Below are 90,554 nucleotides of genomic sequence, written 5' to 3'. Positions count from 1 at the left end.
ACTGGCGGCACCTGGCAACTCGCCCCTGCCACCGCATAGCGAACAGGGGCTGCCCGGCCTACGGCCGGACAGCCCCTCACCAAGATCTTCATGAGTCTTCTAGCGCTTGTTCGCGAACTTCCAGGCGGTGGGCAGGGCGCCCATCGCCAGGGCGGCCTTGAGGGCGTCGCCGATCAGGAACGGGGTGAGGCCGAGCGCGACGGCCTTGGAGAGGGACATGTCGCCCGCGTAGGCCAGGTAGGGCACGCCGACGGCGTAGATGATGGCCTCGCCGAGGAGCATCGTGCCCGCCATGCGCAGCGGCGAGCGGTCGGCGCCGCGCCGGGCCAGGGCGCCGACGGCGGCCGAGGCGAGCAGCATGCCGAGGATGTAGCCGAAGGAGACCGAGGCCGCGCCGGAGGTGCCGTCCGCGAACCACGGCATGCCCGCGACACCGGCGAGCGCGTACAGGGCGAGGGAGAGGAAGCCGCGGCGGGCGCCGAGCGCGGTGCCGACGAGCAGCGCGGCGAAGGTCTGACCGGTCACCGGCACCGGGGAGCCGGGCACCGGGACGGCCACCTGGGCCGCGAGTCCGGTGAGCACGGCACCGCCGACGACGAGGGCCGCGTCGCGGACGCGGGACGCGGGGAGCAGGTCGGCGAGGACTGCGCCGGGGCGAGCGGTGGCGGTGGCGGTACTCATGGGGACTCCGCGGGTGACGGGGACATGCTGGGACACGGTGACGCTATCCCAGCCGACTCGGGCCGATCACCGTCAGCGCTCGACAAAGGGCGGAACGACAGCTTGGTGGACTTCGAACAAAGAATGCGGGCTACACCGATCAGGGCGTGACACTGGTCACTGAGGCGGGGACGCGTCGCTCACTCGGCGGGGCACCGAGGGGACTGTGGGATCCCACCAAATGAATCCTGGTCGTCTGGTCGGATTCACCTTTCCTGCCCTACTCTTCCAGCCATGGTTGCCCAGGCCCGGTACTTCACCTCGCGTCGCTATGTCGACCTGCGACGCCAGGGCACGGCCACCTGTCGCCGCCCGGGGTAGGGGCGGACCGCTCGGCACGCCTCTCCTTTCGCATCCCCTCGAAATCCGAGACGTGTCGGCCCCGCTTCCCGAGGACGGTCCTCCATGCCCCGTACCGCGGTATCCACCCTTGTCTCGCCCGTTCCGCGTGCCGCCGACAGCGACCGGCGGCGCACCAGCGCCAGTGCCGTGCTGCGGTCGGTGCTGGAGCACGGACCGGTGGCGCGCAGCACCATCGCCCGGTTCACCGGGCTGTCGCCCGCGTCGGTGACCGAGCACTGTGCCCGGCTCGCCGAACTCGGGCTGGTCCGGGAGTCCGCACAGCCGCGCCGCTCGGGCGGGGTCGGCCGGCCGCATGTCCCCGTCGACCTGGACGACACGGGATTCCTGGTCGGCGGGGTGCATGTGGCCGTGCCGTACACGACGGTCGCACTGCTGGATCTGCGCGGCCGGGTGGTGGCCCGGCGCGAGCTGCAGCACGAACGGACCGATCCCGGCTGGGTGCTGGCGCGGGCCGCCGAGGGACTCTCCGGGCTGCTCGCCGGGGTGCCGGGCCGCCGGCCGCTGGGGGTCGGGGTGGCCGTCGGCGGCTGGGTGGACCGGGAGACCGGCAGCGTGGTCGAGCACGAACTGCTGGGCTGGCGCGAGGTACCGGTGCGGGAGCTGCTCGGCACCCGCACCGGACTGCCGGTCCATGTGGACGGGCACGCACGGGCGTTGGTGAACGGGGAGCGGCTGTTCGGGCGGGCCCGGGGCAGCGCGAGCGTGCTGCATCTGTTCGTGGGCAATGTGGTCGACGCGGCTTTCGCCACCCATGACGAGGTGCATCACGGACCACGTTCGGCGGCCGGGGCGATCGCGCATCTGCCGGTACCGGGCGGCACCGAACCCTGCCCGTGCGGCCGTACCGGCTGCCTCCAAGTCGAGTTGAGCGAGCGGACGCTGTGCCGGCGGGCCCGGGCTGCGGGGGTGATCGGTTCGACCAATCCGATGCAGGTGGTGGCCTCGGCGGCGGCCGGGGACGCGGTGGCCCGGCGGCTGCTGGTCGAGCGGTCCCGGACGACGGGGCGGGCGGCCGGGCTGCTGATGGACGTGCTCAATCCGGAGACGGTCGTGGTGACCGAGGTGGGTGTCATCCACTTCGAGGACTGTCTGAGCGCGCTCAGGGAAGCGGCCGGAAAGGACCGGTCCACGGCGGTGGAACCGACGAGTTTCCCGGATTCCGTGCTCGCGGTGGCGGGCGGTTCGGTGGCCCTTGACGTGGTGTTCCGGGATCCGCTGGGCGCGTCAGCTGAGGCTATTTAATTCAGAAACTCGGAATGTTGACAGGGAGTGTTCGTGGCCGGGAACATGCTGGTCATGAACCCGCTCGCGAGCTGTCGCACCCTCTGTTGCTGACACGTTGCCGCGCATGAAGCGCGTGTTTCCGTCTGCGTGAGTTCTTTCATCTCCGGCCTTTCCCCACCCGGAATTCCGCCTACCTTTCTCCGCTCTTTTCGTCTGGAGAGCCTCCCATGCACCGTCGTCTCTTTCTCACCTCCCTGCTGGGCGCGTCCGCCGCCGTCACGGGCCTGGCCGGCTGCGCCAAGGGGGATGCCTCGGCCGACACCACCGGCGCCGCGACCGAGCCGCTCGCGGACAAGGTCCCGGCGGGCACCAGCCTGAAGATCGCCTCGTACCTGGGCCAGCAGCAGTTGCAGTTCCGGCTGGCAAAGCTGCCCAAGCTGCCGTTCACCGTGTCGAGTTGGCTGAATATCGGGGCGGGCCCGGACGTCATCAACGCCTTCCGCGCAGGGTCCCTGGACCTCGCCGACAACGCGGGCATCCCGCCGATCCAGGCGCACTACCAGGGCTTCGACGCGAAGATCGTGGCGATCGACCTCACCCGCAAACCCAACTACCTCTTCGCCACCAAGCCCGGCAGCGACATCCACACCGTCGACGACTTCAAGGGCAAGCGGCTCGCCTTCTCGCAGGGTCAGGCCCAGGGCGTCGTCCTGCTCCGGGCGCTGAAGAAGGCGGGTCTCGCGTACGGCGAGGTGAAGCTGGTCCCGCTGACCAGCAACCAGTTCCTCACCGCCCTGCAGTCCGGGCAGGTCGACGTGGCCCCGCTCGCCAACAACCAGGCGCCCGCGTATCTGAAGCAGTACGCGGCGAAAGGCGCCCGCACCATCCCCACCGATGTCGTCGACCTGCTCAACCTGCTGTGGGCGCCGCAGTCCGTGCTGGACGACCCCGCGAAGGCCGCCGCGATCGCCGCCTACGTCCCGCAGTGGGCCCAGGGCCAGGTGTGGCAGTACGAGCACCCGGACGTCTGGAACGAGGAGTTCTACGTCAAGACGCAGAACCTGACCCTGGAGCAGGCGCGGGGCATTACCCGGCTCGCCAACAAACCGCTGTTCCCGCCCGGTTGGGACGAGGCGGTGAAGTGGGAACAGGACACGGCCGATCTGCTCGCCGAGGGCGGGTTCGTGAAGAAGTTCGACGTCTCCTCGCTCTTCGACCACCGCTTCGAGTCGATCGCCGCCAAGGCCGTGTCCGAGGAGTACCGGAAATGACCGCCGTGACCACGACGACGACCGCCTTCGCGGCGACGGAGGCCGGGGAGGTTCCCCAGGTCCGCAGGCCGAGGCGCCTCTCCCCCGGCCGCCGGCTGCCCGTTGCCCGGCTGATCGGCCCGCTCGTCGTCCTCGCCCTGTGGACGGCCGCCTCCGCCGCCGGAGCGCTCGACACGGGTGCCATTCCCGCGCCCTGGACGGTCATGCGGACGGCCGGCCATCTGTGGACCGCCGGCACCCTGCCCACCGACATCCTGACCTCGCTGCAGCGGGCCGGATACGGCTTCGCGATCGGTCTGGCCGCGGGCGTGCTGCTCGCGCTCGCCGCCGGGCTCAGCCGGACCGGGGAGGCGCTGATCGACGGAACCGTGCAGTTCAACCGGGCGATCCCGACCCTCGGCCTGATCCCGCTGTTCATCCTCTGGCTGGGCATCGGGGAGACCTTCAAGGTCGCCATCATCGCGATCGTCGTCTACATACCGATCTATCTGAACACGCATGCCGCGCTGTCCGGCATCGATGGCCGGTACGTCGAACTCGCCGAGGTCCAGGGCCTGTCGAGGCTCACCTTCATCCGCCAGGTGGTGATCCCCGGCGCACTGCCCGGATTCTTCGTGGGACTCCGGCTCGGTGTGACGGGTTCCTGGCTGGCCCTGGTGGTGCTGGAGCAGATCAACGCCACCAGCGGGCTCGGCTACATGATGTTCCAGGCGCAGAACTACGGCCAGACGGACGTCATCCTGGTCGGCCTGCTGATCTACGGCGTCTTCGGCCTGGTCACCGACAGCGTGGTTCGTCTCATCGAACGGAGGGTGCTGTCGTGGCGCCGCACACTGAGCAGCTGACCCGCCCTGCCGTCCGGCTCAAGGGCCTGACCCGGTCCTTCGACGACCGTACGGTCCTCGACGGCATCGACCTCGAACTGCCCGCCGGCCAGTTCACGGCCCTGCTCGGGCACAGCGGCTCGGGCAAGAGCACCTTGCTGCGGGCCGTCGCCGGACTCGACCACGCGGTCGCGGGCGGCGGACAGCTCACCGCCCCCGAGCGAGTCTCGGTCGTCTTCCAGGACTCCCGGCTGCTGCCCTGGCGCCGGGTGCTGGACAACGTCCTGCTCGGCACGGACGGCAGGGACGCCGAGGAGCGCGGCCGGGCCGCGCTGGAAGAGGTCGGCCTGAAGGGCCGCGAGCGTGCCTGGCCGGGCGAACTGTCCGGCGGCGAGGCCCAGCGAGCCGCACTCGCCCGCTCCCTGGTCCGCGAACCGGAACTCCTGCTGGCGGACGAACCCTTCGGCGCGCTGGACGCGCTGACCCGTATCAAGATGCACAACCTGCTGCGCGACCTGTGGCAACGCCACCGGCCGTCCGTGCTGCTGGTCACCCACGACGTCGACGAGGCGATCGTGCTCGCCGACCGGGTCCTCGTCCTGGACCAGGGCCGCATCGGCCTCGACCTGTCCATCGACCGCCCCCACCCTCGCTCCTACCGCGAGCCGGTCCTGGGCGAATACCGCGAGCGGCTCCTGACCGCACTGGGCGTCACGGAGGACCATCGGTGACACGGAGAAGGCTCCATCTGAACGCGTTCCTCATGAACACCGGGCACCACGAGGCGTCGTGGCGGCTCCCGGAGAGCGACCCGTACGCGCACGTCGACCTGAAGCACTACGTGCGGCTCGCACGAATCGCCGAGCACGGCACCTTCGACTCCCTCTTCCTCGCCGACGGGCCCCAGCTGTGGAGCAACCTCGCCCAGCGGCCGGCCGGTGCCCTGGAACCGCTCACCCTGCTGACCGCCCTGGCGACGGCCACCGAGCACATCGGCCTGATCGCCACCGCGTCCACGTCCTACAACTCGCCCTACAACCTGGCCCGCACGTTCGCCTCGCTGGACATCATCAGCGGCGGCCGGGCCGGGTGGAACATCGTCACCACCGCGGGAGCCGAGGCCGCCAGGAACTTCGGGCTCGCCGAAGAGCCCCCGCACGCCGAGCGGTACGCCCGCGCGGCCGAGTTCCTCGATGTGGCGCTGAAGCTGTGGGACAGCTGGGAGGACGACGCGGTCGTCGCCGACAAGGCGGCCGGCGTCTGGGGCGACGACAGCAAGATCCACCCGCCCCGGCACCAGGGCACGTACTTCAGCGTGGCCGGTGCCCTCAACGTCCCTCGCACACCTCAGGGTTACCCGCTCCTGGTGCAGGCGGGATCGAGCGAGGACGGCAAGTCCCTCGCCGCCCGCTACGCGGAGGCGGTCTTCACCGCCCAGCAGACCCTCGCCGACGCCCAGGACTTCTACGCCGACCTCAAGTCCCGGACGTCACGGGCGGGAAGGGATCCCGAGCACATCAGGGTGCTGCCCGGGATCGTGCCCGTACTCGGCTCGACGGAGGCGGAGGCACGGGAGGCGGAGCGGCTGCTGGAGGACCACATCGTGTACGACCATGGGGTGGGCCGACTGGAGAACCTGCTGCAACTGCCGCCCGGTGCACTGGAGCTGGATGCCCTGCTGCCCGCCGACCTGCCGCCCGAGTCCGCCGTCGAGGGCGCCAAGAGCCGCTACACGCTCGTGGTCGAACTGGCCCGGCGCGAGAAGCTCACCGTACGGCAGCTGATCGCGCGGCTCGGCGGCGGGCGCGGCCACCTCACCTTCGCCGGGACGCCCGAGCAGATCGCCGACCAGATCGGGACGTGGTTCACGCAGGGCGCCGCCGACGGTTTCAACATCATGCCCGCCGTGCTGCCCTCGGGCCTGGACGCCTTCGTCGAGCACGTCGTACCGCTCCTGCGCACCCGCGGCCTGTTCCGCGACGAGTACGGCCCGCACCAGACCCTCCGGGAGCGCTACGGCCTTCCCCGCCCCGCCAACCAGCACACCGCAGCCCTCGTCTGAAAGGACCCGCACATGTCCCTCGACATCACCAAGGTCACCGCACGCATCGGCGCCCGCGTCTCCGGCGTCGACATCACCAAGCCCCTCGCCCCGGAGGAGGTCGCCGCGATCCGCGAGGCCCTGAACGTCCACAAGGCGCTCGTCTTCGACGCGGGCGGTCTGGACGACGCGGGCCAGCAGGCCTTCGCCCGCCACTTCGGTGATCTGACCACCGCCCACCCGACGGTCGGCGCGGTCGACGGCGCCCCGAACGTGCTGCCCGTGGACAGCGAGCGGGGCCGCGCCAACCACTGGCACACCGACGTCACCTTCGTCCTCAACCCGCCGCAGGCCAGCACCCTGCGCTCGATCACCGTCCCGCCGTACGGCGGCGAGACCCTGATCGCCAACGCGGCCGCCGCCTACCGGGACCTGCCCGAGCCGCTGCGCCGCCTCGCCGACACCCTGTGGGCCGAGCACACCAACGACTACGACTACGCCGTGCCGGACGAGGAGATCGACGAGGAGAAGGCCGCCCAGCGCGCCCAGTTCACCTCCATCACGTACCGCACCGCCCACCCGGTGGTCCGGGTCCACCCGCTGACCGGAGAGCGCGGGCTGTTCGTCGGCGGGTTCGCGCAGCGGATCGTCGGCCTGTCCGTCGGCGAGTCCCGCAGGATCCTGGACCTGTTCCAGGCGTACGTCACCCGTCCGGAGAACATCCTGCGCCACCGCTGGGCGGAGAACGAACTCGTCCTCTTCGACAACCGGATCACCCAGCACTACGCCATCGACAACTACGACGGACGGCCGCGCCGGCTGCACCGGGTGACCGTCGCCGGTGACGTCCCGGTCGGCATCGAGGGCAAGGAGAGCTATTCGATCGAGGGCGACGCCTCGCACTACACGCCGGTCGCGGCGTAACTGGATTCTCACCCTCCGTACAGAGGGTGTCCGGATACTGGGCGGCCCCTTCGTCTGAGCGGACGGGCCGCCCAGACTGACGGGGTTTTTGCCCGCCCATTGCCTTTGCCCGGGAGAGCCGCGCCCATGCCCACCAGCACCACCACGGAGACCCCACCGCAGGAACAGGCCGTCTCCCTCTCCCACGGCCTCAAGCAGCGCCATCTGTCGATGATCGCCCTGGGCGGGGTGATCGGCGCGGGTCTGTTCGTCGGCTCCGGCGCGGGCATCGCCGCCGCCGGTCCGTCCATCGTCATCGCCTACACGCTCTCCGGCCTGCTGGTGACGCTGGTGATGCGGATGCTGGGCGAGATGTCGGCCGCCCACCCGTCGTCGGGCTCCTTCTCCGCGCACGCCGAGCGGGCGATCGGCCCCTGGGCGGGCTTCGCCGCCGGCTGGTCGTTCTGGGTGCTGCTGTGCACGGCCGTCGGCCTGGAGGGCATCGGCGCCGCGAACATCGTGCAGGGCTGGCTGCCGGGCACCCCGCAGTGGATGTGGGTGGCCCTGTTCATGGTGGTGTTCTGCGGGGCGAACCTGGCCGCCGTGAAGAACTTCGGCGAGTTCGAGTTCTGGTTCGCCGCGCTGAAGGTCGGCGCGATCAGCCTGTTCCTGATCCTCGGCGTGCTGGCCATCGCCGGTGTGCTCCCCGGCACGGACTCCCCCGGCGCCGCCAACCTCAGCGACTTCATGCCGCACGGCAACCAGGGACTGCTGGTCGGCCTGCTCGCCTCCGTCTTCGCCTACGGCGGGCTGGAGACGGTCACCATCGCGGCCGCCGAGTCCGAGAACCCGGTCAAGGGCGTGGCGTCCGCCGTCCGCACGGCCATGTGGCGCATCGCCCTGTTCTACATCGGCTCGATGGCGGTCGTCGTCACCCTGGTCCCCTGGAACTCCAGCGAGGTCCTGGAGAAGGGTCCGTACGTCGCCACGCTCGACCACCTCGGCATCCCCGGTGCGGGCCGGCTGATGAACGTCGTCGTCCTGGTCGCCCTGCTGTCCGCGATGAACGCCAACATCTACGGCTCCTCGCGCATCGCCTACTCGCTGGTCGAGCGCGGCCAGGGCCCGAAGGCACTGGTCAAGCTGTCCGGCGGGGTCCCCCGGATCGCGGTCCTCACCTCCTGCTTCTTCGGGTTCGCCTGTGTGCTGCTCAGCTACTGGCGCCCGAACGACGTCTTCCCGTGGCTGCTGAACATGATCGGCGCGGTCATCCTGGTCGTCTGGATCTTCATCGCCGTCTCCCAGCTCCTGCTGCGCCGCCGTATCGAGCGCGAGGCCCCCGAGAAGCTGGTCGTGCGCATGTGGGCGTTCCCGTGGCTGACCTGGGCCGCTCTGGCCGGCATGGTCGCGATCTTCGTCCTGATGGCCCGCGAGCCGGACACCCGCGTCCAGCTCTGCTCCACCGGCGGCATGACCCTGGTCCTGGCGGTCGTGGGCTACCTCTGGCAGCGGCTCCGCGCCAAGCGCTGACGCCCCCACGCCGAGAAGGCCCCCGCGTGCGACACGCGGGGGCCTTCCCGTTGCGCTGCACCGGGTCCGGCTCCCGGATTGTGGCGGCCACGGGCAGGAGGGACGGTGGTCGCGGGACCGTCGGTGCGACGGTGCTCTCCGTACGACGGAGAAAGCGCACCCCTGTCACGGAAGCGTGCCGTGCTTTGTCCTCCCTGCGAAGCAAGTCGTGTGAGCCCGGAACCGCCCACGTGCGACAGTCCGTGAGCCGTTTCCTCATCACCATGCTGTGCGAGCCGGGACAGCCCATGCTCACCCTGGTCGACGACGAGGAGCTGGCGCAGCGTCGGCACCTGCGAGCTCCCCGTCCCGGCGCGTGATCCGCCGCTGAAGGGCGCCACCCCGACCGCCGTCTTCGACGCCTTCCCCTTACGCGCAGGGCACGTTCAGCGAGAGCAGCGCGGTGTGCTCGCCGTCGACTCGGATCTCGCTCACCGCCGCGTTGCGCAACTTCGGCAGGACGCGGCGGTATTCGGCGAGTGGAACGCCGAGCAGTGAGCACAGCACCAGCCGCAGCAGGGTGTTGTGCGCGACGACCAGGACCCGCCCGCCGGGGTGGGCGGCGGCGATGCGGCGCAGGGCGGCGCTCCCGCGCCCGGCCGCCGCGCGGGGGTCCTCGGCGCCGGGGAAGGGGTGCGCCACCGGGTCGGCGCAAAACGCGTCCGCCGCCTTCGGGTTCTCCGCCGCGAACTCGGCGAGCGTACGGCCCTCCACCACCCCGAAGTCGCATTCCCGCAGGTCGGGTTCGCGCCGCAGGGTGAGACCCAGGGCCCGGCAGGCGGGGTCGGCCGTGGCGATCGCCCGGGACAGCGGCGAGGTCCGGACGGCGTCCACCGGATGCGCGGCGGCCCACCTTCCCAGCGCCTCTGCCTGGGCGTACCCGGTGTCGGTGAGCGCCACATCGCTGACTCCGGCATACCGGTTCTCGGCATGCCACACGGTCTGTCCGTGGCGGGCGAGGAGCAGGGTGGCGGGGGTCATGGGCGGCAGTATCCCCGCGGGCTCGCTGCGGGCCGAAAGCCCTGGTGGTGACCGTCCGGCATGCGAGGCGTCGGCGAGTGGCGCACGATGAACGCATGTCCGACAAAGACAACGCACGCGGCGGCGGGCGGCGACTGCTCCGGGCAGCGGCCACGCTCGCCCTGGCCGCATCCGCTCCGTTGCCGGCCGCCGGTTCCGCACAGGCCGCGACCAAGATCGACACGATCGCCCTGCAGACGCTCGACGACATCGTCAAGGGCGACTACAAGGCCGCCACCGCCCACTTCGACGCGGACATGCGCAAGCACCTGCCGCCGGAGGGCCTCAAGGACTCGTGGACGCACTACCAGAACGAGTTCGGGCACTACAAGTCGCACCAGAAACCCAAGGACGTCAAGTCCGGCCGGTTCACGGTGGTGAGCGTGCCCTTGCGCATGGCCAAGAGCGAGGGCGAGTTCCGCGTGAGCTTCGACAAGTCCGGTGCCATCGCCGGACTGTTCTTCCTCAGGCCGGGCGTACCGATCCCGAAGTCGATGCCCACGTGATCACCGGTCCAGCCGGGCCAGCGCATGCGCCGCCACTTCCCCCGGCAGCCACCCGCGCAGCTCCAGTTCCCCCACCAGCCGTGCGTACGGCTCGGCGAACCGCGCCGTGCGGCCGGGGCGCGGCTCGACCGTCGTATCCACGCGGGCCATCGACTCGGCGACGGCGGCGAGGCGGGGTCCCGCCCCCGTGCCGTACGCGGCCAGCGCCGCCATGCCCAGAGCGGGTTCCGGCCGCTCGGGGACGCGGACCGGGCGGCCCAGGACGTCCGCGCGCAACTGGGTCCAGTAGGCGCTGCGGGCCGCGCCTCCGGTGAAGGTGAGGGGGCCGTCCACGCGGGCGCCGAGGTGGTGGAGGTAGTCCAGGCAGAGGCGTTCGGCGAAGGCCACGCCCTGCAGGAGGGCCGCCCACAGGTCGGCGTCCGACTCCGGGTCTCCGAGCAGGAGCGCGGTGGCCTGTGGGGCGCGGAAGGGGAAGCGTTCGCCGGGTGAGACCAGCGGGTAGGCGACGGCACCCGAGGGCTCGTACGCGGCCGCGCGGCCGTCCAGGGCGGCCGGATCGGCGGCCGGGAAGCGGGCGGTGAGGATGCCGGCGCCGACGCTGGAGGCGCCGCCGGGCAGCCAGGTGCCGTCCGGTGCGCGGTGGTTGTAGACCACGCCGGCCGGATCCCGTACCGGCTCGGCGCTCGCCCCCTTGAGCACCAGCGTGGTGCCGAGCACCGAGTTCCACGCGCCCTCGCGCAGCGCGCCGGCGGCGATCTGGGCCGCGCAGCCGTCGGTCATGCCCGCGACGACCGGGGTGCCGGCGGGGATGCCGGTGGCGTCGGCGGCGGCCGCGCAGACCTCACCGAGCCGGGTGCCGGGCGGTACGACGTCCGGGAGGGCGCCGGCCGGGAGGGCGCCGGCCGGGAGCCCGGTGAGGTCGGGCCAGCGGTCGCGCTCGACGTCGTACGCGGTCTTCAGGGCGTGGCTGGAATCGGCCGGGACGCGCCCGCCGGTCAGCCGTGCGGTGATCACGTCCGGCTGGTGCGCGATCCGTCCGGCGCCGTACCGGCCGACGAGCCAGCGCGCCTTCGGCAGGGCCCAGCTGTCCTGCACGGCGAGGCCCGCCGAGCGCAGCCGGCCCACGTCGGCGGGCGCGCGCCCGTCGTCGTACATGAGCGCGGGGCCGGCCGGGTGTCCCGTGTCGTCCGTGAGCAGCACGGTCCCGGAGGTCCCGCACACCGCGAGCCCGGCCACCTCCGCCCGCGCCCCGCCGAGCGCCTTCCGGCAGGCCGCGCACACCACGTCCCACCACTCCCCCGGGTCCTGCTCGTGCCGCACCCCGTCCCGCCGCCCGCGCACCAGGGGTGCGGCACCGCTGCCGAGGACCGTGCCGTCGGCCGTCACGAGCAGTGCCCGCACCCCTTGGGTACCGAGGTCGATCCCGAGCCACGCCACCGCCATCCGAACCTCCGCACATCGCGAACGCTCCCGTGAAGTTCCCACTCCTCACTGAGATTTCCCCCTGTTTTCCCCGTGCACAAGGGATTGACGGCCTTCCTGTGTCGTTACACCCTCTGTTGTCGAGTCGACTCCCCCTGTCAACCCGGCCCGTCCCCACCGCGACGCCGGCGGGCGGGCCTCGTACGACGACCGGGCCGAGCGACCGGGACGGCGGACAGAGACAGGATGAGCAACAGCAGCGCACACTCCCCGCAGGGGCCTGCGGCCCGGCAGACGGCCATGGCCGAACTCGTCCTCGCCGAAGGCTCTGCGACCGCGGCCGAGCTGGCCGAGCGGTTCGGGGTGAGCCTGATGACCATCCACCGGGACCTCGACGAGCTCGAACGGCAGGGGATCGTACGGAAGTTCCGGGGCGGGGTGACCGCGCAGCCGTCCGGGGTGTTCGAGTCGAACGTGCAGTACCGGCTGAAGACCATGCGCCCGCAGAAGGCCGCGCTCGCCGCCCGTGCCATGCGGCACGTCGAGCCCGGCATGGCGATCCTGCTCGACGACTCCACCACCGTCCTGGAGATGGCCCGCCGGCTGCGGCTCGGCGAGATCACCCCGCTCACGGTCGTCACCAACTTCCTGGAGGCGATCAATCTCCTCGCCGGGCAGCGCGGCATCCATCTGATGGCGCTGGGCGGCGACTACGACCCGCTGCACTCCTCCTTTCTCGGGGTGTCCTGCGTGGAGGCGGTCGAGCAGCTGCGCGTGGACGTCGGTTTCCTGTCGACGTCCGGGGTGCACGGCGGCTACGCCTACCACCAGGAGCAGCACATCGTCTCGGTGAAGCGGGCGATGCTCGACGCGGCCGCCCGCAATGTGCTGCTGGTCGACCACACCAAGCTGAGCCGGGTCGCGCTGCACCGGGTGGCCCCGCTCTCCCGCTTCGACCTGCTGTTGGTGGACGACGGCGCCTCGCCTCAGGCGCTGCGCGACCTGGACGAGCACAAGGTGCGCCACGAGGTGTGCGCCACGGATCCGAAGGAGCGTGAATCCCTGTGACGCCCCTCCCGCGTGCGTGTGCTGGCCGCCGGCGACCACTTCGTCCTGCCGCCGCTGATCACGGCCGCCCTCGGCCAGCCGGATCTCGCGGACGAACCGGCCGGGCTGTACATCTCCACCGACCGGCCGGGCCACTGGCTGCGCGCGATGCCCGCGATGGTCGATACGGCGGCCCTGGACTGGGTGCCGGCCACGACGGGCGCCCGGCATCAGGAGCTGGACGCCCTGCCGGCCGAGGCTCCGCCCGGCTCGTTCGAGGTGCGGGTGCTGCCGTACTTCGCGCCCTCCGGTGAGCGTGGCTCGCCAGAGGGCGTGACCGTGCGGGCCGGGGGGTTCATCACGCGATCGTGTGATCGCATGCTTCCGGACTTGCGGTGGCCCGGGCCGTTCGGGCTACGGTGATCATGCGATCCGGGACGCCGGGTGTGGTGTCGGCGTGCGGGGACCCTGCTCCACCTGCGAGATGGTTCCGGGCTTCCCCGTCGCCTCTGGCCTCACCCATATGGCCAGGTCGTCAGGGGCTCCGCCCTTCCAGATCGGACCACGGACAGGATCCGCGTCGCCGCCCGGCTGCGAAAGCGGACGACCAGTGCGCCCAAGACCGTCGGGGCGTGGGCTCACTCCCGCTCGCTGCCGAGGAACGGTGCGAGGAGCACCTGGAGGGGGCGGAAGGGTGGAACGGGCCCGGAGCTGACCGGGCCCGCTCACCGCGCCTTACAGGTTGCTGAAGTCCGGCCCCTTGGTACGGGTCCGCTTGATCTCGTAGAAGCCCGGCACCGAGGCCACGGCAAGGGTGCCGTCCCACAGGCGGGCCGCCTCCTCGCCCTTCGGGGCGGGGGTGACGACCGGACCGAAGAAGGCGATCTGCTCGCCGTCGGGGCCGGGCACCGCGATGACGGGGGTGCCGACGTCCTGGCCGACCTTCTCGATGCCCTCCTTGTGGGAGGCGCGCAGCTCGGCGTCGTACTCGAAGTCCTGCTGCTCGGCGTAGTCGATGAGGTCGGCGGGCAGGCCGACGTCCGCGAGGGCGCCGGCGATGGCCTCCAGGGTCGGGCCCTCGCCGTCGTTGTGGATGCGGGTGCCGAGCGCGGTGTACAGCGGGCCGAGGATGTCGTCGCCGTGCTTCTGCCAGGCAGCGGTGACCACGCGGATCGGCTGCCAGGCCTTGGTCGCGAGCATCTCCCGGTACTCCTCGGGCAGCTCGTCCAGCTTGTTCTCGTTGAGGACGGCGAGGCTCATGATGTGCCAGCGGACCTCGATGTCCCGGACCTTCTCCACCTCCAGCACCCAGCGGGAGGTCATCCAGGCCCAGGGGCACAGCGGGTCGAACCAGAAGTCGACGGGGGTCTTGCCGGGCGCGGTCGAGGTCGCGGTCTCGGACATGCTTCTCCTCAGCGAAAAGGTCTTTTCAAGCTCAACGACGTCCTCGCGACCCGCATTCCCTGCTGACCCCTGTCAGGGGCACATGGCAGGATCGGTCCTGTTCAGCCTCATCCACGCGATCACAAGGGAGTGCCGCCGTGCCCGGTGAGAATCTGTCCCGTGACGAGGCCCGGGAGCGGGCCGCCCTGCTGTCCGTAGACGGGTACGACGTGTCCCTGGACCTCAGGTCCGCGGTCGGTGACGGCGGGGGCGAGCCGCGCACGTTCCGCTCGGTGACCACGATCCGCTTCCGCTGCAACGAGCCGGGGGCGTCCAGCTTCGCCGATCTGATCGCGCCGAGCGTGACCTCGGTGTCGCTCAACGGCCGGGACCTGGACCCTGGCCAGGTCTTCGACGGCTCGCGGATCCTGCTGGAGGACCTGGCCGCGGAGAACGAGATGGTGGTGGACGCGCTGTGCGCCTACTCGCGCACCGGCGAGGGCATGCACCGCTTCGTCGACCCCGAGGACGGCGAGGTCTACCTCTACACCCAGTACGAGCCGGCCGACGCCCGCCGGGTGTTCGCCAACTTCGAGCAGCCGGACCTCAAGGCGCCCTACCGCTTCGAGGTGCGGGCGCCGGAGGGCTGGACGGTGTGGAGCAACGGCGCGGGCGAACCGGCCGACGGCGTCTGGCGGTTCGCGGAGACCAAGCCTATCTCGACGTACATCACGTGCGTGGTGGCGGGGCCGTACCACTATGTGACGGATTCCTACGAGCGGGTGTTCCAGGACGGGACCAAGCTGGAGATCCCGCTCGGCACGATGTGCCGCAAGGGGCTCGCCCCGCACTTCGACGCCGACGACGTGTTCCTGGTCACCAAGCAGGGCCTGGACTTCTTCCACGACCACTTCGACTACCCGTACCCGTTCGGGAAGTACGACCAGGCGTTCGTGCCCGAGTACAACCTGGGCGCGATGGAGAACCCGGGTCTGGTGACCTTCCGCGAGGAGTACATCTTCCGCGGCAAGGTGACGCAGGCGTCGTACGAGGCGCGGGCCAACGTCGTCCTGCACGAGATGGCGCACATGTGGTTCGGCGACCTGGTCACCATGGAGTGGTGGGACGACCTGTGGCTGAAGGAGTCCTTCGCGGACTTCATGGGCACGTTCGCCAACGTCGGCGCGACCCGCTTCACCGACGCCTGGATCACCTTCGCCAACCGCCGCAAGGCCTGGGCCTACCGCGCGGACCAGCTGCCGTCGACGCATCCGATCACGGCGGACATCCATGACCTGGAGGACGCCAAGCTGAACTTCGACGGCATCACCTACGCCAAGGGCGCCTCGGTGCTCAAGCAGCTGGTGGCGTACGTCGGCCAGGACGCGTTCCTGGAGGGCGCCCGCCGCTACTTCAAGCGGCACGCGTACGGCAACACCCGCCTCGGCGACCTGCTGTCGGCGCTGGGCGAGACCAGCGGCCGGGACATGTCGGCGTGGGCGCGTTCGTGGCTGCAGACGGCCGGGGTCAACTCGCTGACGCCGCAGGTGCTGCTGGACACCGAGGGCAGGGTGGCCGAGCTGGCGGTGGTGCAGGAGGCGCCGGAGTCGCATCCCGAGGAGCGTCCGCACCGGATCGCGGTGGGCCTGTACCGGCGCACGCCCGAGGGTGCGCTGGAGCGGTACGCGCGCGTGGAGACGGATGTGGAGGGCCCGCGCACGGTCGTCGCGGACCTGGCGGGCGCCGAGGCCCCGGATCTGGTCCTGGTCAACGACGACGACCTGACGTACTGCAAGATCCGCTTCGACGACACCTCGCTGGCGACGCTCAAGGAGCACCTGGGCGCGCTGACCGATCCGCTGGCCCGTGCGCTGTGCTGGTCGGCGCTGTGGAACATGACCCGGGACGCGCTGCTGCCGGCGCGGGACTTCGTCGGTCTGGTGCTGCGCTTCGCGGGCCGGGAGTCCGACATCGGGGTGCTGCAGATGCTGCACGCGTGGGCGAACTCGGCGCTGGTGCACTATGCGGCGCCCGAGTGGCGGGAGACCGGCGGTGACCTGCTGGCCGAGGGTGCGCTGCGGGAGCTGCGGGGGGCCGAGCCGGGCAGCGAGCACCAGCTGGCCTGGGCGCGGTTCTACGCGATCGTGGCCTCCGCGGAGCCGGACCTGAAGCTGCTGAAGGACCTGCTGGACGGGACGACGGCGGTCGACGGCCTGGAGGTGGACCAGGAGCTGCGCTGGGCGTTCCTGGAACCGCTGGTGGCGCACGGTGTGGCCGACGAGTCCGTGCTGGCGGCCGAACTGGCCCGCGACGACACGGCGTCCGGCAAGCGCCACCAGGTCCGCTGCCTGGCGGCCCGCCCGTCGGCGGCGGTCAAGGCGCAGGCGTGGGCGCAGGTGGTGGAGTCCGACGCGCTGTCGAACGCGCTGGTGGAGGCGACCATCGCGGGTTTCGGCCAGCCCTCGCAGCGGGAGCTGACGGCGCCGTACGCGGAGAAGTACTTCGCCGCGATCGAGCGGGTGTGGCGGGAGCGGTCGATCCAGATCGGCATGGACGTCGTACGGGGTCTGTTCCCGGCGCTGCAGGACCGGCCGGAGACGCTGCGGGCGACGGACGCGTGGCTGGAGGAGCAGCGGGACGCGGCGCCGGCGCTGCGCCGGCTGGTGCTGGAGGCGCGGGACGACCTGGCGCGGGCGCTGCGCGCACAGGAGTGCGACGCGACGGCGGCCGGCGACTGACCTTTGGCCTGAGCTTGGCCCGCCGGTGACCGTTACGGAATTCGGTCAATGTGAACCGTAACCCCTGGTCCGCACCCGATCGGACCAGGGGTTTCCCGTCCCTACTCGGCATCCGAACACCTGACCTTTAGTCCCCTCTTGTCCGCATTCTTCGACGGCCGTGTAACAGCGGTTAAAGGTGGGACCGGGCGCGGGAATCCCGACGCCATGACGCACAACACCCCGCTCTCCCCCCGCCCCCTCCGCCACCTCTCCGAGGTCCACCGCCGCGTCCTGACGGCGGCCCAGCTCCGCGCCCACGGAGTGACCGCGGCCGAGCTGACCGAGCAGTGCCGCCCCGGCGGACCCTGGCAGCTGCTGCTGCCGAACGTGGTCCTCCTCCACCCCGGCCCCCCGACGAGCCAGGAGCGTCTGCACGGGGCGCTGCTGTACGCGGCCCGTGAGTCCGCGCCCGGCGTCCCGGCCCAGCCGACGGCCGAGGAGCCGCACCACCCGGTCTACGCCGACGCGATGATCACGGGCCTCGCGGCCCTCACCCTCCACGGCTTCTCCGCCACCCCGCCGCTGCTCTCCCTCGACCACGTCGACGTCCTGGTCCCCCGCCTGCGCCGAGTGCGCTCCACGGGCTGTGTCCGCATCCTGCGCACCCCCGCCCTGCCCACGCCCAACGCTGTGACGGGCCTGCCGGTGGCACCGGTGCCACGGGCGCTGGCGGACGCGGTGGCGGAGCTGACGGACGCGCAGGCGGTACGGCGGCTGCTGACCGAGGCGGTGCGCGGCCGCCACTGCGAACCGGCCGCGGTCGTACGTGAGTTGACCAACGCGAAGCTGCTCAACCGCCCGCACGTGGTGGACGCGGTGGACGCGCTCGTGGCGGAGGGCCGCTCGATCGCCGAGGCCCGCCTGTACCGGATGGTCGGCGAGTACGGCCTGCCCGACCCGGTCTGGAACGTCGACCTGCGGCTGCCCGGCGGGCCGCACCTCGGCGGCCTGGACGCGTACTGGCCCGAGCAGGCGGTGGCGCTGGAGCTGGACACCCGGGCGCCCCGGCAAGGCCATCGGCAGGACGACGACGCGCTGTGTTCGGAGTACGCCCGCAAGCGGGAGCACCTGGAACGCCTCGGGATCACGGTCGTGTACACCACACCGAAGAAGCTCAGGGACGCGATGGAGCAGCAGGCGGCGGTGATCCGCACGGCCCTGATGGCCTCGGCGGACCGTGACCCGGCCGCGTATGTCGTGGTGCTTCCCCGGTAGTGACGGACCGGAGGGGCGCCAGGAGGGGAGAGGAGGGGCCACCGGGCCGATTCCGGTGGCCCCTCCTCGTGGTCACGGTCCCCGGGTGACGCTGCGTTCTCACCCGAACGGAGGAGCCTCGCGGGCGGCGCCGTCCGGACCACGAAAGATGAGAGGTATGCGACACACCCGGACAGCCGCGTGCTCGTCGGCCCTCCTGCTCGCCGCCTGCCTCGTCGCCGCCCCCGGGACGGCACAGGCGGCGCCGCTGAAAGCGGGCCCGGGGTACGTGGCCCTCGGTGACTCCTACTCCGCCGGGCTCGGTGCCGGCGACTACCTCCCCACCGGCACGAACTGCAGGCGCAGCGGCCGGGCGTACCCGGTCCTGTGGGCCTCGGCGCACAAGGTGGCGACCTTCGCCTTCGCCGCGTGCAACCACGCCCGCACGAGCGACGTCCTGTCCGGCCAGCTCGGCACACTCGGCGCCGGCACCAGGCTGGTCACCCTCACCGTCGGCGGCAGCGACGCGGGCTTCGTCGGCGTCATGGCGACCTGCGCACTGGGCGGCACCAGCCGCTGCCTGTCGGCCGTCGCCGGCGCCCGCGCCACCATGGACCGGTCCCTCGGGGACAGCCTGGACCGGCTCTTCTCGGCCATCAGGGACCGGGCTCCCACCGCCCACGTCGTGGTGCTCGGCTATCCGCACCTGTACCACCTCAGAGGCGTCTGCGAAATCGGCCTCCAGGACAGCGCGCGCGCCGCCATCAACGACGGTGTGGACCACCTCGACGCGCTGATCGCCCGCCGCGCCGCCGCCCACGGGTACACCTTCGCCGACGTCAGGGCCGCCTTCGCCGGCCACGAGATCTGCTCCCGGAGCCCCTGGCTGCACAGCGTCGACGTGCTGGCCCCCACCGAGTCGTACCACCCCACGGCCCCCGGGCAGAACCTCGGCTACCTCCCGGTCCTCGACCGGGCCTCCTGAACCCCGCCGGGCGCGGATTGGCACATCCGTCCCAGGGGCAGAAGTCCTCCATGTCCGCCGATCCCGTGTCCCTGCGGCCCGTCCGTGAGGACGATCTGCCCCTGCTGGAACGCTTCCTCAGCGAGCCCGAGACGGCGGGGCCCTTCCAGTGGTACGGGTACGCCGACCCGCGGCGGTTCCGGCAGCGCTGGACGGAGAACCGGCTCCTCGGTGAGGACGGCGGCCAGTTGATCGTCACGGCCGGAACCGAGCCACTGGGGTTCGTCGCCTGGCGGAAGGTCGTGGTCTCGGCCTCCACCCACTGCTGGAACATGGGCGCCCAGCTGCTGCCCGACGCCCGCGGCCGGGGCATCGGCACCCGGGCCCAGCTACAGCTCGTCCGCTACCTCTTCGCCCACACCCCCGTGATGCGCATCGAGGCCGACACCGAGGCCGAGAACATCGCCGAGCAACGGGCCCTGGAGAAGGCCGGGTTCACCCGCGAGGGCGTACTGCGGGGCATCGTCTTCCGGGACGGCCGGTGGCGCGACGGCGTCGCCTACAGCGTGCTGCGCCACGACCCGCTGCCCACCGACGTGTGAGGCGTACACCTCGTCGAGCAGGGTGGCGTAGGCCGCGATCATGCGGGTGCGGCTGAAGCGCTCCCGGGCGGCCTCCAGAGTCGGGGCCAGGTCCGTACGGCCGGCGGCCGCGGCGGACCAGGCCAGGGCGATCGCGCCCGGGTCCGGCGGGGTGACGAAGCCGAGGCCCTCGACGATCGACGCGCTGTCGCCGACGTCGGTCGTCACCGGGACCGCGCCGCACATCATGCCCTCGATCAGGCACAGCGGCGCCGCCTCGCCGGAGACGGAGGTCAGGGCGACGACGTCGGCGGCGGCGTACACGGCCGGCATGTCGTGCCGTACGCCGAGCAGGTGAACGCGGTCGGTCAGGGACGGCGCGTCCGCGAAGGCGTCGGCGAGGTCCGCGCGCAGCCCGGCGTTGCCGGGGGTCATCCCGGCACCGCACATCAGCACGTGCCCGCCGCCCTTCCGGGCCAGCCAGGCGCGGGCCGCCCGGAGCAGCAGGGGGACGTTCTTCATCGCGGCGTACCGGGCCGCGAAGACGACCACCGGCGCCCGGTCCGCGATCCCGAGGGAGGCGCGCAGGGCGAGCCGTGCGGCCGGGTCCGGGCGGAAGCGGAGCAGGTCGACGCCGTTGGGGATGACGTGCAGCAGCCGGCCGGGGATGCCGGCGGCCTCGTAGGCGGCCCGGGTGGACTCGGCGCAGCACACGCACGCGGCCACCGTGCCGTCGGCGATGGCGGCCTTCAGCTCCTCCAGGGCGGGGCCCTGGTTCTCCGGGTCGGAGCGGTGCAGACAGACCACCACCGGGCGGCGGGGCAGGCCGCCCTGGTTGAGCAGGGCCAGCGGCTGCTCCTTCAGGGAGAGGATCACATCCGCCCCGGCCATCGACCGGGCCGTTTCGGCCAGCTCGGGCCCGCTGAAAACGTTCGCCGCGAGCGAGCCGTCCACCAGGCCCGCGCTGCGGCCGAGCGAGGTGACGCCTACCCCGCCGGCGGTCAGCGCCCGGTAGCAGTGGTCGTCCTCCATGCGCTGCCGGGTGGCCTCGCGATGGACCTCGCCATGGATGCTGAGTACCTGGTGGGACTGGCCGCCCTCGGCTAGTCCCAGTACGACGTCGCTGTGCACGATCCGGGCTCCTCCGGAGAAGAAGCCCTCGTAGACCGACAGCACACGCAGTCCGTGCCTCGCACGCACGCGACCACCCGCCTTGCATAAATGATCGAGAAGATCGAGCCATCCCCGTCCAAAGCGGGTTAGCCGATATGAGGCGGTACGGACATTGCGTCCGCGTTAACACGGAATGACGCGGATGAAACGGTGGCTAACAGAATTCCGCTTCGGCCACCGCGCGCCCGTCGCCGGCCCAGTCCCCGTTGAAATTGAGGGCGAGGGAATGCCGGCCGTCCTGGGTCGTGATCGCCATCGAGATCGAGCCGTGGATGCCGCCGTCATGGCCCCACACATCAACGCCGCAGCTCAGCGGGGTTTCCATGAGGCCGAGGCCATAGCGTCCCGGAGCGGGGGAGTCCTTGATCTCGACCGTGGTCTTCATTTCCTTCAGCTGGTGCGACGGAAGGATCTTTCCGCCGAGCAGGGCGCCGTAGAAACGGTCGAGATCGGCGGAATCCGAGATCATTTCACCGGCCGCGGTGGCCAGGGACGGATTCAGGGTCGTCACGTCGTACGTCGGGCCCTTCGGGTCGGTGAATTTCGAGTACGCCCGGCTGCTCGGATGCGGCACGGTGACCTTCGTCCCGGGCAGGGAGGTGGCCCTCAGGTGCAGCGGGCCGATGATGCGCCGGGTGATCTCGGTGGCGTACGAGCGTCCCGTCACCTTCTCGATCACCATTCCGGCCAGCACGTAGTTGGTGTTGGAGTAACTCCAGGACGTGCCCGGCGCGAAGTCCGGCTTGTGGCGCATCGCGACGGCCACCAGCTCGCGCGGGGTGAGCGTGTCGTAGCGGTGCCGGGAGAAGCCCTCCTCGGTGAGGTAGGCGCGGCCGAAGTCCTCGTCCTCGGTGTAGTTGTAGATGCCGCTGGTGTGGTTCAGCAGCTGCCGTACGGTGATGTGCCGGCCGTCGTGGCCGTGCCCCTGGACGACGCCCGGCAGCCACTTCTCCACCGTGTCGTCCAGCGACAGCCGGCCCTCCGCCTCCAGCTGGAGCAGGACGGTGGCGACGAAGGTCTTGGTGATGCTGCCGACGCGGTACCGGTCGGCGGTGGAGCGCGGCGTGCCCGTGCGGAGGTCGCCCACGCCGGCGGTGGTGGACCAGGTGCCGTGGGTGTCCTTCGCGGTGGCGGTCACCCCGGGCACGCCGACCTGGATCTCGGCCTCGACGGCCTTGCGGGTGGCGGCGTGTCCGTGGCCCTCGGACGCCGCTGCGGCCGGAGCCGCCAGGGCCGCCGAGAGGAGTACGGCCGTGGCGGCCACCAGGGTCGTGCGTACGCGCATGTCTTCCCCCAACCTGTGCTGTTCGGTGCGGTCGGGGGAACAAACCGGTGTCGTATGCGCGAAGGTTGCTTGTCGCTAGGCCAGTTGAGTGGCATTCAGCCCTTCTTCAGCACCAGCTCCGTGTTCCGGTCGGCCGCGGTGCCCGCGAGGGTCTTGTTGGCGCCGGGGGCGTTGAAGGCCAGCTCGCGGTAGAGGGCGGCGAGGCCGGTCTGGGAGAGGTCGGCGAAGTCGGTGCGGTGCGGGGCCGCGGACTCGATCAGGGTGGTGAACAGGGAGATCGTGCCGTCCTTGTTGTCCACCAGCTCGATGATCCGGGCCAGGTGGGGGTAGTCGACGTGCGAGGCGGTGGAGATCTCCCAGAAGGAACGGCCGCCGGAGGCCTGGTGCGGGGTGATGACGTTCTTGTGGATGTGGCCGTTCACCCAGGCCAGGACGCCCGCGTGGGCGGACAGGAGCGAGATCACCTCGGCGCCGCTGTGCCGCTTCTCACCGGGGCGGGCCGGGTCGGGGCGGGTGTTGTCCATCGACTTGCTGGTGTGGTGGCTGAAGACGACGGCGTAGGAGTCCTTGTTGTCCTTCAGCGTCTTGTCCAGCCAGTTCAGCTGGGCGGTGCCGATGGAGCCCTCGTAGTGGCCGCCGGCGTCGGTGGTGTCGAGGCTGATGCCGATGACGTCGTCTGAGATGCGGAAGGCGTAGTACTGGGTGCCCGCGTCGAGGTTCGCCGAGGAGTAGCCGTGCCCGGCCGGCCCGTGCCCCTGGTAGGCCGGGTCGAGGTGGGCCTTGAGGTAGTCGGCCTGGGTGTAGGGGGCGCGCTTCTCGTCCGGCGTGACCGAACGCATCGAGCGGGCGTGGGCCTTGAGGAAGTCCCGGTAGCCGGTGCCCTTGGGGTCCGTGGCGTTCTTGATGGCGTCCTGGAGCTTCTGGGCGTCGGCGTCGGACACGCTGAACAGCTTCTTGCCGCCGATGGCCGCCTCGGCGAGGTAGGGGTCGCCGTGGGAGCCGTAGCAGCCGAGCGGGAGGGCGTCGTGGTTGCCGACGGTCGAGAACCAGGGCAGCTTCAGGCCGGGGCTCCGCACCTCGCGGATCGCGGCGGCCAGGAAGCCCTTGAGCTGCGGGAAGCCGAGCGCCTTGTCGCCGTCGCGGAGGGTGGAGTCGGGCTGCCAGTACAGCTTCAGACCGCTGTTCTGCACGCCCTCGTAGTGCTTGGCGTCACCGGAGTTCGGGGTGATGCGCCCGCCGCTCATCACCTTCATGAACCACTCCAGTTCGGAGTGGGCGTTGTTGTCGGTGTTGTCGCCGGTGGTCATGACGAAGTGGAGCGGGGCACCGGTGACGGGGGCGCCCCGCAGCGCGTTGACCCGCTCGACGAGCGAGACGGCGCCGGGCACGGTGAGCGCCTCGTGCGGACGCCAGGCGTGCACGTCGTGGGAGCGCAGGTACTCAAGGCGCAGCGGGTGCTGGACGTCCTGCAGATGCAGGTCGGTGAACTGCACGAACGCGGCGAGGGTCGTACGGCGTCCCGCCCGGCCGGACTTGGGCGTGGCCAGCTCGCTGCGCACCACCCGCCCCCAGCCGGGGCCGTCGCCGAGCCGCCGGTAGCCGGAGCTGTTGCGCGGCGCGGCCACGGAGGCGAGGGTCGTGCCCTTGGTGTAGGGGACGAGCGGGGCCGCCGCGGGGGCCTGCCGGGAGTGGGCGACCGGCGCCGCGGCGGTGGTGGTGGCGGCCTGGCTGTCGGTGGGGCGGAGGGCGTAGCCGACGCCCGCGGAGAGCGAGACCGCTCCGGCGGCGGCGAGGACGGTACGGCGGTTGACCTCCAGGGCGGAGGCGGCGACAGAGCGTATGCGCGACATTGGCGCGATCTCCCCGAGTGCGAACGCGTCGGCAGTGGTCGCGGGTCGTCGCTCACGCGAACAACCCGCTCGCTCTGGATCGTTGGCACCGGGGATGACCTGCGTGTGAACGCGGCGGCAACGCGCAGCGCCGATCACCGTACGTGGATCACGGGGTACCGGTCGCGGTCATGGAGTGGATTGCGGGCGGCCGGGGGGCGGTTACTCCTCGTTCATCTCCTGGGGTACGGGAGGGGTCTCGGCGGTGAGATGTCCGTTCGCGGGGCGTTCCCGCCAGAGCCGCAGCGCGGTGTCGACCAGGGGCACCCGGTTCAGGTCCGGTACAACCGAAAGATCCTGCCATGCGGCGAAATCAGTCGATCCGTCGATCTCGTACCGCAGTTCACCGCCGACGACCTCTCCTTCGTAGATGAGACGCAGGGCGTGGTGGTCGGTACGACGTCGGTGGTGGCGGCGCCGGCGCAGGGTCAGCCGGTGCGAGTCCACGCCGAGGAGACCGGTCACCCGGACGCGGTAACCGGTCTCCTCCATGACCTCGCGGCGGGCGGTGTCGTACGGGTCCTCGCCGTGCTCCATGCCGCCACCCGGCAGCACCCACTCGGGAGTTCCGCCGGGCCCGGGTGAGCGGGCCAGCAGGATCCGTCCGTCGCGCACGCACACGGCGTAGGCCGCCACCCTCAAGTTCCGTCGCATGGACGGACGTTAACGCGCGATGTCCGGATTCGCCGGTGAGTATTCCGGAGCGGACCAACGCAGCGGCAGGGCGGCCGGGGTCCACCGGGCCTCGGTGAGGGTGAAGCGGACGTCGCGCTCGCCGGCCGCCGTGAACTCGGCGCGGGCCTCGCCGGTGAGCTGGAGGGTCGTGCCGGTGGTCCAGTCGAGGAAGAGCAGTCCGGCGCGGGGGTCGCTGCGCAGATTGCCGAGGGTGAGGAACATGGCGTTGCCGGGGTAGTCGGACCAGGTCAGTTCGTGTGGTGAGGTGACCTGGACGAAACCGGGGTTGCCGCCGCGGTGGCTGACGTCGGCTCCGCCGGGGTGGACGGTGGCCAGGAAGAAGGTGTCGGCCGAGCGGATGAACTCCGTTGCCTGCGGGTCGAGTTCGGTCAGCCTGTGAGGGCTGCCCGGCTCGCGGTCGGCGAGTGTCTCGTACGAGTTCCTGCGCTGGATGTATTTGGGGCAGTTGGAGAAGACCTGGTCGGCCTCTACGGCGAAGCCGCGGGGTGTCGGTCGCAGCCGGCCGTTGAGGCGCATGCGGCGGCGGGTGCGGGGGTCCAGGGCGATGGTGCCGATACGGGTGCCATGACTTTTCAGCGCCGCGGTGAGTGGGTCGCTGATGTCGTCGTGCGGGTGCGGGTCGCTTGTGGTTGCTCGCGCCCACGCGGCGGCAGCCGCAGATCGAACACAGCCCCGCGCCCCTTTGGGTTGGCTTTTCTGCCGCCCGTCAGATCCATGCCCGGCGCCAGTGACCACCGACATCTGCCTCGGGCCCGTCGCCCGCACGAACCCGGGACTGCCCGTGAGGGCGGATGCCCACACCCTCCCCGTCCCCGGGTCCGCCGCCCCCACCACCAGCAGGGGCTGGACTTCCAGGAAGGCCGCCGCGACCGGCTTGATGTCCTGGCCTAGGGAGCGGCCCACGTGGTCGGCGCGGTCGCGGACGCCGAGCAGTTCCTGCACGGCGAGCGAGCCCGCGTGATAGGTGCTCACGGCTAGAAGAAACCGCAGGTCGGGGCGTCCGAGTGGGGGGCCGGGGCGCCGTCGGGGCCGAGGGGGGCGGCGATCTCCAGGCGGATGCCGTCCGGGTCGTGGAAGAAGATCCCGCCCGAGGTCCCGCCCTCGCGGTGGGCGACCACGCCGTCGTAGGCGAAGTCCGCTCCGGCGGCCCGCAGCGCGGTCTCGTACTCCCGGACGCGGTCGATCGAGTCGACCGTGAAGGCGAGGTGGTGCAGCCCGGGGCGGCCGCTGTCGCAGGAGCCCTGTGCCTGCTGCCAGAGGGTGACGAGCGGGGCGCCGCCGGTCTCCCCCAGCATCGCCCAGCGCTGGTCGTCCTCCTTGCCCTCGGCGAGCACGGCGAAGCCGAGGAGGTCGCGGTAGAAGGCGAGCGAGCGGTCGAGGTCGGTGACGTTCAGGCCGGTGTGCGCGATGCGCGGGGTCATGGCTCTTCCCTTCGAGGTACCTAACCGTTGTACCTCAAGCTAGACGGTTAGAGGCAGGGTCGTCAACCGGTCACGTACTCTTTACTGGTTAGCCGAGAAGGAGTGCCCGATGTCCATCGCCCACGACCCCCGCCCGCTCACCGGCGAGCCCCTCGCGCTCGACCTGCTCAACACCCGGTGGAACCGGGAAGGCGTCACCCAGGACCTGCTCGACGGCACCGAGGGCCTGGCGGTGTGGCTCGCGAGCAACGGGCTGGCCGGGGATCACGCGGCCGACGCGGAGGTGCTGGAGCATCTGCGCGAGGCGCGCGAGGCGCTCAAGGCGGCGGTGGACGGGACACCGGCCCAGGCCGCGCCGCTGATGGACGCCGTACTGGAGCACGGGCGGATCCGGGTCCGGCTGACCCCCGACGGCCCCGCCGAGGAGCCGGAGTTCGCCGATCCTTCGTGGGGGCCGGCCTGGCTGGCCGCCCGGAACTACCTGGAGCTGATCACCCGGGCCCCGGAGCGCATCCGGACCTGCGCCGGCGGCACCTGCATCCTGCACTTCCTCGACACGTCCCGGAACGGCACCCGCCGCTGGTGCTCGATGGCCGCGTGCGGCAACCGCGCGAAGGCGTCCCGGCATTACGCGCGCTCGAAGGAGAACTGACTCCATCTCCGCCCATACGGGGCCAATACCGGCAGAACGCATCGCGGGTTTTCCCCATACATCGATATCGATTCGGTCAACGATCCCCAAAGAACAGTCCCTTGGGTAAGGCTGAGCGCCCTCGTCCGCTCAATTCCTTGACCTGAGGGATGCCGATGACCCACACGCCCGAGCGTGATCCCATACCCGGTCCGAGACGCCTGGCCCGCATAGCCGTGGCCGTGGGCGCGGTGGCCGCCCTGTCCGCGGCCGGGCCGATACCCCTGGCCCTCGCCGCGGACACCCCGCCCGCCCCACAGGGGCAGTACGACTCCGACGTCAAGTCCGCCCACGACAAGCTCGGTTCGGACGACGCCGATCTGCTCGCCGAGGCCAAGGCCGACGGCGACAAGAACGTCACGATGATGATCGCGACCGCCCCGGGACAGACCGGGCAGGTCGCCGAGGAGCTGGACTCGGTCAAGGGCGGCTCGGTGGGCCGTACCTACGACAAACTCGGTTACGTCCGCGCCACCGTGCCGACGGCCCGGGCCGACGCCGCGATCAGGGCCGCCGCCAAGCTCTCCTCGGTGCACGCCATCGACCTCAAGCAGGAGATTCCGCTCGACGACCCGACGCCGAGCGGCGCCACCTCCGGTTCCACGACGGGCACTTACCCGGCCCCCGGCAGGAACACCCCAGCGAAGAACCCGTACAACCCGTCCTTCGAGACCGGCGCCGTCGACTTCGTCCAGGACCACCCGAAGTGGGACGGCCGGGGCATCACCATCGGCATCCTCGACTCCGGCGTCGACCTCGGCCACCCGGCGCTGCAGAAGACCAGCACGGGCGAGCGGAAGATCGTCGACTGGGTGACCTCGACCGACCCGATCGTGGACGGCGACGCCACCTGGCGCCCGATGGTCACCGCCGTCTCCGGGCCGAGCTTCTCCTACGGCGGCGCGACCTGGACCGCGTCTTCCGGCTCGTACGAGATCAGCACCTTCAAGGAGTCCGCGACCACCGGCGGCGACGAGAAGGGCGACCTGAACCGGGACGGTGACACGACCGACAGCTGGGGCGTGTTGCACGACCCGGCGGCCGGCACGGTCACCGTCGACCTGGACAACGACCACGACTTCACCGACGACACCCCGATGAAGCCGTACAAGGACGGCTACCAGGTCGGGTACTTCGGCACCGACGACCCGAAGACCGACGTGGCCGAGCGGGTGCCGTTCGTCGTACAGATCCGCAAGGACGTGCCGATGGACCCCTACGGCGGGTCCTGGGTCGGCAAGAAGGCGGACTTCGTCAACATCGGTGTCATCGAGTCCGAGCACGGGACGCACGTCGCGGGCATCACGGCCGCGAACGGCCTGTTCGGCGGCAAGATGAACGGCGCGGCCCCCGGCGCGAAGATCGTCTCCGCCCGCGCCTGCACCTGGACCGGCGGCTGCACCAACGTGGCCCTCACCGAGGGCATGATCGACCTCGTCGCGAACCGCGGTGTCGACATCGTCAACATGTCGATCGGCGGCCTGCCGGCGCTGAACGACGGCAACAACGCGCGCGCCGAGCTGTACACCCGGCTGATCGACACCTACGGCGTCCAGCTGGTGATCTCCGCGGGCAACTCCGGGCCCGGCGCCAACACCATCGGCGACCCGGGCCTCGCCGACAAGGTGATCTCGGTCGGTGCGGCCATCTCCAAGGAGACCTGGGCCGCGAACTACGGCTCGGCCGTGGAGAAGAAGTACCAGATGATGCCGTTCTCCTCGCGCGGCCCGCGTGAGGACGGCGGCTTCGCCCCGACGCTGGTCGCGCCCGGCGCCGCGATCAACTCCACCCAGACCTGGCTGCCCGGCTCACCGGTCACCGAGGCGGGCTACTCGCTGCCGGCCGGCTACTCCATGCTCCAGGGCACCTCGATGGCCTCCCCGCAGGCCGCCGGCGCCAGTGCGCTGCTGCTGAGCGCCGCCAAGCAGAAGGGCATCGACCTGACGCCGGCGAAGCTGCGCACGGCGCTCACGTCGACGGCCCAGCACATCAAGGGTGTTCAGGCGTACGAGGAGGGCGCGGGCCTCATCGACATCGTGGACGCCTGGGAGGCGATCAAGGACGACGCCTCCGCGCACGACTACACCGTCAAGGCGCCCGTCGACACCGCGCTCGACCAGGCCCTGAAGACCCCGGGGTACGGCACCGGCCTGTACGACCGCGAGGGCGGTCTGAAGGCCGGCGAGAAGAAGACGTACGACATCACCATCACCCGCACCTCCGGCCCGGACCGTGCGGTCTGGCACGAGCTGGGCTTCGAGAACAACGCCGGCGCGACCTTCCGGATCCTCGGCGACGACCTCGTGCGGCTGCCCCTGAACCAGCCGGTGACCGTGAAGGTGCAGGCGGCCCCGGGGGCGGCGGGCATCAAGAGCGCCATCCTGGACGTCGACGACCCGTTCACCGAGGGGATCGACAAGCAGATCCTCACCGCCGTCGTCGTCTCCACCCCGGTGCACTACACCTACACCGCGACGAACTCGGTGCAGCGCGACAGCACTCGGTCCTACTTCCTGACCGTGCCCGAGGGCGCGAAGTCGCTGAAGGTGGCGATCGGCGGACTGAAGGACAAGAGCCAGACCCGGTTCATCGCCATCCACCCGTACGGCGTCCCGGTCGACAACACCGGCACCCCGTACTGCTACCCGAACTACCTGGACGGCAACGGCTGCAAGCCCGACGTGCGCTCCTACGCCGACCCGCAACCCGGCGTCTGGGAGGTGGAGGTGGAGTCCCGCCGTACGTCCCCGCTGCTGGACAACCCGTACACGCTGGACGTCGCCGTCCTCGGCGCGGCCTTCGACCCGGAGACCGTGACCGTGCCCGAGGCCAAGGTCGGCAGCCCGGCCGCCGTCTCCTGGAAGGTGACCAACACGTATGCGGCCCTGGACGGCAAGCCGGTCGGCGGCCCGCTCGGCTCGGCCAAGACGGCCCGCCCGTCCATCAAGGAGGGCGAGACACAGACCACCACGGTGGACGTCCCGGCCGGCGCCAAGTCCCTCGATGTCGCCATCGGCGACGTCTCGGACGCCTCCGCCGACCTGGACCTGACGGTGTACGACGCGAACGGCAAGCAGGTCGCGCAGTCCGCCGACGGCGACTCCGAGGAGGCGGTCTCCATCCCGTCCCCGGCCGCCGGTACGTACACCATCAAGGTCGTCGGCTACTCGGTGCCGTCCGGCTCGACCGACTACGACTACCGGGACGTGTTCTTCTCCCCCACGCTCGGCTCGGTCATGGTCGACGACTCGGCCCCGGTCAAGCTCGGCACGGGCGACTCGGCCACGGTCACCGGGCAGGTCACGGCCGCGGCACAGGCCCCGGCGGGCCGTGAGTTCTTCGGCCAGGTCCAGTTGGTGAACGCGCGCGGCACGGTCGCGGGCGTGGGCAGCGTGAAGATCGAGAAGGTCACGCCGTAACGACAGGGTGCCTTCGGTGAGGGGCGGGTGTCCGGGGGGACACCCGCCCCTCACGGCTTGTCGGTGGGCGCCTCCTCGGTGGGGCAGGTCATGTGCCGGGACTTCGGCAGCGCCTTGGTGATCCAGGCGCGGTTGACGGCGACGCGGGTGTCGCCGACGGCCCACAGGCTCGCGTTCTCGTGGCCCACGCCGACCTGGACGAGGACGTGCTGGCCCGTGCGCGGGGCCGGTTCGGCGCCGCTGTCGAGCAGGAAGCCGACCTCGGCCGGTCCGTGCGCCGGCTTGTAGGAACGGATCACCTTCAGCGTGATCCGGCTCCAGGGGGACCGCTCTTGCGCCTCCACCTTGGCCACGGTGCCCTCCACGACCAGCCGGGAGCAGGCCAGGTCGAGTTCCGGGTCGGCTGGGCGCCCGCCGTCCCCGGAGACCTTGGCCCGGGCCGCACCCGCGCTCTTGTCCGCGGAGCTCGCGCTGTTGTCGTCCGAGGCACCGGTGTGCGTCACCATCCAGCCGAACCCGACGACCAGCGCGAAGGCCGCGGCCCCCGCGAGGGACCCGAACGCGACCCGCAACGCCCGGCGGGGCCCGGAAGGCCGGCCCGGCCGCGGGGGCCGCGGGGGGCGGCGACCGGCGCGTGCCGGCCGTGTGACTCCGCGAGGCCGCGGCACCGGCCCAGGACTCTCCCCGGGCTCCGTTTCGTTCCCGTTCGCCCGCTCCCCGGTCAATGCCTCCGCGAGCCAGATCAGCTGCTCCTTCAGCACCGCGACGTCGGCCTCGGCGGCCCGGTGCTCGGCGAGGAAGCCGTGGTCCCGGCGGGCCTCGTCGGGCAGCGGCTCCCCGGTGACGGCAGCCATCAGCGCGTCCATGCCGCCGTACTCCCCCGCGCTTCCGTGTCCGGCGGTCACGTCACACCACCTCGTCCTCGTGCAGGCGGTCGCGCAGGGCGCGGACCGCCGTGTGCAGCCTGCTCTTGACCGTGCCCTCGGGGATGTCCAGCTCCTCGGCGATGGCCCGGACGGGCAGGTCGGCGAAGAAGCGCAGGACGAGTACCTGCCGCTGGGCGGCGGGCAGGTCGTCCAGGCCCCGGGCGACGGCGAGGGAGAGCAGGCTGGTCTCCTCGCCGGAGGGGTGCGCGGGCTCGCGCAGCGCGGCCAGCCGCTCCCCCAGCCGCTCCTGGCGCCGCTTGGCCCGGTGCCAGTCCATGGCGAGGTTGGAGGCGACCACCGCCGCCCACGCCGACACGTCCCGCGGCGCCTCCCGCCCGCTCGCGGTCCGCTCCAGCAGCCGCAGCCGGACCTGCTGCACCCCGTCCGGCAGGTCTGACTGCGGCACCCCGCCGAGCGCGAGCACCGCCCGCACCCGGCGTTCCTGTGCCGCGTCCAGCGGGTCGTCGCCGGTACGGTCCCCACGGTCCGTACCGGCGGCGTACGCCCCCTGGTCGCGGCGCGCCCCTCCGCGCAGCACAAGCCACCCCCTCACGCGTTTGCCCCTACGACGCGGCAGCGGGCCGAAACGTTCGGACCGGTTTCCGGCGGTCGCAGAGGCGTACGTCACATCGTCGTGTGGCCGGGAACCGCACGGGCAGGCACGGGACAGCACAGCTTGCGGCCCGGGCACCCGGCGGAGGGAATTTCTCCAGCTCAGCGGGGTGTTCGACGGAGGTACGGAACCGTCCGCCGGGTGATCGTGTCCCATTCCTCGGGCACGCCGCGCAAAGAATTGGACAGGCGGACCGGGGTCGGCCGCATGATGGAAAAGCCCCGGTCATGCACGAGACACAAAGAGGGAGTCACTGTGAGGGTCGGAATCGTCGGAGCCACCGGTCAGGTCGGCACGGTCATGCGCAGGATCCTCGCGGAGCGGAACTTCCCGGTGACGCAGCTGCGCCTGTTCGCCTCGGCGCGCTCGGCCGGCACCGTGCTGGACGGGGTGACGGTGGAGGACGCGGCGACCGCCGACTACACCGGCCTGGACATCGTCATCTTCTCCGCGGGTGGCGCGACCTCCAAGGCGCTGGCCGAGAAGGTCGCCTCCCAGGGCGCCGTCGTGATCGACAACTCCTCCGCCTGGCGCAGGGACCCGGATGTACCCCTGGTCGTCTCCGAGGTGAACCCGCACGCGGTCGCCGACCGCCCCAAGGGCATCATCGCCAACCCGAACTGCACCACGATGGCCGCGATGCCGGTCCTCAAGCCGCTGCACGAGGAGGCCGGCCTTGAAGCGCTGGTCGTCGCCACGTACCAGGCGGTGTCCGGCTCGGGTCTCGCGGGCGTCGCCGAGCTGCACGGCCAGGTGCAGAAGGTCGCCGACGAGGCCGACAAGCTGACCCACGACGGCCGGGCGGTCGACTTCCCCGAGCCGAACGTGTACAAGCGCACCATCGCCTTCAACGTGCTCCCGCTGGCCGGCAACATCGTCGACGACGGTCTGAACGAGACCGACGAGGAGCAGAAGCTGCGCAACGAGTCCCGCAAGATCCTGGAGATCCCCGCCCTGAAGGTCTCCGGCACCTGCGTGCGCGTGCCCGTCTTCTCCGGCCACTCCCTCCAGGTCAACGCCCGCTTCGCCCGCCCGATCTCCCCGGAGCGCGCCACCGAGCTGCTCGCAGGGGCCCCGGGCGTCGCCCTCTCCGACATCCCGACCCCGCTGCAGGCGGCCGGCCAGGACCCCTCGTACGTCGGCCGCATCCGCCGCGACGAGACGGTGGACAACGGCCTCGCCCTGTTCATCTCCAACGACAACCTCCGCAAGGGCGCCGCGCTGAACGCGGTCCAGATCGCGGAGCTGGTGGCGGCGGAGCTGTCCGCGAAGTAACCCTCAGCTGCGTCGCAGGGGCGGTCACGGTCACGTGGCCGCCCCTGTGCCGTCCTCCGTGTCCCAAGTTGGCACGAGCCCTGACGGATACGGCCCCGGTGCGCGAGGATCGCCGAACCGAATGCGGAGCGGGAGGTGGGCGTGGACACGTGCGCGACCTGTGGCGGTGCTCTTCCGGCGCGGGCCGGGCGCCGGGGCCGTAGCTCGGTGTACTGCTCGGCGGCCTGCCGGCAGAAGGCGTACCGCAAGCGGCAGGACGGCGGCGGGGGCCTGGAGGAGCTGATCGAGTCGGTCGGCCGGCAGGCGGGTTCGCTGGTGCCGAGGCCGGCCGCCGCCCTGTACGCGGGTGTGACCGAACTGTCCGCCTCCGTGGCCCGGCTGCGCCGTATCGCCCGCGTCGCGCAGCAGACCGCAGGCCATGTCGCCCTGGAGACCGCGGACCATTCCGTCACGGGGCCCGGCGTGTCGGAAAGCCCCGGAACCGACGCGGTTTCCGTCACCGGCTCCGCCGTGACGGAAAACCGGGGGACCGAACCTGCCGACACGGTTTCTGTCACTGACGCCCCCGTGACGGAATACGACGGCACACCGTTCGACGAGACCGCCTTCGCCGTGCTCACCGAATCGCACCGCCGGGAGATCCGCGCCCACTGCTACCGCATGACCGGCTCCTACGACGACGCCGAGGACCTGGTCCAGGAGACGTTCCTGCGGGCCTGGCGGGCCCGGGACGCATATCAGGGCCGGGCCAGCGCCCGTACCTGGCTGTACCGCATCGCGACCAACGCCTGCCTGGACTTCCAGCGCCGTACCGCCCGCCGCCCGCAGGCTTACGAGCCGCTGCCCGGCATGGACCACGGCACCGGCGAGCCACCCGCCCGTATCACCTGGCTGCAGCCCTGTCCGGACGACGAGCTGCCGGACAGCGCCGCGGAATCGCGCGAGACCGTCGAGCTGGTCCTGCTGGCCGCGCTGCAGCATCTGCCCGCCCGGCAGCGGGCCGCGCTCGTCCTGCGTGACCTGCTCGGACTCACCGCCGCCGAGACCGCGCAGGCCCTCGACACCTCCGTGGCCTCGGTCAACAGCGCGCTGCAGCGCGCCCGCCCGGCTCTGCGCGAGTATCTGCCCGCGAGCCGTACGGACTGGACGGCCACCCCGCCCACGGACGCCGAGCGGGCCGCGCTCCAGCGGTACATGACGGCCGCCGAGCGGCTCGACTTCGACGCGATGGCCGAACTGCTGGCCGAGGACGTCACGCTGACGATGCCGCCCAACCCCTTCTGGTTCACCGGCCGGGAGGCGCTGCTCGCCTTCCTCCGCCCGAGCCTCGACCCGGCGTCGCCCATGTTCCTCGGCCACTGGCGCCACCTGCCCGCCCACGCCAACGGGCAGCTCGCGGCCGGGGGGTACGTCCGCCGCCCCGGTACGAACGTCTACCGCGCCCAGGTCCTGGACGTGCTCCGCTTCGACGCCGCGGGCCGCATCGCGGAGATCACCTCCTTCGAACCGCACCTGTTCCCGGCGTTCGGACTGCCGCTGCGGCTGTGAGCGATGAGCGCTCGGGGTGCCGTACGTCTACTCAGGCGAACGGAACAACACACCTCAGGGAGTTCATGATGCTGCTCACCGACAGGACCGCGATCATCTACGGCGCCGGCGGCTCGATCGGCGGTGCGGTGGCCCGCGCCTTCGCCGAGCAGGGCGCCCACGTCCACCTCGTCGGCCGAACCCGCGAGACGCTTCAGGCGGCGGCCGCCGGCCTCAAGGACGCCGAGGTCGCCGTCGTGGACGCCCTCGACGAGGCGGCGGTGGAGGAGCACCTCGCGGGGGTCGGCGACGTCGACATCTCGTTCAACCTCGTCACCCGCGGCGATGTGCAGGGCGCCCCGCTCACCGAGATGCCCGTGGACGACTTCCTGCGGCCGGTGATCAACGGCGTCCGCGCCAACTTCATCACCGCCCGTGCCGCCGCGCGCCGCATGGCCGAGCGCGGCTCGGGAGTCGTCCTCACCCTCAACAGCGGCTCCGCGCACGGCAGTCCGATGATGGGCGGCACGGGACCGGCCGATGCCGCGATCGACACGCTCGTGCGGAATCTGGCGATCGAGCTGGGTCCGCGCGGGGTGCGGGCCGTGGGACTGTGGGCGGCCGGGGTGCCCGAGACGTTCACCGTCGAGAAGCTGTCCGCCGTCGACCCGGCTATCGACGCGGCCGCCGTCCAGGGCATCGTCGACAACCTCGCGACGATGCGCATGACCCGCCGCAACCCCACCCTCGCCGAGGTCGCCGCCACCGCCGTCTTCCTCGCCTCCGACCTCGCGGCCGGCATCACCGGCACCTTCGTCAACGTCACCGGCGGGATGGTCGCTCGCTGAGGGCGGCGAAGGAAGCCGGGCAAGGGCGCCCGAGGCGGGCGAGCCGTGCGTATGCGAAAGGGCGCCCGGCGCGCGGGCCGGGCGCCCTTGCCGCCGTGCTACTTGCCGGCCGCCGCGTCCGCCGCCTGGGCCCTCAGCGCCCGCTCGACGCCCGAGCGGGACTCCGAGACGAGGCGGCGCAGGGCCGCGTTCGGCTCGGCCGTGGCCAGCCAGGCGTCGGTCTTGGCGAGGGTCGCCTCGCAGACCTGGACCGCCGGGTAGAGGCCGATGGCGATCTGCTGGGCGATCTCGTGCGAACGCGCGTCCCAGACGCCCTTGACGACCTCGAAGTACCGGTCCGCGTACGGCGCCAGCAGCTCGCGCTGGTCGGTCTGGACGAAGCCGCCGATCACGGCCTCCTGCACGGCGTTCGGCAGCTTGTCGGAGTCGACCACCGAGGCCCAGGCCTCCGCCTTGGCCTCCACCGTCGGGCGGGCGGCGCGAGCCGTGGCCGCGTGCCGCTCACCGGCGGCCGTCTTGTCCCGCTCGTACTCGGCCGCGATCTCCGCCTCGTCGAAGCGGCCGACCGCCGCCAGGCGCTCCACGAACGCCCAGCGCAGCTCGGTGTCCACGACCAGACCCTCGACGGTCTGGGTGCCCTCCAGCAGGGCCTCCAGCAGGTCCAGCTGCTCCGGGGTGCGGGCGGTTGCCGCGAAGGCGCGCGCCCAGGCCAGCTGGTGGTCGCTGCCCGGCTGCGCAGCACGCAGGTGGGCCAGCGTGGCGTCGGTCCAGCGGGCCAGCAGGGACTCGCGGGCGGCCGGGTCGGCGTACAGGTCGACGGCGAGCTTGACCTGGCGGTGCAGTGACTGCACGACACCGATGTCCGACTCCTTGGCGATGCCGGACAGGACCAGGGAGAGGTAGTCCCGGGCGGCCAGCTCCGCGTCCCGGGTCATGTCCCAGGCCGAGGCCCAGCACAGGGCCCGCGGCAGGGACTCCTGGAAGTCGCCGAGGCGCTCGGTGACCGTCCCCAGGGACTCCTCGTCCAGGCGGACCTTGGCGTACGACAGGTCGTCGTCGTTGAGCAGCACGACCGCCGGGCGGCGCTTGCCCGTCAGCTGCGGTACGGCCGTCAGCTCGCCGTCGACGTCCAGCTCGACGCGCTCGGTGCGCACCAGCTTGCCGCCCGCAGTGTCCGTGTCCGGAGCGGACAGGTCGTACAGGCCGATCGCGATGCGGTGCGGGCGCAGCACCGGCTCGCCCTTGGCGCCGGCGGGCAGGGCCGGGGCCTCCTGGCGGACGGCGAAGGAGGTGATGACCCCGTCGGCGTCGGTGGCGATCTCCGGGCGGAGGATGTTGATGCCGGCCGTCTCCAGCCACTTCTTCGACCAGGTCTTCAGGTCGCGGCCGGAGGTCTCCTCCAGGGCGCCGAGCAGGTCGGACAGGCGGGTGTTGCCGAAAGCGTGCCGCTTGAAGTAGGCCTGCACGCCCTTGAAGAACTCGTCCTGGCCGACGTACGCGACCAGCTGCTTGAGGACGGAGGCTCCCTTGGCGTACGTGATGCCGTCGAAGTTGACGAGCACGTCGTCCAGGTCGCGGATGTCCGCCATGATCGGGTGCGTGGACGGCAGCTGGTCCTGCCGGTACGCCCAGGTCTTCATCGAGTTGGCGAACGTGGTCCACGAGTGCGGCCAGCGCGAACCGGGGGCGGCGGCCTGGCAGGCGATGGAGGTGTAGGTGGCGAACGACTCGTTCAGCCACAGGTCGTTCCACCACTCCATGGTGACGAGGTCGCCGAACCACATGTGGGCCAGCTCGTGCAGGATCGTCTCCGCGCGGACCTCGTACGCCGCGTCGGTCACCTTGGACCGGAAGACGTACTGGTCGCGGATGGTGACGGCGCCCGCGTTCTCCATCGCGCCCGCGTTGAACTCGGGCACGAACAGCTGGTCGTACTTCTCGAAGGGGTAGGCGTAGTCGAACTTCTCCTGGAACCAGTCGAAGCCCTGCCGGGTGACCTCGAAGATCGCGTCCGAGTCCAGGAACTCGGCGAGGGAGGGGCGGCAGTAGATGCCCAGCGGCACGCTCTGCCCGTCCTTCTCGTACACGCTGTGCACCGAGTGGTACGGGCCGACGATCAGCGCGGTGATGTACGACGAGATGCGCGGGGTCGGCTCGAAGGACCAGACGTTGTCCTGCGGCTCCGGGGTCGGCGAGTTCGAGATCACCGTCCAGCCCTCGGGCGCGCGCACGGTGAACTGGAAGGTGGCCTTCAGGTCCGGCTGCTCGAAGGAGGCGAACACCCGGCGGGCGTCCGGGACCTCGAACTGGGTGTAGAGGTAGGCCTGCTCGTCGACCGGGTCGACGAAGCGGTGGAGGCCCTCGCCGGTGTTGGTGTAGGCGCAGTCCGCGACGACCCGCAGGACGTTGCGCCCCTCCAGCAGCCCCGGCAGGGCGATCCGCGAGTCCTCGAAGACCTCGGCGGGGTTCAGCTGGTCGCCGTTGAGCACCACCTCGTGCACGGCCGGCGCCACCAGGTCGATGAAGGACTCGGCACCGCCACGGGCCACGTCGAAGCGCACCGTGGTCACGGACCTGTAGGTACCGCCCTCCTGCGCGCCGGAGAGGTCGAGATCGATCTCGTACGAGTCAACGGTGAGCAGCTCGGCCCGCTGCTGCGCCTCTTCGCGAGTCAGGTTTGTGCCAGGCACGCGGTCATCTCCTCGTTATGTGTGGGTTGCGCCATCCTTCCATGCCGCCCGCCGGGAAGGCGATGTCCGGTTCCCGCCGGTGAGCGCGGCGTCGCGGCAGGACGCTGGAGGCATGACGACGACAGACACGACGACGACACACACCGCACGCCCCGTCCAGCCCCCGGTTCTCAAGGAGCTGCGGACCGCCGACGACGCGGGCCGCCCCCTGTCCCCCTTCACCGACGAGGAGGGCGGCGCCCGGCTGCGCTGCTGCCTGCGCGGCAGCGAGCCGGGCGAGCGGATCGCCCTGGTGTCGTACGCGCCGCTGCGCCGCTGGGCGGCCGAGACGGGCGCCGATCCCGGGGCGTACGACGAGCAGGGCCCGGTCTTCATCCACGCCGAGGACTGCCCGGGCCCGTCGCCGGACCCCGCCTTGCCCTTCACGAACGCCCACCGCGTGCTGCGCCGGTATTCGGCCGAGGGCCGGATCCTGGGCGGCCGTCTGACGGACGACGACTTCCCGTCCGCGCTCACCGAGGCCTTCGCCGACCCTGAGGTGGCGGTGGTGCATGTGCGGGCGGTGGAGTACGGGTGCTTCCTGTACGAGGTGCGGCGGGACTGAGGGAGCCGAGCAGCCGACCTCAGCCGTTCCGGATGCGGCGGGCCGCGGCCACGAGCTCGGCGGGCAGGGCGGGGCCGGCACAGGCATGGTCGATCAGCAGGTCGCGGTACGAGTCGTCCGGCAGGCTCGGCGCCAGCTCGATGAGTTCGCTCAAGTCGGCGGGCGAGCCGGTGAGCCGGGCCCGGTAGGCGGCCCCGGCCGCACGCAGGGTGAGCTCGCCCGGCTCATGCGTCATCCCCTGCCCGATCCGCCGGACCGCCTCGGCGAAGTCGCCCTGCTCGGCATGTACGTCGGCCAGGTCGAGATACAGCGACCAGTTGGCCGGGTCCAGGGCGAGGGCGCGCTCGAACGCCGCCACGGTCTGTCCGGCGTCCCCCAGCTTGCGCCACGTGCCGGCGCGCACGACCGCCGTCATCATGACCGGCTCTACGGAGTCCGCCCGGTCACAGAGGGCGAACGAGGCGTCGGTACGACCGCACGCCCGCAACAGGATCGCCATCCTGGCGAGCGCCTCCGGCAGCGGCTCGCGGGCGGCGACCGCGTCGACGGCCCGGAACCAGGGCCGGAACCGTTCCCGCATGCTCTCGGTGTCCAGATCGCGGCCGTAGTCCATGGTCCGCATCGCGGCTTCGGCCAGCGCTTCGGCGCTCACCGCGCCGAGGAACCGCTCATCGCCGAACCAGGGGGCATCGGCCCATGCGATGTCGGGTCGCACACCGGTGACCGACCCGAGCGCGAGCACCGCGTCGTCCATGTCGCCGCCGAGGAAGCTGACGTACGACCGCGCCAGGACCGCCCTCAGGGAGTCGGCCCCCTGGACGACTTCGGCCAGCTCCGACCGCCGGTCCCGCCACAGCTCGGCCAGAACCGCGTAGGGCTCGGGGTCCTCGGGCGCGGAGGCGATGGCACCCACCAGATGATCGACGGCTGCCGCGGGGCTGCCCCCACAGTGCGCCATGACCCGTGCGAGACCTACTCCGGCTGCTACCGCTCGATTCGACACCCTCGGAGGGTATCCCCCGATCCGCCCATGTGTTCGCCCGCCCGCCATGGCCCGCGGGCGCTGTTCGAGAGCCCTTACGCGGTGAAGCCCCCGGAGTGACCACCGCCGGCGGCAGCGGCCAGCAGCGCCTCCAGCACCCGGTTCACCGCCCGCCCCGTCTCCCCGCCCCTGCGCACCGCCGCCGTGACATGCCGGACCGGGCCGTCCGCCCCGAGGTCCCGCATGACCACCCCGTCGCGGCGGCCCGCGGCCGTACGGGGGACCAGGGCCACGCCCATGCCCGCCTCCACCATGGCGAGGATCGCGGTCCAGCCGGAAGCCGAATGGCCCTGGTGGGGGCTGAAGCCGGCCGCCTCACAGGCGCGGCGGGTGATGTCCGACCAGGGGCCGCTGCCGCCGAAGATCCAGGATTCGGCGGCGAGGGCGGTGAGGGTCAGGGCGGGGGCGGAGGCCAGCGGGTGGTCCGGGGGCAGGGCCACGTCCAACGGGTCGGCGAGCAGGGGGACTTGGGTGAAACGGGGGTCGGCCGTGCTCGGGGCCTCGGCCGCCAGGGACAGGGCGAGGTCCACCTCTCCGGCGGCCAGGAGGTCGTACGCCTCGGCGGCCTCCGCCTCCCGCACCCGGACGCTCACCCCGGGATGCGTGTCCCGCAGGGCCCGTACGGCCGGTACGACCAGGGCGGGGACGGACGTCGGGAACGCGCCGACCCTGACCTCCCCCGCCTCCCCCTGGGCGTATGCCGCCAACGCGGCCTCCGTGCGCTCCAGTTGCTTGAAGACCGGCTCGGTGTGGGTCAGCACCAGACGGGCCGCGTCGGTGAGCCGTACCCGGCGGCCCTGCGCCTGAAGCAGGGGCACGCCGAGCTGCCGGGCGAGGTTGGCGAGCTGCTGGGAGACCGCGGAGGGGGTCATGTGCAGGGCCTCGGCCGTCGCGGTCACGGTGCCGCGCTCGCGCAGGGTGCGCAGGATCTGCAGCTTCCGGATGTCCCACTCGGCCATGCGCGCACGCTACAGGCCGCTCTCCGGAGCCACCGGTCCACCGTGCTCCAGTCCTCCTTGCCGGGCCCCTCGGCGCCGTCCGTACGGCAACGGTGAGGAGGTGGCCGCGGCCACCGTCGCCCATCTGCGCGCGGCGGCCGGCCGCCGTCCGGACGCCCCGGACGTCACCGGTGTGGTCGGCGAACTGAGGGTCAGGAGCGAGGAGTTCGCCGCCCTGTGGCAGTCATACGAGGTGCGCAGCCGTACCAACGGCCGCAAGCACTTCACCCACCCCCCACCGGCACCAAGACCTTGAGCTACGAGGCGTACGAGGCCGCCCGCACCGAGGGTCACCGGCCGATCGTGCACCAGGCCGAGCCGGGCGGCCCGGACCACGACGTCATGATTCTCCTGGGACACGCCGACCACGCGCCCACGGCCGCCGTCACCGCCGGGAGCCGGCGCCCAGGATGACCCCGCCCAGGATCAGCGCCGTCGACAGCAGCTGCGGCAGCCCCGTCGTCTCGCCGAGTACCGCCCAGGACAGCAGGGCGACGCAGACCGGCTGGAGGTAGTAGACGATGCCCGCGCGGGTCGCGCCGATCAGGGCGATGGCCTTGTTCCAGGCGAAGAAGGCCACCGCGGAGGAGGCGACGCCGACGTACAGGAGCGGCAGGACGGTGGCGGGGGTGGGGTGGAAGGAGCCCTGCACGCTCACGCTCACCGTCTGCACGGGCAGCAGGAGGACCGTGCCAGCCAGGAACGTGGTGAACAGGAAGCCGGTGCCGTGGAGTTCGGCGGGCTTGCGGCGCAGCAGCGCGCTGTAGCCGGCGAAGCAGCAGGCGGCCGCGATCATCCACAGACTGCCGGACGAGAAGTGCGCGCCGCCGGCGACGAGCAGTGTCACACCCGTGCAGGCGATGAGCAGCCCGGTGGCGCGGCGCGCGCCGAGCCGTACGCCGCCCAGCCGTTCGAACACCGCCATGAGCACCGGCGAGGCGGCCATGATCATGCCCATGGTGGCGGCCGGGGTGGTCAGCCCGGCCTGGTTGACGAGGGTGTTGTAGGAGGCGACGCCGAGGAGGGAGACGAGGAGGACATAGCGGGCGTGACGACGGATCGGTGTCCGCTGCCGCCAGGCCTGACGGGCGCCGAAGGGGGCTACGGCCAGGAGCGCGACGACCCAGCGCCAGAAGGCGTGCTGGACGGGTGGGACGCTGTCGCGCAGGCCGCGTGAGGTGACGAAGCTGCCGGACCAGACGAGGGTGGCGAGGGCGGCGAGGGCGAGGCCGGCCGCGGGGGCGGCGGCCTTGCGGGCGGCTGCGGCGGAGATGGGGGTGGTCCTGGGCAGGACGGCGGCCACGGGGCTCCTTTCGCTGGCGGTGTGTCCGTGTCCCTACCGTCGCAGCCCCGGATCCATCAGGTCCATCGAAACTTTTCGAGCATTCTTTTTACCTGCACTGAAAGATCCGCTCTCACCGCTACCGAGCTGTCCCGCCAGCGTCGCGCCGAACGCCAGCGCCATGCCCGCCACCTGCACCGGTGCGAGCGCCTGGCCGAGGGCCGCCCAGCCGACGGCGGCCGCGGTGAGCGGGGAGAGCGGGCCGAGGAACGCGACCTGAGTTGCGCTGAGCCGGCCGATGCCACGGAACCAAAGCCAGTACGCCACCGCCGTGTTGGCCAGGGCCAGGTAGAGGTAGCCGCCCGCGGCACGGGCGTCCAGGGCCGGCGGGGCGCCCTCGGCCAGGAAGGCGAGCGGCGCGATGAGCAGGCCGCCCGCGGTGAGTTGCCAGCCGGTGAGCGCCAGCGGACCGACGCCGTCCGGACGGCCCCACCGCTTGGTCAGCACCGTACCGGCGGCCATGGAGGCGGTGGCGGCGACGGCCGCGAGCACGCCCACGACATCCGGGGTTCCGGTTCCCTGGAGCACGACGAGGCTGACGCCGAGCGCGGCCGCGACACCGGTGACGAGCGTGCGCGGGGCCGGGCGCTGCCCAAGCAGCAGCGCCGAGAGGCCGACGACGAACAGCGGCTGGACGGAGCCGACGACGGCGGCCATCCCGCCGGGCAGCCGGTACGCCGACACGAACAGCAGCGGGAAGAAGGCGCCGATGTTCAGCGCGCCGAGCACCGCCGACCGCCACCACCAGCCGCCCCGCGGCAGCACCCGGGTGAGCGCCAGCAGGAACAGTCCGGCGGGCAGGGCCCGCACGAGAGCCGTGAACAGGGGGCGGTCCGGCGGAAGGAACACGGTGGTGACGGCGTAGGTGGTGCCCCAGGAGACGGGGGCGAGCGCGGTGAGCGGGACGGTCAGGGATCGCTTCACGGCCGGGTCCCTTCGGGATGGGTGAGGACGGAGGCAGGGGCCGGGGCTGGGGCACCTCCGCGGACCACCGTCGTCGGCAGCGGTCGTACCGCCTCCGCCGGCAGTCGGGGTTCCGTCCGGATCAGGAGGGCCGCGGCGATGGCCGAGGTGAGGACGAGGACGGCCCACGGCGCCCGGCCGTCCAGGGCCAGCAGGGCCGTGAACAGGGAGGGCGCCACGGCCTTCGCCAGCGACCAGGACATCTGGTACGCCGCCAGATACCGGCCGCGCACCGCTTCGGGCGCCGCCTCCGCCGCGAGCACCTGGGCGGCGGGGCTGTGGATCAGCTCGCCGATGGTGTAGACGACGACCACGGCGACCAGGGCCCCGCCCAGGACCGTGACGGAGCCCGGCCGTACGGTGCCGAGCACGATCTGCGCGGCGAAGGCGATCGCGAACAGGGCTCCGCCCAGCGCCGCCGCCCGGGTGCGCCGGGCCCCGGTCCCGCGGACCCGCGCGCCGACCCCGATCCCGGCCACCGCGCACAGCACGGTGTTGAGGGTGAAGGCGGCGCCGGTGAGAGCCGAGGGCCCGTGCAGCCACTCCACCATGAACAGCGGGAAGAGCACCGACAGGGCCGAATAGCCCAGCGCGTTCAGGAAGTTGGCGCCGGTGACGACCAGGAAGGGCCGGTCGGCGAGGACGAGCCGGTAGCCGGCGCCCGCCCGGCGCGCGACCGGGACCGCACCACCCGCCGTACGCCGCTGCACCTGCCGCAGGGGCCGCAGCAGCAGCGCCGCGAGCGCGAAGGAGAGGGCGTTTCCCCAGGCCGCGTACGTGTAACCGGCGCTGCCCGCGAGGGAGATGACCAGCGTGGCCAGCAGCGCACCGGCTCCGTTGCCGGCGTTCTGCAGGGCGCGCGTCGACGCCTGCAGCCGGTCCTGCCCCGCCCCGCTCGCCACCTCACCGATCAGGGACTGCTGGGCCGCCGGGAAGGCCCGGTCGGCGGCGGCCGTGACCAGCGCGACGGCCGCGAAGGCGGGGAGGGAGTGGGCGAAGGGGTAGAGGGCGAAGCCGGCGACCCGGACGCCGTACAGCGCGTACTGCACCCGCTTCGCGCCGTACCGGTCCACCGCCGCGCCGGCGAGCGGGAGTACGGCGATTCCCGCGAGGCCGGTGGCGGTGAGCACGACGCCCACGACCGTGAAGGACAGCCCGGTGACGGCGTGGAAGAAGACCAGCGTGAACGGCACGTACATGCCGGTGCCGATGCCGTTGACGGCCGCGGTGACGGGGAGGGTCCATTCGCCGGGGACGCGCTCGTCCGCTTCACGCTCTCTGCCTCTTCTCTGTCTTCTCTGTCTCGTCGGCGATGTCATCTGCCGCCCCCTCGGGAAGTTAGCTTGGCAGGAAGTAGCTTAGCGTCAAGCAACTTTCTTGCAAGCTACTTTCTTGCGGCTGATCATCAGGCGAGCGATACTCGGCACATGGACGAAGGCCGCCAGCAGCGCAGGGATCCCGTCGACGCGATCATCGACCAGTGGGCGGCCGTGCGGCCCGACCTCGACTCCAGGGCGATGGAGGTCTTCGGGCGGATCTACCGCCTCTCCCGCACAATGGGCGACCGCATGGAGAAGGCGTACCAGCCCTACGGCATCTCACGCGGCGAGTTCGACGTGCTCGCGACCCTTCGCCGGGCCGGCGAGCCGTACACCCTCTCGCCGCGCCAGCTGTCGGCCACCCTCATGCTCACCACCGGCGGGATGACCGGGCGCCTCGACAAGCTGGAGGGGGCCGGCCTGCTGCGCCGCTCCCCCGACCCGCACGACCGCCGGGGCCTTCAGGTGACGCTGACCGAGAAGGGGCTGGACGTCATCGACCGCGCGGTCGGCGCGGGCCTCGCGGTCCAGACGGAGGCCCTGTCGCTGCTCGACGACGAGCAGGTCGGCCAACTGGCCGACCTGCTGAGGGTGTTGCTCGCGGGGACGCTGGAGGCGCCGCACCGAGCAGAGGTCTAGCCGCCAACGTGTGCGGCGAGCGCCGTCTCGATGTCCGCCGCGCGGGCCGAGTCGGCGGCCCAAGCCGCGTATCCGTCGGGGCGGACCAGCACGGTCGTCCGGCGGTCGCTCGCCCAGTGCGCCACGGCCAGCCGGTCCGCGCGGCCGGACCCCGCCTCGTACGGCTCCGGGGTGATCAGCGCGAACCGGCCGCCGCGCAGGGCCTCGTAGAGGCGGCCGCCGTCGGCGAGGGCGATGTCCGGGACCCGGGTGCCGGTGAGGCGGTGGGCGCTGCGCGGAGCGGGGTAGCGGTGGCCGACGCCGGTGACCTGGCCGGCGATCTCGCGCCGGGCGGGGCCGACGGCGTTCAGGAAGGTGGTGAGGGCGGCGCGGGCCGCGAGGATCCAGGGACGCTCGGCCATGGCGAGGCGGACGATCCCGCCACTGCTGCGCAGCACCGACTTGCCCACGGGGTGCCGCTCGGCCTGATAGGTGTCGAGGAGCGCGCGCTCCGCGTGCCCGCCCACGACCGCGGCGAGCTTCCAGCTCAGGTTGGCCGCGTCCTGGAGTCCGGTGTTCATGCCCTGGCCGCCGGCCGGGGTGTGCACGTGCGCGGCGTCGCCGGCGAGGAAGACCCGGCCGACCCGGTAGGCGGGCGCCTGCCGTTCGTCGCTGTGGAAGCGGGACATCCAGCGGGCGTCGTGCATGCCGAAGTCCCGGCCGAGGGCGAGCCGGGTGATCTCCTGGATCTCCGCCAGGTCCAGCGGCTCGGTGTCGGCGACGTTGCGGCCGCGGTGCCAGCCGATCACCCGGTAGTAGCCGTCGCCGAACGGCGCGAGGAAGGCGAAGGCGTCGCCGACGGCGTTGACGGTGAGCAGGGTCGGCGGCTCCTCGGCGAGCCGGACGTCGGCGAGGACCACGGACCGGATCACCGACTTGCCCGGGAAGGGCAGCCCGATCGCGTCCCGCACGGCGCTGCGCATGCCGTCGGTGCCGACGACGTACGCCGCCCGCAGCGTCTGCGTACGCCCTTCGGGCCCGCGCGCCTCCACGGTCACCCCGTCGGCGTCCTGCGTGAGTCCGGTCAGCTCGGTCTCGTACCGGAAGTCGACGCCCGCCTCGACCGCCCGGCGCTCCAGGACCTTCTCGACCTCGTACTGCGGCAGGACGAGGAGGTGGTTGAACCGGGAGGGGAGGGCGGCGAGGTCAATGGTGAGCCGGCCGAAGAGGCGGAGGCGGTCGAGGGGCCGGCCGACCTTTTCGAGGTCGTCGGCGAGAGCGCGGGCATCGAGCTGTTCGAGGGTGCGGGCGTGCAGGACGAAGGCGCGGGAGAGGTTGCTGATCTTGTGGGGGCGCTTTTCGAGGACGGTGACCGGGACGCCGGCGGTGGCGAGGTCGCCGGCGAGAAGCAGGCCGCTGGGACCGGAGCCGACGACGATGACGGTTCCGGTGGCGCCGGTGACGTCGTGGGTGTGGGTGCCGTTGTTGCCAGTGGTGCCGGTCATGGTGGCCTCCTGGGTGCCAACGCTTGTTGGTCAACGTCCGTTGGTCAACGCTTGTTGGCAAGCCTAGAACCGAGCGTCTGAGGAAGTCAACACTTGTTGGCCCACGCATGTTGGCCTACGCTCGTTGGCATGACCGGCAGCACGAAGACGAACCAGGCGCGCCGCTCCGACGCCACCCGCACCGCCATCCTCGACGCCGCCCGCGAGCGGTTCGCCACCGACGGCTACGAGCGGGCCACCATCCGCGCGATCGCCAAGGACGCGCGCATCGACCCGTCCATGGTGATGCGCTACTTCGGCAGCAAGGAGGGCCTCTTCGCCTCGGCCGTCGCGCTGGATCTGCGGCTGCCCGACCTGACCGGCGTTCCGCGGGACGAGGTGGGCCGGGCGCTGGTGAGCCACTTCCTCGGCGTGTGGGAGGAGAACGAGGAGCTGACGGCCCTCCTGCGGGTCGGCGCCACCAACCAGGCCGGGGCCGAGCGGATGCAGGGCATCTTCCGGGACCAGCTGCTGCCACTGGCCCGGCAGGTGTGCCCCGACCCCGAGCAGGTCCCGGCGCGGGCCGCACTGTGTGCCGCGCAGCTGCTCGGGCTGGCCCTGACCCGCTATGTGCTGCGGCTGCCGGCGGCGCGGGAACTGACCTGTGAGGAACTCCTGGCGTGGCTCGGGCCGACCGTACAGCGGTATCTGACCGCGCCGAATCCCTGAGCCGGGCCGGACCTCACAGAGGCCCCGGAACACGAAACGCCGAGGGCGCCGACCTCACCCCGGGTACGGCGTCGCGCGCGTACCGACGGGAGGACAGGCGCCCCCGGCGAGAGAACCGGTGTCCGGTCAGGCCTTGGCCTTGGCCTCGGACTTCACGTTGGACGAGGGCTTGATGGTCCTGATCTTGGACTTGTCCAGCACCATCACCAGACCGGCGATGACCACGAACAGCCCGATCGGGAGCAGCACGTAGAGGCCCAGCGTCTGGATGACGCTCAGGCCGGGGCCGGGGTCGTCGCCGTCGTCGCGGGTCAGCGCGAGCGCGGGGGACGACATGAGCAGCATCATCAGCGTCGTGCCGGCGGCCAGGGCGCCGGCGCGCAGGGCGTTCTTCTTGTCCACGATCTCAAGTTAGCGAACCCCCCGGACGGGCGCGCGCCCGGGGTCCCGTACCGGGGTTTCACACGCCGCCGGCCTGCTCGAACACATGGAGCAGTGCCCTCAGCCGGGGGGAGGCCGTCAGGTCCTCCAGCGGCACCGGCCGGCCCTCGCGGTCCGCGATCGGCAGCCGCCAGTTCGGGTACTGGTCCCAGGTCCCCGGGAGGTTCTGCGGGCGCAGGTCGCCGACACCGTCCGGGAGCCAGACGCCGATCAGCCGGGCCGGGGTGCGGAGCAGGAAGCGGTGGACGGCGCGGATCTCCTCCTCCTCGTCGGAGCCGGGCGGCCCGGCGGCGGTCAGGTCCAGCAGGCCGAGGCTGCCCAGTAGGGCGAGCCACTCGGCGGTCTCGGCGACGGCCTCGGCGCGTTCCTCGGTCGCCGGGCGGGTGAGCAGGCCCAGGCGGTCGCGCAGATCGACATGGTCGCCGGTGAGCCGGGCGGCGGTGGGCGGCAGGTCGTGGGTGGTGGCGGTGGCCAGGCAGTCGGCGCGCCATCGCTCGGGCGGCAGTGGGCGTCCGTCGCCCTCCCAGTCGCGTTCGAACCACAGCACCGAGGTGCCGAGCACCCCGCGCCGCTGCAGTGTCTCGCGGACGCCGGGCTCTACGGTGCCGAGGTCCTCGCCGATGACGAGGGCCCCGGCGCGGCCCGCCTCCAGGGCGAGGATCGCGAGCATGGCGTCGGCGTCGTAGCGGACGTAGGCGCCCTTGGTGGGCGGGCTGCCCTGGGGGACCCACCACAGCCGGAACAGGCCCATGACGTGGTCGATGCGCAGGGCGCCGGCGTAGCGGAAGAGGGCGCGCAGCAGCTCGCGGTAGGGGGCGTAGGCGGTGGCGGCGAGCCGGTCGGGGCGCCAGGGCGGCAGGCCCCAGTCCTGGCCGCGGGCGTTGAAGGCGTCGGGCGGGGCGCCGACGGACATGCCGGCGGCGAACACGTCCTGCTGGGCCCAGGCGTCGGCGCCGAGGGGGTGCACGCCGACGGCCAGGTCGTGCACGATCCCGACGGGCATGCCGGCCTCGCGGGCGGCGCGCTGGGCGGCGCGGAGCTGGCCGTCGGTGAGCCAGGCGAGGCGGGCGTGGAACCCGACGCGGTCGGCGAGGTCGGCGCGGGCGCGGGCGGTCTCGGCCGAACGGGGGTCGCGCAGGGCCGATGGCCACCGCCGCCAGTCGGAGCCGTGGATCTCGGCGAGGGCGTACCAGGTGGCGTGGTCGTCGAGGGCCTGGCCGTGGGCGGCGCGGAAGTCGTCGTAGGCGGCCCGGCGGCCGGGGCCGAGGGGAACGGCCAGGACCAGGTCCAGCGCCTCGCGCTTGAGCTCCCACACCGCGTCCCGGTCGATGAGGGCGCCCTTGTCGAGGACGTCGGCGCGCAGCCGTTCGGCCCGCTCCAGCAGGGCGCTCAGCCGCTCGCGGTCCTCGGCGTAGGCGTACTCGGGGATGTCCTCGATCCGCAGGTGGACGGGGTCGGGGAAGCGGCGCGAGGACGGGCGGTAGGGGGAGGGGTCGCTGGGGGCGCCGGGTACGGCCGCGTGCAGCGGGTTGACCTGGACGAATCCGGCGCCGGCGGTGCGTCCGGCCCAGCCGGCCAGCTCGGCGAGGTCACCCAGGTCGCCCATGCCCCAGGAGCGGCGGGACAGCAGGGAGTACAGCTGGACGAGGAGGCCGTGGGAGCGGCCGGGCGCGGCGGGCAGCCGGTCGGGGGCGACGACGAGGTGGGCGTGGCCGGTGCGGCCGTCGGGGGCGAGGGCGGTCACCCGGTGCACGCCGAGCGGCAGTTCGGCGGTGGTGTCCCGCTCCTCGCCGTCCTCGGTCTGGACGCGCAGGCGGGTGCCGGGCGGCAGTGCGGCGAGGGCGGCGGGGCCCTGCGGATCGCCGGCCCAGTGCACGAGCGTCGGCGGCAGCACGCGTTCGCGCAGCTCGTGTTCGCGTGCGGCGAGAGCGGTGCGTACGGCGGCGGGGCCGGCCGCGTCGACGCCGAGGGCGGCCAGGGCGGCGACCACGGCGGACGCGGGAACCGGGACGTCGCGGCCCGGGGCGGGGCTGTAGGAGGTGGCGACCCCGTGCAGCTCGGCGAGCCGGGACAGGTCCTCGTCCGCGAAGTCCTCGAACGCCCCGGTCATCTACGACCTCGCGCCGTAGGCGCCGGATTCGTACGACCCCGGGACGTGGGTGTCGGATGCGTACGCCCCCGCGCCGAAGGCGTCCGACTCGCTGGTCAGCGGGGTGGCCTCGGCGAGCGGCGGCTCGCTGGTCAGGGGCTCGGCGTCAGGCAGGGGCGGCTCGCTGGTCAACGGGGCCTGGGCGCAGGCGCTCTCGGCGCTGAAGACGCATGCCTGCGTGTCGTGGGGTTCGGCGGACGGCTCCGCCGGGGGTTTCGACTGGGCCGGGACCGAGAGATGAGCCAGTGCGGCCACGGGGGCCTCCTCTGCTGTGGGGTTCTGTGGGCGGGTCGGATGCTGTCGCTTTGAACGGATTACGGCAGGCCTACCCCGTGACGGCGCGGGCACTCCCGACAGCCGATCGAACCCGCCTCCTCGACAATCACTGATCACTATTCACTCAGTACATGTATCGAGTGCATAATGATCGGCATGAGCACCCGCCACATCCTTCTGGGTCTGCTCGCGGCAGGGCCGAGCCATGGCTACGACCTGAAGCGACGCCACGACGAACGCTTCCCGCAAGCCCGTCCACTGGCCTACGGGCAGGTCTACACGACCCTGCAGCGCCTGGTCCGGGACGGCCTCGCGGAGGTGGAGGGCACCGACGCGGACGGCGGTCCGGAGCGCACGCTGTACCGCTCGACGGACACCGGTTCGGGCGAACTGGCCCGCTGGGCGGGTGAGATCGCCCCGCCGGCGCCCTTCGTGACGAACGAGATCTTCGCCAAGGTCGTCGTGTCGATCCTGGCCGGCGGCGACCCGGCCGCCTATCTGCGTGCCCAGCGGGCCGCGCACATGGAGCGGATGCGGCAGCTCACGGCGGTCAAGACCGGCCGGAACGCCGATCTGGCGACCGTGCTGTCGGCCGACTACGCCCTCAACCACCTCGACGCCGACCTCCGCTGGATGAACACCACGGCGGCCCGGCTGACCACTCTGACCGCGGAGGTCGACGGAGCATGACCCACAAGGGGGACACCTCGGCCCCGGTTCTCACGAGCCGGGACCTCGTCAAGGCCCATGGCAGGACCCGGGCGCTGCGCGGCGCCTCGGCCGAGCTGCACGCCGGCGAGATCCTCGCTGTGACGGGGCCCAGCGGCAGCGGCAAGTCCACCCTGCTGCACTGCCTCGCGGGCCTCGTCCGCCCGGACGAGGGCTCGGTGGTCTACGCCGGGCAGCGGCTGGACCGGCTCCCGGAGAAGCGGCTGAGCGAGCTGCGCCGTACCGACTTCGGTGTGGTCTTCCAGTTCGGGCAGCTGATCCCGGAGCTGACCGCCGCGGACAACGTGGCGCTGCCGCTGATGCTGGCGGGCACAGGCCGCGCCGAGGCCCGGGAGCGGGCCGGCGAGTGGCTGGAGCGGTTCGGGGTGCGCGGGCAGGAGGCGCTGCGGCCCGGCGAGCTGAGCGGCGGCCAGACGCAGCGGGTCGCCCTGGCCCGGGCGCTGGTGACCGGGCCGCGGGTGGTCTTCGCCGACGAGCCGACGGGCGCGCTGGACTCGCTGGCGACCGAGCAGGTGATGACGGCCCTGGTCCACGCGGCCCGCGAGTCGGGTGCGGCGGTGCTGCTGATCACGCACGACGCCCAGGTGGCGGCGTACGCGGACCGCGAGGTGCGGCTGAGCGACGGTGCCGTGGTGCCGGCGGAGGTGACGGCATGACGGGGCAGGCACTCTCCGGGACGCGCGCCGGTGTGTCGGCCGACGTCCGGCTGGCCTGGCGGCTGGTCCGGGGCTCGGACCGGCAGGAGTGGTGGCGGCTCGGGCTGACGGCGGCCGGGGCCGCGCTCGCCACCGGGTTCGCGCTCGCGGCCGTCGCACTGGCCTCACTGCACGGGTACTACCGGGTGTCCTTCGGCCACGGCCTGCTGGACAACCCGGGCGAGCGCTCGGGGGCGGTCGTCAGCCTGCTGCTCCTGCTGGTGCCGGTGCTGGGGTTCCTCGGGCAGTGCGCGCGGATCGGCGCCGTGCACCGTGACCGGCGGCTGGCCGGGCTGCGGCTGGCGGGCGCCGGACCGGCGCAGGTGCGCCGGATCGCCGCGCTGGAGACGGGGGCGGCCTGTCTGCTGGGCTCGGTCCTCGCCACCGCCGTCGGCGTCCCCGTCCTGCTGGGCCTGTGGAGCAGCCCGACCGCCTGGACCTGGGCCGGGTCGGTGCTGGTCCTGCTGGGGGTGCCGGTGCTGGGGGCGGCGGCGGGCGCGCTGGCGCTGCGCCGGGTGGTGGCCTCGCCGCTGGGGTGGGTGCGGCGGGTGCGGCCGAGCAGCGGGCGCGGGCCGGGGCTGCTGTTCGTCGCCGGTCTCCTTCTCGTTCTGCTGCTGGCGCTGTGGGCCGTGGCGAACACCTCCGGCGCCGACCGCGGCCGGGTGCCGTTGACGGTGTTCGCGCTGGTCCTCGTAGTCGGCGGGGGCACGGTGTGGCTGGCCGGGGGCACGGCGGGGGCGGTCGGGCGGCTGCTGGCGGGCCGGGCCCGCTGCGCGGCGACGCTGATCGCGGCGGAGCGGCTGCGCGCCGATCCCTGGGCGGCGGCCCGCACCCACGCGGCGGTACTGCTGGTCACGATCGTCGGCACGGGCTTCGTGGGGATCCGGGGGACGCTCCTGGCGGACCTGCACGAGATGAGCCGCGACCAGAAGCTCGGCACGGACATGGCTTTCTACACGACGGGCCTCGATCTGACGGCCGTCGCGATCCTCGTCGGCCTCGCGATCACCCTCTCCGGCCTCGCCGTCGGCACTGCCGAGTCGGTGGCGAACCGCCGCCGGGGCCTCGCCGCCCAGGTCGCCTCCGGGGTGCCCCGGGCGGTGCTCGGCCGGGCGCTGCTGCTGGAGACGGCGCTGCCTCTGGCCCCGGCGGTCGTGCTGGCGGGCGCCGGCGGCATGGCGATCGGCGTCTGGTACGCCTCGCTGACCCAGGGCCGGCTCACCCAGACCGTGCCGTACACCGCACTGCTGGTGCCGGTGGGCGCGTACGCCTGCTGCCTGCTGGCGGCGGCCGCCTCACTGCCCCTGCTGCGCCGTTCGGCGCACCCCGGGGAGCTGCGGTACGCGTGAGCCGGAAGGCTCCGGGAGAGCCGCGGTGCGTGAGCCTCCGGCTCCCGGGGGCACAGGGGGCTCCCGGAGCCGGAGGCTCACGCCCTCACCTCGCGTGCGCGAGGTCTGCGCGAGTACGCGAAGGCCCGGATCGCCGTCAGGCAGAAATGCCGTCGATCCGGGCCAGGGCATCGTCCGCGCCGTACGGCTGCAAGTAGGGCAGCCAGCGCGGATCCCTATGCCCGGTGCCGATGATGCGCCAGGCCAGCCCGGTCGGCGGAGCCGGTTTGTGCCGCAGCCGCCACCCCAGCTCTACGAGGTGACGGTCGGCCTTCACGTGGTTGCAGCGGCGGCAGGAGGCCACCACGTTGTCCCAGACGTGCTTGCCCCCGCGACTGCGCGGGATGACGTGGTCGACGCTGGTTGCGACGCCACCGCAGTACATGCACCGGCCCCCGTCGCGCGCGAAGAGCGCTCGGCGGGTGAGAGGAACGGGCCCCCGATAGGGAACCCGGACGAATCGCTTGAGCCGGACCACGCTGGGTGCGGGGACTGTGACGGTTGCGCTGTGCATATAGGCGCCGGATTCCTCGAGGGAGACGGCCTTGTTCTCCAGGACGAGGACGAGCGCGCGGCGGAGCGGTACGACGCCGAGCGGCTCGTACGACGCGTTGAGGACCAGGACATGCGGCACGGGTGCCTCCTTGGGCGTCGGCGGCGCGTGGCTCGCGCCGGGACGATCTGCAGTCAGTCTCCCCTCATGCCTGGTGGAAGCGCCACCATGTCCCGGTAACGGGCTGGGAGTGTTTTCGACCACACCTGATTCATCCCCCGGGTCACGGCCTGTTCAAGCCAGGGTGAGTCCCGTCTCTCCTGCGCCCCTCCTTGGCGGATCCGCGCGATGCACACACAATGCCCCGTTAGTGTGGTGACCCTGTCCGTCCGGTGACCTTCTCGTGACCTTGAAGACCTTGACCGCCCGCCGGCACGGACCGTGCAGCACCTGGAGGTACCTGCCGTGTCGTCCTTGCCCGCCGTCCTGCTGGCCGCCGGAGCGTCGCCGACCCCGTCCCCCTCTCCCTCGGGCTCGACGGCGCCGGCCGTGCCGTCGCTCCAGGACGCCCAGGAGAGCGCGACGAACGCGGCGAGCTGGGTCGAACAGAACTGGTCGACATGGCTCGCGATGGGGCTGCAGATCCTGCTGATCCTGGTGATCGCGGTCGCGCTGCGCGCGGTGGTGCGGCGGGCGATCACCAAGCTGATCGACCGGATGGGCCGCACCGTCGAGGCCGTGGACGGCACCGCGCTGAGCGGGCTGCTGGTCAACGCCGAGCGGCGGCGGCAGCGTTCGGCGGCGATCGGCTCGGTGCTGCGGTCGGTGGCGAGCTTCCTGATCCTCGGCACGGCCGGGCTGATGATCCTGTCCACCTTCAAGATCAACCTGGCGCCGCTGCTGGCGTCCGCCGGTGTGGCCGGTGTGGCGATCGGTTTCGGCGCCCGGAACCTGGTCACCGACTTCCTCTCCGGCGTCTTCATGATCCTGGAGGACCAGTACGGCGTCGGTGACGTGGTCGACGCGGGCGTGGCCACCGGCGAGGTGATCGAGGTCGGGCTGCGCGTGACCAAGCTGCGCGGCGCCGACGGCGAGATCTGGTACGTCCGCAACGGCGAGGTCAAGCGGATCGGCAACCTCTCGCAGGGCTGGGCGACGGCCGGGGTCGACGTGACGGTGCGGGCGAGCGAGGACCTGGACAAGGTCAGGGCGACCCTGGACGACGTCGCCGAGCACATGAGCAAGGAAGAGCCCTGGAACGAGCTGCTGTGGGGCCCGATCGAGGTCCTCGGCCTGGACTCCGTCCTGATCGACTCCATGGTGGTGCGGGTCTCCGCCAAGACCATGCCGGGCAAGGCCCTGACGGTCGAGCGCGAACTCCGCTGGCGCATCAAGCGCGCCTTCGACGCGGCGAGCATCCGCATCGTGGGCGGCGCGACGTCGGTCGAGGACGCGGAGGACGCCGCCGACCCCACGGCCACGGTGGCGGCTCCGTCGGTGTACTCCAACGCGGATTCGCCGCAGGCGGCGGCGACGGCACCGATCGCCGTGCAGCGGCCGACGCCTCCGGGCAAGTAGCGAGCGGAACGGTTTCAGCACACTCGTTCGAGTGATCAGGTGGGGCATTCCGGCGCGTGGTGCGCATGGGTGCCCCATCGTTCTGCCGGGGCGCCCGGCGTGGGCTTAGCCTGGCATCAGTGCGACAAGGAGAACGAGCGATGAGCGCCGAACCTCTCGTGGAGCCGGTGATGACGCAGGACCCCATCGATCTGTTGATCGCGTTCGAAGAGGCGTCCGTGGCGCCGATTCGACCCGAGTACGTCGAGGGGACGGTCATCGTGCCGCCGCAGCCGAACCACGAGCACAACGCCGGCGCCTTCAAACTCGCCGCCCAGTTCTATACAGCAGGGTTCGACCTGGCAGGCATGGGCAACGGCTATCGGGGCGCGCACGAAGACGGCAGCACCATGGCCCTCGTCATCCCGGACTTCTACGTCCTGCGCCGCCTACCGACAGACCTCGACGAGGCTTACCGGAAAGCCCACAAGGGCTGGTATCCCATCGACATGGTCACTCTGATCGGCGAGGTCACGTCGACCAACCACGCGGTTGACACCGGCGCCAAGCTCGCCACCTATGCCGCCGTCGACATCCCCGTGTACGTCCTGATCAACCGCAACACGAAGACCGCCCATTGCTGCACCGACCCCGTCCTTCCCGGTGATGACCCCACCGAGGCCTACTACAAGACCGACACCAAGGTCACCCTCGGCGATCCCCTCCCCCTCCCGGCGCCGTACCCCACCCTCGACACCACCCCCTTCGTCACCGACTGACCAGCCGCACTATCTGGCACAGCGCGACGAACGCGCTCGCCCTGCGCAGGCCCGGGCCGGTCATCAGGCTGTCGTCGGCGTGAAGCCTCAGTCGGGCCTCTCCCGAGGAGTCGTCGAAGGTCACCGTGCCCGTGACGGACCGCCGCCCGCGGAACGGGCGCCAGCGGAAGTGGAGTTCCTCGCCGCTCAGCACGTCCCACGCGCGCTCGGACGCGGACAGGCCGGGCCTCAGCCGGGCGGCCTGCTCGGCGCAGAAGTCGTACTCCTGGGTGGGGTCCAGCGCCCCCACCGTGACCGGGATCCCCGTGCCGCGGGCCCGGCGGCGCAGGGCACCGCACACGTAGAGGGCGAAGAGGAAGCAGACGAACGCCCAGATGGCGGGCTGCAGGGTGACGTGGGCGACCGCCGACCAGGACAGTCCGTCGTCCCACGCGTCCAACAGGCTCAGCATGATCATCAGCGGCAGGAAGTCGGCCAGCGCGGCCGTCCACAGCTTCCGCAGCAGTCTTCGCTCGGGCACCTTCACCATCCGCTCGTCGGCGTCCGGGCCGCACGCCCGGACAAGCGGATCAAAGATCAGCAGGCTGTCAAGCAGATGTACACCCCTGCCCTTTGAGATAACGACTCCGTCTCCTCGGCGCCGTTGTCTATTGACGCCCCCTTCGTCCTGGGCTTACGTTCCTCCCACCCCAATAGGAAAGTTTCCTAACAGTGATCTCCAGGGCGCCGGTGATCAAGACTGGACCTCCCGCCAGGCCACTGAGAAGCTGGGGGGCTGGAGAGGCAGGTGTCGACCCCATGGCAGGAACCACCGGTACGCCGGGCACCCCGCGCGTGCTGCGCGCCATGAACGACCGCGCCGCCCTGGACCTCCTGCTGGAGCACGGGCCGCTGTCGCGCACCCGGATCGGGAAGCTCACCGGCCTGTCCAAGCCCACCGCCTCGCAGCTGCTGGCCCGTCTGGAGGCGGCCGGGCTGGTCCGGGTCACCGGCACCAGCGAGGGCCGGCCGGGCCCCAACGCCCAGCTGTACGCCGTCAACCCCACGGCCGCGCACGCCGCCGGGCTCGATGTCACCCCCAGCCGTATCCGCGCCGCCGTCGCCGACGTCACCGGCCGGACGGTGGGTGAGTACGAGCTGCCCACCCCCGGGCGGCGGCCCGCCCAGCCGGTCGTCCAGCAGGTCACCGACGTGCTCGACGGTGCCGTCAAGGCCGCCGGGCTCGCCCGGTCCGACGTGCACCGGCTGGTCATCGGCACCCCGGGCGCCTTCGATCCCAACACCGGGCGGCTGCGTTACGCGTCCCACCTGCCCGGCTGGCACTCCCCCACCCTGCTCGACGAGCTCGCCGCCGCCCTGCCGATGCCGGTGGAGTACGAGAACGACGTCAACCTCGTCGCCCTCGCCGAACAGCGGCTCGGGGCCGCCCGGGGCCACGGCGACTTCGTCCTGCTGTGGAACCAGGAGGGGCTCGGCGCCGCCCTGGTCCTCGGCGGCCGGCTGCACCGCGGCTGGACCGGCGGCGCCGGCGAGGTCGGCTTCCTGCCGGTGCCGGGCACGCCCCTGGTGCGACAGGTGACCAAGGCCAACAGCGGCGGCTACCAGGAGCTGGCCGGCTCCCAGGCCGTACCGAAGCTGGCCCGGGAACTCGGCATCCCGGATGTGCCGTCGGGGCCGTACACCGAGGTCGCCGCCGAACTCGTGGCCCGGGGCGCCGATCACACCTTTGGCCCCTACCGGGAGCTGCTCCGGACCTACGCGACCCGGCTCGCCACCGGTCTCGCCTCGCTCGTCTCCGTCCTCGACCCCGAACTCGTCGTCCTCAGCGGCTCGGCGCTGACGGCCGGCGGCGAGGGCTTGCGCGCCCTCGTCCAGGCCGAGCTGGAGGAGCTGGCCGCGGCCCGCCCCCGGCTGGTCGTCGGCGACGTCCACGAACACCCCGTTCTGCGCGGCGCTTTGGAGTCCGCGCTCGTGACCACCCGCGCCGAGGTCTTCGACACCTCGCGCTGACGCAGGCAGCACCCCTCTTCCCGTTCACCCGTCCCTGGGAGACCTCGCCATGCCCACAGCCATACCCGAAGTCGCCCGAAAAGCGGCTTTCGCCCTGACCGTCTCCGCCCTGCTCCTCACCGCCACCGCCTGTACCGGGCAGTCCAACTCCGGCGCCACGGACGACGCCTCGAAGGACACGACGATCAACTTCTGGCACGCCTGGAGCGCGCCGAACGAGGTGAAGGCCGTCAAGTCCCTGGTCGCCGGCTTCGAGAAGGCGCACCCCAACATCCACGTGAACATCGTCGGCAACATGACCGACGACAAGATCAACCAGGCGCTGCGGTCGGGCGGTGACAAGGCGCCGGATGTGATCTCCTCGTTCACCACCAACAACGTGGGCAAGTTCTGTTCCTCGGGCGCGCTGGTCGACCTCAACCCCTTCTTCAAGAAGTCCGGGATCGACCCCGAGAAGACCTTCCCGAAGACCATGAACGAGTACACCCGGTTCGACGGCAACCGCTGTACCGCGCCGCTGCTCGGTGACGCGTACGGGCTCTACTACAACAAGACGGCGTTCCAGAAGGCCGGTATCGCGAATCCGCCGAAGACCTGGTCCGAGTTCGAGGGCGACGCCAAGAAGCTGACCATCGCCCAGGGCGAGGGCTACAAGCAGCTCGGGTTCATGCCGGATTACCACGGCTGGGAGACCACCACCGAGCATTACTTCGCCCAGTTCTCGCCGACGTACTTCGACAAGGACGGCAAGTCGGACCTCGCCAAGGACCCCGCCTTCGAGAAGGGCTTCGCACTCCAGAAGCGGCTCGTGGACGAACTCGGTGGATTCCAGAAGCTGGAGAAGTTCCGGGCGACGCTGGGGGACGAGTGGGGTCCCAAGCACCCCTTCCACACCGGTCAGGTCGCCATGCAGCTCGACGGCGAATGGCGGCTCGGGATGGCCCAGCAGGCCAAGCCGGACTTCGAGATCGGGGTCGCGCCGCTGCCCGTGCCCGACGACCAGGTGGCGCAGTACGGCAAGGGCTACATCACCGGCACCGTCGCGGGCGTCGCCGCCGCCAGCCACAAGCAGAACGCGGCCTGGGAGTTCGTCAAGTACATCACCACGGACACCGACGCCGTGGTCGGCTTCGCCAACGACATCCACAACGTCCCCTCCACCCTGGCCGCGCTGAAGTCCCCGAAGCTGAAGTACGACCCGCGCTTCAAGACGTTCCTCGACATCGCGGCCAACCCGGACTCCGCCACGACTCCCGCCTCCGTCAACGGCGGTCAGTATCTGGTGACGATCCAGCAGCTCGGCTACGACTACGAAAGCGGCAAGGTCACCGATCTGAAGGCCGGCCTGAAGAAGGCGGCCGCGCAGATCGACACGGACATCGCGCAGGCGAAGTAGCCGATGAGTACGGTCACTCTGGCGTCGAAGCGCCGCCGGTCGGCGCTTCGCACCCTCGCCTTCATGTCGCCCTGGCTGATCGGCTTCGCGGTGTTCTTCGCGTATCCGCTGATCTCGACGGTCTATTTCTCCCTCATGCACTACGACGGCTTCCGGCCGCCGACGTGGAGCGGCGGGAAGAACTGGCGTTACGTCTTCGAGCACTACCCGCTCTTCTGGCCGGCCCTGCGCAACACGCTGTGGCTGGTGCTGGTGATGGTGTCGTTGCGGGTCGCCTTCGGGCTCGGCATCGGCCTGCTCATCACCAAGATCAAGACGGGTACGGGGGTCTTCCGCACCCTGTTCTATCTGCCGTACCTCGCCCCGCCGGTCGCCGCGACCATGGCCTTCGCCTTCCTGCTCAACCCCGGTACGGGCCCGGTCAACTCGATCCTGGAGAAGGTGGGCGTCCTGGCGCCGGGCTGGTTCAACGACCCCACCTGGTCCAAGCCGGCCCTGACCCTGCTGGCGCTGTGGGGCATCGGCGACCTGATGGTCATCTTCATGGCCGCGCTGCTGGACGTGCCGACCGAGCAGTACGAGGCGGCCGAACTGGACGGGGCCTCGGCCTGGCAGCGGTTCCGGTACGTCACCCTGCCGAACATCTCCCCGATCGTGATGTTCGCGGTCGTCACCGGCGTGATCCAGACCATGCAGTACTACACCCAGCCGCTGATCGCCGGGAAGGTCGCCTCCGGGGTGATCCAGGGCGCGGGCACCCAGTTCGAGCCCGGCTACCCGGACAAGTCCACGCTCACCCTCCCCCAGCTCGTCTACAACCTCGGCTTCCAGCGCTTCGACTACGGCTCGGCCTGTGTGGTGGCGCTGGTGCTGTTCGCCCTGTCGATGGTGTTCACCGGGTTCCTGATGCGGCGCCGGGGCGGTCTCATCCAGGCAGGTGACTGACCATGACCCAAGTACTGGACAAGCCGGTGGAGTTGACGACGCCCTCCTCGGCCGCCGAGCGCGCCGCCCGGCGCAGGGCACTGCTCGAATGGATCGCGGTCCACTCCCTCGGCGTCGCCGCCGCCCTGTTCTTCACGCTGCCCTTCGTGTTCGTGTTCCTGACCTCGCTGATGAGCGACGCCCAGGCGCTCAGCCGCGATCTGATCCCGCACACCTGGGAGTGGGGCAACTACAAGAAGGTCTTCGACACGCCCGGCTTCCTGACCTGGTGGAAGAACACGCTGATCTACGCCGGTCTCGGCACCGTCCTGACCGTGGTGTCGTCCATCCCGGTGGCGTACGCGCTCGCCAAGTTCCGTTTCCGGGGCCGCAATCTGTCCCTGATGCTGGTGATCTCGATGATGATGCTGCCCCCGCAGGTGGTCATCATCCCGATGTACCTGTTCTGGGCGAAGCAGCTGGACCTGTCCGGCACGCTGTGGCCGCTGATCATCCCGATGGCGTTCGGTGACGCGTTCTCGATCTTCCTGCTGCGCCAGTTCCTGATGACGATCCCGAACGAGTACCTGGACGCCGCGAGGGTGGACGGCTGCGGCGACCTCAGGACCCTGCTGAGGGTCGTCCTGCCCATGGCCAGGCCGGGCATCGCCGCCGTCGCCCTCTTCCAGTTCTTCTACGCCTGGAACGACTACTTCGGCCCGCAGATCTACGCGTCCGAGAACCCCGGCGCCTGGACCCTGAGTTACGGCCTGGAGTCCTTCAAGGGCGCCCACCACACCGACTGGAACCTCACCATGGCCGCGACCGTGCTGGTCATGGCCCCCGTGATCCTCGTGTTCTTCTTCGCGCAGAAGGCGTTCGTCGAAGGCGTCACCCTCACCGGAGTAAAGGGTTGATCCGCATATGAAACTCACCGTGGTCGGCGGAGGCTCGACCTACACCCCCGAACTCATCGACGGCTTCGCACGCCTGAGGGACACCCTTCCCATCGGGGAACTCGTCCTCGTGGACCCGGCGGCGGAGCGCCTGGAGCTGGTGGGCGGACTGGCCCGCAGGATCTTCGCCAAGCAGGGTCACCCCGGCCGGATCGTCACCACCGCCGACCTGGACGCGGGCGTCGACGGCGCCGACGCCGTGCTGCTCCAGCTGCGCGTCGGCGGCCAGGCGGCCCGCGAGCAGGACGAAACCTGGCCACTGGAGTGCGGCTGCGTCGGCCAGGAGACCACCGGCGCGGGCGGCCTGGCCAAGGCGCTGCGCACGGTCCCGGTGGTCCTGGACATCGCCGAACGGGTCCGCCGTGCCAACCCGCGCGCGTGGATCATCGACTTCACCAACCCGGTCGGCATCGTCACCCGCGCCCTGCTCCAGGCGGGGCACCGCGCGGTCGGGCTGTGCAACGTGGCGATCGGCTTCCAGCGGAAGTTCGCGAACCTGCTCGGCGTGGCGCCGGCCGACGTCCATCTGGCGCACGTGGGCCTCAACCACCTCACCTGGGAGACGGGGGTACGGCTCGGCGGCCCGGAGGGAGAGAACGTCCTGCCCAAGCTGCTGGCCGAGCACGGCGAGGCGATCGCCGACGACCTGCACCTCCCGCGCCCCCTCCTGGAACGCCTGGGCGTGGTCCCCTCCTACTACCTGCGCTACTACTACGCCCACGACGAGGTCGTGCGCGAACTTCGCACCAAGCCGTCCCGCGCGGCGGAAGTCGCCGCCATGGAACGGGAGTTGCTGACGATGTACGGCGACCCGGCCCTGGACGAGAAGCCGGCGCTCCTCGCCAAGCGCGGCGGCGCCTACTACTCGGAGGCGGCCGTCGACCTGGCGGCGGCGCTGCTGGGCGGGGGAGGCACCCCCTACCAGGTGGTGAACGCCGTCAACAAGGGCACACTGCCCTTCCTCCCCGACGACGTGGTGATCGAGGTCCAGGCCGCGGTGGGCCCGACCGGCCCGGCCCCGCTGCCGGTGCCGGAGCTGGACCCCCTGTTCTCCGGGCTGATCGCGAACGTGACGGCGTACGAGGACCTTGCCCTTGAGGCGGCACTGCGCGGCGGCCGTGACCGCGTCTTCCGCGCCCTGCTCGCCCATCCGCTGATCGGCCAGTACGCGTACGCCGACGCCCTCACCGACCAGCTGATCGCACACAACCGGGAGCACCTCGCGTGGGCCTGACCTCACCTATTCCCGCAGGGGTACTCGCGATCGACGCGGGCAACAGCAAGACCGACGTGGCCGTGGTCACCGCCGCCGGGGAGGTGCTGGCCACGGCCCGCGGCGGCGGTTTCCGCCCGCCCGCGGTGGGAGTGGCGGCGGCGCTGGACGCGCTGGCCGAACCGGTGGGGCGCGTCCTCGCGGACGCGGGCGTCACGTCCGTCTCCCATGTCTCGGCGTGCCTCGCCAACGCCGATCTCCCCGTGGAGGAGGAGCAGTTGGCGACCGCGCTCCGGGCCCGCGGCTGGGGCGCGTCGGTGGAGGTGCGCAACGACACCTTCGCGATCCTGCGGGCGGGCGTCGCCGAGCCGCGCGGGGTGGCCGTGGTGTGCGGGGCCGGTATCAACTGCGTCGGCATGCGCCCCGACGGCCGTACCGCGCGCTTTCCGGCCATCGGCCGTATCTCCGGCGACTGGGGGGGAGGGTGGGGCCTGGCGGAGGAGGCCCTGTGGTTCGCGGCCCGCGCGGAGGACGGCCGGGGCGAGCCGACGGCCCTCGCCCGCACCCTGCCCGGCCACTTCGGCCTGCCCACGATGTACGCGCTGATCGAGGCGCTGCATCTGGAGCACGTCGGCCACGACCGCCGGCACGAGCTGACCCCGGTGCTGTTCGCGACGGCCGCCGAGGGTGACGCGCCGGCCCGCTCGATCGTGGCCCGGCTCGCGGAGGAGGTGGCGGTGATGGCCACGGTGGCGCTGACCCGCCTGGACCTGCTCGACGAGGAGACTCCGGTCCTGCTCGGCGGCAGCGTCCTGACCGCCGGCCACGACCTGCTCGACGACGGCATCCGCGACCTGCTGGCCGCCCGCGCCCCCAAGGCCGACGTCCGCGTGGTCACGGCGAGCCCGGTCCTGGGCGCGGCCCTGCTGGGCCTGGACCGACTGGGCGCGGACGGGGAGGCGCAGGAGCGGGCGCGGAGGCACTGGGAGGGGTGGGCGGGGCACAGGGAGGGGTAACCGGCCCCGGGGGAACCGAACACCTGCACAGGGCGTATTCATGGGCAGCGCACGCTGCGATCCGATCAAGATCCAGTGAAGGCCGGTGCGGATGCCGCCGCGTGCCGCGATACTGGGCGGCGAACGGTTGACCCTGGGGGAGGTCGAGTGACACACCCGCCGAAGAGCGCAGCACCACCCGTGCCGGGCCCCGGCATGCCCGCCGCCCCCGGCATCCCCGCGCAGAGCCCCCGCCCGGCCCCCACCGGCTCCCCCGGCCCGTCCGCCCGGCGGACCGCGTTCGCCGAGGGTGTCGACCGGCTGCGGGACGCGGCGACCACCGAGCCGGGGCGGCTGCGGATCATCGGGGCCGTACTGGCGCTGCTGGTCGTTGCGTTCGGGGCGGTCACCGCCTGGCAGGCCAGTGAGCGGGCGGCCGCCGCCGACGACGTGCTGCACAGGAGCCAGCCGCTCAGTTCCGGTGCTGCGGACATCTACCGGTCGCTGGCCGACGCCAACACGGCCGCCTCCAGCGGGTTCCTGGCGGGCGGTCAGGAGACGGCCGCCTCCCGGGACCGGTACGAGAAGGACATCCGTACGGCCGCCGCGGGCCTGGTGACGGCCGCCGCGAACGCCGAGCCGGGCTCCGCCTCCGAGGCGACCATCGCCCGGCTGAACAAGCTGCTGCCCGAGTACAAGGGGCTCATCGAGCGGGCGCGGACGTACAACCGGCAGGGGTATCCGGTCGGCGGCGCGTATCTGCGGTACGCCAACGAGAAGATGCAGAAGGAGATGCTCCCGGCGGCGGAGGATCTCTACACCAAGGAGAACCAGCGGCTGGACGCCGACTACGGCGACGCCAGCCCGTATCCGTGGGTCGCGATCGCGCTCGGCGTGCTCGCGCTGGCCGCGCTCGGCTGGGCCCAGCACCGCAGCTACCGGCGCACCAACCGGGTCCTCAACCACGGCCTGGTCGCCGCCTCCGCCGCCACCACGGTCGCGCTGCTGTGGCTGGTCGTCGGGCACGCGGTGGCCCGCTCGGAGCTGAACGGCTCCTACGACCACGGCATCCGCTCGCTGACCGTGCTGCACGACGCCCGGATCGCCTCCCTGAAGGCGCGCGGCAACGAGAACCTGAGCCTGGTGGCGCGCGGCGCCGAGACGATCACGGTCGACGGGCGGACGTACGACGCGTACTACTACGACTTCGACAAGGACATGGCCGGCCTCGGCCAGGGTCTGACCCGGGCGGCGAAGCTCGCCGACGACCAGGGCGGCAGCGCGCCGGTGAAGGCGGCCGAGGGCAACATGGCGGTGTGGAAGCAGCGCCACACCGCGGCCCGCACCGAGGACGAGAACGGCAACTACCAGCAGGCGCTGGACGAGGTGATCGGCGCCAAGGGCGCCACCGGCGAGTGCTTCGACAGCGTCGACGCCAACCTCGCCCGGGCCATCGACCACGAGCAGACCGAGTTCCAGCAGGCCGCCGGCGACGGCCGGGACGCCATGACCGGACTGCCGCTGGGCGCGGCGGTGCTCGCGGTGCTCGGCGCGGCCGGCGCCGTCTTCGGCATCGGCCGCAGGCTTTCGGAGTACCGGTGACAGGGGGCATGACGATGTACGCGGCACGTGTACGAGCCTCCCTGCGGGGCTGGGGCGGGGTCGGCGCGATGGCGGCGCTGTGCGCGCTGGCGCTGGCGTTCGTCCTGCTGCTGCCGTGCACCCAGCAGCCCCCGCAGCCCGGTCCCGAGCGGACCGGTCAGGCCGTCGCCAGCGGGCTGCAGGCCCGCGCCGGGGACTGCAAGGACTCCGAGGCGCAGAACCAGACCCTGTCGCCGTCCGGCGCGGACGGCCCGGCTATCGACGCGATCAAGGCCCGTACGGGCGCCAAGCGCAAGCTGATCGTCGGCGTCGACCAGAACAGCTACCACTGGGGCTACCGCAACCCCAACACCCAGGGCGCTCAGCTGGAGGGCTTCGACATCGACCTGGTGCACCGGATCGCGCAGGACATCCTCGGCGACCCGGACGCGGTGCAGTTCAAGGCCATCCCGACCAGCGAGCGGATCTCCGCGATACAGGACGGACGGGTGGACATGGTCGTGCGGACCATGACCATCACCTGCGACCGGCTGTCCCAGGTGGCCTTCTCCGCGCCCTACTTCAAGACCGGACAGCAGGTCCTCGCGCCCAAGTCGTCGTCCATCACGGGCTACAACGGCACCCTGGCGCACAAGAGGATCTGCACGGCGGCCGGTTCGACGGCGTACACCAAGCTGGACGCCGACAGGAAGGGCGGCACCCTGCCCTCCTCCACGGACATCTCCACCACCGTCCCGAACCAGCTCGACTGCCTGGTCAGGCTGCAACTCGGCGAGGTGAACGCGGTGGTGACCGACGGTGCGCTCGCCGCCAGCCAGGCCGCGCAGGACCCGACGGTCGAACTGAAGGGCGGGGCGTTCACCACCGAGTACTACGGCGTGGCGATGAAGAAGGACGCCTCCGATCTGGTACGCCGGGTCAATCGCATTCTGGTGGGCTACCGCGCCGGCGGCTGGCAGGCGTCGTACGACAGGTGGCTGTCGGCGACACTGGGAAGGGACTCCAGCGCGTCCAAGCCGCCCGCGCCGCAGTACCTGCGCACGAGCTGAGCCACATCCGACCGGAAACCTGGAAGCAGCGAGAGGTGATCGATGGGCGTCACGGACCCCGCCGGGCCGGTGATGGACCGGGACGAGGTGGACCGTGCGCTGGCGCGGCTCGGCCAGGAGCACGAGGCGATCGAGACCTCGCTGCTGGCCCTGCAGGACCACGCGGGCCGCAGACTCCTCGAAGGCGCCGAACTGACCGGTGTCACCAAGGAACGCTGGCAGGCCACGGAGGCGCGGATCACCCTGCTGTGGGGGTACTTCGACGCCTACGCGGCCGCGCTGCGCTCCGCCCGTGAGATCCGCGCCCGGCGCCGCTGGTCCAGCCGTGAGGACCTGGTGGAGCTGACCGAGCTGCTGCGCGGCGAGTCCGTGACCACCCCCGGAGCCGGGAACGGCGTGCTCAGCGAGTCCTACTCGCTGTCCGCGCTGGTGGACCGGATGAACGAGCTGTACGCGACGAGCCTGGACCTGGTCGTGGCCTGCGACGCGGTGTGGTCGGCGCTGCCCGCGCGGATCGATTTACTCGCCGCGGAACTCCAGCGCACCCGCAAGCTCGCGCACTCCGTCGGCGTACGCCCCGGCGAACACCCGGCCGGCGACGACCTGGAGCGGATCACCCGCACGCTGACCAGGCTGCGCGAGGACGTCGTCTCCGACCCGCTCGCCTTCTGGGTGCCGACCGAGGGCAGTTCGGCGCCCGGCGGCGGCCGTCCGGACACCACGGTGTACGACCGTGAGGCGCGCGCCCTGGAGGACGTGCGCCGGGAGATCGACGCCGTGCTGACCGTCCGGCAGGACGCGGAGGCCCGGCTGATCCGGCTGCGGGACGTGCTCTCGCGCGCCGACCGCACCCTCGCCGAGGCCCGCACCGCGCGCGGCGAGGTGCTGGCGAAGATCGCGGCGACCGAGGTGCCGGCGGTCAGCGGCCCGCCGACCGTGCTCCAGGAGCAGTTGGCGACGGCGGCCGAGTACCGCAGGCAGGCCCAGTGGCACCGGCTCTCCCCGCTCCTGGAGTCCCTGGAGCAGAAGGCGGAGGACGAACTGCTGCGTGCCCGTGAGTCGTTGACCGCGGTCACCGCGCCGCTCGCGGTCCGCGCCGAGCTGCGCGGCCGGCTCGACGCGTACAAGGCGAAGGTGGCCCGGCACGGGCTCGCGGAGGACCCGTTCCTGGTCGAGCGGTACGACGCGGCCCGCCGGATGCTGTGGAGCGCGCCCTGCGACCTGCGGGTGGCCGAACAGGCCGTGCTGCGCTACCAGCAGCTGGCGGCCGAGCTGCTCGGCGGCGCGGGCGCGCCTCAGGACCGTAAGGGGGACCAGTCATGAGTCAGGCGGGGCAGACCTGTCAGCGGCCGGGCTGCGAGGGGTCGTACGAGGACGTCGGCGGCGGCGAGCTGTACTGCGACACCTGCGGACTCGCACCGGTGGTGTCGGCTGAGGGTCCCCCCTCTGGGGGTGGGATGGTCGGCTCACCCGCGACCGGGATCACCAGGGGCGCGGCGGACAGCGGCAGCTCGCGCACGTCCTCGCAGTCGTCGAAGTCGCGCCGCTCGGTGTCCGGGCGGCTCTCGCGGTCGCTGTCGGGCCGGTCCAGCGGGCGTTCGGTGTCGGTGCGCAGCTCCGGCTCCTCCTCCGGCACCTCCACCCGGGGGCGGCTGGGCGCCGGTCTGGTGCATGTGCCGCAGGTGCCGCGCCCGGACCCGCGCGCGATGGTGCTGGAGAACCCGGAGGTGCCGGAGCGGAAGCGGTTCTGCTCGCGCTCGGACTGCGGGGTGCCGGTGGGGCGTGCGCGGGGTGACCGTCCCGGCCGCACGGAGGGTTTCTGCACCAAGTGCGGGCACCCGTACTCCTTCGTGCCGAAGCTGAAGACCGGGGACATCGTGCACGGCCAGTACGAGGTCGTGGGCTGCCTCGCGCACGGCGGGCTCGGCTGGATCTACCTCGCCGTGGACCGGGCCGTCTCCGACCGGTGGGTGGTGCTCAAGGGCCTGCTGGACACCGGGGACCAGGACGCGATGGCCGCCGCGATCTCCGAGCGGCGCTTCCTCGCGGAGATCGAGCACGCCAACATCGTGCGGATCTACAACTTCGTGGAGCACCTGGACCAGCGCACCGGCTCCCTCGACGGCTACATCGTCATGGAGTACGTCGGCGGCAAGTCCCTGAAGGAGATCGCCAACGCCCGCCGTACGGCGCAGGGCCGCCGGGACCCGCTGCCGGTGGAGCAGGCCTGCGCGTACGGCATCGAGGCGCTGGAAGCCCTCGGCCACCTGCACAGCCGTAACCTCCTCTACTGCGACTTCAAGGTCGACAACGCCATCCAGACCGAGGACCAGCTCAAGCTGATCGACATGGGCGCCGTGCGCCGCATGGACGACGACGAGTCGGCGATCTACGGCACGGTCGGCTACCAGGCGCCCGAGGTCGCCGAGGCCGGCCCGTCGGTGGCGAGCGACCTGTACACGGTGGGCCGTACGCTCGCGGTGCTCACCTTCGACTTCCAGGGCTACACGAACGTCTACGTGGACTCGCTGCCCGACCCGGACACCATCGACGTCTTCCGCCGCTACGAGTCCTTCTACCGGCTGCTGGTGCGCGCCACCGACCCCGACCCGGCCCGCCGGTTCGCCTCGGCGCAGGAGATGGCCGAGCAGCTGACCGGTGTGCTGCGCGAGGTGGTCTCGCTGCAGACCGGGCAGGCGCGGCCCGCGCTGTCGACGCTGTTCGGGCCCGAAGTGAAGGTCACCGACCGGGAGTTGTTCCCCCGGCTGGACGGGGATGTGTCCCGGCTGGGGGCGCGGGAGGTGCGCGGGGCGGCACCCGCTGTCCCGGCGCTGCCCCCGGCCGCCCTCGTCAGGCCCGTCGACACCCCGGCCACCGCGCTCGCCCTGCCGGTCCCGCTGGTCGACCCGAGCGACCCCAACGCGGGGTTCCTGGCGGGTCTGATGACCTCCGGGCCGGCCGAGCTGATCGCCGCGCTGGACGCGGCGCCCACGCAGACCGTGGAGACCCGGCTCAGGCAGATCCGCGCCCGGCTGGAGAGCGGCGACCACCAGGCCGCGCTGATGAGCCTGGCCGAGCTGGAGGAGGAACGGCCCGACGACTGGCGGGTGGTGTGGTACCGGGGCGTGGCCGCCCTGGTCACCGGCGACTTCGAGGGCGCCGCGCTCTCCTTCGACGCCATCTACGACGCCTTCCCCGGCGAGGCCGCGCCGAAGCTGGCGCTCGGCCTGTGCGCGGAGGTGCTCGGACAGCTGGACAACGCGGCCGAGTACTACCACCTGGTGTGGGCGACCGACCCCAGCTATGTGAGCGCCGCCTTCGGGCTCGCCCGGGTGCAGCTCGCGGCCGGGAACCGGCACGGGGCCGTGCGGACCCTGGAGTCGGTGCCGGAGTCCTCCATCCACTACACGGCCGCCCGGGTCGCCGCCGTCCGGGCCCGGCTCAGACAGCGCACCGCGGCCGCCGGTGACGTACCGTTCCTGGACGACCTGACGGCCGCCGCCGGGCAGGTCGAGGCGCTGGACGCGTACGGTCTGGACCCGGCGCGGCGCGAGCAGTTGTCGGCGGAAGTCCTCGGCTGTGCGCTGGACTGGATACTCTCCGGTGGCCAGGGCAACCCGTCCGCCGCCGGCGGACGGGTGCTGCTGGGCAGCGGTCTGGACGAGCGGGGCCTCCGCTTCGGCCTGGAGCGCGCCTACCGCACGCTGGCCCGGCTGGCGCCCGGCGGCGAGGCGAGGATCGAACTGGTGGAACGGGCCAACCGTTACCGCCCCCGGACGTGGGTGTAGTTGATGTCGCAGATGCCCCAGCAGGCCGCACTGTCGAAGTGCCCGAGCTGCGCGGAGCCCGTCGAGCCGGGTGACCTCTTCTGCGGAGCGTGCGGGTACGACCTCTCCGTCGTACCCGAACCGCCGCAGGACCATCCGACGCTCACCATGACCGGCTCCGCGACCGGCCCTTCCGGGGACGGCGTGGCGTGGCCCGCCCCCGAGCCGGACGGCTCCGGCACCCCGCCGGCGGTGCATCTGCCGGCCGACCTGGCCGGCACCGACTCCGGCGACGGGTCCCTGCCCGAGCACGAGCCCGGCGCGGACCCGCACGCGCAAGGCGCGGAGGGAGCGCGGCAGCCGGCCGGTTCCGGGGTGCGCTTCGACCGGCCCGCGGAGCCCGACGAGTACCCGTTGCCGGCGCCGGACCCGCGGGTGGCCGAGAACCCCGGGAACACAGCCGTGCCCGAGGAGCCCGCGCAGATGTGCGTGGCCTGCCGGGCCGGCCGGGTGGACAGCGACGGCTACTGCGAGAACTGCGGGCACGCCCAGCCCCGCGAACGCGACCACATGGAGCGGGAGTCGGGCCCGGTGGCCGCCGTCAGCGACCGGGGTCTGCGCCACCACCGCAACGAGGACGCCTTCGCCGTCGGCCACACCGCGCTGCCCGACGGCACCCCGGCCACCCTCGCGATCGTCTGCGACGGCGTGTCCTCCGCGACCCGCCCCGACGACGCCTCGACCGCCGCCTCCCAGGCGGCCGGTGACGCGCTGCTGGCCGCCCTGCCGCGCGGCACGCATCCGCAGACGGCGATGCACGAGGCGATCGTCGCCGCCGCGCAGGCCGTGAACGCGCTCGCCGAGGAACCCGCCACGGCCCGTGAGCACGCCCCGCACCAGAACGCCCCGGCGTGCACGATCGTCGGCGCGGTGGTCGCCTCCGGGCTGCTGGTCGTCGGCTGGGTCGGCGACAGCCGCGTCTACTGGGTGCCGGACGACCGCAGCGCGCCTGCGGCCCGGCTGACCGAGGACGACTCCTGGGCCGCGCAGATGGTCGCCGCCGGCCTGATGAGCGAGGCCGAGGCGTACGCCGACGAGCGCGCCCACGCGATCACCGGCTGGCTCGGCGCGGACGCCTACGAACTGGAGCCGCACACCGCGTCCTTCAAGCCGGACCGGCCCGGAGTCGTGGTGGTGTGCACCGACGGCCTGTGGAACTACGCCGAGACGGCCGAGGAGATGTCCGAGGTCGTGCCCGCCGACGCGGCCGCGCGCCCGATGCACAGCGCCCGGGTCCTGGTCGGCCACGCCCTGGACGGCGGGGGCCACGACAACGTAACAGTGGCCGTCGTGCCGTTCCCGGCGCCGCCGCAGGGGGCAGGATCGGCCTGAGGCCGCGGGCCGGAGGGGACCGGCCCGTTCACCGCCATCGCCCTGCGTCGACAGGGCGTCCAAGGGGGATTTGAGTACGCATGGCCAATTTCGCGAAGTCGCATGTGCCGCAGTTCTCGATGGACGTCTATCAGAACGAGTACCTGCCGGAGGGCGGGCGCGAGGTCAACGCGATCGTCACGGTGACCTCGACCGGCGGCGGCGCGGTCGGCAGCGCCGCGGCACCGCTGTACCCGCGGGGCCGGGGCCGCTCGGCCGCCGTGGCGCTCATGGTCGACTGCTCCGGCTCGATGGACTACCCGCCGACCAAGATGCGGGGCGCCCGGGACGCCACGTCCGCCGCGATCGACACCCTGCGCGACGGCACGCACTTCGCCTTGATCGGCGGCACCCATGTGGCCAAGGAGGTCTACCCGGGCGGCGGACGGCTCGCGGTCGCCGACGCCGGCACCCGCGAGCAGGCCAAGCAGGCGCTGCGGGGGCTCGGCGCGGGCGGCGGCACGGCCATCGGCACCTGGCTGCGGCTCGCCGACCGGCTGCTGAACTCGGCGGACGTCACCATCCGGCACGGCATCCTGCTCACCGACGGCCGCAACGAGCACGAGTCTCCGGAGGATCTGCGGGCGACGCTGGAGGCGTGCGCCGGACGGTTCACCTGTGACGCGCGGGGCGTGGGCACCGACTGGGAAGTGAAAGAAGTCACAGGGATCGCCTCGGCGCTGCTCGGCACCGCCGACATCGTCGCCGACCCGGCCGGACTCGCCGCCGACTTCACGCGGATGATGGAGACGGCGATGGGCAAGGAGGTCGCCGACGTCTCCCTCAGGGTGTGGACGCCGGTCGGCACGACCATCCGGTTCGTCAAGCAAGTCGCGCCCACCGTCGAGGACTTGACCGCCCGCCGCACCGAGGCAGGGCCGCGCGCCGGGGACTACCCGACCGGGTCCTGGGGCGACGAGTCCCGCGACTACCACCTGTGCGTTCAGGTTCCGGCGGCCGGCCTCGGCCAGGAGATGCTCGCCGCGCGGGTCTCGCTGGTCGTGCCGCAGGCGGACGGATCGGTACAGAACCTGGGTGCGCAGGGGCTCGTACGGGCCGTGTGGACCGACGACGTGGCGGCCTCCACCTCGATCAACCCCCAAGTCGCCCACTACACCGGGCAGGCCGAACTGGCACAAGCCATCAAGCAAGGGCTCGATCTTCGCAAGGCGGGCGATTTCGACGGCGCAACGGCCAAACTGGGGCGTGCGGTTCAGCTCGCCAACGCCTCCGGGAACGCCGATACTGCGAAACTGCTTGCGAAGGTGGTGGACGTGGTCGACGCCGCGACAGGTACTGTGCGGTTGAAGACGAAGGTCGCGGAGGCCGATGAGATGACTCTGGAGACCCGGTCCACAAAGACTGTTCGTGTAAAGAAGTGACCCAGTAGGACATCCGGAGAAGGGGAAGCACCGACATGCCGACCTGCCCGAACGGACACCAGTCGGGTTCCGACGACTGGTGCGAGGTCTGCGGTCACCGCATGGCCGGTGCCGTACCTCCGCCCCCGCCGCCCCCGCCCGCGGGCGGTTACGGCTTCCCGCCCCCGCAGGGCGGCCCGTCCGGCTCACGCCCGCCGGCCGCGTCGGCCCCGGAGCCGGAGCTGTGCCCGCAGTGCCGTACGCCCCGCGAGGGCGGCGCGCCCTTCTGCGAGGAGTGCCGGTGGAACTTCCTGACCAACACGGCCACCTCGTACACCCCGGCCGCGCCGCGCCCGCCGCAGCCGCGGTTCCAGCCGCCGAGCGCGACCTACGGCGGCAATGACGGGTACGAGTACCAGGGTTCGCGGCCCTCGCAGATGAATCGGCCCGCCGAGCCGATCCCGTCGTTCGGCAGCGAGCCGTCGGGCCCGACGCCGTTCGCCGGCGAGCGCGGCCCGTCGGGCCCGCCGACCTCACCGGGTCCGGGCGGTCCGGGTGGCTTCGGTGGCCCGGGTCAGGGTGGCCCGGGTGCCGGTGGTCCTTCCGGTTTCGGCGGCGGTCAGGGGCCGGGTCCCGGCGGACCCGGCGGACCCTCCGCTTTCGGCGGCCCGGGTCAGCCTCAGGGTCCCGGCGGCCCCGGTGGTCCCTCCGGTCCGCCGCCCTTCGGTCGTGAGCCGTCCGGTCCCGGTGGCCCCACTCCCCCCGGTCCGCCCCAGGGCGGTCCCGGCGCGCCCGGTCCCTCCGGATTCGGCGGCGCCCCCTCGCGTCCGGTGCCGCCGCCGCCCGGCCCGGCCGGTGCCGGTCCCGGCGGTGCCCCGCAGGCGTTCCAGCAGCCCCGTCCGCCCGCGCCGCCCGCGTTCCCGCGCGCGACCGGCCAGCCCCCGGGACCCACGTCTCCCGGCCCCGCCTTCGGCGGTGACGACGACTGGGTGATCTCCCCGCCGTCGGCCTCCGGCCCGGGTGGCGCTCAGGCCGGCGGGTACGGCTACCCGCAGCCCGGCGCCGCGCAGGCCCCGCCCGTCCCGGGTTTCCCGCAGCAGCGGGCCACCTGGACGGCGACGATCGGCCCGGACCGCGAGTACTTCATGGCGATGATGCAGCGCTCGGGTCCCGAGGCCGCGGGCCTGAACCTGCCCGCGTACTCGCCCGAGCAGCAGCGCACGCTCGGCGGCAGCCAGGTCACCATCGGCCGCCGCCGGCACTCCACCGGCGACACCCCCGACATCGACCTGTCGGTGCCGCCGGAGGACCCGGGCGTCTCGCACCAGCACGCGGTGCTGGTGCAGCAGCCGGACGGCACCTGGGCGGTCGTCGACCAGAACTCGACCAACGGCACCACGGTCAACATGTCCGAGGAACCGATCCAGCCGTTCGTGCCGGTTCCGCTGCAGGACGGCGACCGGGTGCACGTGGGCGCCTGGACGACGATCACCATCCGCCGGGCCTGAGCGCCACCGGGGACGGTCACGAGAGGGGCCAGGCGTACGGCCCCTCCGGCTCGTCCAGCCAGGCCCAGGTGTGCTCGCCGTCGACCGTGACGCCGTACCGCTCGCGCTCCGGCTCGCCCTCGCGCTCCCACAGCGCGTAGGCCTCCTGCGGGTCGAGGGTGCCCCGGGTCAGCACCAGCAGGAAGCGGAACGTCTCCTGCTCGCGGGCCCGGCCAGGCAGCCCGGCGAGCGATACGCCCTCCGGACCTCCCCGCCCCTCGCCGCGCAGCGGTATGAAGAAGGCGGCCGTGGGCAGGAAGCGGCCCTCGCCGTGGGTCGCGTCCCGGACCGTGAGCGCGAGCAGGCCGGTGGCCAGCGGGGTCAGGACGCGGGCGCCGGGGCGGCACTGGGCGAGCCAGACGCGCGGGACCGTGGACAGCTCGCAGGTGGCGATGATCCGGTCGAACGGGGCGCGTTCGGGCACACCGCGCGCGCCGTCGCCGGTGACGACGGCCGGGTGGAATCCGGCCGCGTCCAGGTGCCGGCGGGCCGACTCGGTGATCTCCGGTTCCAGATCGACGGTGGTGACGAGGCCGTCGTCGCCGAGCCGGTGCGCGAGCAGGGCCGCGTTGTAGCCGGTGCCGGCCCCCACCTCCAGGACCCGGTTGCCGTCCTCGACCTCCAGCGCGGCCAGCATCCGCGCCATCAGGGAGGGCTGGCTGCTGGAGGAGACCAGCTCGCCGTCGCGCAGCCGGGTGGCCAGCGGCACGTCCTCGTAGACACCGCGCACCCAGCGCTCGCGGGCCTCGGCGTCGGGGCTCTCGCCCCAGCGGCGCTCGTAGCCGCGCGGTCCGGCGACGTAGTAGTACGGCACGAACAGGTGCCGGGGCACCGCCGCGAACGCCTCCCGCCACACCGGGTCCCCGGCCCAGGCCCCCTCGGCGTCGATCTCCCGCACCAGCGCGGTCCGCGCGGCGGCGGCCAGGCGGTCGGTCTCGGTGTCGTAGGCACCCATGGCTCCACAGTAGGGGCGGCGGGTCCGCGGTACGGGCGGGCCAGGCCGCAGTCCGGGAAGTCGTAAGTTGTGTCGGCGTGAAGGCGCTGGGGCTCGGCACAGTCGCTGTGGGATTCGCGTGCCATGTGGAAACGGGCGACCACCGGCTTCAGTCCGAGGCTGTCATGGGTGCTCGCCGCAGAGAGGCCGACGCGCAGGGGCGGTCCGTCCGCGTCGGACAGGCGGTGCGTCCGGCAACCCGGCCCGCCCCGGTCCACGGACGACGGACCTTCTGGCGTGCGCGGCCTGTCCCCGGACACCCGCGCGCGACCAGATCGGAAACCGGCGGTGCACCCGGTGCCCATCGCGGCGAGGATGTCCGCGTGGCCCGGCCGCCGCGGCCCTGTCTCACCCGCGGGTGACCACCTCGCGCAGCCGGCCGGCGGTCACCGCGGTGACGTCGCCGGCGGGCTCCTGATCCGCGCCGCGGCCCCGCCCGGAGAACGTGACAGAGCAGCGGGCCGGGGTTGTCGGGGCGTCGGGACGCAGCCGGTCGCTCACGTCCGCCGCGAGGTGGATCCGCCCGTCGGCCGCCTGTTCCGGACGTCCGCGTCATACGTCTCGGAACGGGAGACCTCAGCAGGCCGGGTGACGGGAGGTTCGACGGCGTCCGGGTCCAGAAGTTGCCCCGTGCGTCGCCGGGAACCGCTCACTCAGTAGGCACCGCTACCCCGCAGCACCGCAGGGAGGGTACGAAAGAGGATCGCCAGATCCAGCTTGAGGGACCAGGTGTCGACGTATTGCAGGTCCAGGCGAACGGCCTCCTCCCATGCCAGGTCGGACCGGCCGTTGATCTGCCACAGTCCGGTGAGTCCCGGCCGCACCCGCAGGCGACGGCGCGCCTCCCCGGTGAACGCCGAGTCCTCCACCGGTAGCGGCCGGGGACCGACCAGGGACATCTGCCCCTTCAGCACATTGACCAACTGCGGTAGCTCATCCAGGGAATAGCGGCGCAACCAGCGCCCGGTCGCGGTCACGCGCGGGTCGTCACGGACCTTGAACAGGTGCCCGTCGGACTCGTTGCGAGCCGCCATGGACGTCCGCATCTTCTCGGACCCGACTCGCATCGTGCGCAGCTTGAGCATCTCGAACTCCTCGCCCCGCCAGCCCGTTCGCCTCTGGCGGAAGAGAAGGGGGCCCGGCGTGTCGGCCTTCACGGCGACGGCGGCCACCAGGAAGAGCGGTGCCAGGAGCAGGAGCAGCACGGTGGCCCCCACCGCGTCGATGGTGCGTTTGATCGCCCGGTCTGTCCACACGGAGTGCCGCGGCAGTGCCGACCCGTGGCGAGCGGCTTCTACAGCGGATACGGATGCCGCCACCTACTACCTCCTTTGGGTTGAACAGGTGAAATGCCTTCAGCTAGAGACATGTCAACAAACCCAATGCCTCCATTGGTGCATGAGTGAGTAATAGATAGATACACGACGTCAACCTGATCTTCGGAAGCGACATCGCAACTTCCCACCGTCCGGCCTTGGGCGGTGCAGCCGAAAGGACCTGCATGCGTGCGGTAGTGACGGGCGGGGCCGGATTCATCGGTTCCCACTTGTGCGAACGACTGCTCCACGAGGGCCACGAGGTGGTCTGCGTGGACAACTTCGTGACCTCCAGCCCCGGCAACGTCGAACATCTCAGAGCCGAGCGGAACTTCCGGCTGGACCGACGGGACATCACCCAGGGCCTGGAAGTGCCCGGTCCCGTGGACGCCGTGTTCCACCTGGCGTCACCGGCCTCGCCCGCGGACTACCTGAGGCTGCCCCTGGAGACGCTGTGTGCCGGGTCGGCCGGCACCTGGCACGCCCTCGACCTTGCCGCCACGAAGGGCGCCCGTTTCCTGCTGACCTCCACCTCCGAGTCGTACGGCGACCCGCTGGTCCACCCCCAGCCGGAAAGCTACTGGGGCAATGTCAACCCCGTCGGTCCCCGGTCGGTGTACGACGAGGCGAAGCGCTTCGGTGAGGCACTGACCATGGCCTACCGCAGACACCGCGGTGTGGATGCGAAGATCGTGCGCATCTTCAACACCTTCGGCCCGCGGATGCGTGCGGACGACGGAAGGGCCATCCCCACCTTCGTCGGCCAGGCACTGCGCAGAGAGCCGATCACGGTCACCGGTGACGGCAGCCAGACCAGGTCGCTGTGTTACGTGGACGACCTGGTCGACGGATTGCTGCGCATGCTGGCGAGCGACCACGCCGGCCCGGTCAACCTGGGCAACCCCCACGAGGTCTCCATGCTCGAGCTGGCCGAGTGGATCAGGAAGCTCACTCGGACCACCTCCGAGATCACGCTGATTCCCCGCCCCCAGGACGACCCGGAACGACGCCGTCCGGACATCACCCTGGCTCGCGAACTGCTGGACTGGGAGCCCTCGACTCCGGTGGAACAGGGCCTTCGCGACACGATCACCGACTTCCGGCGCCGACTGGTCTCCGGGGGCTTCGCCGAGCGCAAGAGACGGACCGTCCCCTCACCACTGACGGCCTCGGCCCGCTCATGACCGCTCCAGCGAGCACGGAACACACACCGGGCCGGCACATGGCCCCCGTGGTCCGATGCATGGGGGTGCCCATCACCGCACACACACGGGAAAGCGCCGCCCGGGACGTCGTGCATCTCGCCCAACGGATCCGCGCGACGCGCCTCGCAGACCAAGGAGTTGCAGTCGACGCACTCCATGTCACCGACGCGACCCCCCGTGGCGACGTGCACCTGTGCAACGCCTACACGCTCGCACTCGCCGACCGGGACCCGGAGTTGCACGGCATCCTCCGCGCGGCACCCCTCAACCTCCCGGACGGTCAGCCCGTCGTCTGGGCCAACCGACTCCTCCACCGGGGCACGACGCTGCCTGCCACCCGCGTCTACGGTCCCGACCTCTTGCTGGACGTCTTCGCCCTCGGCCAGAGCAGCGGGCTGCGCCACTATCTCCTCGGTTCCACACCGCACGTGCTGGGCGCCCTGGAACGGGAGCTGCGACGCCGCTTCCCGAACGCCCTGATCACCGGCACCTGTTCCCCGCCGTTCCGGCCCCTGACTTCTCAAGAAGCGCGGAAACAGCGGGAAGGCATCCGCTCGGCCGAGGCGGACATCGTCTGGGTAGGACTAGGCACTCCGAAGCAGGACCGATGGGCCGCCGAACTGTGCACCGCACTGCCCGTCGTGGCCGTCGCGGTGGGCGCGGCCTTCGACTTCATCGCCGGCACCAAGCGGCAGGCACCGCATTGGATGCGGCGCAGTGGGCTGGAGTGGGTATTCCGTCTCGGTTGCGAGCCGCGACGCCTGTGGCGGCGGTATATATTCGGAAATACCCGTTTCGTCCGAGGTATTGCCCGGCAAGCGTTCCTTGGGACGAAAGAGGGCAGCCCGGTGCCGACCTCACGGCAACCTCAGTTAGACGAGACGTCGCCCGCTGGCCGAAGGAATGAACTATGACCGCTTCAGCCACCCTGCGCCAAGAAAATGAGGAGCAGCGGGACACCAACGGGACGGGAGGCCTGCGCATCGTCCTGGTTGCATACTCCTGTGACCCCACCCGGGGGACTGAGCCGGGCATGGGATGGGCATGGGCGGAAGCACTTGCGCAGCGCGGGCACTTCGTGGAGTTGCTGACACGACCTCAAAACAAGAACGTGCAGGAGATCGCGCGACGGCTGAAGGAACTCGGTCAGGTAGGGCGCCGCATCGCACCTCACTTCGTCCGGGAGCCGACATGCCCTCGATGGGTGCGCATGCCCGCTCAGGCCTCGCAGTTCGTGCGCTACGACGGATGGCAGCGCCGTGCACTGTCCCACGCGCGCCAACATGGGCTCGCCGGGGCAGACCTGGTGCACCATGTTTCCTACGGTTCCCTGGTGGGTGGCAGCGCGCTGCGGCATCTCGGACCGCCCCTGGTCTTCGGTCCCGTAGGCGGAGGCCAGACGGCTCCCCGTAGCCACCGCCGATATCTGGGCGCCGCTTACCGTCAGGAGACGCTGCGGGAATTGCTGTGGGTACGCGGGCTGAGCCGGCGGCCTTCGTGCCGGGCCACCGTCCGTGAGGCGGCGCTGGTGCTCACCACCAATCGTGACACTGCTCGTCGGGCCCGCCTCCTCGGCCGAACGGACACCCGCATGATGCTGAGCGACGGCATCCCCGACAGACTGGTGCGGAAGTCCACGGAAAGGAATCCGAAAGGTGCCGTCCGCCCGCCGACCGTGCTGTGGGTAGGCGGCCTGGTTCCCATCAAGGCCCCGGCATTGGCTCTCCTTTCCTTCGCTTCGCTGCTGGCCGAGGTTCCGGACGCCCGCCTCGTGGTGCTGGGCGGCGGCCCGCTCCGTGCGGAATTGACGCACTTGGCCGCGCGGTTGAATGTGGCCAAGTCCATCTGCTTCCGGGGACGAGTGCCGTGGGAGCAGGCGATCGCGGCATACGACGACGCCGACGTACTGCTGTTCACCAGCCTTCGTGACTCGTTCGGTGTGCAAGCCCTGGAGGCATGGGCCCGTGGTTTGCCAGTCGTGCACCTCGATCACCAGGGCATCCGGGACTTCTCCGCGCCCGGCGGCGCGGTAGCCGTGCCGCTGGGTCGTCCCACGGACTTGCCGCAGCGCCTCGCGCAGGCACTCGGCGGAGTTCTCACCGATCACGAGACCCGGCGTCGCATGGCGACGGCCGGGTTGTCGTGGGCACAGCAGCACACCTGGTCTGCCAAGGCCGAGCTCGCCGAACAACTGTATCGCGGCGTTCTGAGTGACGACTGACATCCGAGAGAGGACTTTGATGCCTTCCGCAGTGCCCTATGGGACCGGGCGTCGGCCATGCAATGGCCTGAGCACCACAGACCACGGCGCCGAAGGTGCCTTGGTGAACGAGACAGCTCATGCTCAGGCTGGTCCTTCACCTGGGATTTCAATGCGCTTTCGCGTGGCGCTGGTGCACAGCTTCTATTCGTCAGCCCAGCCCAGCGGAGAGAACGTCGCCGTCCTCGATCAGGCACAAGCGCTGCGTTCCGCCGGTCACGAGGTCACCGTGGTCACCACGCACACCGATGCGTTGCAAACCGAGCAGTGGTACGCCGCGCGTGCGGCGATCCGAGTCGCGACCGGATTCGGCCGGTCGCCGCTGGCTGCTCTCAAGCGCTTCGAACCTGATGTGGTTCATGTGCACAACCTCTTCCCCAACTTCGGCACCCATTGGCTCAAGAAGTGGCCGGGAGCCGTGGTCGCCACTCTCCACAACTTTCGCCCGGCGTGCGCGGCCGGGACGCTCTTCAGGGACGGAAAGATGTGCACCGAATGCCCCGGGGGGGATCGTTGGGCGGGACTGAGGCATGCCTGCTACAGGGGTGCACGCAGTGCCACGCTCCCTCTTGCCTGGGCCGGCCGGGGTGGTGCGCAAGCCCATCCCCTGCTTCGCCGTGCCGAGCGGCTGGTGATTCCCTCCGACCGCAGCCGGGACCTCTATCTGCGCTTCGGCGTACAGGCGGAGAAACTCGCCGTAGTGCCCAACTTCACCGACTTGGACGATGCGGGCCCCCTCGCGGACTCTGCCGTGCCCTCGACGGCCCATCGATGGGTCTACGTCGGTCGACTCAGCGAGGAGAAGGGAATCCTGCCGCTGCTCCGGAGCTGGCCGGAGAATGAGCCTCTCGATGTGATTGGATCCGGGCCGCTGGAGTCGGCCTGCAGGGCAGCCGCTCCCAAGAGGGTCCGGTTGCTCGGTGCGTTTCCGCGCGCGCAGCTCATGGCACGGCTGCCGCGATACACCGGCCTGGTCTTCCCCAGCGTCTGGCCCGAGATCGGAGCACCCCTCGTCTACCAGGAGGCCCTGGCCGCCGGCGTGCCGGTACTCGCCCTCGCCGGATCAGTGGCGGCGGACTGTGTGCGTCGGGACGGTCCGGGTACGGTCTATGGAAGCAACGACGAGCTGCCACTCGCCCTCTCATCCGCACGTCGGCACTTCCCGACGCTGCGGCACCATTGCCGCAGGGTGCACGCCGAGCACTACACGGCACGATCCTGGACTGTCGCCATTGAGGACGTGTACGCGCAGGCCCTGAAGCAGGCCGCGGATGGACAGCCAGTCGCCGCGACGGATCCGGCATGAGCACGACAGGAAGTCGGCCGCGCGTGGTGGTGGTGCAGCCATACGTTCCCGGCTACCGGACCTCATTCTTCAATCACCTGCAGGCCTACCTGGATGCTTCAGGCGTCGTCCTGGAGGTGCTGCACGGGCCCGCACCGCCACAGCAGGCGGCCCGCCGAGACGCGTCTTCCTGCGTCTGTTCGGTGCAGGTCGCTTCCCGACGACTGCCTGCTCCAGGCGGACGTTCGCTGTTCTGGAATCAGGTGCTGAGTCGGGCTGCTTCGGCCGATGCCGTGGTGCTCGAACAGGCACTGCACAACCTGGAGGCGTACCCGCTGCTGGCGAAGCAGTTGGCCGGACGCGTCACCGGGCGTGGTCCCCTGGTCGCCTTTTGGGGCCATGGTCGGACTTACACCAAGCCGGTAAGCCGCCTGGAGGCTAGGGCAAAAGACGCGGTGACCAGACTGGGGCGGTGGTTCTTTGCCTATACGGAAGGCGGAGCCGCCCATGTGGTTTCTCGAGGATTCCCCAGGGACCGGATCACGGTAGTGCGCAACTCCGTCGACACTACGGAGATGACGGCCGCCCACGCGCGAGCCATGAGGCCGGGAACGGCAGAATTCACGGAGGCCGCACTCCTGTGCGAGCGGTATGGCCTGGTCGCCGGACGCACTGCACTGTATCTTGGCGGACTCGACGCACCGAAACGAATTCCGTTCCTGCTGGAGTGCGCCGACCGAATTGCCGCCGAACTCACTGGGTTCCGCCTGCTGGTTGCAGGTGACGGCGCTGAGCGCCACCTGGTCGACAAGGCGGCGTCCCGGCCCGGCAACCCGGTAATCCCGATGGGGCATGTCGACGGGCCGCGCGCCGCGTTGCTCGGCGCAGTGAGCGACGTCATGCTGATGCCGGGCCGAGTGGGACTGTGCGCTGTGGACTCCTTCGTGCTGCGCACACCCATCGTTACCACCAACTGGCCATGGCACGCTCCCGAGTTTGAGTACCTGATCGATGGCTCCAACGCCGTGGTCACACCGGACAGCCCAGCCACTTGCGCGGCAGCCGTGACGGGGCTGCTCCGCGACCCGAAGCGACTAAAACAACTCGCCAAGGCATGTGAGCGCGATGCCGTGCAATACACGACGGAGGCTATGGCCCGGCGGTTTCACGACGGCGTACTCCGAGTGTTGAATCATGGCCGATCTTGAAGTACGGGTGAGCTGGGAACCGCTGAGCAGTAAATCAGTTGGGCTGTAAAGAGCAGACTTATCGACAATGAATATGGGAGGCTTTCCAGTGCAGGTTCACGAAGCTGGACTTCTGGGCCGGGTTGCGAAGACCGTGGCACCGCCACTGTCCCGTCCGGCGAGCAGACCCTGGTACCGGAATTGTATTCGTCTCCTCGAGGTCTATCTCCAGATTCTCCAAGGACGAGGAGCTGGGACAGGTTGGGATCTCGAAGGTGAGGTAGTCGCAGCCCATCGATTCCTCCAAGAGGTCGATTCTCCGGTGATCTTTGATGTGGGTGCGAACTTCGGGCAATGGACGACGTCGCTGCATACGGCCTTGGGTGAACAGGCAGGCACTTTTTTCATGTTCGAACCACAGTCGGCGTGCCAGCCGGCGCTGGGCGGGATCACTGATAGTCAGCGAGTGATCGTCCGCGCGGCGGTGGGCGACAAATCTGGGAGCGCGAACGTCTTCTGCGACACGCCGGGGTCCGGGGTCGCCTCGATCCACAGGCGGCGCGACTCGTACTTCGGAGACTTGACGTCCCACCAGGAAACCGTCCGAGTCACGACCATTGACTTCGAGGTCGAAAGCCGGGGGATCCACCGGATTGACCTGTTGAAGCTCGACATCGAGGGAGCGGAGTTGGCCGCACTGCTAGGGGCACGCAAGACGCTCGAGAGGCGCAGAATTTCAACCATCGCGTTTGAGTTCGGCTCGGCGAATGTGTACTCGCGCACCTTCTTCAGGGACTTCTGGGACCTCCTCGATCCACTCGGATACCGCATCTGGAGAATTTTCCCAGGCGGAGGCCTGTTGCCCCTGACGGAGTATACTGAAGAACTTGAGCATTTTCGCGGGGTGAGTAACTACATTGCGTCGCTGAAATCACCCGGACACCGGAGCAACCGACGGTAGTTGAGCAAGGACGGCAGCCCCGGTCCGGCGCGCCGCAACCATGCACAGAAGATCGTCTTGTCACGCGATAGCGTGCAGAATCGCCTTGCCGGTCGCCTTCTTGAGTACCTTGACGAACCGCGATCCGGGTGGACTCGATCTCGAACGTGTGAATTTGGGCTGCACGCAGAGATCGCGACACCTTTCTGACCTAATCCGAGTCGAGTCGTCCTCTCTGTATGCTTTGGTTCATGTTGGGTAAAGTGGCATCACCGTTCGAGCAACACAAACGGCCACGCCTGTCATTGATCGCCATTGCGACTTCTTGGCTTCTCGTCGGAGGCAACCTCCTCTCCAGCCTCGGACTGGCTGCTCCTGCCACCGTCCTGATCTTTCTCGCTGCCTCGTTGACCCTGCCATGCGCCCTGGTGTTTGGTCCGGGCCGCAGCCATTGCAACCTCGAGCCGCTCAATCCGAGGCGTGCACGAATCCCTTCACCGCTGTGGGCGTTCGCTCTGTGGGTATCCGTGTCCGCGATCTGCCAGCAGACCGAAGCCGCTGCCCAAAACGCCCTGGTCTACTTGTCGTTTGTTGCCCTGCTAGCGCTCACTGCTGCTTGGACGTCGGAGAGTTCGCCACGGCTCCTGCTGCGGTGGATGCGTGTGGCGGCCGTCGTGGGCGCTGTGGGATACCTGGCGACCGTGGTGGCACGAGGTCCGGGTAGCAGCGCATTCTACGTTTCTCGGACTTACGGCGAAATCGTGTGGATCGGCATGGCCGTCGCTGTAGCCCTCGCCACCCGGTCCCGGGTCGGCTACGTAGCCCCATTGCTGCTCCTCGCCGCCAGCCTGCTCAGCTTGTCACGCACAGCATCGGTTGCGTGTGCCCTCCAGTTCATCGCGTGCGTCGCCAAGGGCCGCGGCCGCGGGGAACTCCTGAAAGTGATCTCGTTCGGCGCGGTGACGGGCTATGCGGTCTTTCTGGTGTTCACTCAGTTCCAGCCGCTGCGGAACCGCTTCATCGATAATGACCACGCGCAAATCGGCGGGATCGTGACCGGAACTTCTGGCCGATCGCGCCTGTGGGCCATCATGTGGGACTCGATCCGTGAGGCTCCATGGCTGGGACACGGCATCGGAAGCGCACATCAGACGATCAGGGACACCCTGGGGCCCAACAGGGTCCTTCACCCTCTCAACGATTACCTGCGGCTCTGGAATGATCTCGGATTCGTCGGTCTTCTTCTGTGGGTATTGGCAATTCTAATCCTGGGGCACGGCGCGTTTCGCCGCTGGCGGACGGCAAGGAACGATGCAGATCGGGCCGCCCATCAGGCAGCATTTCTCTCCTTGATCGGTCTGAGCATCAATGCATTCACTTCAAATCCGTTGGTCTACATCTTCGTCATGGCGCCTGTCGCAGTGATCATCGGCACCAGCATGGGGCGCGCCAACGCGGAGGATCCGCACCCTGCGGACGTCCTCACGAGCGGGAAACCTGCTGTGCCGGAACTGAAGACTGCTCATTGACCGCAGGAATATACGTCACTCAGGGAGAGTCGTTGAAGGAGAGCGACAGTGGGACCACGCTAACAGTTCCGTCACCTGGTCTGGCTTCAGCTACCGCGGCTGGGGTGCGTTGGACCCTACTCGGTTCGATTGCCACTTTGGTCGTACAAATGCCTTACACGGCCGTCATGAGTCGTTTGCTTTCACCAGGTGATTTCGGACTGATAGGGCTCGCGCTCTTCATGCTTCGCTTCGTGAGCTTCTTCGCCCAGGGTGGCCTGAATTCCGCAGTCACCCAACGTCCGGTGCTCAACGTGCGCGACATCCGTGCAGCAATGGCGTTCGGAATCGTGACTGGGATCGGAGTGTATGTTGCAGCGTGGGCGATTATGCCCTTTGCCGTTCAGGTGGTGCACGGGCCACCCGAACTGACTTCGGTGTGTAGGGTGTTGGGGTTGACATTTGTGATCTCTGCCCTCGGCGCAACCGCAGTGGGAGTTCTTCGCCGAACAATGCGTTACCGCGCGATTGCCATGGTCGAATTCGGCTCATATCTCATCGGATACTGCGGCCTCGGTGTGACGTCCGCCGTCCTGGGTAACGGCGTGTGGAGCTTGGTTTACGCATGTCTGGGACAAAACGCTTTGATGACGGTGGGCTGCTGGGTGTTGGCCAAGCACGACCTACGACCCCTGTTCGACTTCCGGGCCGTGAAACAATTGGCGTCGGTCGGGGCGAAGGTGTCTCTTGTCGGTTTTCTTGAGTTCTTGTCTCTAGGCGGCGACAACGTCCTCGTCGGCAGATATGCGGGGATGGATATGCTAGGCCACTACAACCGTGCGTGGTTCTTGGCGTCGCTCCCCCTGCTTCAGGTGGCCATGGCCCTGAACAAGGTCCTGCTTCCGGCCTTCAGTTGTATCCAGGCCCAGAGCGCGCGCCTCAGGCTGGCTTATGTCGACAGCATCACAGTGACGACGTTGCTCTTCATCCCCATGGGGGCTGTCATCGCAGCGTGTGCCAACAACGCCGTGCATGTTGTACTGGGAGCCGAATGGACGACGGCCGCCGACCTGGTTCCCCTCCTCGCTGCGGTCGGGGCACTCAATGTCATTTCATATTTTCCCGCTACGGTGGCAGAGGCGACTGGGCGCGTCTGGCCTAAGGTGACCATCGAGATACTGCATCTGATCGTTCTCTCGATGGGAGCCGGCGTTGCGATGGCAGCCGGTACGGGAATCATCGGACTGGTCATCGCTGTTCTTGTGAGCCGATTTATGCGTCATGGAGTCTATGTCGTCTACATCTGCCGGGTATTTCCAGGCTCCATGCGAAGCGTGACGATCGCCCATACGCAGTCCTCGATGGTTGCTCTAGTCCTCTGGCTTTCCGTGACGACCGCTGGCCGAGCGCTTGAGGGGATCGTTCCTCCACTCGTGGCGCTCGTAGCTCAACTCTTGACAGTCGCACTGCTGGGCGGCTTCATTCTGATGTTCGGCCGGAACCTCAACGGGATCCGAGTAGTGCGCAGTCGTGCACTGGTGCCCGTCGCGCTCTCACCAAAGAGATGTGCAAAGTTCTGATGAGCACCTCCTCACAGTGCAGTGCCATACACCGAAAGGAAACGCGATGCCATCAAATGGTTGGCTTCCCGCGGCGGGCCGGATCTGCATGCCTCGTCCCATCGTGTGGCGGGGTGCCGGTCTGGGTAACGAGATCTTTCCTTGGGCCAAGGCATACATCGCCAGTCGTGAGCTGGGGTTCCGCCTCTTGCGCCCGGCCTGGGGGCTCAACCGCCGAAACTACCGGCAGGAGTTCGGTACATCACGACTGGACTTTCTCCAGCACGCGACTCTGCGGCTGGCCATGCCGGTTGTCACTGTCACAGACGAACTGGTCCAGTCGACGGGAGAGACCGACTACGGCGCCGCCATGCGGGTGCTCGATGCCGAGTACGGGTGGTCACGTCGACGCTCGATCATTCTGTTGCACCAGGGCATGGCCGGCGGTCATCTCGCGATCGAACGTGCCCGTGGCTACCTGCGGAACACACTGCTTGGACGCCTGCCGGAAAGAGGTTGTCCAGACGACTGCGGGCCGGACAAGGGACAGCTCCGCGTCGCCATGCACATTCGATTGGGTGATTTCAGCCAGGACTCCACCGGACCACAACCCGGGGTTTTCAACAGGCGGCTGCCTCTGTCTTGGTACTTGAGCGTTCTGGAAACTCTGCAGGAGAGGTACAGCGACTCACTTCACATCGACCTCGTGAGTGACGACCCCCTTCAAGCCGCGCAGATGCTTTCCGGGTGGCGTACGTGCGATGCCCGGTCGCGGAGCATTCTCGAGGACCTCTCGATCATGGCAACGGCCGACCTGCTCGTCTGCTCGGTCTCCGCGTTCTCCATGCTTGCGGCCTTCCTTTCTGACGCACCCTACCTGTGGTATCGCCCGCATCTGCACGAGTACGGCGACTTTCTCAGCATCTCGGGCTACAAATCGCAGCAAATGTCAGGGGGAACCGGGGAGAATCTTAAGAAGGAAAGGCGGATCGGTTGTGACGCACTGCCGACGCGCGGTGTGGCAGTGGATTCCAGCGGTGAGCTCCCACACTGGTTGACGGATTTCCTCACGACGAAAGCGGCCCTCAACAGGCGCAGCGCGGACCTGGTTCGCTGCGGAGTGGTCCCACGTCACTCGTCGGTTCCTGTCAGTGAACCTCTTTCATCCTGATTTTCCACAGATGAGGAGGATGTGGATGGCGGCGATAGTCCGACTGATGCGGTTGGTCGAACAGGGGGCCCGGCGTAGAAGTCGCCAGGACTTGAGTTGGGCGAAGGCGCGTTCGCCGGGCCCTCGCAGGGGTCACGTCCCCGGTGATGGCGTACGCGATCAGTCCTCCGTGGTGTTCGGGCTGTTGGGGAGTGCATGGGTGGTGTGGTCGGCGTGTTCAGCGGCGTAGATGGCCGTCATGCTGCCTTCGGACAGGTAGCGGCGGGGGAAGGCGATCCATTCGTCGTGCATCTCGCCGAGCACGGCGGTGACCAGCCGTTCGAGGGCGGCCCGGTTGGGGAAGACCTGCACGACGTCGGTGCGGCGTTTGATCTCGCGGCTGATCCGCTCCAGGGGATTTGAGGACTGGATCTTCTTCCAGTGGGAGATGGGGAAGGCGGCAGGTCCTCCTTGGCGTCCAGGAGCATCTGCCTGACCTTGGGGAACTGCTGCCCCAGCATGTCGGCGACCGCATCGAGCTGGTGATGGACTGCTTCGACGGTGGGCTGGATGAAGATGGTGCGGATGGTCGCCGCGACCATTTCCCCGGATCCCTTGGGGATCACGGAGAACACGTTTCTCAGGAAATGAAGCCGTAAGGATTCAACATGGTGTTTCGCTGTCTTCTGTGATGGATGCGAGTATGTCGTCGGCCGTTGCGAAGCGTCGTTCGGCGAGCGTCGGGACGTATGTGTCCTGTTCGAGGAGGGGACGGACATCCTCAATGGCGTTGCGTATGGTGCCGCGGCTGACACCGAACAAGGTGGCCAGGGCTTGCTGATCGCACAGATCTCGCTGAGAAAGGACCGTCGCCAAGATCCTGTCGGCGTCGGTGATCTTTTGACGGAAGACGCCGCCACGGGTTCCCGGGCGCCGATCACCACCGCGCTGGCGATGCCGGCGTTGTTCGAGAGTGGCTTGGTAGGGCACGGTGATCCGGTCGATCAGTGCCTGGAAGTCCGGGCGGGACATGCCGGTGAGGGCGGGGTGAGTCAGGGTCTGGGAGAGTTCCATCCGGCTGGTGGTCGCGCCGTCCTCCGCCCAGTCGCGCAGCTCTTGGGCGGAGGAGAAGTAGTGCGCGGTCTGCGAGACGGTGACCTGCTGGGCGTCCATGAGTGTGCGGGTCTCACTGATGACCTTGCCGATCGTGACCGCGTTGATGGCGAGCAGATCGACGAGAACCTTCTGGGAGCAGACGCGGCGTAGGTAGATCACGGTGACGAGAATGCGGTCGGCGTTCGAGAGCAGGGGTCTGCCGTGTGCTCCGGGGGCCTTCAGACGGCGGCCGCCGCGCTGCTGGAACTTGCGTTGTTCGGCCTGGGCGGCTTGCGCGGGGGCCAATTGGGCGCACAGTGCCTTCAGCTCCGATGAGGTCATGCCGCTCAGACGCGGGTTGGAGAGCATCGCCAGAACCTGCGACCTGCGCTGGTCCCGATCACTCGTGCTGGTCGCGCAAGTGCCGGCGGCGCCGGCCGGGGCGATCGTGTAGTTCCAGGATCCATGCCGGTCATGGGGCGTGATCGGCAGAGAGCGCACGTGCTCGCGACTGACGGAGATTCCCACCGGGTAGGTTCCGGTGTCCAGCTCGGCGTGAACGCGCAGGCCGGTGCGGGTGCGGGTCGCGGCGATGCTGTTGACCACGACTTCGTGACTGGTCAGGGGCCTGCCACGCCAGTTCATGGTGATGTGCGAGAACAGCCGATGCTCGACCTTGTTCCATTTCGAGGTGCCCGGCGGAAAGTGGCAGACGGTCACCGTGAGACCCATCTGAGCCGCGAAGGCGGCGAGTTCGGCCTTCCATAACCGGTAGCGATAGCTGTTGGACCCTCCGCAGTCCGCGGTGATCAACAGTCTGTCGGCATCCGGGTAGTCCGCCCGCCCGCGGGCCCGCCACCAGCGGCGGATCGAATCGACGGCGAACACCGAGGTGTCGTGATCGGTGCCGACGTTCACCCAGCCGCTGTCGTGGGCCAGATCGTAGATGCCGAAGGGTATCGCCACGTCGACATCGGGGCCGATGAAGTAGAAGCTGTGGTCCTCCACCTGCACCGGATCTCCGGCGGGGCGCCATTGCCGCCCGGGGTTCGGCAGCTGCCCCAGCTGTTCCTTCTTCTTGGCATCGATGCTGATGACCGGCTGACCGCCGGACTGATGCTCCTTGACCTGCTCGTTGATGCAGCGGAACTGCGCGTCCCGGTCGGGGTGCTGCTTGCCCTCCAGCGTCTTGGCGCTGCCCTGCAAGCTGAAGCCCTGCCCTTTCAGAAGCCGCCCGACGGTCGGAGCGGAGACCGGGTGGCCCTGCCGGGTCAGCTCCTCTGCGAGGTTGCGCAGGGACTTGGTGGTCCAGCGCAGCGGCGACATCGGATCACCCCGCTCGTCCGGCTCCACCAGCTTCAGCAACGCCGGTATCAGGGAAGGATCTTGTTCCTCGGCGAGCTTGCGGCCACCCCCGGGGCGCCGGACGCAGCCGTCCGGTAACGGATCCCCGCCGGCCTCCAGCTCGAACACCCCGTTACGGACCGTGCTCTCGCTCACCCCGGCTACCCGCGCAACGGCCCGTACCCCACCGTGTCAGAGCAGTCGCGCCTCCTGGGCCAGCATCAGACGCCGCTGACGCTCGTTCAGATGCGGCAAGACGACCTGGAACCGCAGCGCAAGCTGATCCAGAACGTCGGAGGCGAAGCTCATACCAGAGCAACGATCTTGTCCTATGAAAGCAACGGGTTGATTCTTTACGGCTTCAATGAACACGACAACGCTGCCAGGCAGCGCCGAGCATGACCTTGCGGATCGCTGCCACCAGGCCGCTGTGACTGTCGGAGATCACCAGTCGGACCCCGCCCAGGCCGCGTTCGCGTAAGGAACGCAGGAACTCGCTCCAGAACGCCTCGGTCTCGCTGTCGCCGACCATCACGCCCAGCACCTCACGGCCGCCGTCCTCGCTGATGCCGGTGGCGATGACCACGGC

General features: G+C 70.8%; 75 protein-coding genes and 9 pseudogenes. 52 read left to right on the top strand and 32 right to left on the bottom strand.

Annotation, left to right across the window (positions count from 1 at the left end; all coding sequences use genetic code 11):
• Positions 1-99 precede the first annotated feature (99 nt).
• Positions 100-681, bottom strand: a complete 582-nt coding sequence (locus AB0M27_RS26370) for a biotin transporter BioY (RefSeq protein WP_365724707.1) — start codon at positions 679-681, stop codon at positions 100-102.
• Between the two features lie 444 nt (positions 682-1,125).
• Between AB0M27_RS26370 and AB0M27_RS26365 the strand changes: the two genes are divergently transcribed.
• The 8 genes and pseudogenes from AB0M27_RS26365 to AB0M27_RS26330 form a co-directional block, all read left to right on the top strand.
• On the top strand, positions 1,126-2,325 hold the full coding sequence (locus AB0M27_RS26365; RefSeq protein ID WP_365724705.1) for an ROK family transcriptional regulator: 1,200 nt from the start codon (positions 1,126-1,128) through the stop codon (positions 2,323-2,325).
• Positions 2,326-2,534: 209 nt separating this feature from the next.
• A complete protein-coding gene (locus AB0M27_RS26360; protein WP_365724703.1) occupies positions 2,535-3,578 on the top strand; it encodes an ABC transporter substrate-binding protein in 1,044 nt (347 codons plus the stop codon).
• Positions 3,575-4,423: an ABC transporter permease gene (locus tag AB0M27_RS26355; protein ID WP_365724702.1), complete on the top strand. Its 849-nt coding sequence runs from the start codon at positions 3,575-3,577 to the stop codon at positions 4,421-4,423. Before AB0M27_RS26360 ends, AB0M27_RS26355 begins: the two co-directional genes overlap by 4 nt.
• Positions 4,399-5,133, top strand: coding sequence for an ABC transporter ATP-binding protein (locus tag AB0M27_RS26350; RefSeq protein WP_365724700.1), 735 nt, complete (start codon positions 4,399-4,401; stop codon positions 5,131-5,133). Before AB0M27_RS26355 ends, AB0M27_RS26350 begins: the two co-directional genes overlap by 25 nt.
• A complete protein-coding gene (locus tag AB0M27_RS26345; protein ID WP_365724698.1) occupies positions 5,130-6,464 on the top strand; it encodes an LLM class flavin-dependent oxidoreductase in 1,335 nt (444 codons plus the stop codon). The genes AB0M27_RS26350 and AB0M27_RS26345 overlap by 4 nt, the downstream gene beginning before the upstream one ends.
• A 12-nt stretch (positions 6,465-6,476) precedes the next feature.
• Entirely contained in the window at positions 6,477-7,367 is an 891-nt protein-coding gene (locus tag AB0M27_RS26340; RefSeq protein WP_365724696.1) for a TauD/TfdA family dioxygenase, read from the top strand.
• A gap of 126 nt (positions 7,368-7,493) precedes the next feature.
• Positions 7,494-8,876, top strand: a complete 1,383-nt coding sequence (locus tag AB0M27_RS26335) for an amino acid permease (protein WP_365724695.1) — start codon at positions 7,494-7,496, stop codon at positions 8,874-8,876.
• A gap of 239 nt (positions 8,877-9,115) precedes the next feature.
• Positions 9,116-9,235 (top strand): annotated as a pseudogene (locus tag AB0M27_RS26330) (cupin); the annotation flags it as partial.
• A 49-nt stretch (positions 9,236-9,284) separates the two neighbouring features.
• Here the strand turns inward: AB0M27_RS26330 and AB0M27_RS26325 are convergent.
• Positions 9,285-9,896 (bottom strand): histidine phosphatase family protein, encoded by a 612-nt coding sequence (locus AB0M27_RS26325; RefSeq protein WP_365724693.1) that lies wholly within the window; start codon positions 9,894-9,896, stop codon positions 9,285-9,287.
• Between the two features lie 95 nt (positions 9,897-9,991).
• Between AB0M27_RS26325 and AB0M27_RS26320 the strand changes: the two genes are divergently transcribed.
• A complete protein-coding gene (locus tag AB0M27_RS26320; protein WP_365724691.1) occupies positions 9,992-10,441 on the top strand; it encodes a DUF3887 domain-containing protein in 450 nt (149 codons plus the stop codon).
• Here the strand turns inward: AB0M27_RS26320 and AB0M27_RS26315 are convergent, their stop codons facing one another.
• Positions 10,442-11,884: an FGGY-family carbohydrate kinase gene (locus AB0M27_RS26315; RefSeq protein WP_365724689.1), complete on the bottom strand. Its 1,443-nt coding sequence runs from the start codon at positions 11,882-11,884 to the stop codon at positions 10,442-10,444.
• A 225-nt stretch (positions 11,885-12,109) separates the two neighbouring features.
• On the opposite strand from AB0M27_RS26315, the gene AB0M27_RS26310 reads away from it, so the two are divergent.
• Both AB0M27_RS26310 and AB0M27_RS26305 read left to right on the top strand, forming a co-directional pair.
• A complete protein-coding gene (locus AB0M27_RS26310) occupies positions 12,110-12,931 on the top strand; it encodes a DeoR/GlpR family DNA-binding transcription regulator (RefSeq protein WP_365724687.1) in 822 nt (273 codons plus the stop codon).
• A gap of 81 nt (positions 12,932-13,012) precedes the next feature.
• Positions 13,013-13,228: pseudogene (locus AB0M27_RS26305) on the top strand (carbohydrate kinase); the annotation flags it as partial.
• Between the two features lie 417 nt (positions 13,229-13,645).
• Here the strand turns inward: AB0M27_RS26305 and AB0M27_RS26300 are convergent.
• Positions 13,646-14,314: a DsbA family protein gene (locus tag AB0M27_RS26300; protein ID WP_365724686.1), complete on the bottom strand. Its 669-nt coding sequence runs from the start codon at positions 14,312-14,314 to the stop codon at positions 13,646-13,648.
• A gap of 137 nt (positions 14,315-14,451) precedes the next feature.
• Here AB0M27_RS26300 and pepN (AB0M27_RS26295) point away from each other — a divergent pair, with 137 nt between their 5' ends.
• From pepN (AB0M27_RS26295) to AB0M27_RS26280, 4 genes and pseudogenes are all read left to right on the top strand, one after another.
• Positions 14,452-17,031 carry an aminopeptidase N gene (gene pepN / locus AB0M27_RS26295; protein WP_365724684.1) on the top strand — a complete coding sequence of 860 codons (2,580 nt, stop codon included), beginning with the start codon at positions 14,452-14,454 and terminating at the stop codon, positions 17,029-17,031.
• A gap of 207 nt (positions 17,032-17,238) precedes the next feature.
• Positions 17,239-18,288 (top strand): hypothetical protein, encoded by a 1,050-nt coding sequence (locus AB0M27_RS26290; RefSeq protein ID WP_365724681.1) that lies wholly within the window; start codon positions 17,239-17,241, stop codon positions 18,286-18,288.
• Between the two features lie 157 nt (positions 18,289-18,445).
• On the top strand, positions 18,446-19,252 hold the full coding sequence (locus AB0M27_RS26285) for an SGNH/GDSL hydrolase family protein (RefSeq protein ID WP_365724679.1): 807 nt from the start codon (positions 18,446-18,448) through the stop codon (positions 19,250-19,252).
• Positions 19,253-19,302: 50 nt separating this feature from the next.
• Positions 19,303-19,671 (top strand): annotated as a pseudogene (locus tag AB0M27_RS26280) (GNAT family N-acetyltransferase); the annotation flags it as partial.
• On the opposite strand, the gene AB0M27_RS26275 reads toward AB0M27_RS26280, so the two are convergent.
• The 6 genes from AB0M27_RS26275 to AB0M27_RS26250 all read right to left on the bottom strand — a co-directional run bounded on the left by AB0M27_RS26275 (position 19,621) and on the right by AB0M27_RS26250 (position 26,276).
• On the bottom strand, positions 19,621-20,988 hold the full coding sequence (locus AB0M27_RS26275) for a glycosyltransferase (RefSeq protein ID WP_365724718.1): 1,368 nt from the start codon (positions 20,986-20,988) through the stop codon (positions 19,621-19,623). The pseudogene AB0M27_RS26280 and the gene AB0M27_RS26275 overlap by 51 nt on opposite strands.
• Positions 20,989-21,139: 151 nt before the next feature.
• Entirely contained in the window at positions 21,140-22,270 is a 1,131-nt protein-coding gene (locus tag AB0M27_RS26270; RefSeq protein WP_365724677.1) for a serine hydrolase domain-containing protein, read from the bottom strand.
• Positions 22,271-22,365: 95 nt separating this feature from the next.
• Entirely contained in the window at positions 22,366-24,120 is a 1,755-nt protein-coding gene (locus AB0M27_RS26265; protein WP_365724675.1) for a TIGR03767 family metallophosphoesterase, read from the bottom strand.
• A 201-nt stretch (positions 24,121-24,321) separates the two neighbouring features.
• Positions 24,322-24,813, bottom strand: a complete 492-nt coding sequence (locus tag AB0M27_RS26260; protein ID WP_365724673.1) for an NUDIX hydrolase — start codon at positions 24,811-24,813, stop codon at positions 24,322-24,324.
• A 9-nt stretch (positions 24,814-24,822) separates the two neighbouring features.
• Complete coding sequence (locus tag AB0M27_RS26255; RefSeq protein WP_365724671.1) at positions 24,823-25,827, bottom strand: pyridoxamine 5'-phosphate oxidase family protein; 1,005 nt, start codon at positions 25,825-25,827, stop codon at positions 24,823-24,825.
• A gap of 2 nt (positions 25,828-25,829) precedes the next feature.
• Positions 25,830-26,276 carry a VOC family protein gene (locus tag AB0M27_RS26250; RefSeq protein WP_365724669.1) on the bottom strand — a complete coding sequence of 149 codons (447 nt, stop codon included), beginning with the start codon at positions 26,274-26,276 and terminating at the stop codon, positions 25,830-25,832.
• A 109-nt stretch (positions 26,277-26,385) separates the two neighbouring features.
• Between AB0M27_RS26250 and AB0M27_RS26245 the strand changes: the two genes are divergently transcribed.
• A complete protein-coding gene (locus AB0M27_RS26245) occupies positions 26,386-26,928 on the top strand; it encodes a CGNR zinc finger domain-containing protein (RefSeq protein WP_365724667.1) in 543 nt (180 codons plus the stop codon).
• Between the two features lie 155 nt (positions 26,929-27,083).
• Positions 27,084-30,386, top strand: a complete 3,303-nt coding sequence (locus tag AB0M27_RS26240; protein ID WP_365724665.1) for a S8 family serine peptidase — start codon at positions 27,084-27,086, stop codon at positions 30,384-30,386.
• A gap of 50 nt (positions 30,387-30,436) precedes the next feature.
• Here the strand turns inward: AB0M27_RS26240 and AB0M27_RS26235 are convergent, their stop codons facing one another.
• On the bottom strand, positions 30,437-31,291 hold the full coding sequence (locus AB0M27_RS26235) for a hypothetical protein (protein ID WP_365724663.1): 855 nt from the start codon (positions 31,289-31,291) through the stop codon (positions 30,437-30,439).
• A gap of 1 nt (position 31,292) precedes the next feature.
• Complete coding sequence (locus AB0M27_RS26230; RefSeq protein ID WP_365724716.1) at positions 31,293-31,850, bottom strand: sigma-70 family RNA polymerase sigma factor; 558 nt, start codon at positions 31,848-31,850, stop codon at positions 31,293-31,295.
• A gap of 330 nt (positions 31,851-32,180) precedes the next feature.
• Here AB0M27_RS26230 and AB0M27_RS26225 point away from each other — a divergent pair, with 330 nt between their 5' ends.
• The 3 genes from AB0M27_RS26225 to AB0M27_RS26215 all read left to right on the top strand — a co-directional run bounded on the left by AB0M27_RS26225 (position 32,181) and on the right by AB0M27_RS26215 (position 35,575).
• Positions 32,181-33,200, top strand: coding sequence for an aspartate-semialdehyde dehydrogenase (locus tag AB0M27_RS26225; RefSeq protein ID WP_365724661.1), 1,020 nt, complete (start codon positions 32,181-32,183; stop codon positions 33,198-33,200).
• Between the two features lie 135 nt (positions 33,201-33,335).
• A complete protein-coding gene (locus tag AB0M27_RS26220) occupies positions 33,336-34,748 on the top strand; it encodes an RNA polymerase subunit sigma-70 (protein ID WP_365724659.1) in 1,413 nt (470 codons plus the stop codon).
• Positions 34,749-34,816: 68 nt separating this feature from the next.
• The gene (locus tag AB0M27_RS26215; RefSeq protein WP_365724714.1) at positions 34,817-35,575 is read left to right on the top strand and encodes an SDR family oxidoreductase; all 759 of its coding nucleotides are present in this window, start codon (positions 34,817-34,819) and stop codon (positions 35,573-35,575) included.
• Between the two features lie 98 nt (positions 35,576-35,673).
• Here the strand turns inward: AB0M27_RS26215 and pepN (AB0M27_RS26210) are convergent, their stop codons facing one another.
• Positions 35,674-38,265 carry an aminopeptidase N gene (gene pepN, locus AB0M27_RS26210; RefSeq protein ID WP_365724657.1) on the bottom strand — a complete coding sequence of 864 codons (2,592 nt, stop codon included), beginning with the start codon at positions 38,263-38,265 and terminating at the stop codon, positions 35,674-35,676.
• Between the two features lie 112 nt (positions 38,266-38,377).
• On the opposite strand from pepN (AB0M27_RS26210), the gene AB0M27_RS26205 reads away from it, so the two are divergent.
• Complete coding sequence (locus tag AB0M27_RS26205; protein WP_365724655.1) at positions 38,378-38,869, top strand: DUF1203 domain-containing protein; 492 nt, start codon at positions 38,378-38,380, stop codon at positions 38,867-38,869.
• Positions 38,870-38,888: 19 nt separating this feature from the next.
• On the opposite strand, the gene AB0M27_RS26200 is transcribed toward AB0M27_RS26205, so the two are convergent.
• Both AB0M27_RS26200 and AB0M27_RS26195 read right to left on the bottom strand, forming a co-directional pair.
• A complete protein-coding gene (locus AB0M27_RS26200) occupies positions 38,889-39,827 on the bottom strand; it encodes a tetratricopeptide repeat protein (protein ID WP_365724653.1) in 939 nt (312 codons plus the stop codon).
• A gap of 119 nt (positions 39,828-39,946) precedes the next feature.
• Positions 39,947-40,870 (bottom strand): LysR family transcriptional regulator, encoded by a 924-nt coding sequence (locus AB0M27_RS26195; protein WP_365724651.1) that lies wholly within the window; start codon positions 40,868-40,870, stop codon positions 39,947-39,949.
• Here AB0M27_RS26195 and AB0M27_RS26190 point away from each other — a divergent pair.
• Both AB0M27_RS26190 and AB0M27_RS26185 read left to right on the top strand, forming a co-directional pair.
• Positions 40,782-41,165, top strand: a complete 384-nt coding sequence (locus AB0M27_RS26190; protein WP_365724646.1) for a hypothetical protein — start codon at positions 40,782-40,784, stop codon at positions 41,163-41,165. The two genes, AB0M27_RS26195 and AB0M27_RS26190, sit on opposite strands and share 89 nt — an antisense overlap.
• Positions 41,162-41,323 carry a hypothetical protein gene (locus tag AB0M27_RS26185; protein ID WP_365724644.1) on the top strand — a complete coding sequence of 54 codons (162 nt, stop codon included), beginning with the start codon at positions 41,162-41,164 and terminating at the stop codon, positions 41,321-41,323. The genes AB0M27_RS26190 and AB0M27_RS26185 overlap by 4 nt, the downstream gene beginning before the upstream one ends.
• Here AB0M27_RS26185 and AB0M27_RS26180 read toward each other — a convergent pair.
• The 3 genes from AB0M27_RS26180 to AB0M27_RS26170 all read right to left on the bottom strand — a co-directional run bounded on the left by AB0M27_RS26180 (position 41,295) and on the right by AB0M27_RS26170 (position 44,533).
• Positions 41,295-42,182, bottom strand: a complete 888-nt coding sequence (locus tag AB0M27_RS26180) for an EamA family transporter (RefSeq protein WP_365724712.1) — start codon at positions 42,180-42,182, stop codon at positions 41,295-41,297. The two genes, AB0M27_RS26185 and AB0M27_RS26180, sit on opposite strands and share 29 nt — an antisense overlap.
• A gap of 63 nt (positions 42,183-42,245) precedes the next feature.
• Positions 42,246-43,175 (bottom strand): EamA family transporter, encoded by a 930-nt coding sequence (locus AB0M27_RS26175; protein WP_365724642.1) that lies wholly within the window; start codon positions 43,173-43,175, stop codon positions 42,246-42,248.
• On the bottom strand, positions 43,172-44,533 hold the full coding sequence (locus AB0M27_RS26170; RefSeq protein WP_365724640.1) for an MFS transporter: 1,362 nt from the start codon (positions 44,531-44,533) through the stop codon (positions 43,172-43,174). Before AB0M27_RS26170 ends, AB0M27_RS26175 begins: the two co-directional genes overlap by 4 nt.
• A 108-nt stretch (positions 44,534-44,641) precedes the next feature.
• Here AB0M27_RS26170 and AB0M27_RS26165 point away from each other — a divergent pair, with 108 nt between their 5' ends.
• A complete protein-coding gene (locus AB0M27_RS26165) occupies positions 44,642-45,172 on the top strand; it encodes a MarR family transcriptional regulator (protein ID WP_365724638.1) in 531 nt (176 codons plus the stop codon).
• Here the strand turns inward: AB0M27_RS26165 and AB0M27_RS26160 are convergent.
• Entirely contained in the window at positions 45,169-46,656 is a 1,488-nt protein-coding gene (locus tag AB0M27_RS26160) for an FAD-dependent monooxygenase (RefSeq protein WP_365724636.1), read from the bottom strand. The genes AB0M27_RS26165 and AB0M27_RS26160 overlap by 4 nt on opposite strands.
• Before the next feature lie 129 nt (positions 46,657-46,785).
• Here AB0M27_RS26160 and AB0M27_RS26155 point away from each other — a divergent pair, with 129 nt between their 5' ends.
• Positions 46,786-47,364, top strand: coding sequence for a TetR family transcriptional regulator (locus AB0M27_RS26155; protein ID WP_365724634.1), 579 nt, complete (start codon positions 46,786-46,788; stop codon positions 47,362-47,364).
• Between the two features lie 126 nt (positions 47,365-47,490).
• Here AB0M27_RS26155 and AB0M27_RS26150 read toward each other — a convergent pair whose 3' ends face one another.
• The 3 genes from AB0M27_RS26150 to AB0M27_RS26140 are packed head-to-tail and all read right to left on the bottom strand — an operon-like array spanning position 47,491 to position 50,209.
• A complete protein-coding gene (locus AB0M27_RS26150; RefSeq protein WP_365724632.1) occupies positions 47,491-47,766 on the bottom strand; it encodes a hypothetical protein in 276 nt (91 codons plus the stop codon).
• 58 nt (positions 47,767-47,824) lie between these two features.
• Positions 47,825-49,915, bottom strand: coding sequence for a 4-alpha-glucanotransferase (gene malQ, locus AB0M27_RS26145; RefSeq protein WP_365724630.1), 2,091 nt, complete (start codon positions 49,913-49,915; stop codon positions 47,825-47,827).
• Entirely contained in the window at positions 49,916-50,209 is a 294-nt protein-coding gene (locus AB0M27_RS26140) for a hypothetical protein (RefSeq protein WP_365724623.1), read from the bottom strand.
• A gap of 177 nt (positions 50,210-50,386) precedes the next feature.
• Between AB0M27_RS26140 and AB0M27_RS26135 the strand changes: the two genes are divergently transcribed.
• Genes AB0M27_RS26135 through AB0M27_RS26125 form a run of 3 tightly spaced genes read left to right on the top strand, consistent with a single transcriptional unit; the run spans position 50,387 to position 53,003 of the window.
• Positions 50,387-50,920 (top strand): PadR family transcriptional regulator, encoded by a 534-nt coding sequence (locus tag AB0M27_RS26135; RefSeq protein ID WP_365724621.1) that lies wholly within the window; start codon positions 50,387-50,389, stop codon positions 50,918-50,920.
• Complete coding sequence (locus AB0M27_RS26130) at positions 50,917-51,615, top strand: ABC transporter ATP-binding protein (protein ID WP_365724619.1); 699 nt, start codon at positions 50,917-50,919, stop codon at positions 51,613-51,615. Before AB0M27_RS26135 ends, AB0M27_RS26130 begins: the two co-directional genes overlap by 4 nt.
• Complete coding sequence (locus AB0M27_RS26125; RefSeq protein WP_365724618.1) at positions 51,612-53,003, top strand: FtsX-like permease family protein; 1,392 nt, start codon at positions 51,612-51,614, stop codon at positions 53,001-53,003. The genes AB0M27_RS26130 and AB0M27_RS26125 overlap by 4 nt, the downstream gene beginning before the upstream one ends.
• 136 nt (positions 53,004-53,139) lie before the next feature.
• On the opposite strand, the gene AB0M27_RS26120 is transcribed toward AB0M27_RS26125, so the two are convergent.
• On the bottom strand, positions 53,140-53,676 hold the full coding sequence (locus AB0M27_RS26120) for an HNH endonuclease (protein ID WP_039649619.1): 537 nt from the start codon (positions 53,674-53,676) through the stop codon (positions 53,140-53,142).
• A 324-nt stretch (positions 53,677-54,000) separates the two neighbouring features.
• Between AB0M27_RS26120 and AB0M27_RS26115 the strand changes: the two genes are divergently transcribed.
• Together AB0M27_RS26115 and AB0M27_RS26110 are read left to right on the top strand one after the other, a co-directional pair.
• Complete coding sequence (locus tag AB0M27_RS26115) at positions 54,001-55,113, top strand: mechanosensitive ion channel family protein (protein WP_365724616.1); 1,113 nt, start codon at positions 54,001-54,003, stop codon at positions 55,111-55,113.
• 140 nt (positions 55,114-55,253) lie between these two features.
• The gene (locus tag AB0M27_RS26110; protein WP_365724614.1) at positions 55,254-55,871 is read left to right on the top strand and encodes a Uma2 family endonuclease; all 618 of its coding nucleotides are present in this window, start codon (positions 55,254-55,256) and stop codon (positions 55,869-55,871) included.
• Here AB0M27_RS26110 and AB0M27_RS26105 read toward each other — a convergent pair.
• Positions 55,861-56,391 (bottom strand): hypothetical protein, encoded by a 531-nt coding sequence (locus AB0M27_RS26105; protein WP_365724612.1) that lies wholly within the window; start codon positions 56,389-56,391, stop codon positions 55,861-55,863. The genes AB0M27_RS26110 and AB0M27_RS26105 overlap by 11 nt on opposite strands.
• Before the next feature lie 278 nt (positions 56,392-56,669).
• Between AB0M27_RS26105 and AB0M27_RS26100 the strand changes: the two genes are divergently transcribed.
• The 13 genes from AB0M27_RS26100 to AB0M27_RS26040 all read left to right on the top strand — a co-directional run bounded on the left by AB0M27_RS26100 (position 56,670) and on the right by AB0M27_RS26040 (position 74,083).
• Entirely contained in the window at positions 56,670-57,881 is a 1,212-nt protein-coding gene (locus tag AB0M27_RS26100) for an ROK family transcriptional regulator (protein WP_365724610.1), read from the top strand.
• A gap of 49 nt (positions 57,882-57,930) precedes the next feature.
• Complete coding sequence (locus tag AB0M27_RS26095; protein WP_365724608.1) at positions 57,931-59,277, top strand: ABC transporter substrate-binding protein; 1,347 nt, start codon at positions 57,931-57,933, stop codon at positions 59,275-59,277.
• A 3-nt stretch (positions 59,278-59,280) separates the two neighbouring features.
• Complete coding sequence (locus tag AB0M27_RS26090; RefSeq protein ID WP_365724607.1) at positions 59,281-60,222, top strand: sugar ABC transporter permease; 942 nt, start codon at positions 59,281-59,283, stop codon at positions 60,220-60,222.
• Positions 60,223-60,224: 2 nt separating this feature from the next.
• A complete protein-coding gene (locus tag AB0M27_RS26085) occupies positions 60,225-61,118 on the top strand; it encodes a carbohydrate ABC transporter permease (RefSeq protein ID WP_365724605.1) in 894 nt (297 codons plus the stop codon).
• Between the two features lie 7 nt (positions 61,119-61,125).
• Positions 61,126-62,391: a 6-phospho-beta-glucosidase gene (locus AB0M27_RS26080; protein ID WP_365724603.1), complete on the top strand. Its 1,266-nt coding sequence runs from the start codon at positions 61,126-61,128 to the stop codon at positions 62,389-62,391.
• Entirely contained in the window at positions 62,382-63,386 is a 1,005-nt protein-coding gene (locus AB0M27_RS26075; RefSeq protein ID WP_365724601.1) for a BadF/BadG/BcrA/BcrD ATPase family protein, read from the top strand. The genes AB0M27_RS26080 and AB0M27_RS26075 overlap by 10 nt, the downstream gene beginning before the upstream one ends.
• Positions 63,387-63,581: 195 nt before the next feature.
• Positions 63,582-64,967 (top strand): hypothetical protein, encoded by a 1,386-nt coding sequence (locus tag AB0M27_RS26070; protein WP_365724710.1) that lies wholly within the window; start codon positions 63,582-63,584, stop codon positions 64,965-64,967.
• Between the two features lie 14 nt (positions 64,968-64,981).
• Positions 64,982-66,016, top strand: a complete 1,035-nt coding sequence (locus AB0M27_RS26065) for a glutamate ABC transporter substrate-binding protein (RefSeq protein ID WP_365724600.1) — start codon at positions 64,982-64,984, stop codon at positions 66,014-66,016.
• A gap of 42 nt (positions 66,017-66,058) precedes the next feature.
• Entirely contained in the window at positions 66,059-67,339 is a 1,281-nt protein-coding gene (locus AB0M27_RS26060) for a hypothetical protein (protein WP_365724599.1), read from the top strand.
• The gene (locus tag AB0M27_RS26055; protein ID WP_365724598.1) at positions 67,336-69,804 is read left to right on the top strand and encodes a tetratricopeptide repeat protein; all 2,469 of its coding nucleotides are present in this window, start codon (positions 67,336-67,338) and stop codon (positions 69,802-69,804) included. The genes AB0M27_RS26060 and AB0M27_RS26055 overlap by 4 nt, the downstream gene beginning before the upstream one ends.
• Before the next feature lie 3 nt (positions 69,805-69,807).
• Positions 69,808-71,175 (top strand): PP2C family serine/threonine-protein phosphatase, encoded by a 1,368-nt coding sequence (locus AB0M27_RS26050; RefSeq protein ID WP_365724596.1) that lies wholly within the window; start codon positions 69,808-69,810, stop codon positions 71,173-71,175.
• Between the two features lie 80 nt (positions 71,176-71,255).
• Positions 71,256-72,596, top strand: a complete 1,341-nt coding sequence (locus AB0M27_RS26045; RefSeq protein WP_365724594.1) for a VWA domain-containing protein — start codon at positions 71,256-71,258, stop codon at positions 72,594-72,596.
• A 35-nt stretch (positions 72,597-72,631) separates the two neighbouring features.
• Complete coding sequence (locus AB0M27_RS26040) at positions 72,632-74,083, top strand: FHA domain-containing protein (protein WP_365724593.1); 1,452 nt, start codon at positions 72,632-72,634, stop codon at positions 74,081-74,083.
• Positions 74,084-74,099: 16 nt separating this feature from the next.
• Here AB0M27_RS26040 and AB0M27_RS26035 read toward each other — a convergent pair whose 3' ends face one another.
• The 4 genes and pseudogenes from AB0M27_RS26035 to AB0M27_RS26020 all read right to left on the bottom strand — a co-directional run.
• Complete coding sequence (locus tag AB0M27_RS26035) at positions 74,100-75,077, bottom strand: methyltransferase domain-containing protein (RefSeq protein WP_365724591.1); 978 nt, start codon at positions 75,075-75,077, stop codon at positions 74,100-74,102.
• Positions 75,078-75,127: 50 nt separating this feature from the next.
• Positions 75,128-75,407, bottom strand: a pseudogene (locus AB0M27_RS26030) (IS5/IS1182 family transposase); the annotation flags it as partial.
• Between the two features lie 57 nt (positions 75,408-75,464).
• Complete coding sequence (locus AB0M27_RS26025; RefSeq protein ID WP_365724589.1) at positions 75,465-75,617, bottom strand: hypothetical protein; 153 nt, start codon at positions 75,615-75,617, stop codon at positions 75,465-75,467.
• Positions 75,618-75,769: 152 nt separating this feature from the next.
• Positions 75,770-76,360 (bottom strand): annotated as a pseudogene (locus tag AB0M27_RS26020) (sugar transferase); the annotation flags it as partial.
• A 257-nt stretch (positions 76,361-76,617) separates the two neighbouring features.
• Here AB0M27_RS26020 and AB0M27_RS26015 point away from each other — a divergent pair.
• The 9 genes from AB0M27_RS26015 (at position 76,618) to AB0M27_RS25975 (ending at position 87,547) form a co-directional block, all read left to right on the top strand.
• On the top strand, positions 76,618-77,616 hold the full coding sequence (locus tag AB0M27_RS26015; protein ID WP_365724587.1) for a UDP-glucuronic acid decarboxylase family protein: 999 nt from the start codon (positions 76,618-76,620) through the stop codon (positions 77,614-77,616).
• A 59-nt stretch (positions 77,617-77,675) separates the two neighbouring features.
• A complete protein-coding gene (locus AB0M27_RS26010; RefSeq protein WP_365724586.1) occupies positions 77,676-78,551 on the top strand; it encodes a WecB/TagA/CpsF family glycosyltransferase in 876 nt (291 codons plus the stop codon).
• A complete protein-coding gene (locus AB0M27_RS26005; protein ID WP_365724584.1) occupies positions 78,548-79,858 on the top strand; it encodes a glycosyltransferase family 4 protein in 1,311 nt (436 codons plus the stop codon). The genes AB0M27_RS26010 and AB0M27_RS26005 overlap by 4 nt, the downstream gene beginning before the upstream one ends.
• Before the next feature lie 103 nt (positions 79,859-79,961).
• Entirely contained in the window at positions 79,962-81,203 is a 1,242-nt protein-coding gene (locus tag AB0M27_RS26000; protein WP_365724582.1) for a glycosyltransferase family 4 protein, read from the top strand.
• Positions 81,200-82,390: a glycosyltransferase family 4 protein gene (locus AB0M27_RS25995; RefSeq protein WP_365724580.1), complete on the top strand. Its 1,191-nt coding sequence runs from the start codon at positions 81,200-81,202 to the stop codon at positions 82,388-82,390. Before AB0M27_RS26000 ends, AB0M27_RS25995 begins: the two co-directional genes overlap by 4 nt.
• Positions 82,391-82,691: 301 nt before the next feature.
• Positions 82,692-83,330 (top strand): FkbM family methyltransferase, encoded by a 639-nt coding sequence (locus AB0M27_RS25990; protein ID WP_365724579.1) that lies wholly within the window; start codon positions 82,692-82,694, stop codon positions 83,328-83,330.
• 230 nt (positions 83,331-83,560) lie between these two features.
• Entirely contained in the window at positions 83,561-84,838 is a 1,278-nt protein-coding gene (locus AB0M27_RS25985; RefSeq protein ID WP_365724577.1) for an O-antigen ligase family protein, read from the top strand.
• 104 nt (positions 84,839-84,942) lie between these two features.
• Entirely contained in the window at positions 84,943-86,397 is a 1,455-nt protein-coding gene (locus AB0M27_RS25980; RefSeq protein ID WP_365724708.1) for an oligosaccharide flippase family protein, read from the top strand.
• Between the two features lie 88 nt (positions 86,398-86,485).
• On the top strand, positions 86,486-87,547 hold the full coding sequence (locus AB0M27_RS25975; RefSeq protein ID WP_365724575.1) for a hypothetical protein: 1,062 nt from the start codon (positions 86,486-86,488) through the stop codon (positions 87,545-87,547).
• Here the strand turns inward: AB0M27_RS25975 and AB0M27_RS25970 are convergent.
• The 4 pseudogenes from AB0M27_RS25970 to AB0M27_RS25955 all read right to left on the bottom strand — a co-directional run.
• Positions 87,539-87,676 (bottom strand): annotated as a pseudogene (locus AB0M27_RS25970) (IS5/IS1182 family transposase); the annotation flags it as partial. The gene AB0M27_RS25975 and the pseudogene AB0M27_RS25970 sit on opposite strands and share 9 nt — an antisense overlap.
• A gap of 30 nt (positions 87,677-87,706) precedes the next feature.
• A pseudogene (locus tag AB0M27_RS25965) lies at positions 87,707-88,182 on the bottom strand (transposase); the annotation flags it as partial.
• Between the two features lie 7 nt (positions 88,183-88,189).
• A pseudogene (locus AB0M27_RS25960) lies at positions 88,190-90,274 on the bottom strand (ISAzo13 family transposase).
• Positions 90,275-90,329: 55 nt separating this feature from the next.
• A pseudogene (locus AB0M27_RS25955) lies at positions 90,330-90,554 on the bottom strand (transposase); the annotation flags it as partial.

The organism is Streptomyces sp. NPDC052107 (assembly GCF_040680215.1).
Classification (GTDB): Bacteria; Actinomycetota; Actinomycetes; order Streptomycetales; family Streptomycetaceae; genus Streptomyces.
This window is presented reverse-complemented; position numbering and strand designations above follow the sequence as displayed.

Excerpts from the sequence above, each read along its gene's own strand:
- AB0M27_RS26370 (WP_365724707.1), bottom strand. The coding sequence starts at position 681 with ATGAGTACCGCCACCGCCACCGCTCGCCCCGGCGCAGTCCTCGCCGAC.
- AB0M27_RS26365 (WP_365724705.1), top strand. The coding sequence starts at position 1,126 with ATGCCCCGTACCGCGGTATCCACCCTTGTCTCGCCCGTTCCGCGTGCC.
- AB0M27_RS26360 (WP_365724703.1), top strand. The coding sequence starts at position 2,535 with ATGCACCGTCGTCTCTTTCTCACCTCCCTGCTGGGCGCGTCCGCCGCC.
- AB0M27_RS26355 (WP_365724702.1), top strand. The coding sequence starts at position 3,575 with ATGACCGCCGTGACCACGACGACGACCGCCTTCGCGGCGACGGAGGCC.
- AB0M27_RS26340 (WP_365724696.1), top strand. The coding sequence starts at position 6,477 with ATGTCCCTCGACATCACCAAGGTCACCGCACGCATCGGCGCCCGCGTC.
- AB0M27_RS26335 (WP_365724695.1), top strand. The coding sequence starts at position 7,494 with ATGCCCACCAGCACCACCACGGAGACCCCACCGCAGGAACAGGCCGTC.
- AB0M27_RS26325 (WP_365724693.1), bottom strand. The coding sequence starts at position 9,896 with ATGACCCCCGCCACCCTGCTCCTCGCCCGCCACGGACAGACCGTGTGG.
- AB0M27_RS26320 (WP_365724691.1), top strand. The coding sequence starts at position 9,992 with ATGTCCGACAAAGACAACGCACGCGGCGGCGGGCGGCGACTGCTCCGG.
- AB0M27_RS26315 (WP_365724689.1), bottom strand. The coding sequence starts at position 11,884 with ATGGCGGTGGCGTGGCTCGGGATCGACCTCGGTACCCAAGGGGTGCGG.
- AB0M27_RS26310 (WP_365724687.1), top strand. The coding sequence starts at position 12,110 with ATGAGCAACAGCAGCGCACACTCCCCGCAGGGGCCTGCGGCCCGGCAG.
- AB0M27_RS26300 (WP_365724686.1), bottom strand. The coding sequence starts at position 14,314 with ATGTCCGAGACCGCGACCTCGACCGCGCCCGGCAAGACCCCCGTCGAC.
- AB0M27_RS26290 (WP_365724681.1), top strand. The coding sequence starts at position 17,239 with ATGACGCACAACACCCCGCTCTCCCCCCGCCCCCTCCGCCACCTCTCC.
- AB0M27_RS26285 (WP_365724679.1), top strand. The coding sequence starts at position 18,446 with ATGCGACACACCCGGACAGCCGCGTGCTCGTCGGCCCTCCTGCTCGCC.
- AB0M27_RS26270 (WP_365724677.1), bottom strand. The coding sequence starts at position 22,270 with ATGCGCGTACGCACGACCCTGGTGGCCGCCACGGCCGTACTCCTCTCG.
- AB0M27_RS26265 (WP_365724675.1), bottom strand. The coding sequence starts at position 24,120 with ATGTCGCGCATACGCTCTGTCGCCGCCTCCGCCCTGGAGGTCAACCGC.
- AB0M27_RS26260 (WP_365724673.1), bottom strand. The coding sequence starts at position 24,813 with ATGCGACGGAACTTGAGGGTGGCGGCCTACGCCGTGTGCGTGCGCGAC.
- AB0M27_RS26250 (WP_365724669.1), bottom strand. The coding sequence starts at position 26,276 with ATGACCCCGCGCATCGCGCACACCGGCCTGAACGTCACCGACCTCGAC.
- AB0M27_RS26245 (WP_365724667.1), top strand. The coding sequence starts at position 26,386 with ATGTCCATCGCCCACGACCCCCGCCCGCTCACCGGCGAGCCCCTCGCG.
- AB0M27_RS26240 (WP_365724665.1), top strand. The coding sequence starts at position 27,084 with ATGACCCACACGCCCGAGCGTGATCCCATACCCGGTCCGAGACGCCTG.
- AB0M27_RS26215 (WP_365724714.1), top strand. The coding sequence starts at position 34,817 with ATGCTGCTCACCGACAGGACCGCGATCATCTACGGCGCCGGCGGCTCG.
- AB0M27_RS26205 (WP_365724655.1), top strand. The coding sequence starts at position 38,378 with ATGACGACGACAGACACGACGACGACACACACCGCACGCCCCGTCCAG.
- AB0M27_RS26200 (WP_365724653.1), bottom strand. The coding sequence starts at position 39,827 with ATGGCGCACTGTGGGGGCAGCCCCGCGGCAGCCGTCGATCATCTGGTG.
- AB0M27_RS26190 (WP_365724646.1), top strand. The coding sequence starts at position 40,782 with ATGTGCAGGGCCTCGGCCGTCGCGGTCACGGTGCCGCGCTCGCGCAGG.
- AB0M27_RS26195 (WP_365724651.1), bottom strand. The coding sequence starts at position 40,870 with ATGGCCGAGTGGGACATCCGGAAGCTGCAGATCCTGCGCACCCTGCGC.
- AB0M27_RS26170 (WP_365724640.1), bottom strand. The coding sequence starts at position 44,533 with ATGACATCGCCGACGAGACAGAGAAGACAGAGAAGAGGCAGAGAGCGT.
- AB0M27_RS26165 (WP_365724638.1), top strand. The coding sequence starts at position 44,642 with ATGGACGAAGGCCGCCAGCAGCGCAGGGATCCCGTCGACGCGATCATC.
- AB0M27_RS26160 (WP_365724636.1), bottom strand. The coding sequence starts at position 46,656 with ATGACCGGCACCACTGGCAACAACGGCACCCACACCCACGACGTCACC.
- AB0M27_RS26155 (WP_365724634.1), top strand. The coding sequence starts at position 46,786 with ATGACCGGCAGCACGAAGACGAACCAGGCGCGCCGCTCCGACGCCACC.
- malQ (WP_365724630.1), bottom strand. The coding sequence starts at position 49,915 with ATGACCGGGGCGTTCGAGGACTTCGCGGACGAGGACCTGTCCCGGCTC.
- AB0M27_RS26135 (WP_365724621.1), top strand. The coding sequence starts at position 50,387 with ATGAGCACCCGCCACATCCTTCTGGGTCTGCTCGCGGCAGGGCCGAGC.
- AB0M27_RS26130 (WP_365724619.1), top strand. The coding sequence starts at position 50,917 with ATGACCCACAAGGGGGACACCTCGGCCCCGGTTCTCACGAGCCGGGAC.
- AB0M27_RS26125 (WP_365724618.1), top strand. The coding sequence starts at position 51,612 with ATGACGGGGCAGGCACTCTCCGGGACGCGCGCCGGTGTGTCGGCCGAC.
- AB0M27_RS26110 (WP_365724614.1), top strand. The coding sequence starts at position 55,254 with ATGAGCGCCGAACCTCTCGTGGAGCCGGTGATGACGCAGGACCCCATC.
- AB0M27_RS26100 (WP_365724610.1), top strand. The coding sequence starts at position 56,670 with ATGGCAGGAACCACCGGTACGCCGGGCACCCCGCGCGTGCTGCGCGCC.
- AB0M27_RS26095 (WP_365724608.1), top strand. The coding sequence starts at position 57,931 with ATGCCCACAGCCATACCCGAAGTCGCCCGAAAAGCGGCTTTCGCCCTG.
- AB0M27_RS26090 (WP_365724607.1), top strand. The coding sequence starts at position 59,281 with ATGAGTACGGTCACTCTGGCGTCGAAGCGCCGCCGGTCGGCGCTTCGC.
- AB0M27_RS26085 (WP_365724605.1), top strand. The coding sequence starts at position 60,225 with ATGACCCAAGTACTGGACAAGCCGGTGGAGTTGACGACGCCCTCCTCG.
- AB0M27_RS26080 (WP_365724603.1), top strand. The coding sequence starts at position 61,126 with ATGAAACTCACCGTGGTCGGCGGAGGCTCGACCTACACCCCCGAACTC.
- AB0M27_RS26070 (WP_365724710.1), top strand. The coding sequence starts at position 63,582 with ATGCCCGCCGCCCCCGGCATCCCCGCGCAGAGCCCCCGCCCGGCCCCC.
- AB0M27_RS26065 (WP_365724600.1), top strand. The coding sequence starts at position 64,982 with ATGTACGCGGCACGTGTACGAGCCTCCCTGCGGGGCTGGGGCGGGGTC.
- AB0M27_RS26060 (WP_365724599.1), top strand. The coding sequence starts at position 66,059 with ATGGGCGTCACGGACCCCGCCGGGCCGGTGATGGACCGGGACGAGGTG.
- AB0M27_RS26055 (WP_365724598.1), top strand. The coding sequence starts at position 67,336 with ATGAGTCAGGCGGGGCAGACCTGTCAGCGGCCGGGCTGCGAGGGGTCG.
- AB0M27_RS26050 (WP_365724596.1), top strand. The coding sequence starts at position 69,808 with ATGTCGCAGATGCCCCAGCAGGCCGCACTGTCGAAGTGCCCGAGCTGC.
- AB0M27_RS26045 (WP_365724594.1), top strand. The coding sequence starts at position 71,256 with ATGGCCAATTTCGCGAAGTCGCATGTGCCGCAGTTCTCGATGGACGTC.
- AB0M27_RS26040 (WP_365724593.1), top strand. The coding sequence starts at position 72,632 with ATGCCGACCTGCCCGAACGGACACCAGTCGGGTTCCGACGACTGGTGC.
- AB0M27_RS26035 (WP_365724591.1), bottom strand. The coding sequence starts at position 75,077 with ATGGGTGCCTACGACACCGAGACCGACCGCCTGGCCGCCGCCGCGCGG.
- AB0M27_RS26015 (WP_365724587.1), top strand. The coding sequence starts at position 76,618 with ATGCGTGCGGTAGTGACGGGCGGGGCCGGATTCATCGGTTCCCACTTG.
- AB0M27_RS26010 (WP_365724586.1), top strand. The coding sequence starts at position 77,676 with ATGGGGGTGCCCATCACCGCACACACACGGGAAAGCGCCGCCCGGGAC.
- AB0M27_RS26005 (WP_365724584.1), top strand. The coding sequence starts at position 78,548 with ATGACCGCTTCAGCCACCCTGCGCCAAGAAAATGAGGAGCAGCGGGAC.
- AB0M27_RS25995 (WP_365724580.1), top strand. The coding sequence starts at position 81,200 with ATGAGCACGACAGGAAGTCGGCCGCGCGTGGTGGTGGTGCAGCCATAC.
- AB0M27_RS25985 (WP_365724577.1), top strand. The coding sequence starts at position 83,561 with ATGTTGGGTAAAGTGGCATCACCGTTCGAGCAACACAAACGGCCACGC.
- AB0M27_RS25975 (WP_365724575.1), top strand. The coding sequence starts at position 86,486 with ATGCCTCGTCCCATCGTGTGGCGGGGTGCCGGTCTGGGTAACGAGATC.